Origin of the sequence: Paenibacillus flagellatus, from assembly GCF_003217775.1 — a bacterium.
Classification (GTDB): domain Bacteria; phylum Bacillota; class Bacilli; order Paenibacillales; family NBRC-103111; genus Paenibacillus_AB; species Paenibacillus_AB flagellatus.
Window position 1 is genome coordinate 573,113 of the sequence record NZ_QJVJ01000003.1, and the last position, 107,723, is coordinate 680,835.

Genomic DNA, 107,723 nt, shown 5'->3' on the forward strand with positions numbered 1-107,723 from the left:
TTTTTCTCCAGCGCTTTCTTGACGCCCGGCTCCAGCGCTTCCGCCTTGCCATGGTCGATCAGGATGCCGTCGAACTTCTGGTTGACCGCGGAATCGAGATTCGCGATCATTTTGTTCATGTCCGTTTCGGCGCTCAGCACCGTCACCTTGCCGCCGAACTTCTCGACTTGCTCCTTGACGCCTTCGATATATTGCGCCGAGAACGTGCCTTGGTTGAACTCCATGACGAGCGCGATTTTCTTGCCCGCGAGCGAGGCCAAGTCCGTTCCGCCGCCGGCGTTCGTCGTCGATCCGCCCGTCGCGGGCGCGGACGTCGTCGGCTCTTCCTTCTTCGCACCGCACGCCGCCAGGACGACGGCCAAGATGACGGCCATCACGACGGCTATGTACGATCTGCTCCGTGTACGCATTGCTTTCGTTCCCCTCTCTCCCTCTCATTCCTGTCGACCAATCCCTATCGAGTTGATCGGGATTGAAATCCGATAGATAGAATAATAGCACCAACGCGTCCGGGCGTCAATCCTGATTTCGACAATAACCCACCTTTTCCTATTATAATAGTTGGTTTAATAGTGGCGAAGTTGCCGTCATTTTCCGATCCCTTTATACTGGTCGTAACCGCAACCGGAAAGCGAGGCACTCGGGACATGGACTTGTCCGCTCTCACCCCGTACGTTCGCAAGGCGATGGACCATACGGCACCGGCCGGCTGGCACTTGCGAGAGCGGGTGCTGTTCGATTACGAGCTTCTCTACGTCAAGGAAGGCCGCGTGCTCGTCACCGTTCGCGACCGAGCCTACGAAGGCGTCCCCGGCGACTTGTTCCTGTTCAAGCCGCGGGAGCCGCATTCGCTTCGGGTCGGGACGGAGAGCCCGTTCCGCCAGCCGCATATCCATTTCGATCTGTACGAGCGTCCGGACAGTCCGGACGTCAAAATCAGCTTCAAGCCCGAGCACGAAATGACGGCGCAAGAGCACGAATGGTTTCGCGAAGACGTCCTGTCGGCTCCTCCGTTCATGGTGCCGAACCATATCCGCCCCGTCGGCAAGTCCGCCGTCGAAGCGCTCGTCTTCGCCATGATCGACGAATACGAACGCAAGCTTCCCTACTACGAGACGAATTTGAAGGGCTTGTTCGTGCAGCTGTGGACGCTGCTGCTCCGCGAGCTGCACTGGCAGGAACGTCCTCACGTGCTGTCGAACTGGGAGACGCTGCAGGCGGTCAAGCTGCTCATGTCCCGCTCGCTCGACCGCGAGCTGACGGTCGACGAGCTGGCGGCCGCGGCCAACATGAGCAAATATTATTTCATCCGGGCGTTCAAAAGCGCCTTCGGGGCGCCGCCGATCAAATACCATTTGACGATGCGCATCGAGAAGGCCAAAGAGCTGATCCAATTCACGTCGATGCCCGTCACCGAAATCGCGGCCCGTCTCGGCTTTCCGAGCATCCATGCGTTCAGCCGCGCGTTCCGCCATGCGGAGGGCGTCGCGCCGACGTATTACCGGGGCAAGAAAGGCGAATAAGCGGAAGCCGGCCAAGGGGCTCTCGCTTCGCGGCTCGGACGGCTTCCGTCATTCGTCGCGGCGCTCCTCCCTCAGCTCCCGCCGGATTACTTTGCCGATCATCGATTTCGGCAGCGTGTCCCGGAATTCGTACAGCCGGGGCACCTTGTAGGCGGCGAGCTTTTCGCGGCAGAAGGCGTCCAGCTCCGCTTCGGTTACGGAGGAACCGGGCTCGCGCACGACAAACGCTTTCACCGTTTCGCCTCGGTATTCGTCGGGGACGCCGACGACGGCCGCCTCGCGGACGGCGGGATGCTCGAACAGCACCTCCTCGACTTCGCGCGGAAATACGTTGAAGCCGCCGGCGATGATCATATCTTTTTTCCGGTCGACGATATAATAAAAGCCTTCCTCGTCCATATACGCCATGTCGCCCGTCTTCAGCCAGCCGTCGGCCAGCGCCCGCTCCGTCTCCTCCGGCTTGTTCCAGTATCCTTTCATGACTTGAGGGCCTCGGATGAGCAGCTCCCCGATCTCGCCCGGGGAAAGCGCTTGACCGGTATCGGGATCGACGATGCGGCAGTCCGTGTCGGGCCACGGGAGCCCGATGCTGCCGGTTTTGCGCTTCTCCCAGATCGGGTTGGCGTGCGTGACGGGCGAGCATTCCGACAAGCCGTACCCTTCGACGAGCCGTCCGCCCGTCAGCGATTCGAACTTTTGCTGCACGTCCAGCGGCAGCGGCGCGGAACCGCTTATGCAGCAGCGAATCGAGGTCAGCCGGTATTTGACGGCCGCTAAAGGATGATGGTTGATCGCGATATACATCGTCGGCGCGCCGGGGAATATCGTCGGACGATACCGGTGAATGGTGCGCAGCAGCTCGTTGATTTCGAACCGCGGCACGAGCACGAGGTTGGCGCCGAAGGACAGGCCGAAGTTCATGCATACCGTCATTCCGTAAACGTGAAAGAGCGGAACGGCGGTCAGCACGATCTCTTTCCCTTCCTCCGACCGGTACAGCCATGCGGCGCATTGGCGGACGTTCGCCGTCAAGTTCGCGTGCGTCAGCATGACGCCCTTCGGAATGCCGGTCGTGCCGCCCGTATACTGAAGGACGGCGATTTCCTCGGCCGGGTCGAACGAATGCCGCGGAGGGGGCTCCGGACTGGCCGCACGGAGCAGACGATGCATGACGAACAGCTGCTCCTTCTCCGGATCGTAGGCGGGCGGCTGTCCTTTCCGTTTTTGGACGAGCGGGTACAGCCAGCTTTTGACGGCGGGCAGCTCGTCACGGATGCCGGTGACGACGATCCGCTTCAGCCCGGCCTTCTCGCGGATGTTCCTCACTCTCGCGTAGAGCAGATCGAGACAGACGAGCGTATCGGCGCGCGAATCGGTCACATGCCGCAGCAGCTCCCGTTCGACGTGAATCGGGTTCAGCTGCACGACGACGGCGCCCGCGAACAGCGTCCCGTAGTAGGCGACGACGTATTGCGGCACGTTCGGCAGCAGAAGCGCGACCCGGTCTCCCCGGCGGACGCCGAGCCGGATCAAGGCGTTCGCGAACCGGTACGAGTCGAGAAGCAGCTTGCGGTAGGTCGTTTTTTTGCCGAAAAACGTCAGCGCGGTCCGATTCGGAAACTTCTCGGCCGATTCGGTCAAGAGCGAGGTAAGAGGAACGGACGGATAGTCGAGCGCAGGCGGCACTTCTTGCGGATAAACGGCATGCCAAGGTCGCCGGTCCATGCATCATCCACCTTCCTGAGCGCGTCGCTTGCGCGACGCTGCGGTTTCTACATGATATGGGCCGACGCCTGTTCAACATGACCGGAAGTCGATAACGCATATGAACCGACAAATCCCGACTATTTTCGTCGAAAATATATCGAAATAAGTCGAAAAAACGGTAACAATATTGTAACTTTTCGGCTATAATGGAAGTGCGCCGATCTTCGACGCGCACACAACTATTCCCGTTGCACCGGCAACCTGCTAGCTGCGAACGAACCCCGGGGTGATTTGTTGCACCTGAAATCGCGTTTTTTCTATATCGTGATCGTATATGTCATCTTCGTGCTGTGCGTCAACAACGTCATCTTTTACTTTTCGACGAAGCATACCGTCATCGGCAACGTCGAGGAGCAGTCGATGATGGCCGCCCGCAATTTGCGGATCGCCATCGACCGGTACAAGACGAGCGTCAACTACGTCGAGGACTTGGTCGGGCAGCAGCTGCGCACCGTCGCCATCGCGACGAGAGACCGGCTCGCTCCGAATGCGGACCAAGTGACGAACGCCGAGCTGGAACAAATCAGCCGGGAATTGGGCGTTTCGCATATTACGCTGCTGAAGCGTCAGGGCGACGACATCGTAGGGGTCCGTTCGTCCGATCCGAAGGAAATCGGGATGAGCACGAAAAAATGGGGGTATTGGTTCACCGCCTTCAAGCAGCTGCTCGCCGACCGCGAAGTGACGATTCCGCAAGGGCAAAAGCTGCCCAATTATTGGGCCGGGCCGATCGAGCACGCCGACACCGACCCGAACAAAATCGACAAATGGGGATACTTTTACGACGGGACGACGGACTATATCATCAACCCGTACGTGGAGGACATCCAAATCAAGCATTACGATCAATTGGCCGGTCCCGACGTCATTCTGAACGCCATGATTCAGGACAATCCGAGCATTCTCGAAATGACCGGCTTCAACTATAATACGTTCGGCAAGCCGCTGAAAGTGTCCCGGTCGCAAAGCGGCCAACGCTTCGTGTCGCTGTACGACCGTCCCGTCCCGTTCGGCCAATACACGTACGCCGAAGGCGATAGGGACGCGGAAAGCGTCCGTTCGGCGATCGAACGGAACGAGACGATCGCCTACACGACCGTCGTCCAGGGAAGGAAGGTCGTCAAAAGCTTCATTCCCGTTCAGCCGAAATCGAACGATACGACGGCGGATTACCCGTACGTCATCGGCGTCGTCTTCGATTACCACACCATCCGCGAAGTGCTGGACGAACAAATTCATTCGATGATCAACCGGATCGTCGTCATGACCGCGCTGAGCCTCGTCCTGCTGCTGATCGTCTTCCGGATGATCAAGCGGAACAAAGACGAAGCGGTCCGCGTCACGCAAGAGGCGTACATCGACGAAATGAACGACATGTTCACGACGATTCGCGGGCAGCGGCACGACTTCCTGAACCACGTGCAGACGATCCATACGATGCTGCAGCTGAAAAAGTACGACGATCTGAAGGAGTACACGGGCGAGCTGATCGGCGAAATCCGGCAAATCAACGACATTATCCAGATCGGCCACCCGGCGATCGCCGCGATCGTCCAATCGAAGGTCGTCATCGCCATGGATAAAAAAATCGACTTCCGGCACGAGTTTTCCCCGTTCGGCAACTTGACCCTCGGCGTCAAATCGGTCGATATCGTCAAAATTATCGGGAACCTCGTCGACAACGCCTTCGACGAAACGGTCAAGCTGCCCGTCGCCGAACGGTGGGTCGAGCTGAAGGGCTGGTATACCGGGCGCACGCTGTTCATCACGGTGCGCAATCCCGGTCCCGTACTCGACGACGAGGAGAAGCGCAAAATATTCGAGCCCGGCTACAGCACGAAAACGGCCGGCGATCATTCGGGCATCGGCCTCGCCGTCACGAAAGAGCGGGTCGGCTACTACAAAGGAACGATTACGGTGGAAAGCGATGCGGAGCAAGGGACGACGTTCATCGTCAGCATCCCGCTGGAACGGTTCGGCAAGTAAACGAATCCCGCACCGTGGCCGAAAACGAAAGAAACGGACCCGCCTTGGGTCCGTTTCTTTCGTTTCATGGCCTGTTCGCTTCGCCGCTGCGGCGGGCGTCTCGTCAATCGGGTTTCGCGTCCCCGTCCCCTCCCGGTCGCGGCTCGCACCACAAGCCGCCGGGGTCTCCCGTGTCGTCGCCGCAACAGCCGTTCCATTGCCCGCAGTTGAAACATTTCCACTTGGCGAACCACCATTTCATCTCGAAGCCGCATATCGGACACGGCGGAACGACGTTCGCCCTGCGCTCCTCCATCTTTTCCCCTCTTCCCTTCCGAGCTTGATCTAGCCGTCGTCCCGGTTCATCGTCCGGTCGATGCGCTCGAGCAGCTCCTTGACCGAGTCCGGATCGTGCCTTCCCCGTTTTTTCCATTCCCCGAGCAAGCTCGCGATATCCCCGGCCAGCTTCTCGTTTTCCTCCGCCGCCCCTTCGATCGTCTCCGAAGGATCGAACCAGACGTACGTGCCGTCCGGTCCGTTGCGCAAATACGGACGCGTCCAATGATCCGGATACGCGTACGGCTGCTCGCCGAATAAAACCCCGAGCACGTCGTCGCTGCCGAGCGGCAGAAGGTGGTGGAACGATTCCTTCGTCCCGTCCGCCACGTTCAGGTGCAAGTAGGCGTAATGCAAATAATGCTCGCCCGTCGCCGTATCTTTGACGACCTCGTACAGCTCCGTTCCGTCCGCGTCCTCGGACAGCTCTTTCACCGACTGCAGCCGTTCCTGGATCGTATCCTGCGGCACTTGCTTCATCGCCGACCACGATTCGTTCATCGAAAGTTGCCCCCTTATATATCTAGCCGCGCCGGCTTCAGCCGTTCGTCAAATACGATTCGATCCGCGACGTCAACAGACGAATGGCGATTTCGTTTTGCCCGCCTTCCGGCACGATCAGATCGGCGTACCGTTTGGACGGCTCCACGAAGGCGTCGTGCATCGGCTTGACCGTGTTCAAATATTGCTGGAACACCGAGTCGATCGTCCGTCCCCGCTCCTGAATATCCCGCGCGATACGCCTGAGCACGCGGACGTCCGCATCCGTGTCGACGAATACTTTGATATCCAGCTCTTGCCGGATCGCCGGATCGGCGAAGATGAGAATCCCTTCCAAGATGACGACCCGTCTCGGCGTCACCGTCACCGTCCGCTCGACGCGGCTGTGCGTAGAGAAATCGTAAACCGGCACTTCGACGGGATTTCCTTCTCTAAGCCGGCGCAAATGCGTCAGCAGCAGCTCTCCGTCCATCGCGTCCGGATGGTCGTAATTGACGTTTTCCCGTTCCGCCATCGACAAGTGGCGATTGTCCGCATAATACGAATCCTGCGACAGCAGCGCGACCTGCTCTTCGCCGAGCGCCTCCACGAGCTTCTCCGCAACCGTCGTTTTGCCCGAACCGGTTCCGCCTGCGATTCCGATCATTAGCATGAAAGTTCCCCCGATTCGACAAAAATGTACATCACTCGCTTATTGTATCGCACCCCAATAGTCTTTTTCCAGCACGCGCAGCGTTTCGAGCGAGCGGGCGGCCCAACGGGCGGCGTCGCGCCCGCCTCCGGCCTCCCCGCCCTCGGCCAGCTTGCTCATGGAGCGAACCATTTCCTCCCACGCGGCCCGTAGCGACTCCCCGTAGGACGGAACCTCCCCCTCATACGGCTCGACCGATGAGGACGGCACCCACACTTTTTCGCGGTGTGCCGACGCTTTCCGCTCGTGGAACAGAGGGACATCCGCCTCATACGGATGGTGCAGGTCGCCCTGCAGCGGATGGCGGACGACCGCCGCGATTTCGACGAGCGTGCGCGGAGGCGCATGCTCCACCGTTTTCGCGATATATGCTCCGGATTTATATTCGACTTTGACGTACGAGGTCCGCGCGTCATTCATGATCGTTCATCCTTTCCTGGTGATGTTCGTATATCCGTTCAAGAAACGCGTACACGTTGCCGACCGACTCGAACGCGTACAGCTTGCGCTCCACCCTTCCGCCCCGGACATGGAGCAGGCACGGGACGCTCTCCACCCGCCAATGCATCGCCAGCTTCGGCAAAACGTTCACGTTGGCCGATTCGACCGTCCATTCCGGCTTCGCCGCCCGGACGACCTCCAGCATCCGGGCCGCCACTTTACACGTCCCGCACAACGGGGTGTACAAAAAAACGGCGAACGCCTCGCCGGCGTCCGTCCGTTTGATCCATTCCGCTTCCGTCCGATCGGCCATTTCCGCTCATTCCTCCGTGTTGTAAGGTTCCAGCAATCGAAGCGTGCGCACCGTATGTTCGAGCAATTCGGCGATGTCGTCGATCTGGCCCTCGCCGATTTTGCGGTCGAACGCGACGACGATTTCGTTCCGGCAGCATGCCCCGTCCTCGCCGTATCGGTACGACAGCGTCTGGACGATCGAAGGGTTCGCGTCCCACACCTGCCGCATGATGTCGTCGATGTTGCGGCACGCCGCCTCGGGGTTGCGCAGCGTCAACGCGAAGACGATCTCGAGCTTGCAGCCGGGCAGCGCGTTGCGCCATTCCAGCTTCTCGCCGGCCAGATCGACGAGACCGGCGGAGAGACGCACCTCGGCCGTGCACCGGCCGTCCTTCAACCGATACCGCACCGCATACGTTCTCGACATCGTCGCCAGATCGATCAAGTCGGAGCGATGGGTGACGACGATATGCCCGTCCAGATCGAGGTCGTATACCGCCCCTTCGAACACGACTTTCAAATTTTCGTAAATCGTCGGGTCGAACATGCGCTACCTCCCGTTTCCGTAATCCGCATCGATCGGCTGCGGCGCGTCCTCCCCCTGCGTTACGTTGGAAGGCGATTTCGGGTGACGCCCGTTCCGTTTCGGCTTTTCGCGCTCTTCCGTTTCGGCGTCCGGCCCTTCGGCGCGGACGATCTCCATGCCGACGAACAGGTGCCGCAGCCGGAGCAGTTTGACGGCCGCTTCTTCTTTCGTCATCGGAGGGCCGTAAGGTTTGCCTTTATAGCTGACATAGTACGTCATGTCGTTCGTCATCCCTTTGTGCGAAAAGTGGTCGAGGCGGAAGGACGAAAAAAGCGGGAGAACCTGAGATGCCGTCCCCCGCTGTCTTCATTAGGCGTATAACGTCTCGCGCAATCGCTTGACGTCTTCGTTCTCCAAATACTCGTCGTACGTCATTTGCCGGTCGATCAGACCGTTCGGCGTAATTTCGATAATCCGGTTGGCGATCGTCTGGATGAACTGCCAGTCGTGCGAGACGAACAGCATCGTGCCGTCGAAATCGATCAGCCCGTTGTTGAGCGCCGTAATCGACTCGAGGTCGAGATGGTTCGTCGGCTCGTCGAGCATGAGCACGTTCGCGCCGCTCAGCATCATCTTGGAAAGCATGCACCGCACCTTCTCGCCGCCGGAGAGGACCGACGCCTTCTTCAGCGACTCCTCGCCCGAGAACAGCATCCGCCCGAGGAAGCCGCGGATGAACGTTTCGTCCGGATCTTTGGAAAACTGCCGCAGCCACTCGACCAGATTGAGATCGACGCCTTCGAAGTACGCCGAGTTGTCTTTCGGGAAATACGCCTGCGTCGTCGTGACACCCCACGTAAACTCGCCGGCATCCGGCTCGAGCTCGCCCGCGAGCACTTGGAACAGCGTCGTCTTGGCGACGCCGTTCGGTCCGACGAGCGCGATTTTGTCGCCTTTGTTGACGACGAAGCTTACGTTGTTCAGCACGGTTTCGCCGTCGACGGATTTGCTGAGCCGGTCTACGGTCAAAATGTTTTTGCCCGCTTCGCGCTCCGGCTTGAAGTTGATGTACGGATATTTCCGGTTCGACGGCTTGATGTCCTCGAGCGTCAGCTTCTCCAGCTGCTTTTTCCTGGACGTCGCCTGCTTCGACTTGGAGGCGTTGGCGCTGAACCGGGCGATGAACGTCTCCAGCTCCTTGCGCTTCTCCTCGACCTTCTTGTTCGATTCCCTCATCAGCTTAAGCGCCAGCTGGCTCGACTCGTACCAGAAATCGTAGTTGCCGACGTACAGCTGGATTTTGCCGAAGTCGATATCGGCGATATGCGTGCACACCTCGTTCAGGAAGTGGCGGTCGTGGGATACGACGATAACGGTGCCTTCGAACCGGCCCAGGAAGTTGACGAGCCAGTTGATCGATTCGATGTCCAAATGGTTCGTGGGCTCGTCGAGCAGCAAGTTTTGCGGATTGCCGAACAGCGCCTGCGCGAGCAGGACGCGCACCTTCTCGTTGCCGCCGAGCTCCTTCATCTGCTTGTCGTGCAGCTCGGTGCCGATGCCGAGGCCGAGCAGCAGCGAAGCCGCGTCGGATTCCGCCTCCCAGCCGTTCAGCTCCTGGAATTCGCCCTCGAGCTCCGCCGCGCGCATGCCGTCCTCTTCGGAAAAGTCCGGCTTCGCGTACAGCGCGTCCTTCTCCTCCATGATCGCATACAGCTCGCGGTGGCCCATTATAACCGTTTTCAAAACCTGGACTTCGTCGAATTCGAAATGGTTTTGCTTCAGCACGGCGATGCGCTCGCCGGGCGTGACGAACACTTCGCCGCTGTTCGGCTCGATTTCGCCTGACAAAATTTTCAAAAACGTCGATTTGCCTGCGCCGTTCGCTCCGATCAACCCGTAGCAGTTGCCGGGCGTAAACTTTATGTTAACGTCTTCGAATAAGGCGCGCTTTCCGTAACGGAGCGTTACGTTACTAGTGCTGATCATGGGACAACCTTCCTTCTCTCTCATTCTGCCGTCAACTTACTACTATAGCATATTTCGCCTTGCGCATCAAAGCCAATCCGGCATTTTGGAATTTGCGGCGATTGTTGTACACTAGGGGGGAACGAGATTGCGCCGTTCAGCACCTTACCGTAGGGGGAACAGAGCCATGACCGATGGGAACAAACAATTGATCACGGGCAAAAGCATCATTTTGCGGCTGGAAATCGATACGAACCGGATCCGGTTCAGCGATATCGTAGCCGCCATAGCCGACGAAGGCGGCGATCTCGTCGCGATCGACGTCATCCAGACGAAGCAGCAAATGTCGATCCGGGACTTGACCGTCAACGTCGCGGACACGCTCCATACGGGCAAAATCGTGGAGAAGATGAAGCAGCTCGAGGGCGTCGTTCTCGTCAACGTTTCGGATCGGACGTTCCTGCTCCATCTGGGCGGCAAAATCGAAACGAAGCTGAAGGTGCCGATCCAAAACCGCGACGATTTGTCCCGCGTCTATACGCCCGACGTAGCGCGCGTCTGCATGGCGATCCACGAGGAGCCGCGCAAGGCGTACACGCTGACGATCAAGCGCAATACGGTCGCCGTCATCTCCGACGGAAGCGCCGTCCTCGGCCTCGGCAACATCGGACCGAACGCCGCCATGCCGGTCATGGAGGGCAAGGCGATGCTGTTCAAGCAGCTGGCCGACGTCGACGCGTTTCCGATTTGTCTCGACACCCAGGATACGGAAGAAATCATACGTACGATCAAGAACATCGCCCCCGCGTTCGGAGGCATTAATCTGGAAGATATTTCGTCGCCGCGCTGCTTCGAAATCGAAGAGCGGCTGAAGCAGGAGCTCGACATCCCCGTCTTCCACGACGATCAGCACGGCACCGCGGTCGTCCTGTACGCCGGCCTGATCAGCGCGCTGAAGCTGGTCGGCAAATCGATCGACTCGGTCAAGGTCGTCGTCTGCGGCATCGGCGCCGCCGGCGTCGCCTGCAGCAAGATTTTGCTTGCCGCCGGCGTCAAGGAGCTGATCGGCGTGGACCGCGTCGGGGCGCTCGTCGCCGGACAAGCCTACGACAATCCGATCTGGTCGTGGTATGCGGAAAACACGAACCCGAATCGGGTGTCGGGCTCGCTTCGCGACGTGCTTGCCGGAGCCGACGTATTCATCGGCTTGTCGCGAGGCGGTCTGCTGAACCGCGACGACGTGAAGAGCATGGCGGCCGACCCGATCGTATTCGCGATGGCGAATCCGACGCCCGAGGTCAATCCGGAAGAAATCGAGGATATCGCCGCCGTCGTCGCGACCGGACGCTCGGACTTCCCGAACCAGATCAACAACGTGCTCTGCTTCCCCGGCATGTTCCGCGGCGCGCTCGACTGCCGGGCGAAAACGATCAACGAAGAGATGAAGCTCGCGGCCGCCGAGGCGATCGCCTCGGTCATTTCCGACGACGAGCGAAACAAGCTGTACATCATTCCGAGCGTGTTCAACCAGGACGTCGCCAAGCTGATCCGCGACAACGTCATCAAGGCGGCGATCCGCACCGGCGTGGCGCGGCGTATTCCTCGCGAATACCGGTAAGGCGCGATCGGGGAAAGGCGGTATGTCGATGACCGAAGCGTTGGATCCGAAAACATGTTCGATCGAGCGGCTCGTCACGGTTCGGGCAGACGTGGACAAAGTCGTCGCCGGCGTCAAGACGGCGGCCCGCCGCAACGGGCGCTACGCCGATCCCGGCGAAGTGATGGAGATGGACGGCCATCGGTTCGTCGTGGAGCGGGTGTACCGGCAATCGCTCGGCGACATGACGGACGAGCATGCCCGGCAGGAAGGCTTCGACACGTTGGAGCGGTACAAGGAATACATCGTGTCGATGCACCGGGGCATGAAATGGCTGCCCCACATGAACGTATGGGTTCACGAGTTCAAGAAGCTGGATGACGCCGACTAACCGGTCGAACGACAAACACCCCCTCTCACGAAGGGGTGTTTGTCGTTTCCGCGCGAAAGACGAGGCGCAAACGGACGATTTGCATCGTATCGCCGTCCTGAAGCGGATACCGTTTGTAGGGCACCATCGGCTCGCCGTTGAGCATCGTACCGTTTTTGGAGCCCAAATCTTTCGCGTAATACCCCGTCATATCGCGGCCGACCTCCGCGTGAAGCTTCGAGACGCCGGCCGAATCGTCCGCGTAGTCGACGGCGCTCCGTTCCCGGCCGACGACGAACCGTTCCTCCTTCAGTCGAAATCGATTCGTCTCCCCGCCCTTCGCGATCTCGAGCTCCGGGAACGCCTCCGACTCCCGCTCCTCCCCGGCCGTCTTGCCTTCGTCCGGTGTCGCCCCGTTCGGACGGAGAAGCACGGTCGCATCCGGCGGCCGAAGCGGCCCCGTCCCTTCATCGGGACGGCCGGCGAATGAAAGCGGCGCGGCCGGAGCCGGGAACGCATAACGGTCCGAAGGCGCCGGAGACGATGATGATGCGGAAAAGGGAGGCGTACTCGTTCGAGGCGGCACGACGGCGAAAGACGCCCGTTCGGCCGTTAGGTCCGGGGCGCGGGACGGCTTTCCGAGCGGATGAACCGTCCCCGCCCTAACGGGCAAACAGCCGGTCAAGCCGGTCATTTCGCGCTCCTCCATCGCCTCGTACGACTTCGCCAGCTTCCCCCACGTCGAATCGGCCTTCATGCCGGGCCGAAGGCGAATCCAGACGTAGACGGCGTCGAGCAGCAGCACGGTCAAGCCGGTCCACACATGGAACGTTCCCTCGGCCGGCGTCGTCGGATAAAAGCTCCACAACAGCAGCAGCAGCGATCCGGCGACTGCGCCGATCAGCAATCGCTGCTTGGCGGGCGGCGCGGCATCGTTCTTCCGCGCGGGAGCATCCGCCCCCTCCCCGTCTCCGCTGTCGTCCCCGTCTTCTTCCTCGCCATCGGCAAACGTCCGGTTCGACAAACGCAAGTCCCGTTCGTTCGCCGCCTTCCAAAGCGCCTCCGGGTCGTCGGCCGGAACCGACCGCCGGTCGTTCGGCGGCTTCGGGCCGGCGCCGATCCATGACGGCAGCGCCTGCTGCGGCCGGCTTCGTTCAACCGTCGGCTCACGGATCGGGAAGCTAAGCCCGGATTCGACGCCCGAAAACGACGCCTCCCCGTCGGGCTGAAGCAGCTCGGCCAGCTTTCGCTTCACATCGCGAAAGTCGAACCGATCCCGGTGCAGCATCGACATCAGCGATGAAAAGCCGCCGCCTTCGATCGTATCGATGCACGCCGATAGCCGAAGCGACAGCTCCTTAAACTGGTCGCGCAGCGCCGGTTTTCCTTCCGTCCGATGCGACGGGACGTACAAGAGCGACAGCTTGTTTCCCGATTCCTCGTCGACGAATACGAAATCTTCGTGAAGCCAATAGCCCTCCTCCCGCAGCATGTACGACCGCCCGCCGTCGATCGTCCCGGCTACCTCCAACAGCATCCGGTAATAATTTCGCAGCGTAAGACGTTCGGTTTTCATCCAGTGGGACAGCATCTTCATCCCGGTCATGTTGTAGCGCAGCCGGACGGTCAAGTCGATTTCCTCGACGTCGAGCGCAAGCAAGCCGGGAATGTCGTTCGCCTCCATCATGCGAAGCTCGATCCGCTCGAGTTCGTCCGCGTGCAGCGGCCGTTCGCCGGATAGGACGAGACTCGTCCCGCGATGGCGGATAAAGTCGCAGCGAAAGCCGTACAACGATTTGTCCATCGAGAGCCTCCTTCATGCGGTCGGCGCGCAATACGCGGCGGTAAACGCGACGGCCGGCGCGACCGCGTACATGAACGGAAAAACGGCGGCCGATTTTTTGTAGCGGACGAGTCCCTTCACGTCGCGCAGCAGCAGCAGGTGGAACAGCAGCGTCCCCGTCATCCGCAGCCTCGGGGCCAGCTCCCCGCGCTTCGCCACGATGATCAGGCCGATCGCGCCCGCAAACAAGATGGAGTTGATCGCCCCGTTAATCGCGAACGGCGCTCCCGCGATCGCCCCGATCGCCCCGAACAGCTTCACGTCGCCCGCTCCGACCGCTCCGACGACGTACACCGCGAGAAGCAGGCCGAAGCCTGCGGCGAATCCGGTCGCCGACGCCGCAAGCCCGTTCCAGCCTCCGCTCCATGCGTGGAAGACGATACCGAAGACGGTTCCGCCCGCCGTATACCGGTTCGGAATTTTGCACCGCTTCACGTCGTGATACAACGAAGCGAGAAGCAGCAAGATAAGCGCTGCGTATGCCATCGCATTCTCCTTTTTTCGGTTTCGTACTCGAGGAAGTCCCGGCCTGGGTCGAATGGCGCGACGTCTTCCATTGCTTGCGCGCGCGTTTTTCTATGCCCCCGTCCATATTCGCTCGTACGCTTTTTTTCGGAGCGTGACCGTTTTGTTCACGAACGGAATCGGGAGCTTGACCGCATATTCGGCCTCGATTCCGACGAACCGGCGTTCCGGGTCGGTGAAGCTCGGGACGGTCGCCTCGACGACGGCAAGACGGTCTTCCTTCAGCACGGAGGAGTCCGAATAATGAACGACCGCCAGCTTGAAAGCGCTCCGTACATAGGGATCGATCCGTTCCTTCACGAACGCGTCGTATTCGTCCCGGCCGAGCTTCTCCGCCTGCTCCCGCTTTTGCCGCTCCCACTCGACCCACTGGACGAGCGCGTCCGGAATGAACGCCTTGTAATCGTCGACCCATTGCTCGCCCTGCACGAGCTTGTCCCGGGCGACGCGAATGTGGCCGAGCCAGCCGTCCACTTGGCCGCCGACCGGACTTTGCTCGTACGCTTTCCTCGCCTCTTCGGCCAACAGCTGCACCGGGTACGCGTTTGCGGCCATTTGCTTGACCGTTTCCGAGACGGCGTGATGAAGCGCCAAGTCCGCCACCGTCAGCCGGATGAGGCAGACGAGCGCCAGCACGAATGCGAGAAAAAACGGCAGCGCAAGCGTCGCCTCCAAGCTGATGCCCCCGCGTTCGTCGGCGGCGAAGCGGCGAACGCGTTCCATGCCGAATTCATCGTTTGGCGTCACTGCCGCCATAGCCGCTCACCTCCTTCCTTCTCAATACGAGAGCGACGCCGTTTTCGAAACGACCGCCTTGCCGTCTTCGATCGGGTAGCCGAATGCGGCCATCGTATAGGGCATGAACCAGAGACGGACCTTCGTTTCCGTTCGCGCTTGGACGTAGACGGCCGTTCCGCGCAAATCGCGACCGGTGTTCAGCTCGATCAAGCTTTGCATCCGGGCCGTCGTCGGCTCCCGCTTCGTATGTAGCAGCAGAAACAGGCGCAAATAATCTTTGTATCCCATCGCGACCGCTTCGGGGGCTTTGGCCGTAACCGGCACTTCTTCCCCGTTCGTCAGCTTCGTCATATCCTCGTAAGCGCGAATCGCCCCTTCCGCGATCGCCCACAGCAGCGTCAGCATCGGAGACCCGACCGCCGTCACCTTCGACTCCGGCGACATGAGCGCTTCCGCGGTCCGGACGGCGAGCCGGATCGCGAACATTTCCGTATACGCGGCCGCCTGGTTGCTTTGGCACGAATTCAGGCCGTACAGCACATATTCCGCTTCCTGATTCGGCAGCTTGTGCGAACCGCGCGCCGACCGCTCGTAGTCCGGCTTCGGCTTTCCGTCGGCCCCCTTCTCCTTGCCGTACGTCCGATAATTGAACTTGGTCAGGGCGAACTCGTTGACGTACAGCTCGTCCCGAAACTGTCCCGCCGCAGCCGTCAAGCCTTCCAACAGCCGATCGATCATGCCTTTCGTCCGGTCGATCGCCTCCTCCGCATCGTCCAGCTCGTCGACGGACGTCCCGTTTTCCGCCTCCGACCGGTTATAATCCGAGTATTGGCGGTACAGCGACGGCTTGCCGGCCGACGGATCCCCGAGCTCGAGCTTCCGGTACGACTCGTCGTCGGCCCCGCCGCATTCGGCCCATATTTTTCGCGCTTGATCCCACAGCTGCGCGAACCGCAGCTTTTCCTCCCGCTTGCGTCTCGTCAGTCGTTCGGCCGCCGCCGCTCGCTTGTCCTCCTCGATCCGCTGCTCGCCCGTAAATTGCGAAGCCTTTTGCCCGTACGCCTCGTTCGACGCGGTCAGCGTCGCCATCCGGGCCGAGTCGAACTTGTTGGCGCCCGTAAACAGCGTCGTCGCGTCCAGCGCCGTCTCGAAGCCGCCGAACAGGGCGCCGATGCCGCCCAGCCCCGTCCGGAACTTGATATAATAAGCGTCCGGCAGCGAAGCTACCTGAAGCGCTTCGGCCGGTATGCCCGAGTCGGCGGGAAGCGAGCCCGTCTCGGCGCGGATTCGTTCGTCAAGCGCCTTAGCCTCGTCAAGCTGCGTAAATACGCGCTGCGTCAACCCCGCGAGGATCGCTTGATCGCGCTTCGCCTCCAGCTTCGTTGCCGGGAGCAGCAGCGTATATTCCGCGATATATTCCAAAATTTTCTCCAGCTCGCCGATTTGCGTCTGAAGCGCGCCGACGCTTTGCTCCAGCTGGCCGATCGATTGCGCGATGGCGGCGATTTGCTGCGGCGCCTGCACGCCGGCGCGCACCAGCTCCGCCAAGCCGGCTTGCCGGTCCGCGATCGTCCGCCGAAGCTCCTCGGCTTGCGAGCGGAGCGATTGAATCGACCTCCGCACCTCCTCGGCGTCCCGCAATCCGATCAGCCGGCAAAGCTCGTCCAGCCGCTCCAGCTTCTTCGCGTAATACCCCCGGTAAATCGACGCCTTCTCCGCCAAATCCCGCGCGTCGGCCCAAGCGTCGTCCAGCCTCGACTCGCGTTCGTCGACGAGACGGCCGATTTGCTTCGCCTTGTCCGCAAACGCCGAGACGCCGGCCAGCATGGCCGTCGCGCCGGAACGGTTTTTCAGCTTATCCGTCACGCTGACGGCAAATTCGACGGGCGCCCTGTACTTCATCTCCTCCAGCACTTGCCGCTCGAAAACGGTACGGTTCGCGAGCGTATAAAGCGGTTGGATCGCGTGCGAGGAAGGGACCGCTTCCGTGAGACGAAAGGCGCCTCCTCCCGTCGCGTTCAAATTGCGCTTCAGCACGTCCGTAAACAGCTTATCGCTTTCCTCGGGCTTAACCCCGAGTCCGAACAAACCGTATGACTGCAGCGCCGGGTCGTAGGCGGACAGGACGGAGCGGAGCGCCGCCTTCGTCGCCGTTTCCGCCTGCCGCTCCGCCATCCGGACCCGGGCCGCGTCGATCAGCGCGGCATGAAACGCGAACAGCGGCGCGATCAGCAGCACGAGCGAGACGGTAACCGTCCCGGCTCTCGATTTCCACATTCGTTTCCCCCCTTCGCCCGTCAGGAATGGATGACGACGATGATGCCGCGTTTCTCAAGCGCCTGCCGCAGCGGCTTGGACGGCCCGATTTTCCCGTCCTTTTCTTTGCGAAAAAAGTGCCAGACGACGCCCTTCACCTCCGTTCCGTTCTGCAGCAGCTCCAAATCTTTGGCGATTTGGGCTTCCACGTCTTTGCTTTTCGCCGTATATCCGAGCTTCACTTCGTGCATCAAGCCGTCGGAATCGAGTGCGTCGAGCATCCGGTCCCGGTTCGACGGAGTCGACACCCGCTTTTTGACGCCGCCCGTGACGCCTCGAATGTAGGTCGCCGCCTCCTCGGCCTTCGCAAACGCGAGCTTCCGAGGCGGCTCGGCGGCAGCGGGAAGCTGCTGCTCCGCCTTCGGCTTGGCGATCAAATCCTTCACCCGTACGACGAACGTCCGGACGAAATCGACGTTGCGGATCAGCTCGACGGGCTCGGTGACGACCGAACGGACTTCCGCTTCCATCCGCGACGACGTCCAACGCTTGGCGAGAAAGGGCAGCAGCCCGTCTTGCCCTAGACGCGCCGTCACCTCCCGGTCGATCAGACCGTGCCGATACGTCAGCTCGCCCTCGAGCGAATCCGGCAGCTCGTGCGCCGCCTTCGCCAGCTTTCCTTCGGGTCCGGCTTCCGTACCGGAGCTCGCTTCGGCATCCGCGATCGGCAGTCCGACCTTGCTCACCCCTCCGGCCGAGCCGAACGAAAACAGGCCGCCGAGCCCGTCGCTTCCGGTACGCCAATACAGGCCGTCGTTGCGGCTCGGCGTCACGTCGCCCGTCACCCAATCTTTGCCGCTGTTGTCCCAGGTGAAGGCGGAACGCTCCGCCACCGTTGCGGCCGTATGGTACAGCCCGGCTCTGCCGTAGACGAACAGGCTCATGAAGACGATCGAGACGATCATGACGGCAATCGTCGGATAGACGAGCGACGACTCGAGCGTGAAGCTTCCGGTGTCGGAGCCGACGAATCGCCGCGAAGCGCCGATAAGCCTTTTCATCCCCGTCAATTCGCCTTACAGGCGTCCGGAGTCGACAAGCAATCTTTCGAGCCCGTACTGCCGAGCTCTTCGTTCGCTTCCCCGAACAGCTTCTTGATGAACGATAAAATCCATTTGCGGAACGCCACCGCCACGATGACGAGCACCGCGACGATGAGCAGCAGCTCGAGCGTGCCGATCCCTTCCTCGTCTTTCCAAAATCCGATCGCGAGCCGTTTCGCCATTCCCATCCCGTTCCCCCCTCTTCCTTTTTCCTCATTCCATAAGCATAACGGCAGGAGCCGCCACGATCGCCATCACCGCAAGCAGGATGAGCAGCATCGGGAAAATAAGCTTCGAGGACGCCTCCTCGCCGAGGATGCGCGTCATCGCTTTGCGTTTCTCCCACATATCGCGGTTGAGCGAACGAAGCGACAGCACGAACGTCTCCCCGCCGCGCCTGTAGTTCATAAGCACCGTCGTCGAAAATACCGCGACCTCCGCGACGCCGCACCGTTTGTTCAGCCGTTCAAGCGCGATCGGAAACGATTCGTTGTTGCGAAGCCGGTTGGCGAGCATGATCAGCTCGTCCGCCAGCGGTCCTCCCGTGCCCGAGGACGCGTAGCCGTCCGCGCAGCGCACGATCGCGCCCTGCACCGTTTCGCCGGCGTTGACGAGCAGCGTCAGCTTGTTGAGCAGCTCGGGCAGCTCCATGACGATCTTCCTGCGCTTCGCGGCGACGCGCCGCTCCAAACGGCTCAGCATCGCGAACGGAACGAGGGACGCGAAAGCCAAGCCCGCTCCGAGCGCTGCCGAATCGCCGCCGCTTGCGGCGCCGAGCGCGACCGAGCCGACGACGCCGAGCATCGTCGCGGACACCAGGTCGGCCGCATACGTTTTCGAATGCCTCATCTCGGGGTCGTCCCCGTGAAGCGCGATCATGCTGCGGTACAAATTCCACCGGCCGGATGACAGCCGTTCCGCCAATCGGGTCCGTTCGGCAATTTGGCCGGACAAAGGCTCCAATACTCTCAACAATCGTTCCATCCCGTCACGCTCCGATGCTCATGATCCGGAGCGCCAGCCATTGACTGAGCCCGAGCAGAACGAGCGAAGCGCTCATGACGAGGCGACCGGCTCCTTCGTACAGCGGCTCCATGTAATCGGGCGAGCCGAAGGCGAGGAAGGCGACGATCGCGAACGGAATCAACCCGAGCGCTTTCGCTTCGAACTTTTTTTGGGCGATCAGCACCGCCAAGTCCTGCTCGATTTCCATTTTCTCGCCGATCAGGTTCGACGTTCTCCGCATCACTTCGACCAAATCGCCTCCCGTCCGCTTGCAGGCGGCGAACGCGTCGGCGAACTGCTTGACGTCCTCGATGCCGCTCCGGCTGCCGAAATCGAGCAGCGAGCGCTCGATCGGCTCGGCGTTCTCCGTCCGCCGGTTGATCCGCTCCAGCTCGCGGATCATGTCGGCCCGCGAGTCGGGATACAGCATGCGCAAATCGGTTGCCGCCTCCCGGAACGCGTTCTCGACCGATTTGCCGGCGGACAGCGCCGACGAGACCGAGTACAGCGCATGCTTGAATTGGCGCCGCAGCTCCTCCTTACGCTTGCGGATCAGCTGTCCGCGCCGGAGACGCGGGACGAAGACGCAAGCCGAGCCCAACAGGACGCACGCCGCGGCGTGCTTGTAAAACAATAAACCGATCGCGGACAGCACGGCTGCGGCGATCGCGCAGGCGGCAGCCGTTTCGCCCGCCGACATCGAATACCGATCGTATTGCCAGACGTCCTCGGCCGACCGCCCCGCCGGCGGAGAGCCGACGGACGTTAGCTTCGCGAGGAACCGCGGCTTCGGGAACGCTCCGGGCCGCTTCCACCGCAGCCATCCCGCATAGGCAAAGTACGCGGCCGCTCCCGACGCGAGAGCGATCCAGACGATCCGCATTTCCGCCACCTCCTTTTTTTCGAATCCGTTCATTCGATGCCCGCCATCTTCAGCTTGTCGTCCCCGATCAGCCGATTCCCCGTCGGGACCAAGCCGCCTATGATCGAGCCGTTCTCGTCTTCCCCGCTCTCGGCGAATACAAACAGCGGGTTCAGACGAAATTCGCCCTGCTCCGTTCCGACCAATTCGGTTATTTCGGTCACCCGCCGGCTTCGGTCGCGGAACCGGGACAAGTGGACCATGACGTCGAGCGCCGCGCCGATCTGCTTCCTTACGACTTCGACCGGAAGGGCGGCGCCGCTCAGCACCATCGTTTCGAGCCGGCTGAGCATATCCGGCACCGAGTTCGCATGGCCGGTCGACAACGAGCCGTCGTGACCCGTGTTCATTGCCTGCAGCATATCAAACGCCTCCGCTCCGCGCACTTCGCCGACGATAATCCGGTTCGGGCGCATGCGGAGCGACGCGCGGATCAAGTCGCGGATCGAGATCGCTCCCTTGCCTTCGGTATTGGCGTTGCGCGTCTCGAGCCGGACCCAGTTCGGCAGCTCGCGAATTTGCAGCTCCGCCGAGTCCTCGATCGTCACGATCCGTTCGTCGGCGGGAACGAAGGCGCACAGCGCGTTCAAAAACGTCGTCTTGCCCGAGCCGGTTCCGCCGCCTATAAACAAGTTGTACTTCGCCCGCACCAGCTTGGCCAAAAAGGCGGCCGCCTCCCCGCTAATCGCGCCTCTCGCGACCAGATGCTCCATCCGAAGCGGATTCGCGGGAAATTTGCGGATCGTGACCGCCGGCCCTTTCAGCGCGATCGGCGGCAGCACGACGTGCACCCTCGAGCCGTCCGGCAGCCGGGCGTCCACGATCGGCGACGATTCGTTGACGACGCGGTTCACTTTGGCGACGATCGACTGGATGACGTCCTCCAGCTTCGACTCCGATTCGAACCGGCCTTCGAAAAGCTCTACCCTCCCTTCCCGTTCGATAAAAATTTCGTCGTACGCGTTGATCATCACCTCCGTTATGGTCGGATCGTCGATGAGCGGCTGGAGCACGTCCAACCCCCGAAAGGAATGAAAAATCGCCTGTACGATCGTCTGCCGCTCCTTGGCGGTCAAATACCGTTCGCCGGCGTACCGGAACACGGTTTCCTCGATCGCTTGGACGAAGCTTTCGTCCGAATGGGAGCCGGACAAATCGATCGTCTCACGAATCCGCTCGCGCAGCTGACGCGCTATCGAATCGGCCGACAACGGCTTCGCCCCCTTTCGGCGGACGAAGCGCGTCCGCCAGACGCGCGACCGACTCCGCGAACAGCGGCTCGGCGACCCGGCCGTCCGATCCGTGCATCCGTTTCCAGCGGGAAACGTACGGGAGCTTGTCCCGGATCGCCAATCCCGACTTCGCGGCGGACGCCTGACCGGCCGGCAATTCACCGGCATGCTTGTTCAAGACGAACCGGATTCGGTCCCGATCCGGTAAAGCGCCCGCCTCGCCCCATTGCCCGAGCTCCTCCAGCAGACGGGCCGATCTCGCCGCAGACTCGTCATCCTCGTTGACGAGCCAGACGATCGCGTCGCTCGATTCGAGCGCGCCTAGCACGCGCTCGTGAGCCGTCGCCTCCAGGTCGAGCACGATCGCGTCGTACCGGTTCAGCGCCCGGATCGCGCCGACAAGACGGCGGGCGTCGTCCCGGCTCATCTCGAGGCTCTCCCGCATATGCCGGAAGCCGGGGAAATAATCGGCGCCGGAAACCGCTTCGCGCCCGATAAGTCCGCGCAGCCTCTCGCCGATCCGCTCCGACCCGGAGCGAAGATCGTACACGAGCCGGGCGGCCAGCTCGGCGTCGGCCTCCTGCGGGAACACGAAGCCCGGTACGAGCTCCATATTCCAGTACAGGCAGAGGCTCCCCCGGGCCGCGAACGCCCTGGCGAGATGGACGGCCACGGTTGTCTTCCCGGTGCCGCCCGCCGCCGAAAAGACCGAGCAGACGGTCGCCTCGGAGCGGTCCGTGCCGCTTGGGCGGACGCCTCCGCCGGCTCCGCTCCGGTACAGCTCGAGCAGACGGCCGAACAGCCGGTGAAGCGGCTGGTACTTATGCACACCCGGAAGCCCCGAGGAATCGTCGGCCGCTTCCCCCGCCGTTTCGCATAACCGTACCCGGCAGCCGCCGGTTAATGCGCGAATGTCGAAGCTCGGATGAACGAGATACAAATGCGCCGCCCGGCTGCCGACGTAGTCGCGCAGCAGCTCTTCCCGCGACAGCTGCTTCAGGATCAGCCTCCGGCCCCATTCGGACTCGCGGACGTACTCCGCCATATGCCCCGTGTAGGTCGTATCGGGGTCCGCCACGACGACCTCGAGCTTATCCGCCATCCGATGACCGCCTCCTTCCGTTCGTCTTCATCCGCTCAACCAGCTCCATATCCCCGCCGCGACAAGCGCGATGCCGGCTACGGCCGCGCCGATCGCCAATCCCGCTTCTTGTCGTCGCGTCATGGCCCACCTCCAGCGGACAGCAAAAAAGCACCGCAAACGACGGTTCGAAACCGTAGCTTGCGGTGCTTCCGCTTGTCCCAATTATTGCATTCGTTCCGATTATATACCATCTTTCTCCATCTTTTCAAGTACGTGCGAAAAAAAGTTTGCCGAACCAGCCTTCCCGCCTCCCTTCCGAGGCGATCCGATGCCGTTCCGTCGTCCGTTCCAGCCAAGCGCCAAGCGATTTTCGAAGCAGAGCAATCGTCTCCGGATCGCGCTGCACGAGCCGTCCTTCCCACGCCGAACTGACGATCGTCTCGTACGGAACGTGCGGAATGACCGCGGCCGGCTTTGCCGGAAACGAAGCCAGCCATTCTTTCGCCCCCGGAAACGGCACCGCCTTGTTCGCGATAAATTCGACGCGCCGGCCGGCGTCCTTGCGCTTCATGAGCGCTTCCGCGGCTTTGCGCGTCGAGGGCGACGCCCATCGCGACGGCTGCGGATCCGCGACGGCGACGACGATGTCCGCCACGTCAACAAGCTCCTCCACATCCTCCACCGGACCCGTGCCCCAATCTCCCGCATCGACGATCGTAACGGCCGCGTCGATGCGGAGCAACCGCTTCGCGAAACCGGCCCGCAAGTCGTCGGCGACCACCCCCGGAATAACGGGGATCCACTCGGCCAGCCCGTCGATCCACCGTAAGGCTTCGCCGGCAGCCGTCCGGCCGCAGCCGTCGGGCGCTCGGCGGTCCCCGTCGAGCAGCCCGAACAGCTCGGGACGGGCTCGCGGATGCTCTGCGACCGCATGAGCGATCCCCGCATCGTCGAGCAAGGCGGCGATCGACAGCGCCGTAAACGTGGCGCCGGCTCCGGCATATAGGCCGCCCACGGCGATTCGCAGCCGTCCCGACGGCACCGGCGGAACCCCGGACCCGGCGCTCGGCCTCGTCCCGCCGCCGGCTCCGCTTCCGGGCCTGCCCGCTTCCAAACAGCGCTCGAGCGCCGTTCGCGCCTCCTCCGCGGAAGCGGGCCTCCGTTCCGGTCGGTCGTCCAGCAGCTTGTCCACGAGCGCGGCCAGCATGCGCTCCGTCAGCCCGCCTCCGAGCTCGAGCGGCTTCCGCTCCGCCTGGTACGATCGTCCCCCGCTCAACACGTAATAAAACGTCGCGCCGAGCGAATACAGATCGGACCGGCTGTCCGACCGCCCCGTCTCGAGCAGTTCCGGAGCGGCGAAGCCGATCGTGCCGAGCGGAACCGTGTCGGACGCGCGGCCCGGCGTCGCCTTTCGTGCGATGCCGAAATCGATCAGCCGGACGTGGTCCCCGGCGTCGATCATGATGTTGGACGGTTTCACGTCGCGGAATATGATCGGCCCGGTTTCGAGACCGTGCAAGTAACGGAGCAGGTCGCACAGCTGGATGCCGTACCGGATCATGGCCGCCGCCTCCAATCGCCGCCCGCTCCGCTCGAACAGTTGCTGCAGCGTAACGCCGTTCACGTATTCCATGACCAAATGGCTGAAGCCATTTTCGTCCGGAGGAAAATAATCGACCACATGCGGCAAATACGGGTGGTCCAGCTTCATGAGCACGGCCGCCTCGTGCTCGGCGGTCATTCCGGACGCGCCGAACGGGCGCGTTCGCTTCACCGCCCATCGTTTGCCCGGCAGCTTCAAATCGTCCGCTAAAAAAACGGTACCCATGCCGCCTTCCCCGATCGCCTTCGCGATCCGGTATCTCCCGCCGACAACGGTGCCGATCGGCCCTCGCGATTGATCGAACTGATTCATCCGTTCCCCCCATTCCCGATCGTTACGCCCATTATAGCGCGATAAGAAACGGCATTTCCACCACCTTTTTCCATTCGCCGCTTCTTCATATCGAAAAAGCTCTCCTCATAAACTGGCAAAGACAGGTTTGCCGAAAGGAGGAAGCCCGATGAAAGTGCTTTTGCGGCCCAACGATTCGTTCTGGTATTACAGTCAGCTGCTCAACGTGCCGCTGCCGCTCGTCGTCGATTCGAACCCGAATTTGGACCCGAACCGCCTCGTTCCCGGAACGGAGGTGAACGTACCCGGCTTCGTTGCGATCGATTATCGGATCCAGCCGGGCGATTCGCTCTGGAAGCTGGCCGGTCAAAGCGGAACCAACGTCGACGCGCTGCTGCTGCTCAACCCGACGGTTCGCCCGGAGCGGCTCGTCGTCGGCCAAGTCGTCCGCCTTCCCCGTCGCGTCACTTGGTTCGTCGTCGATACGAATAAGCCATACGACTATGCCGCCTTGATCGCCGACCTGAACCGGCTGTCGGACGTGTATCCGTTCATGAGGCGCCGGTCGATCGGGCCGTCGGTCATGAACAAGGCCATTCCCGAGCTCCGGATCGGCCGAGGGGCGAAGCGGGTGCACGCCAACGCCTCGTTCCACGCGAACGAATGGATTACGACGCCGGTGCTCGTCCGATTGATGAACGAATATTTGCTCGCCTTGACGAACCGCGGCGCCATTCGAGGTTTGCAAATGGGGCCTTTTTACGATACGGCGACCCTTTCGGTCGTGCCGATGGTCAACCCGGACGGCGTCGATCTCGTCGTACGCGGACTTCCGGCGTCCGAGCCGTACCGCAGCAGCGTCCTGCAAATCAACGGGGGCAGCACCGATTTTTCCGGCTGGAAAGCGAATATTCGCGGCGTCGACTTGAACAACCAGTTCCCCGCGCTGTGGGAGGAAGATACGATCGGCGCGCCGCAGCAGCCGTCTCCGCGCGACTATCATGGAACGACCCCGCTTACCGAGCCGGAATCGATCGCAATGGCGCAGCTGACGAGGGAGAGCGACTTCGACCGCGTGCTCGCCTTTCACACGCAGGGGCAAGTCATTTATTGGGGATTTCAAAACTTGGAACCGCCGGAATCGGAGACGATCGCCAACGAATTCGCCCGCGTCAGCGGCTATACGCCCGAACGTACGATCAACAGCTTTGCCGGGTACAAAGATTGGTTCATCCAGGATTGGCGCCGGCCGGGCTTTACGATCGAGGTCGGCCGCGGGGTCAACCCGCTCCCGCTCTCGCAGTTCCCCGAAATATACGAGCAAAGTCTCGGCATCCTGCTCGCCTCGCTGTATATGTGAGCAGGATGTCGGCAAAAAAAGGAGGCCCGCGGGCCTCCTTTACGACGATTCAGTAGCCCGACGGCGTTGCGTCCGGCCGCAAATAGCGCCTCGCTCCGGCGTATTCCTTCGCATAGTCGGGCGCATCCAGCGAAACGAATTCGATCGACCGCTCCGACTTCGGGGAATGGATCATGCGGCCGCCGCCGGCGTACATCCCGACGTGATGCACCTTGCCTTTGCCGTTGTCGCGCGCGAAGAAAACAAGGTCGCCCGGCTGCAGCGAGCCGCGCTCGACCGCCGTCCCTTCGTTCGCTTGATCCGAAGCGTCGCGCGGGATGTCGATGCCGTGAAAGCCGTACAGCGAATGCGTAAAACCCGAGCAGTCGAAGCCGAAGCCGGACACGCCCGCCCATAAGTACGGCAAGCCGAGAAACTGCTTCGCCGTTTCGACGAGCCGCTCTCCCGTCGGCGGTTCGAGAGGCCGGTCCGGTGCGACGATCGTCGCGTCCGATCGAAGCAAATATTTCTCCTCTCCGCTCGGCGTCGCCACGACGTATGCGCCGTCCGACTCGCGGCGAACCGGGAGCCGAGTGTTGAAGCTCACTTCCAGAAACGGCGCCATCCCGGCCGGATCGTCATACAGGACGGCCGATTTCGTCTTGACGACGGCGACCGGACGAGAGGACGCTTCGATCGCGCAGCCGTCCTGTCGGGGCGCAAGCTGCCGCATCGGCATCCAGCCCGGATAGCCTTCCTTATGGCGCGAAGTCGATTGGCCCGGTACGATCACGTTCGCCCATTCCCCCGACGTCCCCAGCAGCTTCACCCGCTGCCCGTACAACGCCTGCGTCTCCAGCTTGCCGACGAGCCATAGCTTCTCCTGCAGCGTCATGCTTGCCGTCCACCGCTTCATGTCGACGGCCGCCGCCAATGCCGGTTCGTCCTTCAAGCGGTTTCGCCCCGGCTCGCTCCATAGCGTCGCAACCGCCGCTTGGACGACATATTCCCTTTCCAGATCCCCGTCTTCGACCGCCGCCTCGGTTCGTACGCACCCGTCGTACCCGCTCGGCGATTCGCGATCCGTCATCGTCAACGCCCCCCATTCCGATAAAGGCTGCGCCGGCTCCGGCTTCTCCGGCGAGGCCGTCAAGTCCGGGCCGGCGACATCTTCGACCGCAACGGCTTCGTCCGCTCCGTCCCGCACCTGCTCCCACGCCCCGCCGCAGCCGAACAAACCGGCCGCCGCCAGCATGAAAAGCAAGCCGGTCGCGGCGTTTCGCATCCTCATGTCCGAATCCCGCCTCCACCAACCGTTCGTTGCTCATTGTATTCGGCGTCGTCGGAACTATTCCTTCAAGGGATCGCTTAAGCGTGATGGAGCGTCTTCGGCGTCAGCGAGTTCGCCCACCGGACGAGGTCGACGTTGCCGCCGCTCAAGACGAGCGCGACGCGCTTCCCTTCCAGGCCGAGCGAGCGGTTCAGGACGGCGGCCAAGCCGACGGCGCCCGCCCCTTCCGCGAGCACCTTCGCCCGCTCCAGCAGCATGATCATCGCCGCCGCGATTTCTTCCTCCGACACGAGCGCGAAATCGTCGACATAGCGCAGCATCATGCGGAGCGGCAGGTCGCCCGGACGCTTCACGAGCAGGCCGTCGGCGACGGAAACGGGCTTCTCGACGCGGCTGATCGCGCGGTTCCGCCACGAATCGTAGCCGGAGCGCGCCGTTTCCGGCTGCACGCCGATGACGCGGATGTCGGGACGTACCGTCTTCGCGGCGAGCGCGATGCCGGAGAGAAGGCCGCCTCCTCCGACCGGGACAAGAATGGCGTCGACATCGGGCAAATCGTCCACGATTTCGATACCGACCGTTCCTTGTCCCGCGATGACGTGCCGGTCGTCGAACGCGTGCACGAAGGTGGCCCCTTCCGTACGGGCGATCCGGGTCGCATGCTCGTACGCCTCGTCATAGGTGGCGCCGTGCAGCACGACGGTCGAGCCGTACTCCTCCGTCGCCGACACTTTCGCGTCCGGCGCGCCCGTCGGCATGACGACGGTCGAGCGGATGCCCGCCTGTGCGGCGGCGAGCGCCACGCCTTGGGCATGATTGCCCGCCGACGCGGTTACGACACCCGCGGCGCGCTCCTCCGGCGTAAGGCTGGCGATTTTGTTCATCGCCCCTCTCACTTTGAAAGCGCCGGTGCGCTGCATGTTCTCCATCTTCATGTAAAGCTCGCAGCCCGCCATTCGGCTGAACGTTTGCGAATGGACGAGCGGCGTCCGGTGAACGCGGCCGTTCAGCCGGAATTTCGCCTGCACGACGTCCTCGTAGCCGACTAATGCTTGGTAATCCCCATGTAAACCACCTCATCGCTTTGTATTGAAAAACAAAAAAAGCCCTCATCCCTAAGGGACGAGAGCGTTCTCGCGGTACCACCCTAATTCCGTGCGATACGTCGATCCGCTAGCAGGACGACGAAGCAACGGCGCTTCCTATCGGCATACCATCATATGCCGTTCCTGGTAACGGTGGAAATCCGTGTTCCCTACTTGCGTTCGGGTTCCGTCTCCGAGGTGATTTTCGACGCCGTCTGCACATCGGCTCGCACCATACCGCCGACTCTCTGGGAACAGGGGGAAGCGTCTACTCTTCCTCTTCATCGATTTTTGCGAATCTGTTTGACGACTATAGTATCACAACGTTTCAGCGTTTTCAAACTTTTTTTGCAAATAGACGGTCAGCTCGTCACGGTTGTGGAACAGCTGCTTCGCTTTGCGAAGCTCCATCGCGGGCTGCATCGCCCGGACGGAGTCCTTCACCGTCTGGAACGGCTTGCCGTGCATCAGCTTGAGCGTAACGATCGCCGTCCCTCCGGGACGGAGCGCCGCGAGAAGCGGAACGATCAGCTTCACCATTTGCCGCGGACTCCAGCTCATGTCGCAGACGAGCAAGTCGTACGAGTCGGGCTTGAACGCCACGTCGCCCGCGTTGCGCTTCAAATACGTCAAATTCGGATGGCCGAGCAGGTCCGGATGAAGATCGGCCGGGTCGACCGCCGTCACCTCGGACCCGCGCTCGAGCAGCAGCGACGTCCATCCGCCGGGAGCGGCGCCGATGTCGAGCGATCGGGCGAAAGCCGACAAGTCGAGCCCGAAGGCGTACTCGGCTTCCAGCAGCTTGAACTTCGCCCTCGACACTTGCCCTTCTTCCTTGCGGAACCGGATCGCCCCGCCCGCCCAATCGGACAAGTTGTCGGCCGCGGTCGAGACGCCGATATAGGCGGTCTCCGCAGCAAGGAACACGGAAACGATCCAATCGGAGTCCTTTACGACCGTCTCGACGCCGAACGTTTCCCGCAGCGACGATGCGACCGCGTCGCGAAGCTCGGCAGGCGTATAGTCTCCATCGAATGATTCGGCTTTGCGGATTTGTACCGCGACCGTCGATGCCGAAGCCGTTTCCGTTTCGGCTCCGTGAGCCGGGACGACTGCGACTTCTCGGTACGCCGCCTCGACCGCGGCGGCAAGCCGTGCCATATCCTCCGCCGTCCCCGACGTCGGCACGTCCGCATCGACGGGATGCAGATGTCGGACGAATATCGGCTCCTTCGCCGCAACCGCGCGAATCGTCCCGTTCCGGGACTGCGGGCTGCGCATGACGTACACCTCGGCCGGGACGAGCTCGTCGAACTTCGTCCCCGGCAGGAGCGCCCGCAGCTCGTCCTGGGCGTACGCCGAGAAGCCGTGATTGGACGTGACGACAAAACGCGATCCCGCTGCGGAATCGATACGATCGCTCATCGGTACACCTCGCTACGAATCATTTCATGATGCGAATAATAAACGGCATTAAATAACATGAATCCACGGCCGATCGTTGATCCATTGAATGTCGACCGGCACTTGGTAAGCGTCCCGCAGCAGCTGTTCCGTCAGCACTTGCTTTTTCTCGCCCTGCGCGACGATCTTCCCTTGGTCCATCAACGCGATATGCGTGAATACGGGCACGATCTCCTCGATATGGTGCGTGACGTACACCATCAGCAACTCGTCGGATTTCCCGAGCGACTCGATGTCCTGCAGCAGCAGCTCCCGCTCGTACAAGTCGAGCCCCGAGCATGGCTCGTCCAAAATGAGGACGGACGGGTCGGTCATGAGCGCCCGCGCCAGCATCACTTTTTTGCGTTCGCCCTGCGACAGCGTGCCGAGCGGCTGGTCCGCCACATGAGGCAGCCGCACCCGTTCCAGACGGTCGAGCGCCTTCCGCCTCACTTCGTCGGGGATGTCTTGATAAAACCGCAAAAAGCCGTATTCCCCGGTCGCCACCACTTCCCATACCGGGTCGCGCAGCGTCAGCTTCTCCATGAGCGATTGGCTGATATAGCCGATCCGGTTGCGCACCTCGCGCAGGTCGATTTCGCCGTACGGCTGGCCGAGCACGCGAACTTTCCCCGAGCTCGGGAATAGGTAGCCCGTGATGAGCTCGAGCAGCGTCGTTTTCCCCGAGCCGTTTTTGCCGAGCACGACCCAATGCTCGCCCCGCTTCATATGCAAATGAACGTCGTCCAATATCGTCCGTTCGCCGCGAATAAAATAAATATCGTCCAACCGGATCACGATACGTCCCCGCCTTCCCCAAGTTTGCGACTAGGTAAACCTTACCTATTGTAGCGCATCCCCGGTTCCGTTTTCCACCACGAAATTTCCTTCGGCGATCCGCCGCTTCACGTCGTCGGGCATCGGCCCGTTCACGAGACGCGTGCGGGCCGGCTTGTTCGCGTACAGCATCTGAAACATTTGCTGACGACCGGACGGGCTCGACGTATGCAAATAAATGACGGCCGGATAGTTCCCCTCCGTCGCGATGTATCGGGCGACTTCCAAACCCGTCGGCTCATTCCAGCCGAGATCGTAGTCGAGCGACAAGACGCGGACGTCGCACGTCTTCAGCAGCTCGATGCATTCGGCCGCGTCTCTCGCCAGCGTAAACCGCTTCGGGCACGGACGGGCGTCGTCCAAAAACAAATCGATCAACCGCTTCTCCTCCCCCTGATGCAAAAAGCCTCTCCCCGGCCGTCGACAAGACGCGTTTAACCGGCGATCATCCTGGGCGGGACGATGCAAGCTCGTTTAAAAACGCGATCTCCTCCGCATGCGACCGGCCCTCGGCAACCGGCGTCTCCAGCACCCCCGGCAGCGATTGGACGTACCGGGAGGCGAACAGGCGGCGGAACGGCTCGGCACCGATTTCCCCTTTGCCGATATTGGCGTGGCGGTCTTTGTACGATCGGCTCGGATAAACCGAATCGTTCAAGTGGATCGCCTTCAAATGCTCGAAGTAGCCGAGCGAGACGCCCTTCGCCTCCACCTCGTCCCAGTCGTTTCCGCTCCATAAGCCGCTCGCGAACGCATGGCACGTATCGAGGCAGAAGCCGACAAGCTCCGGCTTCGCGCACAGGTTGCGAACCCCGACGAGCTCCTCGAACGTCATTCCCATTCGGGCGTGCTCGCCGGACTGGTTCTCGATAAGCAGCATCGCCGATCCGGACCAGGATCGAAGCACTTCGTTCAGCGTGGCGACGATGTTTTTGTATCCGTCGAGCGGCTCCGCTCCTTTGTAAATGCCGAAATGGACGATGACGCCCACGGAGCCGCAGGCGTCGGCGATTTCCAGGTCGTTCAGCAGCGAGCGGACGACGACGCTGCGGCGTTCCCCGGCGTCCGCCGCCAAATTGGTCGGATACGGCGTATGCGCGATCGATTGCATCCCGTGCTCGCGGCAAAAGGCGGCGCAGCTTTCCGCATCGCGCCGGTCGAACGACTTCAGCGCGAGGCTGCGCGGATTTTTCGGAAAATATTGAAACGACCGGCCGCCGATGCGGCGGGCGAGCTTCGCCGCTTCCGCGTAGCCGTGGCGTATGCTGACATGGGCTCCGAACAGCATCTGGTTCCTCCCGTTACCGTTGGCAATGAACGCAATAAAACACTTTTCGCGAAGCGAGCTCCTCCTGGACGATCGGCCGGCCGCACCGGACGCACGGCTCCCCGCCTCTGTCGTAGACGGCGCAGCGGCTGTCGAAGCCGCCCGTCAGCGCGTCTCCCGGAAAGAGCGGATTTTCCATATACCCGCCGAAGCGGATCGCCGCCCGCAGCACGTCGTTCATCGATCGGTGCAGCGCCGCGAACTCTTCCGGAGCGAGCGTCTCGATTTTGCGCGTCGGCAAAATGCGCGCATCGAAGCATATTTCGTCGGCATAGCAGTTGCCGATGCCGGCGATCGTCTTCTGATCGGTCATCGTCGGCTTGAGCGCGGTCCGCTTGCGCCCGAGCAGCTGCCTCAGTCGTTCCGCCGTAAACGACGGCTCCAGCGGCTCCGGCCCGAGTCCGGCGAGCTTGCGAGCCGCCTCCTGCATCGTCAGGACGTGCAAGTAGCCGAGCCGCAGGCCGATAAAATAAAGGCTGCGCTCGCCGAACGACAGGACGACCTGCGTCGTCCGGTCCGGCTTGTCCCGCTCCGTGCCGTAAAACATCCAGCCCCCGAGCATCAGATGAAGCAGCAGGACGTCCCCGCTGTCCAGCACGAACAGCAAATGCTTCGCCCTTCGCTCGACGACGGTTATCGCGCGGTTTCGGACGCGCCGGACGAACTCGTCCGGCGGCACGTTGATCGACTTCTCCCGCTGAATGTCCACGGCTTCGATCGGCCGGCGGACGACGGTTTGGTTCAGCAGCGTTTTGTACGTTTCCATTTCGGGAAGCTCTGGCATGGCGATTTCCTTCTTTTGGCGTTTTCCGTATCAGCTTACCCTTGTCGGCCCAACTTCAACCTCTCCAGCAGCTCGAGCAGGCTGCCGCAGACGAGGTCGGGCGTCACGCCCGCCGCGGCGATCGCCTCCGCGGCGTTGTCCGGCGTCGCGATGCCGGTCAGCACGAGCGCCGTCCGCAGTCCCGCCGCGACGCCCGCTCCGATATCGGTCGCCGGATTGTCGCCGACGGCCCATACGTCCGCATCGGCCGAGAGCCGCTCCAGCGCGAAGCGCATAATGCGGTCGGACGGCTTGCCGATAACCGTCGGTTCGACCCACAGCGCCTCCCGGATCGAGCCGGAAATGGCGCCGGCGCCCGGAACGAGCTTCCCGTCGGACGGCAGCAGCCGGTCCGGATTCGTCAGCACGTATTCCGCGCCGGCGGCGATGAACCGGACCGCCGCCTCCAGCTTTCGGTACGAAAAGTCGCGGTCGATGCCTTGGACGACGAAGTCCGGCTCGTCCTCGACGAGCTCGAGACCCGCCTCCGCCAATGCGCGCTTCAGTCCGTCCTCCCCGATCGCGTATACCCGCCGGCCGCGTCCCCGTTCGAGGACGTAGCGTGCCGTCGCCTGCGACGAGGTGACGACCTCCCCCGGCTCCGCCGCTATGCCCATTTCCCGCAAATGGGAGGCGACCGCCTCCGGCGTGCGGGACGAATTGTTCGTGACGAACAAAAACGGGAGCGCAAGCTCCCGAAGCCGATCCACAAACGCCGCCGCATGCGGAATCGGCGTGTTCCCCGCATACATCGTGCCGTCCAAATCGATCAAAAAGGCGGTCGTCCGCCCGTTCGCGTTCATCGATTCCGTTCCTCCGCTCTGGTTCGTCCTATCGTTCAATCGCTGTGCGTACGAAGTGCGGCAAGCTTGAACGCCGACCCGCCCTACAGCAGCGTCTCCTGCCAAACGGCCGGCGCCCGTTCCGCCTTCGTGCGTCGGCCGCGACCGTTCGGCGCCGCTTTCGGACGACCGGCCGACCGGCCGACGTCCGTGGACGCCATCGGCGCCGACGCCATCGCGCGCCGTCCGCCGTCCGCGGAATTGCCCGCGGCGTCCCGTTTCGCGCGAAGCCGATCGATCCGTTTGCGGATCGCGTCGAGCTCCGCCGCGGCCCGCTCCTGACGGACGGCCGACAATCGGCCTCGGGCGCGCTCGAGCGCCTGCTCGGCGTATCGCAGCGCTTGGTCGAAATCTTTGAGCTGATGCTCGTAATACATCGCCAGCTCGATATAAGGCTCGACCGGTGCGACGCGGGCGCGGCGCTTCCGCTCGACGAGCCGTTCCCACAGCGCCACGGCCGGACCGTACAGCCCGTTCCGCTTGTAGTAGTCCGCCGCGGGCAGCCAGTAGTCCGCCGACTCGTCCGGCTCCCGTCCGAGCAGCTCGCGGTACGCCTCGTCGGCGAGCTCCGCGCGGCCGAGCTTGTCGAGCCAGAGCGCGTGACGGTATACCTCCTCGGCTTCCATCGCCGCCGAGCCCGAAGGCAGCCCTTCGTCGAGGAGCTTCGAGAAGTGGACGGCCAAGCAGGCGAGCGTCAGCACGTCCTTCTCGTTATGCTCGAAAACGCCGGCGAGAAGCACCGGGTCGCCTTCCGCCAAATATTGAAAATACAAGGCGGGCGCAAGCGAGCCCGGCACGTCGTCGATCCGGGTAAGGCCGAGCCGCTCCCGTTCGACCGAGCTGAGCCGGCACGACGGCAGCGTATTGCGCCATAGACTCCGCGACGGGTACAGAAAGTCGAAATGGACCGGATCGGCGGCTCCTTCCTTTTGCCGGTTGAGCACGTATCGGTTTTTCAATATCGGCCAGTCGAAGCTTTTGCCGTTGTACGAGACGAGCATGTCGCGCTCCGCCAGCCGCTCTCGCAAATGATGCAGCATCGCCGCCTCCTCGGCCGGATTGCGGATGAACAGCTGCTCCACGACAAACGCGTCGGATTCGTAGAAGCCGATGCCGACCATGAACGCGACGTTGCCCGCCCCGATCCCGAGGCCGGTCGTCTCCGTATCGAGAAACAACAGCCGGTCGTGCCGCACGGACGGGATCGTACCGCCGCCGGACCGCGCCGCATCTCCGGCTCGACCCGTACGGCTTCCCCGCTTCCCGCCGGTCGCGGCCAGCGCCTCCAATCGGTGCGCCGTTCCGCACAGCTCGCCGAGCCGGTACGTGCCATGGGCGTAGTCGAGCGCATAGCGCCTCCTTCGGATGACGAACGAGCCCCGATCGTTGTCCTGAGCCGCGGCTCCCAGCCGCTCCCACGCCGGCCCCAACGCCAGCGTCTCGCCGGGCCCCTTCGTATCGGCTTCCGCCTCGCGAGACGTCACGGGCGCGGTGTCCGCCGTTCCCGCAGCGGCTCCGTCCGCCCCGTCCCCGCTTTTTTTCAGCCGGCTCAGCCGTTCCTTGAGCGAGCTCATGCGGAATCGCCCCTTCCTCTCATGGCGGCCAGCAGCCGCACCGCCAACGATTTGCCGGTAAGCCCGACCTCCTCGATCGGCCCGACGCAAGCCGGACAGCCGCTCAGACAGCCGCAACCGGCGATATGCCGCGCCGCCTCCTCGATCAGCTCGTCATGGACGTCGTACAGCCGCTCGCTCAGCCCGACGCCGCCCGGATACCGGTCGTAGAAAAAAATGGTCGGCAGCTTGTCGTGGACGGCGCGCACCTGCGTCACGACGCGGATGTCGAGCGGATCGCACATCAAGTACAGCGGCGCCAAATGGACCATCACGTTGGACAAGCCCAGCAGCGCGTACTGCAAATCGTTCGCGCTGAAGTCCTTCGTCGCCTCTTCCCCGAACGTAATCCAATACGAGCTCGTGTGAAGCTCCTCCTCGGGCAGGTGAATCGGCCCGGAGCCGATATTCTCGTGCGTCCGCAGCCGAATTTTTTTGAAAATCGTCGCCTTCGCGTTCACCGTCACTTCGCCGAAGCGGCGCTCCGCCGGACCGATCGACTGCTCGCGGTGCGTATGGAGCACCTTGAGCTGCACGGCCAAGTTCGCATCGGTGAAATAATCGACGTCGACCTCGCGCACGTACGCTTTCTTCTCCTCGTAATCGAGCTTCTCGACCTGGTATTGGACGCCTTCGTGAATATAGATCGCTTCCTCGTGCACGAGCGTCGGCGCGCTGAACCGGTCGACCTCGCCGATCACCCGGCTTCCGTTCGACATGTCGATGATGATGATGTTCTCCTGGGCCGCCGAGCGAAGCGAAATGTCGTGCGCGGGGAACGACTGCTCCATCCAGTACCAGCGCCCTTTCACCCGGTGCACGATTTTTTGTTCGGCCAAAAAGTCGAGCAGCTCCTCGAGCGGCTCGTCCCCGAACGACTCCCCCTGCTCGAAAGGCAGCTCGTACGCGGCGCATTTCACATGGTCGAGCAAAATGATCAGGTTGTCCGGCTGGATCAATGCGCGCTCCGGCGACCGCTCGAAAAAATATTTCGGATTCTCGATCATGAACTGATCGAGCGGATTGCTGCTCGCGACGAGGAACGTAATCGAGCTCTCCTGCCTCCGCCCCGCCCGTCCGGACTGCTGCCACGTGCTGGCGACCGAGCCGGGATAGCCGTTCATGACGCACGCCTGCAGCTGGCCGATGTCGATGCCGAGCTCGAGCGCGTTCGTGCTGACGACGCCGCGAATGTCGCCGGAACGCAGCCCGCGCTCGATTTCCCGGCGCTGCTTCGGCAAGTAGCCTCCCCGGTAGCCGCGGATCGACTTCGCTCCGAGCTCGTCCCGGACGAGCTCCTGCAAGTAGGTGAGCAGCAGCTCCACGCGCACCCGGCTGCGCGCGAATACGATCGTCTGGATATCGTTGCGGAGCAGGAACGCCGCGATTTTTTGCGATTCGAGCACGCTGCTGCGGCGAATGCCGAGCTGCTTGTTGACGACCGGCGGATTATAGAAAACGAAGTGCTTCTCCCCAGCGGGCGCGCCGTTCTTGTCGACGAGCTCGACCGGAGCCCCGACGAGCCTCTCCGCATGCTCCCGCGGATTGTCGATCGTTGCGGAGGCGCAAATGAATTGCGGGTCCGATCCGTAAAACCGGCAAATGCGCCGCAGCCGGCGGATGACGTTGGCGACGTGGCTGCCGAACACGCCCCGGTAGCTGTGCAGCTCGTCGATGACGATGTACTTGATGTTCTCGAACAGCTTCACCCACTTCGTATGGTGGGGGAGAATAGCCGAGTGCAGCATATCCGGGTTCGTCACGACGACGTGCCCGGCGTTGCGGATCGCCTGCCGGACCGTCGGGGGCGTGTCGCCGTCGTAGGTATGCGTCTTGATGTCCGCGCCGATCCGGTTCACGATCTCGTGCAGCTCGGCGACCTGGTCTTGGGCGAGCGCCTTCGTCGGGAACAAGTAGAGCGCCCTGGAGCTGTCGTCGCGCAAAATCCGGTTGAGCACCGGCAAGTTGTAGCAGAGCGTCTTGCCCGACGCGGTGGGCGTTACGGCGACGACGTGCTTGCCCGCCTCCGCCGCGCGGAACGCCTCCGCCTGATGCGTATAGAGCCGCTCGATCCCTTTGCCGACAAGCGCCTCGCGAAGAGCCGGCTCGATCGTCTCAGGGAAGTCGGCGTACGAGGCCGGACGCGGCGGAATCGTATGCCAGCACGTCACTTGGCTCATCAGCTCCGGCGTATTGCGGATAAGTCCGATCATTTCTTCGATGGAGGATACTTTCCCGGTCAGCTTGTTCATGTTCGCGTTCCCCTCGCCGTCAAAATCCGTTTCGTTACGTCTCATTGTACAGAATATACGTTCGCATGACAACAACGAATCGGATCGACAGAGCGGGTCGCGGCAAGAGAAATCCGAAACCGTCCGCCAGCGGAATTAGCGCGGAAAGCGTAAAAAACCGCCTCGAGGGCGGTTGGATTTTGTCGGTTTCGATAGAATGTTCAGACTATTCCGAAAAGAAAAAACTCGGCTGCTGTCGGTTCCTGCGCTTTCCCGGGAAAAGTTCAAACATCGGAAGCGTCGTCGTAATCGTAGCGAAACCCGTCCCGGTTCAGAAGGGGCGCTTCATCCCGCTCCTTCTCGTCGGCGTAGGCCAGCTTCGCCAGCACTTCGCGGTAGCTGTAGGACGCCTGTTCGTTTCGCTCGTTATCCATGGCCACTTTAAGCGCCTGCTTGATGACCGCAAGGTCCTGGTTTTTCAACTGCATCCCGGCTCCCCCTTCCTCGGATCGATAAGCTTGCGTCCGTTAGTTTGTCCGAAGCGGCCGAAATCATGCTCCTCCGCCGCGAAACGCGCATAGAAGAAGCCTCGATGGACACAACAAGAGGAGGCGCCGGCCGCCGGCCGGCGTACCCATTTTTCGAACGAGCGAGGAGGAGCGCCATGACCCGGGAGCAGCAGCCCGAATATCGCGAGGATTTGGGCCACGAAACGTTTACGAACAACGAGCTTCTCGCCTTGACGGACCACGTCGAAGATCTCGAATCGGTCGCCGCCATGCCGGCAAGCCCGAAAGGACGAGAAGCCGGCGAGGGCTGAGTACGGGCCGCGACGCGCCCCCGGCCGTCTCCGCGTTAGGCGGATCGGCCGCGGAGCGTCCGGCTCCCTTGTTTTCTTCCCGGACGTTTTGGTGTAAAATAAAAGGAATGATCGACCATTCCGATTGTCCGAACGCGAGGTGAAGAAGCATGTTGGAGAACTTGTACAAACAAATCGTCATGGATCATTATAAAAACCCCCGCAACAAAGGAAAGCTCGAAGGGGAAGGCTCGATCCAATTCCCATATAAAAATCCGACCTGCGGCGATGTAATGGTATTGTATATGACGGTGGACGACAATCAAAAAATTAAGGACGTTAAATTCGAAGGCGAAGGCTGCTCGATCAGCATGGCGTCGTGCTCGATGATGACCGATCTCGTCAAAGGCAAAACGTTCGAGGAGGCGCAGCGGCTCATCGGCTTGTTCAACGGCATGATCAAAAACGGCGAGCTGCCCGAAGACGAAGACGAGCTCGGCGACGCGCTCGCGCTGTCCGGCATCCACAAGCTGAGAGCGCGCCACAACTGTTCGCTGCTGGGCTGGAACGGCCTCGAACGCGCGATGAAGCAGCACGCTCACTAATTCTACACGATTCGAAGCTTTTCTGCTTGAAATGTCGATATCCGGCACAACGGAACGTCGTCCGAAAGCGGAAAACGCGACATGCGGCCATCGGCCGTATTCGCGTTTTCCGCTTTTTTTGACCTTGAACGATGCCGCCCCAGCCGACTTCCCGTTCATACGTAAGGCGGATCCCAAGCTTTTTTGCGCCAGCCGACCGATTCGCTGACGACGTTCAGCTGCCGGTCCAGCCGGACGTCGGCGCCGAACGGCATGTTCCGGTCATAGCAAAAGCGGACGTCGCGCCAACGGACCTCGTAGCCGTCCTCGCGCTCGTCGAAGCTGACGTGAACGTGCTTGGCGAATTGGAGAAACGCCCGCACCCCGCCCGTCGCCCTCGTCGCCTCGATGACCGCATGCTCGGCTTCTTTTCCGTATGTCTCGTGAGGACTTACGCGGCCGTACAGCAGCTGCCCGGTGTAATACCGGTCGTCGCTTTCCAGCACGTACTGCCACCGGAACCAGTGGATGCAAGGGAGCAGATGGACGACCCCGCGAACGCGCAGACGGCGCCGGATGCGCGCGGCGGCACGACGCTTTTGATACGCGCGAAGGGCGATATAGAGGAACGTTGCGGCATAAGCGGCCGGGAACAACGACGTCGGCTCAACATCCGTCAGCGCCCAGGCGAGCAGCGCCCCCGCATGCAGGACGGCAAGAAACGGATCGAACAGCGGCAGCACGTCCAGATGCATCCACCGCCGCGAAAACGGCCGGAGGCATTGCACGCCGTACGCATTGAACAAATCGAGCAGCACGTGAAGGCAGACGGCGGCGAACGTCCAGCCGTACAGATGAAGCGCGAACTCGCCGACGCCGAACGCCAGCGCGACGGGCAGCGCGATGACGAGCGGCCAGACGGCCAGCGCCGGCAGCGAATGCGTGACGCCCCGGTGCGCTCGAATATAGGCGGAATAACCGCGAAGCCGGGCCACCGCATCGAAATCCGGGGCATGCGAGCCGATCGTCGTCGCGACGAGGAGCGGCAGCGCCAGCTCCGGACGGGCCGCGACGACCGGATCGACGCAGGCGAGTCCCGCGATCGTGGCGCCGAACAGCAAATGACTTCCCGTATCCATGACCATCCTCTCCTTGTATCCGGCTTATGCTTTATCGGCGTTACGGCCTTAGCGTAGCAAAGCCGGATTAAGGGGGCGTTTTCCGACGGTAAACGTTTTGTTAACTTCTTCGCCCGACGGGCAATGCGGGCCCGGCGGCCCTATTGCAGCAGCCAATATAGCGGCACGGCCAGCACCGACGTGACGATGCCGGCGAGCCCCATCGCCAGCCCGCCCGCGCTGCCCTGCAGCTCCGACTCGCGAATGATGCGCGCCGTGCCGATCCCGTGCGAGCCGGTGCCGATCGCGGCGCCGAGCGCCACGTCGTCGCGCACGCCGACGGCGCGCAAAAACGCCGGGCCGACCATGCTGCCGAGCAGTCCGGTGAGCACCGTCAGCACCGCCCCGAGCTCCGGGATGCCGCCGAGCTGCCGCGCGATCTCGATCGAGATCGGCGAGCTGACCGATTTCGGCAGCGCCGTCAGCCACAGCTCCTTCGAGCCGCCTGCGGCCCAGACGAAGAAGGCGCTGCTCGTCATGCCGCACAGGCTGCCGGCGACGACGCCCGCGACGATGGCGCGCAGCCGCCTTCTCAAGCGGAGCGCATGCTTGTACATCGGCACGCCGAGCGCGACCGTCGCCGGTCCGAGGCAGAAGACGAGCAAGTCCGCGCCTCTGCGGTACGACTCGTACGGGATGCCGCTTGCCATCAGCAGGACGACGAGAGCCGCCGAGCAGACGAACAGCGGATGCAGCCGGCGCCAGCGCGCGTGAAGCTTCAGGGCGGCGACATAGGCGACGACGGTCGCGGTAACGCCGAACAGCGGGTCATTCCACCATGCCGCTCCGTTCATCGCGCTCCTCCTCCTTTCCGTTCGACAGCAGGTCGGTTACTTTACCCGTGACAAGCAGCACAAGCAGCGTCCCGAGCACGAGGCTGAGTCCGATTCCGACCGCCTGGTCGGCGATAACCGGGAAAAACACGATCGTCCCGACGATAAACGGCGCGAAAAACAACATCATATGGCGCAGCAAAAACTGCGCGCTTTCCTCCACCCACTCGAGCTTCACCCAGCCGGCGAACAGCGACGCGACGAACAGCACGAGGCCGAGGACGTTGGCGGGCAGCGGAACATGCAGCAGCTGGCGAACGAGCAATCCGGCGAAATGAAACGAAAGCAAAATGGCCAGCCCGCGCATCGGCGTCCACCTTTCGCGAATATTTTTCTTTTTAAAGTCCACAGAAAAGTATATCATAAGTTGGGAAAGGCATAAGAACCCAATGGAGGGAAATCGACGCATGATCATGACCACGACGCCTTCAATCGAGGGCAAACAAATTTTGGAGTACATATCGGTCGTAACGGGCGAAGCGATTATGGGCGCGAATATCGTCCGCGATCTGTTCGCCTCCATCACGGATATCGTTGGCGGCCGGTCCGGCGCTTACGAAAGCAAGCTGAAGGAAGCGCGGGACATGGCGTTCGAGGAAATGCGCTCTCTGGCGTCCCGCTACGGCGCCAACGCGATCGTGAGCATCGACATCGACTACGAGGTGATCCGCGACGGCATGCTGATGGTAGCCGTTAGCGGCACGGCCGTCCGCGTGCAATAAGCTGCGCACGGACGCTACGCGCGTCCCGGAGAGGCGCCCGCAACGTTTTCGGCTCGTCCCGGAAACGGCGGGCGCCTTCCTTTCGTTCGGGCGCATTAGACGCGCGCCAAATTTCATGACGAACCGGCCGCAACGTGACGTCATATGGAAGGAATTGCTCGACCTTTGTCGAAATATCGTTTTAGGAACGTATACCCAATTATCGGCTGCCGGTTCGAGGTGTTGATTCGTGATGAAAGCTTTGCCCCGCAAAGGGCGGGTCGGCTATATGCCGTTCGTCGTCCTTGTTTTGTTCCATCTTGCCTTCTGGCTCGGTCCTCCCCTCGCGCACGGCGAATCGGGCGCGCATGCGGAAATCGCGCATTGGGAGTTTCGATGGGATACGCGTCCCGACACCGATTCGCCTCCTGCAAATACGGATGCGCTCGGAGCCTGGACGCGCCTCGAGGCGGGGGATCCCTTACCGGACCAGCCGGACGGCGCGGTCGACGCTTGGGTGAAATTCGAGCTTCCCGCAGCCCAGCTGTCCGAGTGGAGACGTCCCGGGCTGTTCGTCGACAAGCTGTACGCCCACCGCGTCGAGCTGTTCGCCGGCGAACGGAAGCTGTTCGAGTCGGACCGCGACTACTCGTACGACGTGTACAAGCTGGCCATTCCGCTGGACCGGAGCGAAACGGATCGGACGTATTACTTGAAAATTTCGTCCAAAAGCGACCGGCTCGGCCTGCATCGGGCGATGGAGGTGGCCGAATACGACGAACGGCTCTCTTCGTTTTACCGCAACGATGCGATCGACATCGTGCTGGGCGGCTCGCTCGCGTTTTTCGCCGCCATCATGCTGGTGTGCTCGATCTTTTTGAGGAAATCCCAGCTTCCGAGATGGATCTCGCTCGCGCTCGTCATCTTGACGACCGGGGTGCTCGTCGCGTCCTACACCCCGCTGCCTTACACCTACTTCGCGCCGTACGGGAAGCTGTTTCTCGTTTCGTTCGACTTATCTTTGTTTTTGTTTCTGCCCATGCTGCTGCTGTTCATCGAGAAGACGCTCGATGCGGGCAGATCGTCGCTGCTCGCCCGGCTCCGTCAATTTCAGGTCGTCTACTCGGCGTTCTGCGTCGCCTTCATGCTGTTCAACGAGCTGACCGATACCCGTTTTATGAGCTGGTACTACTTTTTCACCGTTACCGTTCTCGGCATCGTCATGGTCGTCCAGCTGGCCGTTCTCGTCGGCGTGACCGCCGTTCATGCGTTTCGCGGCCATACGGACGCGATTATTATGTCGGCGGGGTTCGGTTTGTTCGCGGCTACGGGGGCGGGGGAGCTCGTCTGGTTTTACGCGCGATCGCTCAATTACGAGCTGTTCTTGTGGAAGTGGGCCGTCCTCGGCTTCGTCTTGGCGTTCATCGTCGTGCTGGCGCGAAGGTTTGCGAACGATCACGAGCGGGTGCTCCGGCATTCGAAGGAGCTCGAGCTGTACAACAACCGGCTGCAAAGGCACGAGAAGATGGAAATCATCAGCGAGCTGGCCGCATCGGTCGCACACGAGGTGCGCAATCCGCTGCAAGTGACCCGAGGGTTTATCCAGCTGCTCTGCGAAAAGGGGGACGGCAAGGAAAAAGCGTACTTGCAATATGCGCTGGAGGAGCTCGACCGGGCTTCCGGCATCATCACCGACTTCTTGACATTCGCCAAGCCGCAGCTCGACGACGTGACCGTGCTTCGCTTGTCCGACGAATTCGAGCATATCGAAGGCATTCTTGTACCGATGGCCCATCTGCAAGGGGGGGAAATTCGCGTCGACGTCGAGGACGACTTGTATGTCCGAGGCAACTCGTCGAAGCTGAAGCAGGCGTTCGTCAACATTATCAAAAACAGCATCGAGGCGTTGAACGGGGAAGGAAAAATCGAGATTCGCGCCTACCGGGAGCTCGACGATGTCGTCGTCCGCGTCATCGACAACGGTCACGGGATGGACGAAGACGAGCTGTCCCGGCTCGGAGAGCCGTACTTCTCGAGCAAAACGAAAGGCACCGGGCTCGGCCTGATGGTCACGTTCCGCATTATCGAGGTGATGCAGGGCCGACTCGAATTTATTAGCAAAAAAGGCGTCGGGACGGAAGCGATCGTCCGCTTCCCCTACGCCTCCTCCGAATAGCGGCTTACCAAGCCGCGTCCGTGTCCGTCTCCTCCGACCCGTCGCTAAGCGTCTCCGCCGGGTTCGGAGGAATGACGAGCACGTATTGGTCGGGCTTCTCTTCGACCGCCTTCAGTTCGATATGGTCGGGAATGTCGATGCCGAACGCTTCCCGGATCGCCCCTTTCGGATCGTCCAGCAGCTTCTGCTTGAACACCGGATCTCCCCATGCTTTCTCGATAATTTGCTGTTTCAGCTGTTGTTCCGCCGACATGCCGTTCACCCTTTCCAAAGATTGGATAAGCCCATCGACCTAAGTGTAGCATGAACGGCCGACCAAATCTACGAGGAAAAGGCATTTTTCGACAGCCAATAGGAAAATCCTCCCGCCTGGAGCGCTTTCTTCTGGCGCTCGATCGATTCGGCGGCTTCGCGGACGGTTCGCACGATCGATTCGTGGAAGGCGGCGAGCGGCGCGATGCGAAGCTCCGACTCGAGCAGCCGCGCATGGTTCTCCTCCGCGATGGCCGCATACCGGGTCAGACCGCCTTTCGCGTACAGCGTTTGCTTCACGTCTTCCTCGGTTAGCGCGGCGTCGTGCGAAAGGCCTCGCTCCCGGCGAACGAGCGCCAACAGAACGTTGCCGCAGCCTCCTCCTTCCCGGAGGTCTTCGCGCCAATCCGCCCGGTCGTCGGCCATTTGCAGCGTAACGAGCACGCAATCGACGAGCGCCGATACGCCCTCGATCCGATCGCCGCGACCTCCTAACAGAAGCGCCGCCGCGGAGGCGAGCTTGACCGGGCTCGCTTTGTGCGCGATTCGCGCCGGCCGCTCGAAGAAGTCGTCCCGCTTACCTTCGTTCGCTACGGCGTCCGCCCATTCGGTCGCATACGTTTCGTAGCACGACCAGAAAGGCGAAGTCGAGTCGAACATGGCGCGATACCGCCCCTCCGCCTGCAGCCGGAACAATTGGCCGAGCGCCAGCGTCTCCTTCCATCTTCCCGGAACCGTATCCATCAAATCGTCCAACACGAAATAATGCAGCATGACGAACACGTTCGCCAAGGCGATTCGCCGGCATGCCGCTTCGTCGATGCCGGCAGCGTCCTTCAGCCAATACGGCAGCAGGTAGCAGATGTAGTTTTTCGTGCTGCCTTCCCGGAGCGGGTGGAACGACTGCAAATACGCCAGCCCGTCGCCCGCGAGCGGCGATGGAAACGTTCCGATTCGCGCTTCCGCCTCGGCGAACACGATGGCGAGCTCCGTCTCGTAATCGGTAAACCAGTTCATGCCGTCCGCTCCCCCTCTCCTTCTCCCTTTCCCGATTCGTCGCCTTTTCGTCGCGCGAAAACGGCTCCGAACATCGGGATCCGTTGATCGCTCGCCGGGTCGTCCTCCCAGTCGAGCAGCTCGCGCTCCCGCTCGGCCGATATCGGTTCCCCCGTCATATATTCCGTGGCGAGCCGCATGTAATCCCTCAGCAGCCGCTTCGTATCGGGCTTGTCCGCCCGGACCTCGTACCGCTCCACCCGCAGCCGCTCGAAGCCGTACGGCTCGAGCGCCAGCCGGAGTGCGTCCGGCAGCGGCACGAACGATCGCGGCCCCCTCAGCGTCCGGCGCGCCCGCTTGTACAGCGCGGTGAACAACGGCAGCCGATCGTCGCCGCAATACCGGTCGTCGTCGAAATCGATGACGACCAGCTCGGATCGCTCGCGTGTCCGCTCCGCCAACCAGTGCCCCCAATGGTCCCGGTCGGGCAGATGCAGCACGACGAGCCGGGCGAGTATCGTGTCGTACGTTTCATCGCCCGTCAGCACATCGTAGCCGCCATGCAGGAAGCGAGCGGCTTGCGCCAGCGAGGGGGCGTCCTTCGCCTTGCGCAGCAGCCGCTCCTCCGGATCGATCCCGGTCAGCCCGAGTCCCGGATAGGCCGCGGCAAGCCGCCCCAAATACGCGCCGTTGCCGCAGCCGATGTCGAGCAGGCTGTCGCGGCCCCCTTCAAAACGGCGGAAGAACAGCTCCGCTTCTTTGCCGAAAAAAAGCTCGGCCGTCACGTTAAGCATCCGGTCCAGCCGTTCGATTTTCCAGTCCGTATCCATGGTTCGCCCCCTCCCATCGCGTGCCGTCTGTCGACTTTTTCCATTATAGCACGCCCGGCGACAACCAAAATCCCCTTCGTTCGCTCGGAACGAAGGGGATGCTTGCTTCCAAGATGCCGGTTCGCTCGAGGAGGTCCTCCTCAAGCCCGCTCGTACCATGTCTGATACTTCTGGATATCGCCGGCGCCCATGAACAGCAGGACGCAGTCGGAATAGCCGTTCAGCTGGTCGATGCTGTTCTCCGCGATATACCGGGATTCCGGGATTTTCTCGATCAGCCGTTCGATCGTAACGCCGCCCGATTGCTCCCGGGCGGAGCCGAATATGCTGCATAAGTATACTTCATCCGAACCGGACAACGATTCGGCGAACTCGTCGAGGAACGTTTCGAGCCGCGAATACGTATGAGGCTGGAAGACGGAGACGACTTTTTTGCCCGGATATTTGGAACGTACCGCATCCAGCGTCGCCGCAATTTCGGTCGGATGGTGGGCGTAATCGTCGATCAAAATGTTGCCGCGCACGTTTTTCTCCGAAAACCGGCGCTTGACGCCCCCGAACGTGGCAAGCCGCCGTTTCACGTCATCGATATTCAAATCCTCGAGCACGGCCGCTCCGATGACGGCGAGCGCGTTCAGCACGCTATGCCGCCCGTAAGCCGCCACGGTGAAGGCGCCGAGCGGATTGCCGTGCAGATGGACGTCGAACGTCATCCCTTCCGGACCCGACCGGACATGATCGGCGCGCAGCGCATTATGGTCGCCGAAGCCGTAATGGAGCACCGGTACGCCCGGCTTCAGCTTCCGGACTTGCGGATCGTCGCCGCAGGCGATCAGATGCTTGCGGACGCGGTTCGCCATCTCCTGAAACGCCCGGGTGACGTCGTCCAGCCCCGTGAAATAGTCCGGATGGTCGAAATCGATGTTCGTAATGATCGCATAATCCGGCTCGTACGCCAAAAAATGCCGGCGGTATTCGCAGCTTTCGAAGATGAAATATTTGCTGCCCGGCACGCCGGAGCCGGTTCCGTCACCGATCAAATACGAGGTCGGGTGCAGGCCGCTGAACGTATGCGCGAGCATGCCGGTCGTGGACGTTTTGCCGTGCGCGCCGGTTACGGCGAAACTCGTGAAGCGGCGAAGCCAGTCACCGAGAAAATGGTGGTACCGCTCGACCGCGACGCCGCGTTCCGCATACCGGACGATTTCCGGATGGTCGTCCTTGAACGCGTTCGACGCGATGACTCTCGTCCCGTTGGCCGCAACCTCGTCGTCGCCGAACCGGAATAGCGGGATGCCCCGCTGCTCCAACGGCTTTTGCGTAAAAAATTCGGTTTCCACGTCCGATCCTTGAACGGGATGTCCCGTATCATGCAGAACTTGCGCCAAAGCGCTCATCCCGGCACCCTTAATGCCTATGAAGTGAAACTTATCCATAAGGATACCTCCCCGCTTTCGTTATGGAGCCTTACTCGACCTGACGTACTTCCCATTATATGATAGCGAATCCGTTCTGTGCTCCCGCCTATGTACGGGACGGCGGAGAAGCGGTATTATTGTCAGCTTTCCCCATTTCGGCTCGACGTATAGCCCCGGCACCCGTCGGAATTTCGTATAATTCGGACCGGATATTGGAATGTTAGTTTCGTATTGCCGATTTTGGACGAAAGGAGGGATGATCCGTGGCCAAGCCTGACGACCGTTCCGACAACGTCGAGAAGCTGCAAGAGATGGTGCAGGACACGATCGGCAACCTGGAGGAAGCCGAAAGCTATTTGGACGAGCATGCGGACGAAATTTCCGCAACGGAAAAAAGCGACATCGAAGCGAAAAACGAACGCCGCCGCGAAAGCATCTCCGGTTTCCGTTCGGAAATCCGGGACGAAGCGAACGCCGGCGAGTGACGGTTTCGCCGAGATCGGCCGCCAAGCGGAGCAAAAGCCCTTTTCAGCCGAAGCTGAATCGGGCTTTTCGCCTTGGACGCGTCGATTTTCGGCTACTCCGCAGAGGCGGAAATCGGAAAGCTCGCGTGATCTTTCGCGATCGCCGTGCGCGGAAAATGCTCCTGCGCCTCGAGCAGCAGCTTGGCGGCTTCGTCCTCATGGTATCGCGAGCTGATATGGGTCAGGATAAGACGTTTCGCGCCCGCTTCCTTCGCGGAGAGAGCCGCATCCTTGGCCGTGGAATGATAATAGGCTTCGGCAAGAGACGCGAGCGACGAGTCGAACGTCGCCTCGTGCACGACCGCATCCGCTCCCCGCGACAGCCGGACGGCCGCTTCGCACCGCCGCGTATCGCCGAGTACGGTGACGACTTTGCCCGGAATCGGCTCGCCGATGCACGATCGGCCGTCGACGACCGTGCCGTCCGGCAGCGTCACCGTCTCTCCCCGCTTGATCCGGCCGAACAGCGGCCCCGGCGGGACGCCGAGCGCCTTCAGCTTCGCCGCGTCGAGCTTGCCCGGTTTATCCTTTTCGACGATCCGGTAGCCGAAGCTGTCGATCCGGTGATCCAGCTTGGCGCAGACGACCTCGAACTGATCGTCCTCGAAGACGGTCCCTTCCTTCGTTTCGCGATAGATCAGCTCGTAGGACAGATGCGCCTGACTGTACCGCAGGACGGGCTCGAGCAGCTGCTCGAGCCCGGCTGGTCCGAAGAGCGTCACCGGCGTCGTCCCGCCTTGATTGGACCGGCTCGTCAGCAAGCCGGGCAGCCCGTAAATATGATCGCCGTGCAAATGCGTGATGAACAGAAACTCGAGCCGGCTCGCCTTGAGCGGGGATCGCAGCATTTGGTGCTGCGTCCCTTCGCCGCAGTCGAACAGCCACATCGTGCCGCGTTCGTCGTACAGCGTCAGCGCGATCGACGTCACGTTCCGTTCTTTCGAGGGCATTCCCGCCCCCGTGCCGAGAAAATAAAGCTCCATGCGACTCCTTCCGCCGGATTTACGCTTTGTCTACGTTGAAATAACGCGCCTCCGGATGCGAGAACACCATCGCCGAGACGGACGCCTCCGGCTCCATCATGAATCCTTCCGTCAGTTCCACACCGATGTCTTGCGGCTTCATCAGCCGGAACAACGGCTCTTGGTCTTCCAGGTTCGGGCACGCCGGGTAGCCGAACGACACGCGGATGCCCTGATACCGGGCTCCCCATCGCTGCTGCATCGTCAGCTCCGGCGAATCCGGGAACCCCCACATATCGCGCATCATATGATGCACCCGCTCGGCGAACCCTTCGGCAAGCTCGATCGCGAACGCTTGTAGCGCGTGGGAGCGCAAGTAGTCGCCGTTGTCCTTCATCGCCTCCGCTCTTGCCCGGATCCCCTGTCCGGCCGTCACGACGAGGAAGCCGATATAATCCATCGTTCCGCTCGACACCGATTTGACGAAGTCGGCCAAGCAAAGGAACGGCTCCACATCCTGGCGCGGGAACGAAAACCGGTGCAGAACTTCGGTCGGTTCGTCGGGGTTGTAGATGATAATGTCGTTGCCGTCCGATTGGGCCGGGAAGAAGCGGTACATGCCGTGCGCCTGGATCAGCCCTTCCGCCCTCGCCTCCGCGAACAGGCCGTCGATCGTTTCCTTGAGCTGGACCGCCTTCGGGTCCTTCTCCTCGAGCAGCTTCTCGACTTTGCCGCGCAAGCCGAGATGGTGGCCGAGCAGCGTCTGCATGTTGACGTAAGGGTAAATATGGTCGATCGGATAATCCCTTAGCACATGTCTTTCCATATCCGGCGGGATATATACGGGCGCCTCCTGCGAGACGGACGATTTGGCCGCTCGGGTCAGCTTCACTTCATCCGTCGGCTTGCCGGATTCCATGACGACGGAATCCATGCTTTCGCGCAGCTCCTGGATCAGCTTCTGGCGCTGCTCGGCGTCGCTCAGCTTGTTGGCGATATCGAGGCCGTCCATCGCGTCCTTCGCGTACAGCACCATGCCGTCGTATTCCGGCGCGATCCGCGTTTTCGTAAACTTCCGCGTCAGCGCCGCGCCTCCGACGAGAATCGGCACCTCGATGCCGGCCGCCCGCAAGTCCTGTGCGGTGACGACCATCTGCTGGGCCGACTTGACGAGAAGTCCGGACAGGCCGATCGCGTCCGGCTTTTCTTTGCGGTACGCCTCGATCAGCTGCTCCGGCGGCACTTTAATGCCCAGATTGACGATTTGGTAGCCGTTGTTCGACAAGATGATCTCGACCAAGTTTTTGCCGATGTCGTGCACGTCGCCCTTGACGGTGGCGAGCAAAATTTTGCCCTTCACCGCGCTCTCGGAACGCTCCATGAATTGTTCGAGAAACGCGACCGACGCCTTCATCACCTCGGCGCTTTGCAGCACCTCGGCCACGATCAGCTCGTTGTTGTTGAACAAGCGGCCGACTTCCTCCATCCCTCTCATGAGCGGTCCGTTAATGATTTCGAGCGGCGCATATTTTTGGAGAGCCTGTTCGAGATCGGGGATAAGTCCTTCCTTCGTCCCTTCCACGACGTACGAAGCGAGCCGCTCCTCGAGCGTCAAGTTCGAAGCTTTCTCCTTCTTCTCGACCTTCTTCGTCCGGAAGAAGGCGACGAATTCGGCCAGCGTCTCGTCGCTCGTCTCGTAAATGAGCGCTTCCGCCAGCTTCCGCTCCTGTTCCGGGATGGAGGCGTAGCGCTCCAGCTTCTCCGTATTGACGATGGCGTAATCGAGCCCGGCTTTCGTGCAATGATACAGGAAGACGGCGTTCAGCACCTCGCGCCCCGCTTCGGGCAAGCCGAACGATACGTTGGAGAGGCCGAGAATCGTCTGGCATTCCGGCATCGCCTCCTTGATCAGGCGGATACCCTCGATCGTCTCGGGCGCGGAGCCGATATACTGCTCGTCGCCGGTGCCGACCGGGAAGACGAGCGGGTCGAAGATCAAGTCGCGCGGATCGAGGCCGTACTTGTTCACTAGCAGGTCGTACGACCGCTTCGCCACTTCGAGCTTGTCTTGGCGCGTAATCGCCTGTCCGCGCTCGTCGATCGTGCCGACGACGACGGCCGCGCCGTATTGATGAATGAGCGGGACGACCTTCTCGAACTTCTCCTCGCCGTCCTCCAGGTTGATCGAGTTGATGATCGCTTTGCCCTGCGAATATTTCAGACCGAGCTCGAGCGCCTTCGGATCGGTCGTATCGAGGACGAGCGGCACCTTCACTTTTTTGACGACCTGCTGCAAAAACTGCTCCAGATCGGCCGCCTCGTCGCGATCCGGGTCCTGCAGACAGACGTCGATGACGTGTGCGCCGCCTTTCACTTGCGCGCGGGCGATTTCCGAAGCTTCCTCGAACTTTCCTTCGGCGATCAACCGTTTGAATTTGCGGGAGCCCAGAACATTCGTTCGCTCCCCGACCATATACGGCCGGTTTTCCGGCTCGATGTACACCGTTTCGATGCCGGAAACGGCCGGCGGGTGGTCGCCCTTCATCTCTCTCGGCTTGTACGCCCGCATCGTTTCGGCGATTGCCCGGATATGATCCGGCGTCGTGCCGCAGCAGCCGCCCGCGATGTTGAGCCAGCCTTGCTCGGCGAAGCCGCCCAGCTTTTTCGCAAGCGAAGCCGGGGATTCGTGGTAATGGCCGTTCTCGTCCGGAAGTCCCGCGTTCGGGTAGCAGCTGACCGCCGTTCCGGCGATCGCGGACAGCGAACGGATATGGTCTTTCATGAATTCCGGGCCGGTCGCGCAGTTCAGCCCGATCGATACCGGCTTCAAATGCTCGAGCGAAATGTAGAACGATTCGATGTTTTGCCCCGCAAGCGTCGTGCCCATCGGCTCGATCGTGCCGGATATCATGATCGGCAGCGTAACGCCGGTCGTCTCGAACGCTTTGCGGATGCCGATGCTTCCCGCTTTTACGTTCAGCGTATCTTGCGACGTCTCGAGCAGCAGCGCGTCCACGCCGCCTTCGATCAGGGCGACCGCCTGCTCGTAATAACTATCGATCAGCTCGTCGAACGTCACGCCGCCGGTCACGGACAACGTTTTCGTCGTCGGGCCCATGGCGCCCGCCACATAGCGGGGCCAGTCCGGCGTCGAATATTTGTTCGCCGCCTCCACCGCCAGCCGGGCCGCCGCGAGGTTCAGCTCGCGGGACCGTTCCGGTATATCGTACTCGGCCAGCACGACGCTCGTCGCGCCGAACGTATTCGTTTCCAATAGATCGGCGCCGGCTTCCAAATACGCCTCGTGAATTTTCGAGATAACGTCCGGACGCGTCACCGCCAAAATCTCGTTGCATCCTTCCAGCTCTTCGCCGCCGAAGTCGTCGGCCGTCAAGTTTTCCTGCTGGAGCATCGTGCCCATCGCTCCGTCGAGAATCAATATTTTTTGTCGAAGCCGTTCCGCCAAAGCCGGTTTTTGCATTCGGTCCACCCCTTGTTCGCGTTGCCGTCTTTTCATTTTAAATCATAGTCTACCAGAAACCGCCGGTTTTCGAAAGCGATATAATATCTAGTTTTCTTATCGGAATTCATTATTTTATTTATGCCGATCCATCGACACGGGGTCTTTTTTCGCATATAATACAATTTAACTGGCATTTATCCATATCCGGAAAGAGGGAATAACCGATGGCTGAAATTCGCATCCGCAATACGAACGAACGCATCCAAGGCGAACAAAACGTCAAATCGTTCCTGGAAAAGCAAGAAGTGTTGTACGAGCACTGGGATCCGGCCAAGCTGCCGGCCGAGCTGCAGGAGAAATTCGTCCTGTCCGACGAGGAGAAGCAGCAAATTCTCACGACGTTCGACGCCGAAATCCGCGATCTGGCGGGCCGCCGCGGCTACCGTACGTGGGACATCGTGGCGCTGTCCGACGCGACGCCGAACCTTGAGGAGCTGCTGAAAAAATTCGAACAGGTGCATACCCACACCGAAGACGAAGTCCGCGCCATTACGGCGGGCAAAGGCATATTCATCATCAAGGGCACCGACGACGTCGGCTATTTCGATGTCGAGCTCGAGGCGGGCGACGTCATCTCCGTTCCGGAGAATAAGCCGCACTTCTTCACCTTGATGGAAAACCGGAAAATCGTCGCCGTCCGGCTGTTCATCGAAACCGAGGGCTGGATTGCGCATCCGTACGAAGATCCCGCCTTCCAAAAGGCGTAAGCCGATCATTGTCCGTTCACAAAAAGGAGCCCGGCGCTTTCGCGAGAAAGCATCGGGCTTTTTTGTCGCTCGTTCGATGTACCGACAGCGCTGCTGCCGGCTCTCGGTTCAGTTCAACTCGTCGAGAATGGTGCGGATTTTCCGTAAATGGTCGATTTCATAAGAAGGAATGATATCGTCGGTCCGGCTGACGCCGTGGCGATTGATCCATACCGATGTCATGCCGACCCCGTTCGCCCCGATAATGTCGGTCGTCAGCTTGTCGCCCACCATGATGCCTTCCTCGGGGCGAATGCCGAGCAGCTCCGTCGCGTGCCGGAAAATGGACGCGGCCGGCTTGCCCTCCCCGAACGCTCCCGAAATTACGATATGATCGAAGTAGCCGGACAGTTCGGGCACGCCGGACAGCTTTTCCTTTTGCAGGTCGGGCGAACCGTTCGTCAGCAGCAAAAGCTTGTACGACTCCTTCAGCTCGGTCAGCACCGCGAACGTTTCTTCGTAGACGAGCGGTCTCGCTCTCCGCTCCTTCGGAAACGTCTCGCCGAGCCGGTATCCGAGCTCCGGATCGTCGACGCCTACCGCTAAGAGCCCTTTGGTCCACGATTCGGTCCGGTAACCCGGGGCGAGCCGCTCCAGCTGGCGAAACTCCTGCTGCTCCCCTTCGCTGAACCGGGCCCACAGCCCTTCGAACGGATTGATCCCGATTCGTTTCGTGAACGGGAACGTCTCGTACGATTCATACAGCGCTCTCGCCTCACGGCGAACCGCTCCCTCCAGCTCGGCGGGGTCGACTCCCTTCTCGTCGGCCGCGATGCGGCATGTCGCCTCGAACGCTTCCTTCACGCTCCGGTCGTCCCACAGCAACGTATCGTCCAAATCGAACAGTACTGCCCGTATAGCCATTTTTCTCGTTTCTCCCCTTTTCCGTTGCGGGTTATGCCGCTTCGTCCCGGTAGTCGATTCCGTTATGCTCGGCGAACGTTTTCAACCGCGCGGCGAGTGCAGGAATATCATACAAATGCTGAAACTTCGACAGCACCCACCGCGTCCGCTTCCCCTTCATCTGGATCGAGACGCTGCCTCGCTGGACCGCAATCGCTTCGATCTCGTCCGCGCCGAACGTTTTCTCTACGCCGAGACGCCGCGTCGACAGCTTGTTTTTGCCGACCTTGATATACGGCCTGCGCAAGAAATACAAGACGCCGAGCAGCAAGTAGCCGATTACCGTCACCCAGTAAAAGGTGTCGGATTCGTATACGCCGGCCGAGACGATGCCGAAGAAAAACGAAACGGCGACGAGAAGCGCCGGCAAAAACCAGCTTCTTCCTTTAAAGATGTCCGCTTGCTCCTGCGCCGTGCTGATCGGTGCTTGTCCGGTTTTCCGGCGCTGCTTGTTCAATTGCTTGCTGTTTTTTTGCACCATTCGTTCCCATTTGCGGGACATGCTGCTCCTCCGTTCTTAATGAGGCTTTTTATCGGGGCCGTTCGCCTTGTCCCCGTCCACGAACTCGATCGAGTCGAGCTGGGCGCGAAGCGACGTTTTGAACGCATCGATATACGTTCTGCGCAGCCGGTTGCGCTCCTCCAGCTCGTCGTCGGTCAGTCCGACGGTATTCGCCTTTTTGGCCAGCTCGTTGATGCGAGCGATCATTTGTTCGGTAATCATGTTCGGCCTCCTAAAGTCGGTTATCTCCTACTTTGACATGCGAAGGAGCGGATTGTCAAGGCAAGCGACGGCGGAACGCACAAAAGCCCGATAGCGGAGGCTATCAGGCTTATATAGGAATATACATTCGTTTTCTCGAAAGATTACTCCAATACGAATAAAAAGCCGGATATAGGAAGTCGGACAAGCGGCTCAAGGGAGCACCAACACTTGTCCCGCAGTCAAGGCACTGGTGGACAAACCGTTCGCCTTCTTCAGGTCGGCGATATACCGGCGAATATCTTCGCCTTCGGGCGCATACCGCTCCGAAATCGTCCAAAGCGTATCTCCCGGCTTCACGATCACCTGCTCCTTCGCTTGTACCGAAGCGGCTTGGACCTGATCCTCGCCCGACCACGAGTGGACGAGCGCGCCGATACCGAAGCAGAGAAGCATGGCGACGACGATCGTAAGCAGACGCGTATTCCGCTCCGCACGACGCGGTGCGGTGCGGTGAGTTTGTCCCGCCGAACGGGATGTATGAGAATGCCGGTTGCGGATGTTCATTTCGGAAATGGATGCGTACATGGTAGTTGACCCCCAAACATTTGTTCTAGTATCAGAGTAACACGAACAAACATTCCCGTCAACGCTTTTTCGAACGAATGTTCCCCTCCGGAAATCGAACTTATGTTTGTGCGAACTCGAGTTCTGTGGTATAATTTACCCAAATAACATGTCCGCATTGGAGTGATGATCGTGAGCAAGGTTTCCAATCGCCAACAAGCGATACTGGAATTTATCAAGAACGAAGTACGCGATAAAGGCTACCCGCCTTCCGTTCGGGAAATCGGCGAAGCCGTCGGGCTCGCGTCCAGCTCCACGGTGCACGGCCATCTCGACCGTCTTGAGAAGAAAGGCCTCATCCGCAGAGACCCGACCAAGCCCCGGGCGATCGAAATTTTGGGCGCCCACGACGAATCGGCGTCCGTCTTCTCCTTCTCGATCGCGCGAGTGCCCGTCGTCGGCAAAGTAACGGCAGGCGTGCCGATTACGGCGACCGAGAATATCGAGGAATATTTCCCGCTGCCAAGCCATTTCGTCGGCGATCATAACGTGTTCATGCTTCGAGTCGTCGGAGAAAGCATGATCGACGCGGGCATCCATCATAACGATTACGTTATCGTCAAGCAGCAGCCGACGGCTAACAACGGCGACATCGTCGTCGCGATGACCGAAGACGACGAAGCGACCGTCAAGACGTTTTACAAGGAACGCGACCATATTCGCCTCCAGCCGGAAAACCCGACGATGGAGCCGATCCGCCTCCGCAACGTCACGATCCTCGGCAAAGTGATCGGATTGTTCCGCGACATTCATTAAATCGTCCGTCCCTTACAAAACAGCCTTCCGGCGCAACCGCCGAAAGGCTGTTTTTTTCGTTCATTTCGTTCGGCAACTTTGAAACCCATTTCCCGCATAATGTCGTATAAACTTTAGAAAGTACTTCCACATATTGGTATTTTAGGCAGTAAACCCTATTATTTTGGCTTGATTCGATTTGCCGCTGTACTGAAAACCGTCCGATTTCGCGTCTTCGCCTGGGTCGCCGTGTTGATGATGGCGTCCGGAACTTTCGCCTATGCGGAGTCGCCGATAAACGGCCGCACCCCGCCGCCGAAGCTGTACATATCGGCGGACGGCGTACACAGCATCGCTTATAACGAACAAGGCGACGTTTGGTATTGGGGCGGTATGGGAGATTTTGAATTTTCGGACTGGAAGCTTCGCGACAATACTCCGATCCGGATGGGGACGATGAAGCAGATTGCGCAAGTATCGTCCAACCTGTTTTTGAAAAAAGACGGAACGGTATGGACTTGGTCGGCCGGCCCGGCCCCGGTCGACGGCTCCGACCGCCGCTTGCAATTCCAAATCCAGGATCCCGTACAACTCGATCTTGCCGATGTCGTCAAGGTGGCGGCGGGCGATTCGTTTCATTCCGCCGTCAAGAAAGACGGCTTCGTCTGGGTATGGCGTCCCGTGCCGCATGGATACGGGGACACTCCCATACAAATTCCCAATATTTCCGACGCGGCGGATATCGCCTTCGCCAATTGGTCCGGTCAGTCGAAGCTGACGATCGTCGGGAAAGACGGCTCCGTTTGGACATGGGAAGGCGCAACGGCTTTCGGGGGCATCGCTCCGGTCAAGGCGCAGCGGGTGGACGGTTTGTCGAACGTGGCGAGCGTATTTGCCGGCGACGAATGCTTTTTTGCGATTCGGAAGGACGGCTCCGTATGGGGCTGGAGAAGCAACCTTCGCGGCCAGCTCGGACTGGATGAGCAAAAAATCGTCGATTCCCCGGTGCGGCTATCGGCGCTGGACGGCATGGTCGCCATCCAAGGCAGCTTCGACCGCTCGTTAGGGTTGAAAAAGGACGGCACGGTCTGGTCTTGGGGAATTACGCTCTACACTTTTCCGGAGTATGGCGCTAAAATCGATCCGAGCCTGCATCAAGTGGCCGGATTGGACAACATAGCCGCGATCGCAAGCGGCGGGGCTCATCATTTGGCGGTCCGAAGCGACGGTACCCTATGGGCATGGGGTTCGAACGAAAACGGCCAATTGGGCGACGGCACATTCCGTTCGAGCGATAAGCCGATTCGGATCGACTTGAAGTAAGACGTCTTTTCCGCGAAAAAAAGAGCCATGGATCGGTTCCGGCGATAGGCCGGACCGGGTCCATGGCTTCTTTGCTTTTCGTCAATACAGCGTCATGTACTGGTCGCGCTCCCACGCGTGGATTTGCGTGCGGTACATGTCCCATTCGATCTCTTTCAGCTCGACGAAATGAGTCAGCGCATGCTCGCCGAGCGCGTCGCAAATGACTTCGTCGTTCATCAGCTCGACGAGCGCTTCGCGCAAATCAGCCGGCAAGCTCGGGATGCCCTGCTCTTCCCGCTCTTCGTCCGACATCACGTAAATGTTCCGGTCGACCGGCGCCGGCAGCTCCGCCTTCGTCTTGATGCCGTCGAGTCCGGCTTTCAGCATGACGGCGAGCGTCAAATACGGGTTGGCCGCCGGGTCCGGATTGCGCACCTCGACCCGCGTGCTCAATCCGCGGGAAGCCGGGATGCGGATCATCGGGCTGCGGTTGCTGGCCGACCAAGCGACGTAGCACGGCGCTTCGTAGCCCGGTACGAGCCGCTTGTACGAGTTGACCGTCGGGTTCGTCACCGCCGCGAACGCGCGCGCGTGCTTCAAGACGCCGGCCATATAATAACGGGCCGTCTCGCTAAGCCCGAGCTTGTCGCTGTCGTCGAAGAACGCGTTCTCCGAGCCGCGGAACAGCGATTGATGGCAGTGCATGCCGGAGCCGTTCACGCCGAACAGCGGCTTCGGCATAAACGTCGCATGCAGGCCGTGCTGTCTCGCAATCGTCTTGACGACGAGCTTGAACGTTTGGATTTGGTCGGCCGCCTTGATGGCGTCCGCATATTTGAAGTCGATTTCGTGCTGGCCCGGCGCCACTTCGTGGTGGGACGCCTCGATCTCGAAGCCCATCTCCTCGAGCGTCAGCACGATTTCGCGGCGGCAGTTCTCGCCGAGGTCGGTCGGAGCCAGGTCGAAGTAACCGCCCTGGTCGTTGAGCTCCATCGTCGGATTGCCTTTCTCGTCGGTTTTGAACAGGAAAAATTCCGGCTCCGGACCGACGTTCATCGCCGTATAGCCCATCTCCTCCGCTTCCTTGAGCGCGCGCTTCAGGATGCCGCGGGGATCGCCGGGGAACGGACGGCCGTCCGGCAAATAAACGTCGCAAATCAAGCGGGCGACGCGATCTTCCGCCACCCAAGGGAAAATGACCCAGGTGCTCAGGTCGGGATACAAATACATGTCGGATTCTTCGATCCGTACGTAGCCTTCGATGGAGGATCCGTCGAACATCATCTTGTTATCCAGCGCTTTTTCCAATTGGCTGAGCGGAATTTCCACGTTTTTGATCGTGCCGAGCAAATCGGTGAATTGCAGCCGGATGAATCGGACATTTTCCTCTTTGGCGATTCGCAAAATGTCTTCTTTCGTGTAGTTCGGTTGGGACACGGAACATCCTCCTTAAAGTTCGATTAATTGAAAAAGCGGGACAGCTGGCCCTGGATCAGCGAAGCTTTGCCTCTCCGGTTGCCGGTCAGCAGTTCCTGCTTCAACATTTTGTGTACCTGGGAGTCGGTCAGCTCCTTGCGCTTCGCCGCGGTTTCCTCGGTAATGACCGTCGCGTCCTCCGAATTTTTCGAAACCGGGTTCAGCACTTGCTTGATGCCCGCAATATTGACGCCCTTCTCGATCAGCGCTTTGATGTGCAGCAGCCGCTCCACGTCGTTGAACGAGAACAGGCGCTGATTCCCGTCCGTACGGGCGGGGACGATCAGCTCGTGCTGCTCGTAATAACGGATTTGCCTTGCGGTCAGCTCGGTCAGCTTCATGACGCTGCCGATCGAGAATAAAGCCATGTTGCGGCGTATTTCGTCGCTCATTGTACACCACTCCAGCGTGTAGAGGATATACTCTCATTGTACATTTCGGGCATAAACATGTCAATGCATGTGAGATTTGATTACAATAGACCTTTTTCCATCATATTCGTCAGTGCCATGACGACTCCCCACTTCACATGGGCGTATGTAAGGCCCCCCTGCATGTACGCGATATAAGGGGAACGGATCGGCGCATCGGCGGAAAGCTCGAGACTGCCGCCCTGAATAAACGTACCGGCGGCCATAATGACGGGATGCTCGTAGCCCGGCATGTCCCACGGTTCGGGCACGACATGGGCGTCCACAGCCGACGCTTTCTGAATCCCTTGAACGAATGCGATCAGATGATCCGGTCCGGCGAATCGGATCGCCTGAATGAGATCCGTCCGCTCGTCGCTCCAGCGCGGATGCGTATCGAAGCCGAGCCTTTCGAACAGCGCCGCCGCCAGCACGCTTCCTTTCAACGCCTGCCCGACCAGATGCGGAGCCAAGAACAGCCCTTGGAAAATATCCCGGGTCGCGCCGAGCATGGCGCCGACCTCGCCTCCGATCCCCGGTGCGGTCAGCCGATAAGCGGCCAGTTCCACGAGCTCTCTCCGCCCGACGATATAACCTCCCGTCGGAGCGATTCCTCCGCCCGGATTTTTGATCAGCGAGCCCGCCATCAAATCGACGCCGACGGAAGGATCGGTCGGCTCGGTTTCCTCCGTAAATTCGCCGTAGCAATTGTCCACGAAAACGATCGCGTCCGGCGCGATTTCTTTGACGAACCGGACCATCTCGGCGATTTGGGCGACCGTGTACGACGGCCGCCAATCGTAGCCGCGCGATCGCTGGATGCCGACCACCTTCGGCGGGTCCGCCCTCAGCTTCGCGGCGAGAGCCGGCCAGTCCGGCATCCCGTCGGCGGCAAGCGCCACCTCGTCGTAGCGGATGCCCCAATCCTGCAGCGAGCCGGTGCCGTCGCCCGGCTTGCCGATCACCTTGTGCAGCGTGTCGTACGGCTTGCCCGTCATGTACAGCAGCCGGTCGCCGGGGCGCAGCACGCCGAACAGCGCGGTGCCGATCGTATGCGTGCCGGACACGAAATGCGGGCGCACAAGGCCCGCCTCCGCGCCGAAGACGTCGGCGTATACGAGGTCGAGCACTTCGCGCCCGCGGTCGTTGTAGCCGTACCCCGTCGACCCGGCAAAATGATAATCGCTTACTTTATGCGCCTGGAAGGCGCGAATGACCTTCCACTGGTTGCGGTCGACCCGACCGTCGATCTGCTTCAGCTTCGGCTCCGCGAGCGCTTCCGCTTCCTCCATCAGTCGGGCGATCTTCTCCGGTACGTTCATCTCAAAGGCTCTCTCCCTCTTGCTGCATCGCCTCGTGCGCCATAAACGCCTGAAGCATGTGTCCCTGCTTGTCGAATTCGGCTTGCTTCACGCGGACGTCGAACCGGATGTCCTCGCCTTCCACTTCCTGATCGAGGACGTCCCCCACCCGGTACAGCAGCGATATCAAATCGCCCCGCCCCGCCGGAATCCGAAACGATTTCGTATCCCCCATCAGCTTTTCCTGCACGGCCAGCTTCACCGCTTCGAGGTCCGTTTCCGAAAAGGCGGAGATGCGGATTGAATCCCCTTCGGCCGCAAGCGGCTCCGAACGGCCGTCCGGAAGGAGATCGATTTTGTTGAACACGGTAATGCGCGGCTTCCCTTGGGCGCCGAGCTCCTGCAGCACCTCGTCCACGACTTGCATCTGCCGCTCCCTCATCTCGCTCGAGCTGTCCACGACGTGCAGGATGAGATCCGCCTCGTTCGCTTCCTCGAGCGTCGCACGGAACGCCGCGACCAGGTCGTGGGGCAAGTTTTGGATAAATCCGACCGTATCGGTCAGCACGACGTCTTGACCGTTCGGCAGCCGCAGCGTGCGCGACGTCGGATCGAGCGTGGCGAACAGCTGATTTTCCGCGTAGACGTCCGCTTGCGTCAGCCGGTTGAGCAGCGTCGACTTGCCGGCGTTCGTGTAGCCGACGAGCGCGACTTGGAATACGCCGGTCTTCTTCCGCCGCTCCCGGTGCAGGACGCGGTGGCGCTTCACTTCCTGAAGCGCGTGCCGCAGCTCGTTGATCCGGTTGCGGATGTGGCGGCGGTCCGTCTCGAGCTTCGTCTCCCCCGGACCGCGCGTGCCGATGCCGCCGCCGAGCCGGGACAAATTGACGCCGTGGCCCGACAGCCGCGGCAGCAAATAGCTCAGCTGGGCGAGCTCGACCTGCAGGAACCCTTCGCGCGTTTTCGCCCGCTGCGCGAATATGTCCAAAATCAGCTGCGTCCGGTCGATAATTTTCAGGTCGAGCGCCTGCTCCAAATTGCGCACCTGCGCGCCGGACAGCTCCTGATCGAAAATGGCCGTATTGGCGCCGAGACGATGGGCGAGCTCGCGCAGCTCCTCGACCTTCCCTTTGCCGATAAACCATTTGGAATCGACGCTGTCTTTCGCCTGTACGATCGAGTCCAGCACTTCGACGCCCGCGCTTTCGGCGAGGCTGATCAATTCGTTCAACGAATAGTGGACCATCTCGTCGCTGAGCCGGTCGCTTTTGATGACGAGACTGACGACGACCGCTTTGTCCGGCGTGCCGCTCGTCACTTCATGTATCGTTTGTTTCATTCGAAAACCCCTTTTATCGTCTTGTCGAGCTGAGACGCTGCTCCTTGACTCGCCGGCCTTCATTGTAACATATTTCCGCAGCCCTTTTCATGGGGACGTATCGGTAGTAACGATACTCGCCCGAGACGCAGGCCGGCATACGGACATTCGTAGTATGCGCGTTTTTCGCCGCATGGACCAACGCTTGCTCATCCTCCGGCAGCCGCCGGCAGCTCGATGTCGACGATCGTTCCCCGTTCCGGTCCGTTGCGGATCGTCAGCGTGCCGTTGTGGTTGTCCATGATGTTCCGGCATATCATAAGGCCGAGCCCGGTTCCTTTCTCCTTCGTCGTCAGGAACGGCTGCCCGAGACGCGGAAGCAGCTCCTCGGGAATGCCGCCGCCTTGGTCCGCTATTCGGACCGACACGCCCTTCTCGGTGCGGAACGTGCACACCGTCACTTCTCCTCCGTCCGGCATCGCCTCGATCGCGTTTTTGAGCACGTTGACGAAAACTTGCTTCATCTGATTCTCGTCGCACCGGATCGGCGGAACGTCTTCCTCCGCTTCGATCGCGATGCGGACTTTATTCAAAATCGCCTGCGTATCGAGCAGCGTCACGACATGCTCGAGGACGACGCGAATATCCGTCTCGCGAAATTGGGTCGGCCGCGGCTTCGACAGCAGCAAAAATTCGTTCAAGATGAAGTTGATCCGGTCGAGCTCGGTCAGCATGATCGGGAAATACCCCTTGTTGTCGCCCGGCGCCGATTGCAGCAGCTGAATAAACCCTTTCAGCGCGGTGAGCGGGTTGCGGATTTCGTGCGCCAGCCCCGCCGCGAGCTGCCCCATGACGGCCAGCCGTTCGGAGTTGCGGAGAAGCTCCTCCGCTTTCCGTTCGTGCGTCACGTCTTTGGCCACCCCGTAAACGCCCACGATGCGATGGTCGGCGATGATCGGAATGTAAGTGACGTGGGCGATGACCGGATGTCCTTCCTTATGCAAGAACCGCAGCTCGAACTGACTCGGATTGCCCTGCATCGTCTCCTGGAAGCCCGACAGCGCTTTCGCCCGGTCCTGCGGATGGATCAAGGCGACGAACGGCCGCCGCCCCATCTCCTCCAACGTATACCCGAGCAGCTTCGCGGCGGCGGGATTGACGGCCAGCAGCTTGCCCTTGCGGTCGAACGTGCAGATCGGGTCCGGATTATGCTCGATCAAATCGGACGTTTTCCGGTCGAACGTCGGCATCCGGTTGTGCATTTTGTATTCGTACATGTTCAGATCCGCGTCGTGCAGCAGCTCCTCGATGCTCGACGCCGATTCGCCGGACGAAACGGAGACGCCGACGGAAAACGATAAGCAGACGGGAGGCAAGTCGTCGTCCGGGACGAACGTGCGGCCGTTCAACTCGTCCAGCAGCTTCTGCCTCATGTCCGCGAAGCGGGGCGCGTCCTCCGCCACGATGACGAATTCGTCGCCGCCGAGACGGCCGGCGATTCCGTTCGAGCCCCGAATCAGCTCGCGCAAATAGTCCGCCACGAGAAGGATGACTTTGTTGCCGATCATATGCCCGTACGAATCGTTGATTTGTTTGAAGAAGTTCAGATCGATCAGCAGCACCCTCACCGTCTTGCCCTCGTCGATGAGACGCTGGCCGAACATGAGCGTCTGCTGGAGCGACGCGAGGCCCGTAAGCGAGTCGATCATGCTCAGGTGACGGTATTCGTTCCGTTCTTTTTCCAATTTGCGGGTGTAGCGGGCAAGTATCGTGTAGGCGAGGGCGTTGAGCGTGATGAAGAGCAGATGGGCGACGAGTCCGTTCCGGCCGGACAAATCGGCGAACGCGTACAGATGGAGTCCGACCGCGAGCGCGGCTGCGAGCGTATACAACGGACTGGGCAGCAGCAAAGCGTAGAAGAGCAAAAGCGGATAGACGATCAGAAGGGCGGCGAACAGCTCGTCGGGCTGAATGACCGTCACATACAGGAGCAGCGCGACGCTGGACAGCCCGTAAGCGGCTTTTCGCTTCTTGCGCCAGCAGACGACGGCGAGCAGCAGACCGGCGAACGCGATCGAGGCGGCGAGGCGGATCCAATCGGGGAATGCGTCCGCGACGGCCCCCGCTCCGGCGAACAGGACGAGAGCGGCGAACAGCGTGTCCTTGGTCCGGATGGCGGCCGGCCGCAGCCTCCGGAACGAACGGATCGGGTTCATAAAGGTTCTTCCCTTCCGATAAGGTGGGCGAACCGAAACGGCAAGACGTAGAAAGGCCGCCCCCGGACAGGGACGGCCGATTCACGACGGCACCGATCGTGCGCAGGCGAACATTGTCGGCAACCCAGCTGTCATAGTTCGTCCGAACCTTAGACCTGTGGCTTTGCGTCCCTGCCTTTCGGCAAGTTTGCCGCTTCGGAATAAAATTTCACGTTTCATCCTTGCATCTGAAACTTACTATATCATACCTTCCCGGATATGGATAGTTGCAAAATCGGATGCCGAGGCGCCCGAACCGCTCCTTCATCCGCCGATCCGCCACGCGGCAAGCGGCCCGTCGTCCCAAACCTGAACCTCGATATACCGTTCGGGACCGTGCGCCCCGTCCGGGTTCCACCGCTGCGGGAAGCCGTACTCCCCGATCAGGCGGCGCATCTCGTCCAGCGTAAACACTTGGCCGCGGTACGGTTTTCCGTCGCGTACCCGCATCGCCGGGAACAGGTCGCCATAGGTGAAGCTGACCGAAACGGCGGAAAAGCTCGATACCGGCACCGACAAGCTTTTCCCCTCCGGGTACCAGCTTGCCAGCCAATCGCACGGTCCCCACGTCATGTAGTGCGGGGCGCGCCGTACCGGCCTGCCTCCCTTGCGGACGAATTGCTCGCGCGCTTTCGCCTCCAAGGAGCGGCGAACGTCCATATAATCCGCCGGCCGCCCGGCGGCAAACGTCCGCCCTTCCCGGCGCAGCCTCTCCAGCTCCCGCTCCGCATCGTCCCCGGACAAATCCGACAAGTTCAGAAACGGACCCGTCGAAGCGTCGAAGTAATGGAAAAACGACTCGAACGATCGCTCCTCCCCGATCATCGTCCAACGCCTCCCTCTCCGCCGTCAAGCGGCCGATCCGGCAAAAAACCGTCGCGGCTGATCCGGATCCGATCGGCGGGGAAGTATTGCCCGAGCGCATCGGCGATGCGCAAGTAGCGGCCGCGATCGTACCATTCCTCCAAGCCGAGCTGCTCGAAGACGGCGCGAATGCCGAGCTGCTCGGTCCGTTTGCCCAAGCTGCCGTCGCCCATGAAAAAATCGTCGACGCACACCGTATCGACCGTATCGGCCAACGTCCGGGCGAAGTCCGGCGAGCTCGGAAGAACCGGCGACACGGCCGCTTGCGTCGGCAGCCCGGCGCGAGCCAGCTTCCTCAAGGCGGCCAGGCGGCCCGCGATCGGAGGGGCGTTCGGGGAAAACGCGCGGCGAATCGGCTCCAGGTCGGTCTCGACCGTCATGCTGACGCGAACCCGGCCGGCCAGCCGCGACAGCAGGTCGATATCCCTCGTTACGAGCGGACTGCGCGTCTGCACGAACAGGAAATCCGGCGGTTCGTCCGCCATCGCCTCGAGCAGGGAACGCGTCACGCGCTCGCCGTGCTCCGCCGGCTGGTAAGGGTCCGTGGCCGACGACATGAATATCGTCACCGGGCCTTTCCGCTTCGCGGAGGCCAGCTCCTTGCGCAGCCGATCGGCCGCTCCCCGCTTCACGTCGACCCATTCCCCCCACTTCTCGCCGCGGAACAACGCAACCGGCATGCGCCGGACGTAGCAGTAGGAGCAGGCGAACGTGCAGCCCGCGTACGGATTCAACGTATGGCTGTACCCGGTCAAATAACCCGAAGCCGGATTCAGCAGCCGGCCCGGAGTCGTGTGCCGGACCGCGGTCACGACGACAGCTCCGCGATCAGCGCTTGCAAATGGAGGCCTTCCATCGTGGATAGCCGTTTGCGATGCTCCCCGAACGCCAATCCTTCCGTGACCGCATTCGGCACGATGACGCAGTGAAGCCCCGCCCGATGGGCGGCCAACGCCCCGTTCGCCGAATCCTCGAAGGCGATCGCCTCGTCCGGCTTCACGCCGAGGCATTCGACCGCCTGGACGTAAAGCGCCGGATCCGGCTTGACCTTCTCCACATAATCCCGCGTGCGGATGCACGAGAAAAAGTCGAGGATGCCGTATTGCGTCAAATAGCCGACGACCCATTCGCGATAAGAGCTTGACGCCAAGCCGATCGAGAGGCCGAGCCGCTTCGCCTGCTCGAGCGTCGAGACGACGCCGGGACGCAGCTGCTCCAGCTCCATCCGCTTCTGGAACCGCTCCCGCCGCATGCGGGAAAACAAGTCCCGATCGACCGGCTTGCCGGTCAGCTTTTCCAAATGTCCGTACGGATCGAATACGGACAGCATGTCCGTACCGATCACGCCGGACCAAACGTCGAGCGTCAGCTCGGCGCCGTGGTGCCGGTAAACGTCCTGGTACGCCTTGAATTCGTTCGTCTCCGTATCCAGAATGAGACCGTCGAAATCGAATACGACCGCTTTGATCATGTTCTCTCTCCTCCATCCGCTCCGGTTGTCCATTCGTCTGCCGATGGGACCATTATACCCGATCGGCCCCCGCTCTCCCATCCCCTTCCGTCGGCCCTTTTCGGGACAACGCCAAAAACCGCCCCGAAAGGCGGCCTTGGCGGCAAGATTGTTTCGCGCTCACTTCGACTTCTTCTTGGCGGCCGAGCGTCCCTGCTTGTTCGGATCGGTCGGTTCAGGCGCGCGTCGTTGGGAGCCGTTGTCGTTGTCCGGCATTCGCTTGCCCTCCCTCGCGGAATGAATGCGTCACGCTCCCCTAGTATGGGTGACCGGCCGCGGTTTCATCCCGCTTCGGCGCGAGAACGTCACAAGATGCTGCGCTTCTCGGTCCGCATGTCTTCCGGCTTGATCGACATCAGCTCCTGCCTCCCCGGCGATGTCGTCGTATACTGACCGAGAAGCCGGACGGCTTGGTGCCGGATCGATCGTTCCATTAAATTGCGGACGTAGCGGGCGTTGCTGAACGCCGTCAGCGTCCGGTTCTTCTCCGCCGTCAGCAGCTGGCGAAGCCGCATGACGCTGTCGGGGATCAGCGTATACTCCCGCTCCTTGACCATCAGCTCCGCGATTTGCACAAGCTGGTCGACCGTGTAGTCGGGAAAGTCGATCGCGATCGGAAACCGCGACGGAAGCCCCGGATTCGTGCTCAAAAAGTAATCCATCTCGTCCGAGTAGCCGGCCAAAATGAGCACGAACTGGTTTTTATGATCCTCCATCGCCTTGACGAGCGTATCGATCGCCTCTTTGCCGAAATCCTTCTCGCCGCCCCGCGCCAAGCTGTACGCCTCGTCGATGAACAGGATGCCGCCCATCGCCTTTTTGATCAGCTCGCGCGTCTTGAGCGCGGTATGCCCGATATACTCGCCGACGAGATCGGCCCGCTCGACCTCGATCAAATGCCCTTTCTGCAAGAGCCCCATCGACTGAAACAGCTTGGCGACGATCCGCGCCACCGTCGTTTTCCCGGTTCCCGGGTTGCCCTTGAACACCATATGATACACCTGCTGTCCGGCGGCAAGGCCGGCTTCGGCGCGGTATTGGCCGATTTGCAGCAAAGCGTATATTTCGTAGACGAGTTCCTTGACGTTGTCCAGGCCGACCAGCTGGTCCAGCTCCTTCATGACGTCGGCGAAAGGTCCTTGGGAAGGAACCGTTTTTCCGCCCAGCTGCTGCTCCGGATCGGAAACGGTCGCGGGCTCGGGCGTACGGAGCACGACGTTGATTCGACGGGAAGATTTGGCGGCATCGCCCGAAATGACTCGACTGCTCAAGCGGATCACCTCTTTTTCGAAGGTGCAGCCGTCTATCGGTAAGCCCGGCTCGGCGCGCATTCGCGCTTCGTGCGCAAATCGCCCCTGCCTATAATGTACAGGACGACAAGTTGTCCTATGAATGGGAAACGAAATCCGCTCCAAATTTCACCGAAAATCGGCGCCGGAACGGGCCGGGAAAAAGGGCCGGGTTCAATCATTTTTTACTTGGACTTCGCCGAAACGGTATGATAGACTTCACGTAAAAGCTGTTGTAACGGCTGTGCAACGCTTGCCCGACAACCGCCCGCGAGCAAGACGGACGGGCGGTCCGACAACTTGAGGAGGATGACCATGAAGGAACGTTTGGTAATGACTTTCGTTCTGCTCGTCGTGGTGTACACGATCGTTCCTTGGGTGGCTACGCGCATTTTCGCCATCGGCGTCTATCGGAAAGGCAAACATGCCGGCAATCGGATCGCGCTTACGTTCGATGACGGTCCCGACCCCGCCTATACGCCGATGCTGCTCGATCTGTTGAAAAAGCACGACGCGAAAGCCACTTTTTTCGTACTCGGCTCCAAAGCCGAGAAGCATCCGGAGCTGATCGCCCGCATGCATCGGGAAGGACACCAGATCGGCATTCACAACTACCGGCACCAATCGAATTGGTTCATGTCGCCTTGGTCCGTTCTAAGAAAGCAGGCCGATCGGACGGCCGGCATCGTCGCTTCGATAACGGGGGAACGGCCGACCTATTACCGGCCGCCATGGGGTATTTTGAATATGCTCGACCTGTTTTTGCTGAAATCGTACACCGTCGTCCTCTGGTCCGTCATGCCGAAAGATTGGCGCAGCCGGATCGGCTCCGAGAAGCTGAAGGCTCGCATGATGGAGAGAATCAAGGACGGCTCCGTCGTCCTGCTGCACGACAGCGGGGAGACGTTCGGCGCGGACCGGGACGCCCCCGCCCACATGATCGCGGCGCTGGACGAGGTGCTGGCCGGCATGCGGCAGCGCGGTCTCGCGCCGGTCCGCGTCGACGAGCTGCTGGAGAACGTCCCGGGCCGCCGGCTCGGGTTCGCGAAGCGGACGCTCGTCGCCGTCTGGATGGTGTGGGAGAAGTGCTTCGTCGCCCTGTTCCGCCTGAAGCCCGTCGATTCCGGCAATCCGCTCTTCAAGCTTCGCGTGCGCGAATACCAAGGCAAGCGGGCGATCGAGCTCGCGGACGGCGAATCGATCCGCAAAGGCGACCTCGTGGCGGAGCTCCATCTGGACAATTACACGCTGTTCCGGCTCGGGCTCGATTCCCGCAGCACGGTGCAATTGGCGACGCAGCTCATCCGCCGAACGCGCATGCTCATGCCGGAACTGTGCCGGCTTCTGCTGACCGATCCGCAATACCGCGATGTGAAAGGGTTATACGGCATTACGATGATCCACCGCGGATCGAAGCAGCTCGGCTTCACCGTGGTCGACTTGCCCGAAGGCCTTTTCGCCAGCCTGACCCGAACTTATTTGCGCATATTGCTCTATATTATTCACCCGCAAGGCAAAGAACGGCTGAAGGAAAAGTCGGAGCTTCTGGAACCGAAAATCGTCGCCATTTCGAAAAACGAGTTGAAAACGCGTTATATCGCTTGAGCCATTGCCGATGGCGCGTTTTCGAGGAGGACGCGAACGTGCGAAAACGGATAAAAGCTCTCGTCTTGACGGCCAGCTACGGGGACGGCCACATCCAGGTGGCCCGCTCGCTCGAGCAGGCGCTGCGCCGGAACGGCATCGAGCATGTATCGGTATTGGATCTGTTGAAGGAAGCGCACCCGGTCATGGACGCGGTCGCCAAATTCGTCTACGACCGGAGCTTGGCGGCTTCGTCTTACGGGCTCCATTATTACGGCTGGAGCTACTATTTGACCCGAGACATCGGCCACGGCAGCCTGCTCGCACGCTGGCTCAACGATATCGGCGTCGGTACGCTCCTCTCCGTCATCGAGCGGGAGCGCCCCGACGCGATCGTCAGCACGTTCCCGTTCGGCGGCATCGCGTCGCACATCCGGCGGCGGGGGCTCCCCGTCCCCACGTTCACGGTCATTACCGACTTCGCTCTCCATAACCGATGGATCCACAGCGCTTCCGACCGGTTTTACGTCGCCACCGAGGATTTGAAGCACCGGCTCGTCCGCCGCGGCGTCGCCGAGCAGCGCATTCGCGTGAGCGGCATTCCGATCCGCGACGCGTTCACGACGGCGCATCCGGAGTCCGGTACGCCCCACGAGCCCGAGCAGCGCCAAGTGCTGTTCATGGCGGGCACCTGCGGCCTGTGGCGCGAAGTGCGCGGCATCGTCCGCCGGCTGCTTCTCCGCCCGGACGTTCGCATCGTGACCGTATGCGGGCGCAACGGCAAGCTGATGCGCCGGCTGGACCGCGAATTCCGCCGCGAGCCGAACCTGACGACGCTCGGCTATGTCGACCGGATCGACGAGCTGATGCGCGGCTCGGACTGCATCATTACGAAAGCCGGGGGCGTCACGCTCTCCGAAGCGATCCACGTCAACGTGCCGATTTTCGTCTACAAGCCGATTCCCGGCCAGGAGAAGGAGAACGCTCTCTATCTGGAGCAAAAAGGCGCCGCCCTCGTCTCCGACAACGTCCGCCAGCTCGCCGGGCAAGTGAACCGGCTGCTGGACGACCGGGATTGGTCGAACCGGTTCTACGACTGCATGCGCAGCCTGCGCAAGGAGCATGCAGCCGAGTCGATCGCGCGAGACATCGTGGTTACGGTCGAAGGCCGGGGACGGTCGGACGGCTCGATCGCTTGAAGCTTTTCCGGAGCCAGCAGCGGAATGGAAAAACCGCCGATGATTTAATCATCGGCGGTTTTTTCGCATGTTTCAATCAAAATCCGGCGGCTGCGTCTATAGCCCCGCTTTCATGCGCAGCTTATCCGCGATCCATTTCGTAAAGGCGAGCGTCTCCCGGCTTTTGTGCCACGGCATCGACATGACCTTCGACTCCATAAGCGACACGGTCGCCCCGTCCAGACCGACGAACCGGGCGATATCGAGGGCACGCGCGCCGTGGAACGCGTGGGTGACGATGACCGGCTGCGACCAGCCTTCCCGGTCCATGATCCGTTTGCTGAACAGCAAGTTCTCGTACGTACTCGTCGCTTCCCGCTCCTCGACGACCGCCTCGGCCGGTACGCCGCGCTCCGTCAAATACCGCTTCATCCCTTCCGCTTCGGTGATCGTCGCTCCGTTCGCGTCGAGTCCGCCCGAGACGATGATCCGGTCGATCGCCTTGGCGGCGTACAGCTCGTACGCGCGGTCCAACCGTTCGCGCAAGCCGGGGCTCGGTGCGTCGTCCCAAAGCGACGCCCCCAACACGATGGCGACTTGTCGATGTCCGTCCGCCGTCCGGGACGGGACCGAGTGGATCCGCCATTGCACGTAGGCGACCCAGAGCAGGCCGAGCGCCGCGACGATCGCGACGGCCTTCAGCCACCGCCGGAGCCGGCTCGGTTTGCGGCTGACGGAGATCGCGTTCGTCAATCGGTTCATTCCCTTCACCTCCCGTCGCTGTCCGACGCCCGGATCGACAAGTCCGCGCATTTCGTTTAGTCCTCGTACAGCTCCTGCAAATGCTTCTCCGCCATCAGCAGCAAATCGAACGACCCGTTGCGGTATTCGTCGATCACCTGGTTCGCCGTCTTCCACGCCAGCTCGGCATCGCCTTCATTCAGCTCTCCGCTGCGCACCGCTTCCTCGAGCTTCTCCTGATGAATGACGTACAGCGTTCCGTCCGGCAAAATGACGATATTGATGTACAGATCGTCATACCACGGGATGCCGTCGGAGCCGATGCCTTGGCATTTACATATATTGACGAACCATTGCACGATCCGGTTCTGCTCGTCGTACATCGAAGTGAGCGTGTAGTGCGCAAATTCGGGAAAGTGCTGGAGCCATTTGTAGCCGTCGGCCGCGATGCACACCCGCTTGTCTTCATATTGCTTGTACAGCGGCTCCTTTACCTTGACGATTTCGAACAGCGTGACGGTGCCGGAAAAACCGATCGTTTTCTTCGGCATGACGCTGAAATGCTTGTCTACGATTCTCCCCCAATCGGTTCGATCCGCATATTTTCGAATCAACTCGGTTCAATCCTCTCCCGTAAAATGTAGGTTGCGAATCTACTTTTCGGATATCGTAATGGTATTGATTTTCACTTCCTTCGTCGGCACGCTCTCCTCGCCGGTCGGGCTTGCCTTCACCGGCGTTGCGGCGATCTTCTGAACGACGTCCATTCCGGAGGTCACTTGACCGAAAATCGTGTACTTCGGATTCGGATTCAAGCTTCTCGCGCAGTCCGGACCGGTGCAGATGAAAAATTGGCTTCCGCCGCTGTTCGGCCGGCCGGTATTCGCCATCGCCACGATGCCCGGTTCGTACTTCCGCGTCGTCTTCAGCTCGTCCTCGATGTTGTAGCCCGGTCCTCCCGTCCCGGTGCCGGTCGGGTCCCCCGTCTGAATCATGAACGTTTTCATGATCCGGTGGAAGACGACGCCGTCGTAAAACTTTTGCTTCGACAGAAAGACGAAGTTGTTGACCGTTTTCGGAGCGGTGTCGTTGAACAGGCCAACCGTAAATTTCCCCTCGGTCGTATCGAAGACGGCCTCGTACTTTTTGTCCGCCTTGATCGACATCGCCGGCGGCGAGCTCCAGCTTTTCTCGCCCCCGCCCTGGGCCTTGCCGCCGCCGCAGCCCGCGAGCATCGTCGCCAAAGCGCCGAGAACGAGCAGCGGGCGCAGAATAGTTCGACTCCTTGTCCGTCTCATCCGAATCCATTCCTCCATCTCATCCGATTCTCGCCCCAAATTATACCACTGCATCGTCCCGTCTATCAAATATCGACAACGGCAAAAAGCTCCCCGGGCAGGGGAGCGAAGCGCACGGGAAACGAACGGGCACCGACGGGAACGGAGGCGGAGCGGTGCGCGGCGGCACTCCGGGCGCGGTACCCGGAGCACGGCGTACGCCGAGCGCGGTCGTACGTCTTGCCGCCGCTTCATTTCCCGCCTACCGCGAGCCGTCACTGCGCTTTTTTCCCGTTTTCCGGCGGCAAAAGGACGATTTTCCCGTCTTCGACCGTCACGACCATTTTATTCGTGTTGTTCATCCCGACCGCTTCCAAATAGTTCGACGGAATTTGCAGCCGGCCCGCCTTATCGAGAATCGCGTATTCGACGTGCGTCTCCTCGCGCGCGGCCTCTCCTTTCTCCAGCTCGGCCAGCTCGTCGGCATAGGATTTGCTGCGGATGAATTCGGACGACGTCTTGCCGTCGCGGATCGCGACGACCCGGTCGACCTTCTTCGCCAGCAGCGGATCGTGCGTTACGATGACGACGGTCAGTCCGAGCGTCCGGTTCAGCTCGCGGAACAAGTCGAGAATTTGGTTCGCCATGCGCGTGTCGAGCGAGCCGGTCGGTTCGTCCGCCAGCAGCAGCCGCGGATGGTTCGCCAGCGCGATGGCGATCGCGACGCGCTGCTGCTCGCCGCCGGACAGCTCGTTCAGCCGGTTTTTGACCCGGTGGCCGAGACCGACCGCTTCCAGCAGCTCGAGCGCCCGCTGCCGGCGCCGGCGGCCCTGCAGCAAAATCGGCAGCTCGACGTTCTCGAGCGCGGTCAAGTACGGGATCAGGTTGCGCGCGTTGTTTTGCCAGACGAAGCCGACCGTTTCCCGCTTGTACTTGACGATATCCTTCTCCGTAAACTTGAGCAGATCTTTCCCGTCCACGACCAAATTGCCGGCGGACGGCCGGTCGAGGCCGCCCAGCATGTTCAGCAGCGTCGATTTGCCGCTGCCGCTGTTGCCGATGATCGCCATCAGCTCGCCGGGCTCGACGTGCAGATCGAGACCTTGCAGCGCCACCACCTCGAGGTCGGCGACCTTGTAAATTTTAACCAAATTGTCGCAATGGATCATGCGGTCAGTCCTCCCCCAGCTTGACGGCCTGATGGATTTTGATGCGTGAGAGAAGGTAGCCCAATATGCACAAGCCGAGCAAAATCATGGCGGTCACGATGACGTACAGCCGGACCGAGTCGGTCGCGTCGAACGTTACCTGGAACGGCGGCACCTGCGTCGCCGGGTTGAACGAAATTTGGAACAGCGGCACGTATAGCAGGCTCGTGACGTTGCCGATGCCGGCGCCAAGCAGGAAGGCGGCCCCCGACGTAAGCACCTGCTCGGTGACCAGCATGCCGATCAGCTGCAGGAACGAAATGCCCATCGCCCGCAAAATGCCGTATTGGAGCACCCGGCCGTTCAGCGACAGCACCCAGTACAGCAGGAAGCCGAAGAAGCTGATGACGACGCTGATCAAGAAGCCGAGCGTCATGACCCCGTTGATCGCCATCTGGAACGGATCGTTTTTCGCCTGCGTCAGCTCGAACGTCGTATCGATGAAGCTTTCGACCGGAATTTGCTTCGCGTTCAAAGCGTCGTTGAACGTTTGCCGCGCGGACGGTTCGTCCTTCAGATCGATCCATACTTGATACGGCTCCAGCGCGATGGCGCTCTGGATCGTGCTTAGATGCCCGACGACGAGCTTGGGCAGCTCCGGCTTCTTGTCGCCGGACGCGGCGACCGGCTGCTGCGGATTCGGATTGAACGTCGGCCAGTAGTCGACGATGCCGTATACCGTAAACGGCTTATACGTGACGTTGTTCCAGCCGATATTGATCGTATCGCCTTCCTTCACCCCGGCTTGCTCCGCCATCGTGCGCGAGACGAGCACGGCGGAAGGCTCGGTCGAGATCAAGTTCAAATAGTCGTAGAAATGATGGTCGAGCAAGCCGTCCTTCAAATACGCGGCCCGGCCGAACTCGTCCGTGTCGATCCCCATCAGCTTGATTTTCGATGCCGTCTTCCCCGCCTGCGCGACGGCGTCGTCCTTGACGAACACCTTGGCGGCATGCGCCACGCCGGGCAGCTCGGCGAACACCTGGAAGGGCGGCTCCGTATATTGGATCCGCTTCGGTCCGCCGATCGGAACCGCTGCGGCCGGCGCAGCCCCTCCCCCTTCCATTCCGCCGTCGGCGGCGGGGGGCGGCGCGTCGTTTTCCCATTTCACGTTCAGGATGACGTCCGTGCCGTTTTTGTATTTCACCTTCTCCAGCGTGTTCGTGTTCATCGTGCGGGCCGCGCTGGCGCTGAACAACCCGGTCGCGAGCGTAATCATGAGAAACACCATCAAAAAGTTATACTGCCGGCTCGACCGCCCGACCTGGATCAGCGTCGAATAGAGCGACGGCGGCCATACTTTGCGCCCGACCCAATAGACGAGCCGGATGAACAGCGGGTATACACGCAGCAGCAGCAGCCCCATCCCGAGCGTAAACAACGCCGGAACGAGAAAAAGGAGCGGGTCGACCTTGAAGCTGGCGGAATCGAGGCCGAGCGACTGCAGGTCGCTCATCCGCCGCTTGAAGCTTTGCAGGCCGTAAATCGATACGCCGAGCAGGGCGACGTCGACGAAATATTTGTGCCAAAACGACATTTTCGTCATGCGCGCCAACTGCTGCTTGTGTCCGACGATCGACGTCCTCGTCGCCAGAAACGCCGGGATGAGCGTCATGACGAGCGAAAAGGCGACCGCGTACAGCGCGTATTTGTAAGCCGTCGCGTTCAGCTCGACGATGAGCGCCGACCGCTGCACGAATTCCAGAAAGCCGTTCGAGGCGCCGAGCAGCTTCGTCAGCAGCATCCCCGCATACGGTCCGACGGCGTAGGCGACCGCGCCCAGCAGGACGCCTTCGATGACGTAGCTGAGCAGCACTTGGAGGCGGCTCGCTCCGCGGCTGCGCAGGACGGCGATTTCGGTTTTTTGCCGTTCGACGATCAAGTTCGACACCATGAACAGATAGAAGCCCAGCATGATCATGACCGGCACGTTGAGCGACCAGAGCATAAGCCGCAGCTGCTCCTGACGGTCCATATATTTCGAGATGACGCTGAGAGCCGGCGCTTTGATCGACTGGCTGCTGAACGTATTCACCACGTACGCTTCGATTCGCTCATGGGTTTGGATGAACGAGGCTATCGAGCTCATGTTCATGCGCGAATAGTCGAACGCGAACAGCCAGAACCCGGTGCGGACCGAAATGTCGCTATCGCCGGTCGTCAGCCGCTCCAGCAGCCCGTAATCGATAATGAACGATTTGCTGTAGCTTTCGAGCGGATTGTACCAGAACAAATCGTGCTCGTCCTTCGGGTTGATGACCCCGACCGGCTTGACGGTGATCGGCTTGCGAATCCGCTCGTCGTCGATGACGAATTCGTTGCCGAGCACCATCTTCAGCTGTGTCAGCGCGCTCTCCACGACGAGCACCTCGTAGACGCCGTTCACCGGTTCCTTCGCCGGCATGACCCCGTCCACCAGCTGCACGTGATTGTCCAAATCCGTAAACGCGACGATGTCGGCGTTGCGCTTCACCGTGCTGTCTATCCGCGTCTTGTCCTTCGGCGAGAATGCGAACGTGTCCGTCCCCCGCTCGACGACGTACTCGCGGATCGGCAGGTCGAAGCGCGGGCCCATCGCGCGCATGAAGTCGTCCGTCTTGGCGGCGCTTTCGCTGTTCTCCTTTTGCGTTTCGCCCATGAAATACAAGCCGGCCCGATACGTAAGCGGATACATGCCGGACGCCACTTGGTAGTTTTCCAGCTCCTTGACGAGCATCCGCTGCAAAATCGCCTCGGTATAAATCGGCATGCTGCTCACGAGCGCGACCGAGAGCACGAGCCCGAACAGCAGGCTGAGCTCGAGCCATTTATTTTTGAGCATTTTGCGGAAAATCATGACGAGTATGGCCACGAATGCGGTTCCTCCTTCCTGCGCCGTTCGCGGCTTATTGCAGGATCAGCTTTTGCCCTTCCTTCAGCCCTTTTACGATTTCGATGCCGTTCGGCGTCTCGAGCCCTTTCTCCACGTCCACTTCCTTGATGCTTTCGCCGTCGAGCACCTTGACGTACGTTCGGCCCAAATATTGGGAAATCGCGCGAGGCGGCACGATCAGGACGTTGTCTTTTTTCCGCGTCACGATATTGATATCGGCGGAAGAGCCGAGCGTCATGCCGGGGGGCGGGTTCGGAACGTCCATGAAGATCGTTTTGGCATACTTCTCCGCCAGCTGCTTGTTGTCCGTCGGCGGCGTATTCGACGGCGATTGGACGACTTTGCCCTCCAGCTTCTTGTCCTTGATCGTCACTTCCACCGGCATCCCGGCTTGAACCTCGAGCATGTCGGACGTATTTGCCGACGAATAGACAAGCCGGACCGCATTCGGATCGGAGACGATGACGTACGTCTTGTTCGGCTGGACCGTATCCCCCGGCTTCGCCGCCGTTTCGACATACGTGACGATGCCGTCCATCTGGGCGCGCAGCGTTTTCCCCTCGACCGCCTTGCGGGCGTCGTCCAGCCGCAGCTTGGCGATTTCGAGCTCCATAAGCCGAATTTTCATTTTGGTCGGGTCTTGCGTTTGCTTCGCCTGGTCGAGGTTGTACTCGGCCTGCTCGTAATCCCGCTCTTTTTCCTTCTGGACGATCGCGGAATCCCCGGGGTCGAGCACGATGAGCGGGTCGCCTTTTTTCACCGGCGTATCGGTTCGGACGAGAATTTCCTGGATTTTGCCGGAGACGCCGACGAACTCGTGGTTTTTCACGTTCGTCGATTCGACGGTCGCCACCCCGGATATTTTTTTGATCACCGTGCCCGTCTTCACTTCGGCGACCTCGTAATTTTCTTTGACCGGCTTGACGAGAGGCGGCTTGAGCGGCTCCTCCTCCTTCGGCACGAGCGAACAGCCCGAGCAAGCGGCGGCGACGAGTGCGGCGATCAGCACGCGGCGTGCGGACGATTTACCCTTGATCGACAATTTGGCCATCCTCCAATGCGTATACTTGGTCGACGATTTCCATGATCGCCGGATCGTGCGTCGTCAGGACGATCGTCATCCCTTCCTGCTGCACCAGGTCTTTGAAAATCTTGATGATTTGCAGCCCCATCTTGCTGTCCAGCTCGGCGGTCGGCTCGTCGGCGAGCAGCAGCTTCGGCCGGTGGGCGATCGCCCTCGCGATGGCGGTGCGCTGCTGCTCGCCGCCGGACAGCTCGAACGGACGATGGTTCATCCGCGCCTTCAATCCGACGTTCTCGAGCGCCCGCTCGGCGAGCTCCCGGTGCCCCTTCGTCGGGATGCCGGCAATGCGCAGGCCGAACTCCACGTTCTCGTAGGCGGACATGAGCGGCATCAGCGCGAACGATTGGAAAATGAACCCCATCCGGCTGCGCCGAATTTCATTGCGCTGCTTCTCGGACAGCGTCGTAATCTCCTGCCCGTCGAAATAAATCGCCCCTTCGGTCGGGACGTCCAGCGCGCCCAGCAAATTGATCAGCGTCGTCTTGCCCGAGCCGGAACGGCCCTTCAGCGCGACGAGCCGGCCGTACGGGATCGACAGGTTGGCGCCCTTCAGCGCGTGAACGGCTGCGCCGCCGCGCCCGAACACCCGCTTGACGCCGACGGCGCGCAAGATCGGCTCGCTGTCGCGCGACGGGTCGTACAGCACCGTATCGGTTTTGCGAATCGTCTCCATGTTTTACACCCCATTTGACGGACATCAGCCTCGATGCTACTACTGTAAACGGATTCAACGCATTGGGAAAGAGAGGTTTTGTTGGAAAAGGGGGTGGATTTGTTCGATGAGGAAGGATGGCCGGATGGATCGTCCGGCTACCGGGCCCAAAAAAAGCCGAAGCGAGGGCGGCGATCGTCCCTCGCTCATTTGTGCGCCGCCTCGAACTCTTTCGGCGTGCAGCCGACGAGGCGCTTGAACGTCTTCGCGAACGACTTCGGATCGGCGAAGCCGACCGCCTCGGCGACCTCATACACTTTCATTTCGCCGGAGCGCAGCTTCTTCTTCGCTTCCTCGATGCGGATTCGCGTCAACGTTTCGGTGAGCGATTCGCCCGTCTCCTTCCCGAACAAATCGCTCAAATAGCTGCGGCTCAGCTTCACGTGATCGGCAATATCCACGGTGCCGATGTTTCGCCCGTAATGCTCGCGCATGAACCGGATCGCCTTCCGGATGAACGGATTCGCCGGCTCCTTGCCGGCTTCGTCCCCGAGCGGCTTCGCCCATAGACGCCGGGCGGCGTCGACGACGAACTCGCCGAGCGCCTCGATATGCGACAAGGACCGGATGCGGTCGAGCGATTCCGAAAACGCGCCGTCGTCCCCGTTGCGCGTTCCGTCCGGATGCTCGGCGAAGCCGTATGCAAGGGCGAGCATGTCGCGCAAAAACGACTGCGTCTTGGCCGCATTCGGCTTATGCCGCCGGATCGATTCGACCGCCGCCTCCATCCAATGAACGGCGGCCTCGCGATTGCCGTTCGACACCGCGCGCAAAAAATCGCTCCGCTCCTCGAGCGGAAGCGGGCCTTCCGCTACCGGCCCCGGGTCGGCCGTCACCAGCTTGTCGGCACTGCCGTAAAACCGGGCGTGAAGCTGCCTTTGATGGTATTGAATCGCTTGGGCGAAATCTTGGATGCGCGGGATGACCGGCCCGAGGCAGACGAACGATGTGCCGCCCCCCTCCCCGTTGTCCCGGATTCGCGACAAAAGCGATTGGGCGGCGCCGAACATCAGGTCGTGCCGCTCCTTCTCGGACAACGACTTCGCGTACCCGTACAGCACGATCCACGTTCGCTCGCTCCACTTCACGACCGCCCGGCTGTCCGGGATCGTCCATTCGTCCAACGCCGGGCGAAAGCCGGCGTCCCCCGCCTCGACCCAGATGCTGAACGTTCCGAAGCCCGGGGGGAACAGCTCCGCGGACAGCCGTGCTTCCCCCTCGCCCGTCCGTACGTATTCCCGCAGCCATTCGGCGAGCCGGTACGCTCTGGACTGTTCGAGCTGCTCCTGCCACTCCGCGATCTCCCGCTTCGTCCGGCGGTCGTCCGCCAGCTTCGTGCGGACCGATTGCAGCAGCGCCAGCAGCTCCTCCGGCTCCATCGTCGGCTTCAGCACGTAGTCGTACGCCCCGAGCTTCATCGCCTCCTTTACGAAAGCGAAGTCGTCGAGGCAGCTCAGCACGAGCATGCCGACGTCGTCCCGCCGCGACTTGATCTCGCGCATGAGCGCAAGTCCGTCCATCCGCGGCATGCGAATATCGGTAATGACGATATCGACCGACTCCCGTTTCATCGCCTCAAGCGCCTCTTCTCCGTCGGAAGCTTCCCCGACGAGACGAAAGCCGTGCTCCTCCCAATCGACCAACGTTCTTAGTCCGACGCGGATGATCGGTTCGTCGTCGACGATCAATACGTTCATGTCAAATCTCCTCGCTTCGATGTATAGGCAGCGATATGCGGACGGTCGTCCCCTCGTTCGGCTTGCTGAACACGTGCATTTTGTAGTCCGGGCCGTAATACAGCTTGACCCGTTCCCGGATATTGCGCAGCCCGATGCCGCTCATCCGTTCGTTCGCTCCGCTTCGGGACGTTTGCGGCTCGAACGCCGTCTCCGGCTCGGCCATCCCTTTGCCGTTATCCTTCACTTGGCATAACAGCATATCGCGGTCGAGCCAAGCCGAAATCTCGATCTCCCCACCCCGGGAGCTGTTCTCCAAACCGTGCAGCAGCGCGTTTTCGACGAGCGGCTGAAGCAGCAGCTTGGGTACGAGACAGCCGGCCGCAAGTGCGTCGACGTCGAGCCGCAGCTTGACGAGATCCCCGTATCGGAACGATTGGATCGCCATATAGTCCTGAACCAGGCCGATTTCCTCCTTCAGCGGGAGAAAATCGCCTTTTTTGCCGAGGCTCGCCTGAAGCAGGCGGACGAGGGCGCTGACCGCCTCGGATATTTGCGGCGTCTTGTGAATTTTCGCCACCCATTTGATCGTATTCAGCGTGTTGTACAAAAAATGCGGGTTCAGCTGGTACTGCAGCGCCTCGATCTCCGCTTCCTTCTTGAGCGACTCCTCCTGCTTCGCCTGCTTGATCGTCTCTTCGAGGCGGTTGAGCATCTGATTGTAGCTGTCGCCCAGCTCGTCGATTTCCCGGATGCCGCCGGACGTCCAATACGCCTTCAAATCGCCGGATTCCGCCCGCTTCATCAATTGCCGCAGCTGCCGGATCGGCCTGGCGAATACGTTCGAGAAGACGAACGAGCTGACGGCCGAACCGACGAGCAATATCGCGAAAAAGACGAGCACCGTATTGCGCAGCGTTGATTTCAGCGAACGAAGCTGCGTATTCGGCACCTCCATGTAGCACATCCACGCTTGGCCGGGAACGGATACCGCCCGTTGCGACAAGAATACGTCCCCTTCGCTCCGCAAAAACGGCCCCTTCTCCGCTAAAAAATATGCGGGACCGAGATCGGTATCCGGATTTGCCGTTCCGCTCTCGACCAGAACGGTCCCGGCAGCCGAATCCCACAGCGCCAAATCCGATATCGACAAATCGCTTCGCATATCGTCGAGAAGCCGGGCCATATCCGCCACGACCGTCATATACCCTCCGACGACGTAGCTTCCCGGCTCGAGAAGCGGCCCGACCCAACCGATACGGCCCGCCCCCTCCCCGCGAACGAACGTATCGCTGCGATTCATCGGCGTCCTCTCCGGCTCCGACCGGCTCCCGTAGTCGAACGGATTGCCCGCCGCGCAAAACGAGCTCAGCCCGTCGAAGGAAAAACAAAAGTCGACAATGCGTTTGTTCGAGCCGAGCTGGAACGACGCCGTCTTCGCAATCGTCTCCTTCGCCTCGCGCACCGTCGCCTCGTCGGGAATGCCGTTCTCCCGTCCTGCCCGAAGAAGCTTCCGTACCCCCTCGTCCTGCAGCCACGTGCGGTACGCGAACTCGAGCCCGCGCATCTCCTCGTCCAACCGCCGCTGCACCCGGTCGTGCTTCGCCGCGACGGCCGACCGCCATTCGCTCTCCGTCCGTTCGGACGATTGAACGTAAAAAAACGTAAGCGCCCCGAACACCGGGACGGAACCGATCAAAAACAAATAAACAAACAAGCGCAGCTGAAAGCTTCTGAACGGCTGCGAGCCGAACCATGCCACCAGTCGTTCCATAGGTCACCCGCATCGCGTGAGTAGTTGGGATCATGAATGATTCTATACTTCGACAAACGCCTTCGCGATTCCTACCTTCGGACGAAGACGGCGCATTTCCCGCATCATAATACGAAAAAGAGCCCGGAATCCCGGGCCCTTCGCCGTTCGGAACGATGTCGTTACACCGCGTTTTGCCGCGGGACGCCTCCGGCGAACTGGCTGTTGTACAAGTCGGTATAAAAGCCGTTCTGCGCGAGCAGCTCCTCGTGCGATCCCTGCTCGATAACGCGGCCGTGGTTCATGACGAGGATGAGATCGGCGTCGCGGATCGTGGACAGCCGGTGCGCGATCACGAAGCTCGTACGGCCTTCCATCAAATGCGTCATCGCCTTCTGGATGTGCGACTCGGTACGCGTATCGACGCTGCTCGTCGCTTCGTCGAGAATAAGGATGGCCGGATCGGCCAATATCGCGCGGGCGATCGTCAGCAGCTGCTTTTGTCCTTGCGACAAATTGGTGGCATCCTCGTTCAGCACCGTATCGTATCCGTCGGGCAGCGTCCGGATGAAATGGTCCGCATAAGCGGCCTGCGCCGCCCGGACGACTTCCGCCTCCGTCGCGCCCGTCCGCCCGTACGCGATATTGTCGCGAATCGTGCCGTTGAACAGCCATGTGTCCTGCAGCACCATGCCGAACAGGCTGCGCAGCCGGCTCCGCTTCAGCTCGCGAATATCGACGCCGTCGATCGAGATGCGGCCTCCGCCGATTTCGTAAAAACGCATCAGCAGGTTGACGAGCGTCGTCTTGCCCGCACCGGTCGGACCGACGATCGCGACCGTCTGCCCCGGCTTGATGTCGATGGACATGCTCTCGATCAAAGGGGCGTCCGCCTTGTAGCCGAACGATACGTCCCGGAAAACGACATGCCCTTGCGGCGCGGCGATCGTCGCCGGTGCGGCCGACTCCGGTACCTCCTCCGTCTCGTCCAGCAGCTCGAAGACGCGCTCCGCCGACGCCAGCGCGGACTGGATCATATTGGCGATGTTCGCCACCTGCGTAATCGGCATCGAAAACTGCTGCGAATATTGAATGAACGCCTGGACGTCCCCGATCGCGATCGCTTGCCGCGTGACCATGATCCCGCCGACGACGCTGACGAGCACGTAGCCGATGTTGCCGATAAACATCATGAGCGGCATGATGATGCCGGAGACGAATTGGGCTTTCCAGCCGGACTCGTACAGCTTGTCGTTGACTTCTCGGAATTTCTCCACGGACTTGCGCTCGTAGCCGAACGCCTTGACGATCGTATGTCCGCCGTACATTTCTTCGACGTGCCCGTTCAGCTCCCCGAGCGTTCGCTGCTGCGAGCCGAAATACGTTTGCGACCGCTTCGCGATCGATTTCGTCACGAGAATGCTGAGCGGCAGCGTCACGATCGTAATCAGCGTCAGCAGCGGACTGATCGTCAGCATCATGACGACCATGCCCGCGAGCAGGACGATCGACGAAATGAATTGCGACAGCACCTGCTGCAGCGTATTGCCGATGTTGTCGACGTCGTTCGTCGCGCGGCTCAATATTTCCCCGTGCGTGCGCGAGTCGAAATAGTTCAGCGGCAGCCTGGCCAATTTGTCCTGAACGTCCTTGCGGAGGACGAACACGATTTTTTGCGCGACCCCGGCGACGATGTATTGCTGGACGAACGTGAACAGCGCGCTTAGCACGTACAACCCGGCAAGCAGAAGCAGCACGTCCCAAATGTAGTCGAAGTCGATGAACGCGCCGGGAACCCCCTTGATCATCGCCATGGCGCCTTCGAACAGCCGCGTCGTCACCTGCCCCATGATTTTCGGACTGACGATGCCGAATACCGTGCTTGCGATCGCCGCGATCAGGACGACGATCAACGACGCTCTGTGCCGTTTGACGTAGCCGAGCAGCCGCTTCATCGCCCCTTTCGCATCCTTCGCTTTTTGGACCGGCATCCCCATCATCGGACCGCGTCCGAAGCCCGGGCCGGGTCCGCCGGCCGGCGCCGCCCCTTTCGGCGCTTCCTGTTTCCGATGTTCACTCATGCGATCTCCTCCTCCGACAGCTGGGACGTGACGATTTCGCGGTATACGTCGCACGAAGCCAGAAGCTCCCGGTGCGTGCCGATGCCGGCGATGCGGCCTTCATCCAATACGACGATCCGGTCCGCATTCATGATCGTGCTCACCCGCTGGGCGACGATCAGAACCGTGGCCTCTCCCGTCTCGCTGCGAAGAGCCTCGCGAAGCTTGGCGTCCGTCTTGAAGTCGAGCGCCGAGAAGCTGTCGTCGAATACGTAGATGAGCGGTTGCCGGGCGAGCGCCCGGGCGATCGAAAGCCGCTGCTTCTGGCCGCCGGACAAGTTCGTGCCGCCTTGCGCCACGGCGGCTTCGAAGCCGTCCTTCATCTCGGCGACGAAGTCGTGCGCTTGGGCCGTTCGAGCCGCCCGTTCGATCCGTTCGCCGTCCGCCGCTTCGTTCCCGAATCGGATATTGCCGGCGACCGTGCCCGAGAACAGCGCCGCTTTTTGCGGAACGTAGCCGATCATGCTCCTCAAGCTTTCGAGACCGATATCGCGGATGTCGGTCCCGTCGAGGCGAATGGCGCCGCTCTCGACGTCATAGAAGCGGAGCAGCAAATTCGCGATCGTCGATTTGCCCGAACCCGTTCCGCCGATAATCGCCGTCACTTCGCCGGGCGAGGCGCGGAACGACACTCCGCTGACGGCCGGCTGCTCCGCGCCCGGATAACTGAACGTCACGTCGTCGAATTCGACGACGCCCTTCGCGCCGTCGACTTTTTGGGCATGAGGCGTTTCCGCAATCGAAGGCTTCGTGTTCAACACCTCGTTAATCCGAACGGCCGATGCCGACGCCCGCGGAATCATCATGAACATCATCGAAACCATCATCAGCGAAAACATGATTTGTCCGGCGTACTGGGTAAACGCGATCAAATCGCCGACCTGCATATGCATATTGTTGATTCGAATGCTGCCGAACCACATAATCGCCACGATCGACAAGTTGAGGATGAGAAGCATGATGGGAAACAGGGTCGACATGATGCGCGTCGCCCGGATCGCCGTACTCGTCAAATCGTCGTTCGCCTGCCCGTACCGTTCCCTCTCGTGATCGGTCCGGTTGAAGGCGCGAATGACGCGGATGCCCGTCAAATTTTCGCGCAGCACGAGGTTCAATCGGTCCAGCTTCTTCTGCATGGTGGTAAAGAGCGGGATCCCTTTCGCCGCCACGAGCACGATGATGGCGACGAGCAGCGGAAGGACGGCCACGAGGACGAGCGACAGCGTCGCGTCCTTCGAGACGGCCATCACGATGCCGCCCACGATCATGAGCGGCGCGCTCAAGAACATCCGCATCATCATGAACAGCACTTGCTGCACTTGCGTAATGTCGTTCGTCGTCCGTGTAATAAGCGAGGCGGTCCCGAACGTATCGAACTCCTGCAGCGAAAACGTCTCCACGTGCTCGAATACGCGCCCGCGGACGATTTTGCCGAAGCCGGACGCCGACTTGGCCGACAAATAACCGGCGACGACGTTGCACAGCGTGCCTCCCGCCGCAACGAGCAGCATGACCGCGCCGGCTCCGAGTATGTACGCCGTATCGCCGTCGGCGACGCCGATATCGACGATGTCGGCCATCAGCGTCGGCAAGTACAGCTGGGCGATCGATTGGACGAACATGAGGAGCACGACGACGGTTACCGAAGCCCGGTATGGCTTCAAGTAACGAAACAGCTTGAACATCCGTTCACTCTCCTAATCTTGATCGGTATCGCCGCGCGCTCCGCGCGGCGGTCTTCCACGGTGCGGCGGCGCTTCGGGCGGGTAGCCGCGAGGCGGAAACGCGCCCTGCGGCATCCCCGGATGAACGCACGCCGGCGGACCTTCGCGTAAAAAGATTCCTTTCTTCTGCCGAAATTCGGCCAAAATTTCTTCCTGCTCCTCCGGCGTAAGCTCCTGCTTGTAGCTTTCGATTTCATCGCCCACGAGCAGGGACAAGCCTTCGTTTACCGACAAGTTCAGGCTCTCGCAATATTTGCTGAAAAAAGCGAACAGCTCGTAATCCACCTTCCAAGGATACTGGTGGTATTCTTCCTTCGACTTTTTCGCAAATTTTTTGAGTCTGCCCACTTTCATCACCTCTTTAAGTTTATTATTGGATTCATTATTGCATATCTAAAAAGATATGTAAATATATCACCCCTCAAAAATTTCCGATGTGTCCATTCCCACGCCCGCCTTCTAGCATAAACGCTCCCGTAACGTCAGACACAAGCCCCGAGCGGCACGAAACTTTCGATAAAACAAAAAAAGACCGCCGAAGCGATTCGGCGATCTTGATCTTGTAACTATCGCAAGGGAGCGACGGGCGTCGTCTGAAGAGGCGTTGTGGTCTGCCCGCCAGCCCCGGTCCCGGTGCCGCCGGTGTCCGAACCGGCGCCTCGGTTGGCCGTGCTTCCGCCGGTTCCCGTTCCTCCGCCGGTTCCGCCGGTGCCGGAACTGCCCGTGCCCGTTCCGGTGCCCGTGCCGCTTTGGCCGGTACCGGCTCCGGTACCTTGGCCGGTCCCCGTTCCCCCTGTGCCGGTTCCGCTGCCCGCTCCGGTTCCCGTTCCTCCGGTGCCGGTTCCGGCCCCCGGCTTCCCGGCTCCGGACGTTCCCCCCGGCGCCGTTCCGCCGGTTCCCGTCCCGGTACCGCCTTGCCCGGCCCCCGTTCCCGTTCCGGTGCCCGTACCGGTTCCGGCGCCGGAACCGCCGCCTTGGCCGGCTCCGCCGTTTTGTCCGTTCCCGGTTCCTTGCCCGTTGCCTTGTCCTTGACCGTTCCCCTGCCCGTCTCCCGGCTTCAGCGGATCGAGCCCCCCGCCTGCGGCCGGCACTTCGACGACGGCGACGTTGGACTTCGCACCCTCGGCGTTCGTAACCGAATTGTACGGGACGACGTAGTATTCGTACTTGTCGCCCGGAATGGCAATGTCGCGAATTTCCGGCGTCGTCGTGCGCGGAAGCTCGACCGGGTCTTTGTCCTTCGTTCCTTTGCGGAACGTCTTGTAGACGATGTTATCGCCTTTGATCGGCGTCCACGTCAAGATAACCGATTGAAGCTCCTTATTATACACCGCCGTCAAATCCGTCACGCCGCTCGGCGGCTGGGCGACGTCCTCGACGCCCTTCGGCCGCTCGAACTGCGTTACCGGCCGATTCGCGAGCGCCTTCGTCATCACTTCCTTGAACATGACGGCCGGGCGCGCGCTGCCGTCTTTCACGTAGTGCTGCGCGTCGGTCGTATCGAAGCCCATCCAGATCGCCGCCGTCCATTCCGGCGTATAGCCGGCGAACCAGACGTCGCGGTTGTACTTCTCCAGCCCTTTCAAGTCGAGCTGCGTCGTGCCGGTTTTGCCCGCAACGGGACGGTTCATTTTGGCGCTGGCGCCCGTACCGTTATCGACGGCGTTTTTCAGCATCGACGTGATGTACCAGGCCGTCCGTTCCGACATAACCTGCTCCGGCTTCTCGGGCTTGAATTTGTACAATTCCGAACCGTCGTCTCGCAACACTTTGACGACGGCGTGCGTTTTGTTCAGCTTCCCGTTGTTGGCGAACGCCCCGTACGCGGTTGCCATCTGCAGCGGTGTTGCGCCGTTCGTCAAACCGCCCAGGGCTATGGCCAAATTTTCGTCTTTTTTGTCGACCAACGGAATTCCCAATTTTTTCGCAAAATTGAACCCATTCTTAACCCCGATCTCGTTCAGCAGCCAGACGCTCGCCACGTTCGCCGACTTTTGCAGCGCCTGCGTCATGCTGATCTGACCCAGGTAGACGTTGTCCCAGTTGCTCGGGGAATAGTTGCCGAACGACATTTTCTCGTCCTTCAGCATCGTGTACGGATTATACTTGTTGAAGTTGAGCTCCATCGCCGGCGCGTACACCGCGATCGGCTTGAACGCCGAGCCCGGCGCCCGCGGGCGGACGGCGCGGTTCATGTCTTTCGTCTTGTAGTCCCGGCCGCCGACCATGCCGACGAGGCCGCCGTCCTTATGGTTGACGATGACCATCGCGCTTTGCATTTTTTGCTTCGGGCCGTCCGCCTGGAACAGCTTGTCGTTGGCGTACGCCTGCTCGATCGCCTTCTGCGCGACGGGATCCATCGTCGTATAGATTTTATAGCCGCCGCGAAGCAGCTCGTCTTCGGTTTTGCCCGTCACGTCGACCGCTTCGTTCAACGCATAATCGATGAAGGCGGCGTAGTCGTTGTTCGTCGCGGGCGGCTTGTACGTATATTCGGCCTCGGCCGCCTTCGCACGCTCCTCCTCGGTGATGTAGCCTTGGTCCTTCATGAGCTGAAGGACGACGCCGCGCCGTTCCTTGGAGCGGTCCGGATGGTCGATCGGGTTGTAATACGCCGGCGCTTTCGGGATCGCCGCGAGCGTCGCCATTTCCCATATCTCCAACGAACCCAGGTCGGACTTGCCGAAATATTTTTTGGCCGCCGCTTTGACGCCGTAGGCGCGGTTGCCGAAGTAGATCCGGTTCAAGTACATTTCCAATATTTTTTCCTTGGAATTATGGTTCTCGAGCGCCAGCGCGATCGACGCCTCGGTCGCCTTCCGGAATATCGTCTTGTCGGCGTTCAGAAACATGTTTTTGGCCAGCTGCTGCGTAATGGTGCTGCCGCCCTCGACGGCGCTCCGATGAATAATGTCCTTGACGATCGCGCGGCCGATCGAGAAGAAATCGATGCCGGAATGCTCGTTGAACCGTTTGTCCTCGGTCGCGATGAACGCTTGGGCGAGCCGGTCCGGAATTTCCTTCATCGTGACGATTTCGCGGTTTTCGCGGGCGAGCGTCGTCACTTCTTTCTCGTTCACATCGTAGACGACGGCCGCTTCGGCCATGTCCATCTTGTCTTTGTTTTGCTCGTACAGCTTCTCCCCGTTCAGCATGATTACGATATACCCGCCCATCGCGCAAAACATCCCGAGTGCGCATGTAATGAGCAGCCAGACGAGCAGCGTGCGCGGCCGGAACCGCTTCTTCCCCTTTTTCTTGGCGGGCTTCGCCGGTTTGGACGGATTGGCATTGGAGTTGCGTGGTGCGCTCATCGTTCGACTCCCTCCTTACCCGATTGAAGCAAAAGAACAACCCCATGGGGTTGCTCCGCTTCTTTCTCTACACTTATTAAACGTATGACCGGCGGAAAAAGTTGCATCCGGCTTTCCGGCTCGGTACGAACGGACGGGCGTTTCGGATCAGGAATCGGACGAAGGCTCCTGCGGCATGAGCGATACCGGGCGCTGCGGCGTGAACGTCGAGATGGCGTGCTTGTAAACCATCTGCTGCCGTCCTTCGCTGTCGATGATGATCGTGAAATTGTCGAACGCCTTGATATATCCGCGGATCTGGAATCCATTCGTCAAATAGACGGTAACCGCAATGCTTTCCTTGCGCAGCTGGTTCAAAAACGTGTCCTGAATATTGATCGATTTGTTCATCAATAGTACCCCCTAATCGGTTCGAATCGTGGATTCCACGGAATGTTGGCGGAATGGTTCGGACTGCTCACCAAGTATATTCTGGATCGGATGGAAACTTTCCTGCTATTATATCACGAATCGTCTGCAAATTTTCGTAAAAATTTGCCTCCGTCACGTCGACCCAGCGGATGTCCTTCATATGACGGAACCAGGAAAGCTGGCGTTTCGCAAAACGCCGCGTATTGCGCTTGAGCAGGTCGACGGCGAACGCCAGGTCGGTCTCGCCCGTCACATAACCCGCTATTTCCTTATATCCGAGCCCTTGCATCGAAACGAGGTCCGTCGTATAGCCGCGCGCGAGCAGCGACTCCACTTCCCGGACGAGCCCTTGCTCGATCATAAGATCGATCCGTTGTTCAATACGTTTATATAAGATTTCGCGGTCCATTGTCAACCCGACGATACATAGTTCGTAAGGCGACTCTTTTTTTTGTCGGGCCAAATGCTCGGACAGCGGAATCCCCGTTAGCCGCAGCACCTCCAGCGCACGGATCGTGCGTCTCCGGTCGTTCGGGTGAATGCGCCCGGCCGATTCGGGATCGGCCTCCTTCAGCAGATCGTGGAGCGCCTCTTCGCCGCGCTTGTCGGCATAGTCGTTCAGCTCGCGGCGGTACGGCTCGTCCGAGCCGCCTTCGCTGAATTCGTAGCCGTAGCAGACCGACTCGATGTACAGCCCGGTCCCCCCGACGATAAACGGCAGCTTGCCTCTTCCGCCGATCTCCTCGACCAGCGCCCGGGTCCGCTCCTGAAACTCGGCGACCGAGAACGGATGGTCGGGATCGTGGATGTCGATCATGTGATGGGGCACGATCGCCCGTTCCTCGAGAGTCGCCTTCGCCGTACCGATATCCATCCCCCGGTACACTTGCATCGAATCGCCCGATATGATTTCGCAGTCGAAATCGACGGCGAGCTTCAGGCTCAGCTCCGTTTTGCCGACGGCCGTCGGTCCGACCAGGACGAGCAGCCGCGGCTTGTTATCCGTTTCCGTCAAGGATGAATCACTCCATATGCGATTTTCGTCCGCGTCCGTGCCGGTTGGCCGAAGCCGAGCCGTTCGAATTCGCCGCTGTCGCGGTGTTCCTTCATGACGACCGATTTGCGGGCGACGCGCACTGCTTCCCGGATCGCCTCCTCGGACAAGGGCGAATGGTTCGCCACCTGCCGCAGCGGTCCGATCGCGCTCGACTCCTCCACCGGCTGGCGGAACATCGGATCGAAGTAGACGATGTCGACGCTGTCGTCCGGCATCCCCCGCAGCGTCTCCAGATGATGGCCGAGGACGAGCCTCACCCGCCTCATCGCGGCGTCGAACGGCTCCGAGAACGTTTGGTAGGAAGCGAGACCTTCGCGCACGACGGTATACAGCGCCGGTTCGCTCTCGACGGCGGTAACGGCCCCTTCCTCGCCGACGGCGTAGGAGAAGACGATCGCGTCCGAGCCGAGACCCGCCGTGCAATCGAGAACGGCGTCGCCAACGGCGGCGCCGGACGCCTCGATCAGCCCGTCATGTTCCCCGTTCATCAGACGCTTGACCCGGACGAGCGACAAGGACGGGTGGAAAAAGAGCGGCGTTTCGCCGCCGCTATGAAATTGCAGCTCCCGTTCGGTGACGACCAGAAAGCGGCTGTCGCCGTATCGTTCGCCGAGCCGTCGCACCGACGACGTTCCGCGCTCCACGTACCGGCACCGCAGCTCCCCGGCGATCGCCTTGGCCCGCGCCGCCGCTTCCGGCGACGGCGAGTACGAAGTCGTGACGAGCATCACATCACCCGCTTAAACATTTTTTCCAACTCGTACGTCGAGAAGCTGACGACGATCGGCCGGCCGTGCGGACACGTGTACGGATTGCGGCATGCCGCGAGCCGGTCGAGCAGCGCCTCGATCTCCGCCGTGCTCAAATGCTGGTTCGCCTTGATCGACGCCTTGCACGAGCACATGATGGCCGCCTTCTCGCGCAGCTTCGTCAAGTCGACCGACTTTTTCTCCGCCAGCAGCCAATCGGCCATTTCCTCGACGAGCGCTTTCTCCTCGCCGGCCGGAAACCAATGCGGCAACCCCCGGACGAGAAACGTCGAGCCGCCGAACGATTCGAGGTCGACGCCGACGTGCGCCAGCAGCGGCAGCTTGTCGCGCAGCGCTTCCGCCTCCGCCGCCGTAAATTCGAGCGTCAGCGGCACGAGCAGCTGCTGGCTCGCCTCGGCCGGCTTGCCGAACTTCTCGTAATAGTACTCGTAGTTGATCCGTTCATGGGCGGCGTGCTGGTCGATCAGAAACAAGCCGTTTTCGTTTTGCGCGACGACGTACGTGCCGTGCATTTGCCCGATCGGGTCGAGCCGGGGAAACGAAGGCGCCGGCGGCGCGCTCGACGGTTCGTTTGACGGCAGCATGTCCGCGATCCGCTCGAACGGAACGCCGCCTGCGCCCGCACCGTAGCCGGTATCGGCCCGGCCGCCCGTCGTCGTTCGGGACGAAGCCGGCCGGGACGCGAACGGCTCCGCGGCCGCGCGGCCTCCGCGCTCCGGGAACGGTCGTCCGCCGGCCGTCGGCGCTCCCGCCGTCCGCTCGAATGCCGGACCGGGACGCTCCCGGTCGCCCCGCTGCGGGGACGTCTCGACGCGAGGCCCGTCCGTCGCCGGAGCCGGCGTCTTCGCCGATGCGAAATCATGATCGCTTATGTAGGAACCGCTCTCTTGCCGAACGGCCGGCTTCGATTCGGCCGTCCCCGCCGGCGGCGGCTCGGGCAGCGGCGCTTGCCGGACGTCGTCGCGGAAGCCGGCGTCTTCGCGCGGCCCCGCCTCGTCGTCGACCGGTACGGCCGGAGCCCGGTACAGCTCCATCCGCTCCTGTACGACGGCCGCCTTCGGCGTCGGCCGACCCGCTTGCGGAATAAGAACTTGTCCGCGCAGCACCGACCCAATCGCGTCCTCGACGAACCGGACGAGCTCCTGCTCCTTGCTGAAGCGCACCTCGAGCTTGGCCGGATGCACGTTCACGTCGACAAGCGCCGGATCCATCCCGATATGCAGCGCGACGACCGGATACCGGTTGATCGGCAGCAGCGTATGATACGCGTTCAATATCGCGTTCGATACCGCATAGTTGCGGATCGTCCGGCCGTTCATGACGATCGTGATCGCCTGGCGGTTCGACCGGGTCATGTCCGGGCGGGATACGAATCCCGCGATCGAATAGTCCGCGCTCTCCGCTTGCACCGGCAGCATCGCCTTCGCGACCGCCGTCCCGTAGACGGCCGCGACGACCTGCAGCAAATCGCCGTTGCCGAGCGTCTGCAGCAGCACGCTCCCGTTATGCTTCAGCGTGAACGCCACCTGCGGATGGGCCATGGCAAGCCGATATATATAATCGGAAATGTGGCCGAGCTCGGTTTGGATCGTCTTCATATATTTCAACCGGGCCGGCGTATTGTAGAACAGCTCCCGCACCGTCATGTCCGTGCCGCGCGACGCCGCCGTTTCCTGGAACGACTTGACCGACCCGCCCTCGATGACGAGCTTGCGGCCCAAACCGTCCGCGGACGGCGACGTGACGCATTCGACTTTGGCGACGGCCGCGATGCTCGGCAGCGCTTCGCCGCGAAAGCCGAGCGTGCGGATGTGGAACAAATCTTTGCCGCTGGCGATTTTGCTCGTCGCGTGGCGGAAGAAGGCGACTTCGCAATCGTCCGTCTCGATGCCCGACCCGTTGTCGGCGACGCGGATGAGCTGCAGTCCGCCTTCCTCGATCGACACGTCCACCTTCGTGCTTCCGGCGTCCAGCGAATTTTCCACGAGCTCCTTGACGACGGAGGACGGGCGCTCGATCACTTCGCCCGCGGCGATTTGGTTCGCCACGTGTTCGTCCAATACTTTGATTTTTCCCATTAAACGCCGTTTCCTTTCGCGGTAAGCACCGTTTTTTCCGAATCGGACGTCCAATCGATTTGCGGGAAGCGCGCTTTGAACCGGTTCAGGTCAATCACGCCGGTACCGCCCTCGATGCGGAAGCCGGAGCTTGCGTCGAACGTCAGCTTGCCCGCTCCCGCGCCGATATCGACGCCGTACGCGGCTTCGTTCCACTGCAGCGGCTGTCCGACGAGTGCGGCCAGCACGCGGGCCGGCACGTACGTCGCACCGTCCGCCTGGAGGACGGGAACCCGAGCATCGAAAAATTCGAAGCCGTTCACCGTATACGAATGCTTGAACGCTTCGAGCCGGAACTCCCGCAGGCCGGCTTTATGAAGACCGGTGAGCAGCTGCGGCACCGTTCCTTCCGTCGCGACGTCGGGCTCAAGGCCGACGTGGTTCACCTTTCGCTTGTCCGGGGACAAATATTCCTGGATCGTCACCTTCAGCACGCCGCCGGATTCGAGCGGATAAAGCCCTTGGACGCTTCCTTTGCCGTACGTCTTGACGCCGACGGCGATCGCCTTGTGGTAATCCTGCAGCGCGGCCGTCAGCACCTCGGAGGCGCTGGCGCTGTTTTCGTTGACGAGGACGACGACCGGGAATTCCACCGAATGCCCTTTCTCGATGACGAGCGGCTCGTCGACGTCGTCGCGATCCCGGGTATGAATCAGAACGCCTTGCGGTATGAACTGCTCGGCGATATGTTTCGCCGTGTCGAGAATGCCGCCCGGATTGTCGCGCAGATCGACGACGAGGCCGCGAATGCTGCGGCTTTTCAATTCGGACAGCATCGAGGCGAACAGCTCGTCGGCGTCCTCGGAGAAGCTGTTGATGTCCAAGTAACCGACGCCGCCCTCCATCATGCCGCCGCTGACGACCGGCATATGAATTTGTCCGCGCTTGACCGTCAAGTCGATGTCCTGTCCCGCCCGTCTAACCTGGATCGCGACGTCGGAGCCTTCCGGTCCGCGCACGAGCTCGGTCACCTGATCGAGCGTCAGCCCGTCGGTCGTCTTGCCCGCCACCGAGACGATGTAGTCGTTTCGCTTCATGCCGGCCGCGGCGGCGGGAGAGCCCTCGAAAATTTCGACGGCGACGAAGCCGCCCTCGTCCTGCCCGAGCCTCATGCCGATGCCGGCGTAGTTCAGGTCGAGCGAGTTCATGAACCCGTTCCATTCTTCCTCGGTGAAGTAATCGGTATACGGATCCTTCAACGCCTCCAGCATGTCGTCGATCGAGCCGGTCGCCGATTCCGGCACGTTCCGCCCGCCGATATGGTGCTCCGCGATCAAAGCCCGCGCTTCCTTATATTGCTCCGGCGTATTCGTCTGCTCGGCGAACGCCGAAGCGGGTACGGCCAGCATGCCGAGCAAGGCGGCCGTCGCTCCCGCCGCCCGGAGACGGTTGAACTGGCCGGCGTAACGTTTACGATTCATGATGTCGAGCCCTCCTCATTTCGTGTCCGCGGCGATTTTTTGCTTCAATTCGTACAGGAAGTTGATGGCCGCAAGCGGCGTCATGTTGATCAGATCGACGGCCTTCACCTGCTCGATCAGCTTCTCGGCCGCAAGCTCCGCCTTCGACTTCGTCTTGGCCGCCGGCTTGTCCGCCCGGTCGCCGTCGCCGAACAGGCTGAGCTGCACGATCGGGCCGCTTTCCTTGACGGCGTCCGCCTGCAAAAGGTTGCGTTCGGCCGTCTCTTCCGGCTTGGGCCGCTCCACGGCCGGCTTCTCGACGCCCGCCGCCGCCTCGTCCGCATGCTGCATGACCGACGAGATCGCTTCGAAGCGGCTCAGCAGCTCGTACGACCGTTCGATGATCGAATCCGGAAGCCCGGCGATGCGCGCGCAATAGATGCCGTAGCTCGTATCGGCGGCGCCGCGGATCAGCTTGCGCAAAAACGTCACGTCCTGCCCGCTTTCCTTCACCGCCATGCAATGGTTGCGCAAGCCCGCAAGCGCCTCCTCCAAATGCGCCAGCTCGTGAAAATGCGTCGAGACGAGCGTCTTGCAGCCGATCCGGTCGTGCAAATATTCGATGACCGCCTGCGCGATCGCCATGCCTTCCCCCGTCGACGTGCCCCGCCCGAGCTCGTCGATGATGACGAGGCTGCGCGACGTCGCCTTCGCCGTCATCGTTCGGATGTCCATCATCTCGACCATGAACGTGCTCTGGCCGCCGACGAGGTCGTCCGCCGCCCCGATCCGCGTGAAGATGCGGTCGACGATCGGCACGACGGCACGCTCCGCCGGTACGAACGACCCGATCTGCGCCATGATGCAGATCATCGCGACCTGTCGCATGTACGTGCTCTTCCCGGCCATGTTCGGCCCGGTTATGAGCAGAACACGGCCGTCGTCGGACGCCATCTTCGTATCGTTCGCGATGAACGAGCCGTCCTTCAAGATCGCTTCGACGACCGGGTGGCGCCCGTCCTCGACGTCTAGCTCGTACCCGTCCGTAATCGCCGGCCGGCGGTACCGGTAGACGGCGCCCACCGTCGCGAACGATTGCAGCACGTCGGCCGCGGCGATCGTCTCGGCCAGCTGCTGAAGCCGCTTCACCTGGCCGGCCAGCTTCTCCCTCAGCTCCATGAACAGGCCGTATTCGATGTCGACCATCTTCTCCTCGGCTTCGAGAATGAGCGCTTCTTTTTCCTTCAGCTCCGGCGTCACGAACCGCTCCGCGTTGGCGAGCGTCTGCTTCCGCTCGTACCGGTGCTCGGGCAGCGAGCCGAGGTTGCTGCGCGTCACTTCGATATAATAGCCGAACACTTTGTTGTAGCCGATTTTGAGCGACTTGATGCCGGTCGCTTCCCGCTCCTGCCGCTCCAGCTCGGCGATCCATTTCTTGCCGTTCGTGCTCGCCTCGCGTAGCTGGTCGAGACGCGCGTGGAAGCCCGGCTTGATCAGCCCGCCCTCGCGCACCGATACCGGAGGCTCGTCCACGACGGCGTCCTCGATCCATTGCCGGATATCGGCGCACTCGTCCATCGATTCGCCGAGCTCGCGCAGCGTGGCCGATCCTGAAGTTTCGCATATGCGGCGGACGTGCGGAATTTGCTGCAGCGACAGCTTGAGCGCGACAAGGTCCCGTCCGTTGGCGTTGCCGTACGAGATCCGCCCGACGAGCCGCTGCAAATCGTATACTTCCTTCAGCTGCTGGCGAAGCTCCTCCCGGACGATCAAGCCGTTGTACAAGCAGTCGACCGCCTCGAGACGCTTCTCGATGTCGGCCCGGTTCGTCAGCGGCTTGTCGATCCAGCGCCGCAGCAGCCGGCCGCCCATCGAGGTGACGGTGCGGTCGAGCAGCCAAAGCAGCGACCCTTTCTTCGATCGCTCGCGAACCGTCTCCGTCAGCTCGAGATTGCGCCGCGTGAACGGGTCCATCGTCATATGCTGCCGCCGTTCGTACGATTCGATATGCGTAATGTGCGTCAGCGACCGCTTCTGCGTCTCGCTCAAGTATGCGAGCAGCAGCGCGACGCCGTCGCGGGCGACGGGGTCGACCGCCATCCGTTCCTCCTCCGGGAAATGCTCCGCGAGCAGCCGCTCGTCCTTGCGCTCCCAGTCCGTAAACAGCTTCGTCGACAGCCAGCCCGCCGCCGACCCGCGCAATTCGCTCAAGACGCCGGGATCGCCGATCAGCTCCGCCGGCGAATAGACGTTAATTTCGTCGACGAGCTGCTCGATCGACCGCTCGATCGCGGTGACGAACAGCTCTCCGGTCGACAAGTCGCATGCCGCAAGACCGTACCGGTCGTCGTCGGAGGCGATGCAGACGAGGAAGTTGTTTTTCGTCTCGCCGAGCGTCTTCCCGTCCATAACCGTCCCCGGCGTCACGATTCGCACGATTTCCCGCCGAACGACACCCTTCGCCTCCGCGGGGTCCTCGACCTGCTCGCAGATGGCGACCTTGTATCCTTTTTCGATCAGCCGGGTGATATACGATTCGGCGGAATGATACGGAACGCCGCACATCGGAATGCGCTCCTCCGCGCCGCCGTCTCGCCCGGTCAGCGTAATTTCCAGCTCCTGCGCCGCTTTGACGGCGTCCTCGAAAAACATTTCGTAGAAGTCGCCCAGGCGGAAAAACAAAAACGCGTCCTGCGCCTGCGCTTTGACCGATAAATACTGCTCGATCATGGGCGTATATTTGCTCATGTCCATCCCCCAACCGCGATTGATGCTCCGTTGCATGGCTGCATCGATTCTATCAATCTATTATAGCATAAATCTTCCGATTCACCTTGTTCGAGAGGGGGAGGCCTCGATTTTCCAGCCGGCGCGGATGTCCCGGCTTTCGTCCCAGCTTTCGCCGGCTTCCATCATCGCATAGAGCGGCTCGATCCACGCCGCGTATCGTTCGTACTCCGGCAGCCGGCGAACGTCGCCGGGCAGCGGCGCCGCGGCGACCCGAAGCGGCGGCTTGTCGCCTCGCATATACGCCCGCAGCATTTCCGGATCGTGCAGCGGCGTGCGGGGCAACGATGCGTAGTGCGAGGAGACGAGCGCGGCCAGCGCCAGTACGCCCTTCGCCACGCGAGGCGAGACGAGCCAGCTCGGCAGCGTCCGGTATTCGAACCCGCCGTGCGGCTGTCTCCGGAAATCGCCGGGCGTCCCGTATCGGGGACGGCGCGCCGCGGCCCGGTCGTCCTCGAGCAGCGCGAGCGGAAGCGCCACGTAGTTGTCCAGCGCCCGCAGCAGACGGACGTTCAGCCACAAGCCGCTCATATGGATATGTCCGCCGAGCGCGAAGCCGCGGGCCGGCATCCCGCCGGCCAGCCATTTCACGCCGGGCGTATCGGGAATGTGCCGGGCCGCCGCCAGCAGCCCCCTGCGGATGTGCATGATGAGCCGGGCCGGGTCGGCGCTCGGCTCCGGGCGCAGCTCCGCCAGCGGGTAAAGGACGCGGTCGCCGATCCGGACGACGTCGCAGCCGGCGCGCCCGCGCTTGGGCAAATAAGCGGACGCCGGCACGACCCGGCCGTCGGCGTTTGCGAGCAAAAACTCCGGGTCGGCTCCGAGCGTCGCAGGCGACGTCCGCGTCCGCTCCGCCTCCCAGCCCGCGAGGAACCGTTCCCGCGCCGCCGCCAGCGCGGCGTCCAGCTTGCCGTTGCCGGCCGGCAGCGGCTCGATCGCCGCGAAGACGGGACGGCCGGCCGCATCCGTGCCGAGCTCGACCGCCCCGGCGTCGAGGCCGCAAGCGTACAGGAGCCGCGCGGCCGCCCGTTCCGCGCGGCGCAGCGCCCTGTCCGCGGAACCGGCCTCGACCGGCTCCCACAGCCGTTCGCTTCGGCCGGGCGGCCGGCCGCCGAGGGCACGCGATACGAATACGGTATTGGACGCGTACCGCTCCGCGGCGATCGTCTCCAAATGATACAGCGCAAACCGGTAACGCCGGCTAGCCGATCCCGTTTCTCCGCCATCCGCCCGATCCCTGTACCCGAGCGCGTCAAGCGCAAGGCCGATGCGCTCCGGAGCGACGGCGGCCGGATCGTCCTCCGGTCCTTTCAGCGCAGGCGCAGGCCGCGTTCCTCCGCGTACGGCAACGTTTCCGTCCATCCCGCTCCCCCGTTTCCCCGATCGCGGCCGGCCGGCGCGAATCGGCCGGACACGTCGTCGAAAAATGATTTCCCGCAAACAAAAAAGAGGGCGAATGCCCCCTGGCGAAACGAATTCTCCGGCATAAACTAAAGCAAGTAAGTAACAGTAAGTATCAGTTCACCTCGTCGTCGAGCAGATCCGGATCGAGATCCTCGAAGTCGCCCTCGTCGCCGCCGTCGAAGTCGGCGTCCTTGTCGCCCAAATCGTCGCAGCCTCCTTCGCAGACGAGAACGCACACTTTCGTCTCCGCGATCATCTCGACTTGGAACTCCCGCTCCACCCGGATCACGACGCCGTTACCGGAGGACGAAACGTTGGCTTCCACGCAGTTCGGGTCCTGCGTCGCGACCGCAGCGACCTCGACCGTAGAAGCCCTATGTTTCGGATCGACATACGACAGCGGAATGAGCTCCACATAAGAGACCGTCTCTTTCGCCACTTCCGTCTTCTTGTTCCTGTCGTAAGAATACCAGATGTTGATATCGTAAGTACCTACCACTTCGACCCCGTCGCTCGATTTGACCGCCTCATATTCGTGGTTGATCACCCAGGCTCCAAGAATACTGGACGGACTGTGCGGCGGAGTTACGGTATGGGTCACTTGCGAAAACTTACGACCTTTGCCGCATACAGCTTTCGTGATGATTTCTCTGCAATGCGTATCTCTATCTGTAATCGACATCCTGCAAACCTCCTCCATGACAATCATTCACTTAAAGTGTATGCAGGACATTCGTCTAGGGTGACAACTTTTTTGAGGCGGGCCGATGAAAGAAAAAAGCGAAGACGGAAGCGGCCGCACGGCCGATTTTTGCCGTTTTCTCCGTTTTTCAAGCCGGACTCGGGTACTCTACTTGCCTTTTATCTCGCTTCGCGATATTCAAATAATATGTTAGCTCGTGGCAAAGTTGGAGAATCGCGGAGCGCACTTCGAACTCCTCGCGCGTTTGCGGCAGCGGCATTTCCTTGAACCGGGCCTCGAGCCAAGCCAGCCGCTTCTCCACGTTGCCCGTATACGTGTCGCTCTTGACGTCGACGCTCAGCGCCTCGAACAGCTCGGCGACGAGCTGACCGTGCGGCAGGCTGCTGTACACTTGCGCGACGATGTGCAGCATGTCCTGAATCGACTCCAGCTGGGCGGCTCTCATCCGGAAATACGTCGTCCAATCCGCTTTCCCGGAAAAGAGCCGGTTCTCCGCCGCCCGTTCCGCTTCCCGCTCCCCGAGTCGGATCGCCTCATGCGCGTCGAGCACCTCGCTGCCGCTCCATACGTAGTCGGCGTCCCGCAGCGTGCGCGCGATGTGGATGAAGATGGAGGAGAACAGCTCCTCCACCCGGGCGCGGGCCTCCTTCAGCTTCCGTTCCGCGTCGGGCATGTACACCACGTTCACCGCGGTCGCCGTACCGAGGCCGATGAGCAGCAGGGCGAGCTCATTCGCCACGATCGCAAGCGTAGCCTCGCCGAGCGAAAAAATATGGAACACCGTTACGCAGCAGGTGGCCAGCCCGTTTTGCAGCTTGACCCGGTTCAGCAGCGGAAAGGCGATCAGGATGAAGGCGGCCAGCACGAACAGATGAAACCCGAATACGACCATCATGAGCGTCGCGATGGCGAGTCCGAGCATCGAAGCGCCGATGCGGGCAAGCGACGTGACGATGCCTTTGCGGATCGTCGACTCGACGCCCAGAATGGCGAGCAAGCCGGCCGACATCGGGAACTGCAGGTCGAACTTCATGGCCAAATAAACCGCCAGCACGGTGGCGACCGCCGTTTTGATAATGCGAATGCCCACGCCGGTTCCCTCCCCCCATTCTTTTTTTATATCGTACCCGACGACGCCGTTCCGCACAATCGGATGTTGTCGAAACGCCCCGATTTCGGCGCTATAGAGGAGGAGAGGACGACGTCGGAAAGCACGAAACCGCCCGACCGGGAATTGTCCGATCGCGCGGTTTTTTTTGGCGGGCGCTTCCGCTACTGCCTGCGGTGCAGCCGGCTCTCCGCATAGGCGACGACCTGATACATGACGGTCGCGACGATCGCGATGATGACGAGGCTGCCGAGCACGAGCGTGAAGTTGAACACTTGGAAGCCGTAGATGATCAAGTAGCCGAGCCCCTGCTTCGAGACGAGAAACTCGCCGACGATGACGCCGACCCAGGCGAGTCCTACGTTCACCTTCAGCGTCGACACGATCGTCGGCAGCGTGGCGGGTAATATCGCCTTCCGGAACGACTGCGCCCGCGAGCCGCCGAACATGCGGACGACCTTCACGTAGTTCGCGTCGACTTCCTTGAAGCTCGTATAGACGACGAGCGTCGTAATGATAACCGTAACCGCCAGCGTCGTAGCGATGATGGACATGACGTTCGGCCCGATGCCGACGATGAACAGGGGGCCGAGCGCCACCTTCGGCATGCTGTTCGCGACGACGATATACGGGTCGAGCACGCGGGCGAGAAACGGCGACCACCAGATCAGCGTCGCGAGCGCCGTGCCGCACAGCGTGCCGAGCAGGAAGCCGGCGCCGGTTTCGAGCACGGTCGCCCAGACGTGCGGCAGCAGCGAGCCGTCCGCCCATTTGTCCGCAAGCAGAGCGGCGATTTTGCTCGGGTAGCTGAACAGCAGCACGTCGATCCATTTGTTGCGTCCCGCGATTTCCCACAGCGCGATGAAGACGACGAGCACGGCGATTTGCGTCGCGACGACCGCCGCCGCCGTCTTCCGGCTCCGGCTGCGATATTCGCGGAAGACGCGCTCGGTTAGGCCGATCCCGCCCGTTTCGGTCCGATCCCGTTCCGTCGGATGCGTCATACGGTCTCCCCCCTCGACTCCATCTCTTCGAATTCTTTCCAGATGCCGTTGAACAACGCATGAAAATCGGGCAGCTCGCGCGCCTTCATCGGCGTCTCGCGGCGAATCGGCTCCGGCACGACGATTTCCTTGCGCACCCGGCCGGGACTATGGTCGAGCACGATGACCCGGTCGCTCATGGCGATCGCTTCGGAAATGTCGTGGGTGACGAGAAGAGCCGACTTGCCGCGGCTGCGCAGCGTATCGGAGACGAGCCGCTCGAGCAGCAGCTTCGTCTGGTAGTCGAGCGCCGAGAACGGCTCGTCGAGCAGCAGAATGTCGGGCGACGTCATGAGCGTCCGCACGAGCGCCGCCCGTTGGCGCATGCCGCCGGACAGCTGATGCGGATACTTGGACTCGACGCCGTCCAGTCCCATTTCCTCCATCAGGCGGACGGCGCTCTTCTTCTGCTGCTCCGTCACCTTGCCTTTCAGCTCCAGCCCGATGAGGGCGTTGTCGAGAATCGTCCGCCACGGGAACAAGTAATCGTGCTGAAGCATGTAGCCGATTCGGTCCGACGGGCCTCTTACCCGGCTGCCGCCGACCTCCACCCGTCCTTCCGTCGGCTCGATCAATCCCGCGATCATCGATAGGATCGTCGTCTTGCCGCAGCCGCTCGGCCCGACCAGACTGACGAATTCGCCGGCCTCGAGCGCGAAGCTTACCCGGTCCACCGCCAGGAAGGCCCCTTTGCCGGACACGTAAACGTGCGAGGCCCCGTAAATGCCGACTGCCGTTTTCACGTGCGTCACCGTCCCTTCCCCGTGCGTTTTCCGTTACTTCGCCGCCTCGATCGCCTTCCGCGCGTACGACGTATCGACCAGCGCCTTGTAGTCGGCGCGCTGCTTCAGTTCGCCCGCCGCCTGCATGACGTCCTGCAGGTTGTTCCATTCCTGCTCGTCGACGATCGGATCGGTCGCGAACGATTGCTGGTCCTTGTACCGTTTGACGACCGCCTTGACCACCTCTTTATCCGTATCGGCGAAGTAGGGCGTCAGTGCGGCGGCGATTTCGTCGACCGGCTTGTCGTTCACCCATTTTTGCGCCCGGTGAACGGCGTTCGTAAATTTCTGGATCGTCGCTTGATTCCGGTCCATGTAGCTTTTCTTCGCCATGAATACGGTGTACGGCAGCTTGCCGCTCTCCACCCCGAACGACGCGATGACGTGCCCTTTGCCTTCCCGCTCGATCATCGTCGCCTGCGGCTCGAACAGCTGGACGTATTCGCCCGTCCCGGACGAAAAGGCGGCCGGAATGTTGGCGAAATCGACGTTTTGGATCAAATTCAAATCCTTGTGCGGGTCGATCCCCTTCTTCTTCAGCGTAAATTCGCCCGCCATTTGCGGCATGCCACCCTTTCGTTGGCCGAGGAACGTGCTGCCCTTCAGCATCGACCAGTCGAACTTCGCTACCGGCTTGCGCGAAACGAGAAACGTGCCGTCGGTTTGGGTGACCTGCGCGAAATTGACGACCGGATCGTCGGACCCTTGCTGGTGCACGTAGATCGACGTCTCCGACCCGACGAGCGCCACGTCGATCGCGTTCGACAGCAGGGCGGTCATCGTCTTGTCGCCGCCGGCTGTCGTCGTCAGCTCGACGTCGAGGCCCTCCTCCTTAAAAAAACCTTGGCTGAGCGCCACGTATTGGGGAGCGTAAAAAATCGACCGGGTCACTTCGCCGATCCGCACCTTCGTCTCGTTTTCGGCGGAGCCGGAGCAAGCCCCGAGCGCGACCGGAAGCGTAACGAGGACGGCGATCAGCGTGAAGAGCGATAGCGTCTTTCTGTTCACGGTCAGTCCTCCTTGTATGATAAGTCGTATGCCCATCATATGCGGGAGCCCAGTTCGAGGTTAACGTCTTTTCCAAGGTGCGAACGATTCCTCCGGCGGCCATGGACTCGGATCGAAAAAAGACGCCGATACGGCAAAAAGCGGAGAGCCCGCGCTCTCCGCTTCTTCATTCTAGTGTTACAGCCCGTAAATGTCGGCGTACTTCGTCTGCAAATACCGGACCAAGTAGTCGGGATCGAGCGGCTCGCCCGTAACGCGCATGACGATCTCCTGCGGCGTCAGCAGCTTGCCGTACCGATAAATGCGCTCGACGAGCCAAGCCTTGACCGAGGCGAAATCGCCGTTCGCGATCAAATCGTCGAGGGCGCCCAGCTCCTTCTCCATCGCGTGGCGAATTTGGGCCGAATACATGTTGCCGAGCGAATACGACGGGAAGTAGCCGAACGCGCCGCCGGCCCAATGGACGTCCTGCAGCACGCCTTCCCCGTCATGGGACGGAACGACGCCGAGATACTCCCTGTACTTCTCGTTCCAGTAGGCGGGCAAGTCCTTCACCTGCAGCGAGCCGTCGAACAGCGCCTTCTCGATCTCGTAGCGGATCATGATGTGCAGATTGTACGTCAGCTCGTCGGCCTCGATCCGGATCAGCGACGGCTGCACGACGTTGATCGCGCGGTAGAACGACTCGACCGGCACGTCCCGGAACCGGTCCGGATACAGCTCCTGAAGCTTGCCATAGTAGCGCTGCCAGAACGGGCGGCTGCGGCCGACCATGTTTTCCCAGAAGCGCGATTGCGACTCGTGGATGCCCATCGACGTCCCCGTGCACAGCGGCGTGCCGATCAAGTCTTTGGAAATGTTTTGCTCGTACAGCCCGTGTCCGCACTCGTGAATCGTCCCGAACAGCGCGCTCGTCACATCGTTCGGCAAGTAGCGGGTCGTAATCCGCACGTCGCCCGGGTTGAGGCCGGTCGCGAACGGGTGGACGCTTTCGTCGAGACGCCCGGCCTCGAAGTCGTAGCCGAGTTCCTTCAGGATGAACAAACTGAACAGCTTCTGCTGGGCGACGTCGAACGTCTGGTTCAAGAAGGACGTGTCCGGCTTATTCGCCGACTTCTGAATCGCCGCGACAAGCGGCACGAGCTTCTCGCGAACGTCCGCGAACAGCGCGTCCAGCTTCTCGACCGTCATCCCCGGCTCATACATGTCGAGCAGCGTATTGTAGCGGTGTCCTTCGTATCCCCACAGCTCGACGAATTCGAGATTGGCGGCGACGATTTTTTCAAGATACGGCTGGAACATCGCGAAATCCGACTTCGCCTTCGCTTCCTCCCACACCGTTTCCGCCTGCGACGTCAGTACGACGTACTCCTGGTATCGCTCCGGCGGAATTTTTTTGCTGCGGTCGTACTCCTTCTTGCATTCCTCGACCAGCTTGCGGTTCGTCTCGTCCAGCTGCCCGAACGACTCGGGAGCGGACAGCTGCTCCAAGTAACGCCCCATCTCGTCGGAAACGGACATTTTGAACATTTCCGCCGACAGCTCGCCGATTACCTCGGAGCGCGCTTCGACGCCCTTTCTCGGCGCGCCGGTGCGCAAGTCCCAGTACATGACGTCGAGCGCTTCCCCGTAGCTTTTCATTTTTTTGACATACCCGCGAAACGACTGCAGCACCGATTGAACCGGATCGCTCATACCCGACATCAGCTCCTCCTTCGATACGTCCGAATGACTCCATCATACTTGGAAAAGTGTGGCGAAATCAACTTCGCGGCGAGTTTATGGTAAAATTAGAAAAGCTTCTGATCGAAGCCTTTTCGATGAGGCACGGAGGGGGATGCATCATGAACGTTCATTTTACGGAAGAAGCGGCCGAATTCGTCCGGAGCCGCTTTTTCGCCGACAGCTCGGCGGGCGCGCTCAAGCTCGCTTACGATACCGACGGGTGCGGCTGCGCGGTGAACGGCGTCGCCGCGCTGTGGGTCGTCGACAGTCCCGAAGAGGACGACCGGCTGGCGAGGAGCAACGTGTTCACCGTCTTCTTCGATCCGAGGCAGGAGCTGTTTTTCGAAGACCGGCTGACCGTCGACCGCAAGCCCGGTCAGCAGACGCTCGTACTGAAGAGCAGCCAGCAGACGTACAACCCGGCGATGAAGACGACGGACCTTCGGTCCAAAGCCGGCGTGTGAAACGGTCGGTCGCCCACACGGGCGCGCATCAAAAAAGGGCTTTCCGGTCCAGAGGCCGGATCGCCCTTTTTTTCGTTATTATCGCTCCAAGAAGGCGTACCCTTCGTCCACGACGTCGAGCTTGCCCGTCTTCGGGTCGATGACGAGCCCGTGAATCGGAATTTTCGGAACGAGCGGATGGTTGCGGATGAGGCTGACGCTGCTTCGGATGCTCTCCGTCACATCGTCGAACCCTTTCAGCCAACGCTCGATATGGAGACCGGAATGCTCCAAAATTTCCAGCGTTCCTTCCTCGATGCCGCGTGCGAGAAACTTCTCCTTCATCGCATGCGGATTGATCGCGCCCATGCCGCAATCGTAATGGCCGATGACGAGCACTTCCTCCGCCCCGAGCTCGTAAATGGCGACGATGATGCTTCGCATGATGCCGCCGAACGCGGTGGAGACGACGCCGCCCGCCGATTTGATCATTTTCACGTCGCCGTTCTTGATGTTCATGCTCGCCGGAAGCAGCTCGATCAGCCGCGTATCCATGCACGTCAAGATGACGAACTTCTTATCGGGAAATTTGGAGGTCAAGTACGGTTCGTACTTTTGCTGTTCGACAAACGAACGATTGTAATCAATAATGTCGTCCAAAAGTCTGCTCATCGCCGATATCTCCTTCTCCAATCCAGTATAAGGGTTAACGGGTTGTTCCCTGTCCTGCATTTTACTCTTTTTAGCTTTTCGGCTCAATAGTTTCGTTCGAAAAAAAACCTCTTTTTTCCGCCTCGACGATCATTCGCTCGGCGTACCGCCACAGCGTCTCCGACCCTTCCCCGATCTGGCGGTTGCGCGCCAGCACCCGGTCGCTCGTAATGCCGTGCTCCTTCCACGACTGCCCTTCGTTCTCGTAGTTGAACAGCATCGGCTGCAGCCGGTCGACGGCGGCGGCGAATGCCGCTTCGGCCGTCGCGCGCGCCTCGAACTCTTCCCACAATGCTTGGAACTCGTCCCGCTGGTCGTCCGGCAGCAGGCCGAAGAGGCGGTCGGCCGCCGCCTTCTCGCGCTCGTACTTGCCTTCCAGCCCTTTCTCGTCATACGCGAACGTATCTCCCGCGTCGATCTCGACCAAGTCGTGGATCAGCAGCATCTTGAGCACTTTGAGCAGGTCGAGCTCCGGCTCGTTCGCATGCTCGGCCAGCAGCACCGCCATGACGGCGAGATGCCACGTGTGCTCGGCGTCGTTCTCGAACCGTTCGCTGCGGATAAGCCGGCTTTTGCGAAACACGTGCTTCAGCTTGTCGATTTCCAAAATAAACGCGATCTGCCGCTCCAGTCTCGACGCGACATGCTCCATTCCACGCTCTCCCTCCCGCTTCCTCCGTCTTCGTTCGGCTTCGCGCCGGCGCGCCTCGACGACCTCGCTCCGATCGCGCAGCGTATGCTTATCGGCGACCGACCGATCCGCCGGATCGCTCGGCCTCCCCCACTCGAGCCCGAGCTCGGCGCTTCGTTCGACGCAGCGGCGAAGCAGCGACTCGTCGGCTATCGGAATATCCATATCGGAGAACGGAGCCGATTCGTCGTGTGCCAGCATCGCCCGACGCCGCTCCAGCTCTTCGCGGAATTTCGCCGCGTCGATGCCGAGCTCGCTCAAATGCGCGTCGTCCGCGTTGGCCAGCGCAGCGGTCGCCATCTTCAAGGCGCCGGCACGGTTTCCCCTCCGGTGATGGTAAAGCGAGACGGCCGTTTGGATGAGGCCGACCCACGTCTTGCTTCTCCGGTCGGCGGGATGGCGTTTCCAATACTCCTCCAGCAGCTCGTGACATTCGAACCAATCGCGGTCCGCATGGAAATGGACCATATAGTCTACGTATTCGTCCGGATACACGCGGCTTCGCCTCCCTTCCCTATCGATTGGACCTTCCCATTATACCATGTTCGGCAAGAGGAATATTTTATTGAACCTGAATTTCGAAAGTACTGCGCATTAAAAACATAAAAAGGGCTCCAAATCTTTGGTAGAATGGTGTTTGTCCAGGACAACATCACCCAAAGAGAGGAGCACCTTTTAGGTGAAGTCTACCAC

The 107,723-nt window shown here is 61.1% G+C and carries 98 protein-coding genes, 1 riboswitch and 1 other annotated feature (1 of these 100 cut by a window edge); of the genes, 16 read left to right on the top strand and 82 right to left on the bottom strand.

Features of this window, described 5'->3' with window-relative positions:
• Positions 1–410: the beginning of a sugar ABC transporter substrate-binding protein gene (locus tag DLM86_RS09090; RefSeq protein WP_110839660.1), read on the bottom strand. Its footprint begins 709 nt before the window's first position; the window shows 410 of its 1,119 coding nt (coding positions 1–410); the start codon lies at positions 408–410; the stop codon falls past the left edge of the window.
• Positions 411–647: 237 nt separating this feature from the next.
• Here DLM86_RS09090 and DLM86_RS09095 point away from each other — a divergent pair, with 237 nt between their 5' ends.
• A complete protein-coding gene (locus DLM86_RS09095; RefSeq protein WP_110839661.1) occupies positions 648–1,523 on the top strand; it encodes an AraC family transcriptional regulator in 876 nt (291 codons plus the stop codon).
• A gap of 48 nt (positions 1,524–1,571) precedes the next feature.
• Here the strand turns inward: DLM86_RS09095 and DLM86_RS09100 are convergent, their stop codons facing one another.
• A complete protein-coding gene (locus DLM86_RS09100) occupies positions 1,572–3,248 on the bottom strand; it encodes a long-chain-fatty-acid--CoA ligase (RefSeq protein ID WP_110839662.1) in 1,677 nt (558 codons plus the stop codon).
• A 276-nt stretch (positions 3,249–3,524) separates the two neighbouring features.
• Here DLM86_RS09100 and DLM86_RS09105 point away from each other — a divergent pair, with 276 nt between their 5' ends.
• A complete protein-coding gene (locus DLM86_RS09105) occupies positions 3,525–5,276 on the top strand; it encodes a sensor histidine kinase (RefSeq protein WP_146250184.1) in 1,752 nt (583 codons plus the stop codon).
• A 103-nt stretch (positions 5,277–5,379) separates the two neighbouring features.
• On the opposite strand, the gene DLM86_RS09110 is transcribed toward DLM86_RS09105, so the two are convergent.
• The 8 genes from DLM86_RS09110 to DLM86_RS09145 all read right to left on the bottom strand — a co-directional run bounded on the left by DLM86_RS09110 (position 5,380) and on the right by DLM86_RS09145 (position 10,030).
• Positions 5,380–5,571: a hypothetical protein gene (locus DLM86_RS09110; protein ID WP_110839664.1), complete on the bottom strand. Its 192-nt coding sequence runs from the start codon at positions 5,569–5,571 to the stop codon at positions 5,380–5,382.
• Positions 5,572–5,600: 29 nt separating this feature from the next.
• Entirely contained in the window at positions 5,601–6,092 is a 492-nt protein-coding gene (locus DLM86_RS09115; RefSeq protein ID WP_110839665.1) for a hypothetical protein, read from the bottom strand.
• 37 nt (positions 6,093–6,129) lie between these two features.
• Positions 6,130–6,744 (bottom strand): uridine kinase, encoded by a 615-nt coding sequence (gene udk / locus DLM86_RS09120; protein WP_110839666.1) that lies wholly within the window; start codon positions 6,742–6,744, stop codon positions 6,130–6,132.
• A 39-nt stretch (positions 6,745–6,783) separates the two neighbouring features.
• On the bottom strand, positions 6,784–7,203 hold the full coding sequence (gene kapB, locus DLM86_RS09125) for a sporulation phosphorelay system protein KapB (protein ID WP_110839667.1): 420 nt from the start codon (positions 7,201–7,203) through the stop codon (positions 6,784–6,786).
• Complete coding sequence (locus DLM86_RS09130; protein WP_110839668.1) at positions 7,196–7,537, bottom strand: thioredoxin family protein; 342 nt, start codon at positions 7,535–7,537, stop codon at positions 7,196–7,198. Before DLM86_RS09130 ends, kapB begins: the two co-directional genes overlap by 8 nt.
• Before the next feature lie 6 nt (positions 7,538–7,543).
• Positions 7,544–8,065: a hypothetical protein gene (locus tag DLM86_RS09135; RefSeq protein ID WP_110839669.1), complete on the bottom strand. Its 522-nt coding sequence runs from the start codon at positions 8,063–8,065 to the stop codon at positions 7,544–7,546.
• A gap of 3 nt (positions 8,066–8,068) precedes the next feature.
• A complete protein-coding gene (locus DLM86_RS09140) occupies positions 8,069–8,323 on the bottom strand; it encodes a hypothetical protein (RefSeq protein ID WP_110839670.1) in 255 nt (84 codons plus the stop codon).
• Between the two features lie 90 nt (positions 8,324–8,413).
• The gene (locus DLM86_RS09145; RefSeq protein ID WP_110839671.1) at positions 8,414–10,030 is read right to left on the bottom strand and encodes an ABC-F family ATP-binding cassette domain-containing protein; all 1,617 of its coding nucleotides are present in this window, start codon (positions 10,028–10,030) and stop codon (positions 8,414–8,416) included.
• 166 nt (positions 10,031–10,196) lie between these two features.
• On the opposite strand from DLM86_RS09145, the gene DLM86_RS09150 reads away from it, so the two are divergent.
• Both DLM86_RS09150 and DLM86_RS09155 read left to right on the top strand, forming a co-directional pair.
• Positions 10,197–11,627 carry an NAD-dependent malic enzyme gene (locus DLM86_RS09150; protein ID WP_110839672.1) on the top strand — a complete coding sequence of 477 codons (1,431 nt, stop codon included), beginning with the start codon at positions 10,197–10,199 and terminating at the stop codon, positions 11,625–11,627.
• A 28-nt stretch (positions 11,628–11,655) separates the two neighbouring features.
• Positions 11,656–11,997 carry an ASCH domain-containing protein gene (locus DLM86_RS09155; protein WP_425453953.1) on the top strand — a complete coding sequence of 114 codons (342 nt, stop codon included), beginning with the start codon at positions 11,656–11,658 and terminating at the stop codon, positions 11,995–11,997.
• Positions 11,998–12,022: 25 nt separating this feature from the next.
• Here the strand turns inward: DLM86_RS09155 and DLM86_RS09160 are convergent, their stop codons facing one another.
• The 11 genes from DLM86_RS09160 to DLM86_RS09205 all read right to left on the bottom strand — a co-directional run bounded on the left by DLM86_RS09160 (position 12,023) and on the right by DLM86_RS09205 (position 24,599).
• Complete coding sequence (locus DLM86_RS09160; protein ID WP_110839674.1) at positions 12,023–13,780, bottom strand: DUF6382 domain-containing protein; 1,758 nt, start codon at positions 13,778–13,780, stop codon at positions 12,023–12,025.
• Positions 13,781–13,792: 12 nt separating this feature from the next.
• Complete coding sequence (locus tag DLM86_RS09165) at positions 13,793–14,305, bottom strand: A24 family peptidase (RefSeq protein ID WP_110839675.1); 513 nt, start codon at positions 14,303–14,305, stop codon at positions 13,793–13,795.
• Between the two features lie 90 nt (positions 14,306–14,395).
• Positions 14,396–15,100 carry a TadE/TadG family type IV pilus assembly protein gene (locus DLM86_RS09170; RefSeq protein ID WP_110839676.1) on the bottom strand — a complete coding sequence of 235 codons (705 nt, stop codon included), beginning with the start codon at positions 15,098–15,100 and terminating at the stop codon, positions 14,396–14,398.
• Between the two features lie 21 nt (positions 15,101–15,121).
• A complete protein-coding gene (locus DLM86_RS09175) occupies positions 15,122–17,359 on the bottom strand; it encodes a hypothetical protein (protein WP_110839677.1) in 2,238 nt (745 codons plus the stop codon).
• Between the two features lie 20 nt (positions 17,360–17,379).
• The gene (locus tag DLM86_RS09180) at positions 17,380–18,399 is read right to left on the bottom strand and encodes a hypothetical protein (protein ID WP_110839678.1); all 1,020 of its coding nucleotides are present in this window, start codon (positions 18,397–18,399) and stop codon (positions 17,380–17,382) included.
• A 5-nt stretch (positions 18,400–18,404) separates the two neighbouring features.
• Positions 18,405–18,629, bottom strand: coding sequence for a Flp1 family type IVb pilin (locus tag DLM86_RS09185; RefSeq protein WP_342773064.1), 225 nt, complete (start codon positions 18,627–18,629; stop codon positions 18,405–18,407).
• Positions 18,630–18,654: 25 nt separating this feature from the next.
• Positions 18,655–19,425 carry a type II secretion system F family protein gene (locus DLM86_RS09190; RefSeq protein ID WP_110839679.1) on the bottom strand — a complete coding sequence of 257 codons (771 nt, stop codon included), beginning with the start codon at positions 19,423–19,425 and terminating at the stop codon, positions 18,655–18,657.
• 4 nt (positions 19,426–19,429) lie between these two features.
• Positions 19,430–20,362, bottom strand: a complete 933-nt coding sequence (locus tag DLM86_RS09195) for a type II secretion system F family protein (RefSeq protein ID WP_245954449.1) — start codon at positions 20,360–20,362, stop codon at positions 19,430–19,432.
• Positions 20,359–21,579, bottom strand: a complete 1,221-nt coding sequence (locus tag DLM86_RS09200) for a TadA family conjugal transfer-associated ATPase (protein WP_245954451.1) — start codon at positions 21,577–21,579, stop codon at positions 20,359–20,361. Before DLM86_RS09200 ends, DLM86_RS09195 begins: the two co-directional genes overlap by 4 nt.
• Positions 21,533–22,702: a P-loop NTPase family protein gene (locus tag DLM86_RS32685; protein ID WP_245954452.1), complete on the bottom strand. Its 1,170-nt coding sequence runs from the start codon at positions 22,700–22,702 to the stop codon at positions 21,533–21,535. The genes DLM86_RS09200 and DLM86_RS32685 overlap by 47 nt, the downstream gene beginning before the upstream one ends.
• A gap of 247 nt (positions 22,703–22,949) precedes the next feature.
• Entirely contained in the window at positions 22,950–24,599 is a 1,650-nt protein-coding gene (locus DLM86_RS09205) for a serine/threonine protein kinase (RefSeq protein ID WP_110839681.1), read from the bottom strand.
• Positions 24,600–24,747: 148 nt separating this feature from the next.
• On the opposite strand from DLM86_RS09205, the gene DLM86_RS09210 reads away from it, so the two are divergent.
• Positions 24,748–25,938, top strand: a complete 1,191-nt coding sequence (locus tag DLM86_RS09210) for a M14 family metallopeptidase (protein ID WP_110839682.1) — start codon at positions 24,748–24,750, stop codon at positions 25,936–25,938.
• A gap of 49 nt (positions 25,939–25,987) precedes the next feature.
• On the opposite strand, the gene DLM86_RS09215 is transcribed toward DLM86_RS09210, so the two are convergent.
• The 11 genes from DLM86_RS09215 to DLM86_RS09265 form a co-directional block, all read right to left on the bottom strand.
• Entirely contained in the window at positions 25,988–27,208 is a 1,221-nt protein-coding gene (locus DLM86_RS09215) for a C40 family peptidase (RefSeq protein WP_110839683.1), read from the bottom strand.
• A 77-nt stretch (positions 27,209–27,285) separates the two neighbouring features.
• Complete coding sequence (ilvA, locus tag DLM86_RS09220) at positions 27,286–28,236, bottom strand: threonine ammonia-lyase (RefSeq protein WP_110839684.1); 951 nt, start codon at positions 28,234–28,236, stop codon at positions 27,286–27,288.
• An 87-nt stretch (positions 28,237–28,323) separates the two neighbouring features.
• Positions 28,324–28,587 (bottom strand) — a binding site (T-box leader).
• A 24-nt stretch (positions 28,588–28,611) separates the two neighbouring features.
• Complete coding sequence (locus DLM86_RS09225) at positions 28,612–29,718, bottom strand: SAM-dependent methyltransferase (protein WP_110839685.1); 1,107 nt, start codon at positions 29,716–29,718, stop codon at positions 28,612–28,614.
• A gap of 48 nt (positions 29,719–29,766) precedes the next feature.
• On the bottom strand, positions 29,767–30,534 hold the full coding sequence (locus DLM86_RS09230) for an ABC transporter ATP-binding protein (protein WP_110839686.1): 768 nt from the start codon (positions 30,532–30,534) through the stop codon (positions 29,767–29,769).
• A gap of 45 nt (positions 30,535–30,579) precedes the next feature.
• On the bottom strand, positions 30,580–30,975 hold the full coding sequence (locus DLM86_RS09235) for a cyclic-phosphate processing receiver domain-containing protein (RefSeq protein ID WP_245954454.1): 396 nt from the start codon (positions 30,973–30,975) through the stop codon (positions 30,580–30,582).
• 43 nt (positions 30,976–31,018) lie between these two features.
• Positions 31,019–31,861 carry a deoxyribonuclease IV gene (locus DLM86_RS09240; protein WP_110839687.1) on the bottom strand — a complete coding sequence of 281 codons (843 nt, stop codon included), beginning with the start codon at positions 31,859–31,861 and terminating at the stop codon, positions 31,019–31,021.
• 13 nt (positions 31,862–31,874) lie between these two features.
• On the bottom strand, positions 31,875–32,684 hold the full coding sequence (locus tag DLM86_RS09245) for an Fpg/Nei family DNA glycosylase (RefSeq protein ID WP_110839688.1): 810 nt from the start codon (positions 32,682–32,684) through the stop codon (positions 31,875–31,877).
• Between the two features lie 35 nt (positions 32,685–32,719).
• Complete coding sequence (locus tag DLM86_RS09250; RefSeq protein WP_110839689.1) at positions 32,720–33,526, bottom strand: HAD-IIA family hydrolase; 807 nt, start codon at positions 33,524–33,526, stop codon at positions 32,720–32,722.
• A gap of 83 nt (positions 33,527–33,609) precedes the next feature.
• Positions 33,610–35,139, bottom strand: coding sequence for a ribonuclease H-like domain-containing protein (locus tag DLM86_RS09255; RefSeq protein ID WP_110839690.1), 1,530 nt, complete (start codon positions 35,137–35,139; stop codon positions 33,610–33,612).
• Positions 35,136–37,430, bottom strand: coding sequence for a DEAD/DEAH box helicase (locus tag DLM86_RS09260; protein WP_110839691.1), 2,295 nt, complete (start codon positions 37,428–37,430; stop codon positions 35,136–35,138). The genes DLM86_RS09255 and DLM86_RS09260 overlap by 4 nt, the downstream gene beginning before the upstream one ends.
• A gap of 263 nt (positions 37,431–37,693) precedes the next feature.
• Positions 37,694–37,897, bottom strand: coding sequence for a hypothetical protein (locus tag DLM86_RS09265; protein WP_110839692.1), 204 nt, complete (start codon positions 37,895–37,897; stop codon positions 37,694–37,696).
• Positions 37,898–38,073: 176 nt separating this feature from the next.
• Between DLM86_RS09265 and DLM86_RS32050 the strand changes: the two genes are divergently transcribed.
• On the top strand, positions 38,074–38,229 hold the full coding sequence (locus tag DLM86_RS32050; protein ID WP_158289409.1) for a hypothetical protein: 156 nt from the start codon (positions 38,074–38,076) through the stop codon (positions 38,227–38,229).
• A 149-nt stretch (positions 38,230–38,378) separates the two neighbouring features.
• Positions 38,379–38,813 carry a Fe-S cluster assembly sulfur transfer protein SufU gene (gene sufU, locus DLM86_RS09270; protein WP_110839693.1) on the top strand — a complete coding sequence of 145 codons (435 nt, stop codon included), beginning with the start codon at positions 38,379–38,381 and terminating at the stop codon, positions 38,811–38,813.
• Between the two features lie 155 nt (positions 38,814–38,968).
• Here the strand turns inward: sufU and DLM86_RS09275 are convergent, their stop codons facing one another.
• The 3 genes from DLM86_RS09275 to DLM86_RS09285 form a co-directional block, all read right to left on the bottom strand.
• The gene (locus tag DLM86_RS09275) at positions 38,969–39,931 is read right to left on the bottom strand and encodes a metal-dependent hydrolase (RefSeq protein WP_110839694.1); all 963 of its coding nucleotides are present in this window, start codon (positions 39,929–39,931) and stop codon (positions 38,969–38,971) included.
• Positions 39,932–40,071: 140 nt separating this feature from the next.
• The gene (locus tag DLM86_RS09280; protein WP_110839695.1) at positions 40,072–40,764 is read right to left on the bottom strand and encodes an LrgB family protein; all 693 of its coding nucleotides are present in this window, start codon (positions 40,762–40,764) and stop codon (positions 40,072–40,074) included.
• Entirely contained in the window at positions 40,739–41,110 is a 372-nt protein-coding gene (locus DLM86_RS09285; protein ID WP_110839696.1) for a CidA/LrgA family protein, read from the bottom strand. The genes DLM86_RS09280 and DLM86_RS09285 overlap by 26 nt, the downstream gene beginning before the upstream one ends.
• A 100-nt stretch (positions 41,111–41,210) precedes the next feature.
• Between DLM86_RS09285 and DLM86_RS09290 the strand changes: the two genes are divergently transcribed.
• Positions 41,211–41,525 (top strand): heavy metal-binding domain-containing protein, encoded by a 315-nt coding sequence (locus DLM86_RS09290; RefSeq protein WP_110839697.1) that lies wholly within the window; start codon positions 41,211–41,213, stop codon positions 41,523–41,525.
• A gap of 232 nt (positions 41,526–41,757) precedes the next feature.
• Entirely contained in the window at positions 41,758–43,680 is a 1,923-nt protein-coding gene (locus DLM86_RS09295; protein ID WP_110839698.1) for a sensor histidine kinase, read from the top strand.
• A gap of 4 nt (positions 43,681–43,684) precedes the next feature.
• Here the strand turns inward: DLM86_RS09295 and DLM86_RS09300 are convergent, their stop codons facing one another.
• From DLM86_RS09300 to murC, 4 genes are all read right to left on the bottom strand, one after another.
• Complete coding sequence (locus tag DLM86_RS09300; protein ID WP_110839699.1) at positions 43,685–43,933, bottom strand: NHLP leader peptide family RiPP precursor; 249 nt, start codon at positions 43,931–43,933, stop codon at positions 43,685–43,687.
• Between the two features lie 68 nt (positions 43,934–44,001).
• The gene (locus tag DLM86_RS09305; RefSeq protein WP_110839700.1) at positions 44,002–44,949 is read right to left on the bottom strand and encodes a hypothetical protein; all 948 of its coding nucleotides are present in this window, start codon (positions 44,947–44,949) and stop codon (positions 44,002–44,004) included.
• Entirely contained in the window at positions 44,946–45,758 is an 813-nt protein-coding gene (locus tag DLM86_RS09310) for a class I SAM-dependent methyltransferase (protein WP_110839701.1), read from the bottom strand. Before DLM86_RS09310 ends, DLM86_RS09305 begins: the two co-directional genes overlap by 4 nt.
• Before the next feature lie 140 nt (positions 45,759–45,898).
• Positions 45,899–47,194: a UDP-N-acetylmuramate--L-alanine ligase gene (gene murC / locus DLM86_RS09315; protein WP_110839702.1), complete on the bottom strand. Its 1,296-nt coding sequence runs from the start codon at positions 47,192–47,194 to the stop codon at positions 45,899–45,901.
• Positions 47,195–47,439: 245 nt separating this feature from the next.
• On the opposite strand from murC, the gene tlp reads away from it, so the two are divergent.
• Complete coding sequence (gene tlp / locus DLM86_RS09320) at positions 47,440–47,661, top strand: small acid-soluble spore protein Tlp (RefSeq protein WP_110839703.1); 222 nt, start codon at positions 47,440–47,442, stop codon at positions 47,659–47,661.
• 92 nt (positions 47,662–47,753) lie between these two features.
• Here the strand turns inward: tlp and rnz are convergent, their stop codons facing one another.
• Both rnz and metH read right to left on the bottom strand, forming a co-directional pair.
• Positions 47,754–48,683, bottom strand: a complete 930-nt coding sequence (gene rnz, locus DLM86_RS09325) for a ribonuclease Z (protein WP_110839704.1) — start codon at positions 48,681–48,683, stop codon at positions 47,754–47,756.
• Positions 48,684–48,702: 19 nt separating this feature from the next.
• The gene (gene metH / locus DLM86_RS09330) at positions 48,703–52,143 is read right to left on the bottom strand and encodes a methionine synthase (protein ID WP_110839705.1); all 3,441 of its coding nucleotides are present in this window, start codon (positions 52,141–52,143) and stop codon (positions 48,703–48,705) included.
• Positions 52,144–52,349: 206 nt separating this feature from the next.
• Here metH and DLM86_RS09335 point away from each other — a divergent pair, with 206 nt between their 5' ends.
• The gene (locus DLM86_RS09335) at positions 52,350–52,892 is read left to right on the top strand and encodes a 1,2-dihydroxy-3-keto-5-methylthiopentene dioxygenase (RefSeq protein ID WP_110839706.1); all 543 of its coding nucleotides are present in this window, start codon (positions 52,350–52,352) and stop codon (positions 52,890–52,892) included.
• 108 nt (positions 52,893–53,000) lie between these two features.
• Here DLM86_RS09335 and DLM86_RS09340 read toward each other — a convergent pair whose 3' ends face one another.
• The 4 genes from DLM86_RS09340 to DLM86_RS32690 form a co-directional block, all read right to left on the bottom strand.
• Positions 53,001–53,795, bottom strand: a complete 795-nt coding sequence (locus DLM86_RS09340) for an HAD family hydrolase (protein WP_110839707.1) — start codon at positions 53,793–53,795, stop codon at positions 53,001–53,003.
• Positions 53,796–53,826: 31 nt separating this feature from the next.
• Positions 53,827–54,336, bottom strand: coding sequence for a hypothetical protein (locus tag DLM86_RS09345; RefSeq protein WP_110839708.1), 510 nt, complete (start codon positions 54,334–54,336; stop codon positions 53,827–53,829).
• Between the two features lie 15 nt (positions 54,337–54,351).
• Positions 54,352–54,558 carry a DUF896 domain-containing protein gene (locus DLM86_RS09350; RefSeq protein WP_110839709.1) on the bottom strand — a complete coding sequence of 69 codons (207 nt, stop codon included), beginning with the start codon at positions 54,556–54,558 and terminating at the stop codon, positions 54,352–54,354.
• A 192-nt stretch (positions 54,559–54,750) separates the two neighbouring features.
• Complete coding sequence (locus DLM86_RS32690) at positions 54,751–55,125, bottom strand: LysM peptidoglycan-binding domain-containing protein (protein WP_245954456.1); 375 nt, start codon at positions 55,123–55,125, stop codon at positions 54,751–54,753.
• Between the two features lie 171 nt (positions 55,126–55,296).
• Here DLM86_RS32690 and lexA point away from each other — a divergent pair, with 171 nt between their 5' ends.
• Entirely contained in the window at positions 55,297–55,920 is a 624-nt protein-coding gene (lexA, locus tag DLM86_RS09360; protein ID WP_110839784.1) for a transcriptional repressor LexA, read from the top strand.
• Positions 55,921–56,154: 234 nt separating this feature from the next.
• The gene (locus DLM86_RS09365; RefSeq protein WP_146250185.1) at positions 56,155–57,222 is read left to right on the top strand and encodes an RCC1 domain-containing protein; all 1,068 of its coding nucleotides are present in this window, start codon (positions 56,155–56,157) and stop codon (positions 57,220–57,222) included.
• A gap of 81 nt (positions 57,223–57,303) precedes the next feature.
• Here the strand turns inward: DLM86_RS09365 and glnA are convergent, their stop codons facing one another.
• The 9 genes from glnA to DLM86_RS09410 form a co-directional block, all read right to left on the bottom strand.
• On the bottom strand, positions 57,304–58,641 hold the full coding sequence (glnA, locus tag DLM86_RS09370; RefSeq protein WP_110839711.1) for a type I glutamate--ammonia ligase: 1,338 nt from the start codon (positions 58,639–58,641) through the stop codon (positions 57,304–57,306).
• A gap of 23 nt (positions 58,642–58,664) precedes the next feature.
• Complete coding sequence (locus DLM86_RS09375; RefSeq protein ID WP_110839712.1) at positions 58,665–59,072, bottom strand: MerR family transcriptional regulator; 408 nt, start codon at positions 59,070–59,072, stop codon at positions 58,665–58,667.
• Between the two features lie 80 nt (positions 59,073–59,152).
• The gene (locus DLM86_RS09380) at positions 59,153–60,412 is read right to left on the bottom strand and encodes a methionine gamma-lyase family protein (RefSeq protein ID WP_110839713.1); all 1,260 of its coding nucleotides are present in this window, start codon (positions 60,410–60,412) and stop codon (positions 59,153–59,155) included.
• Between the two features lies 1 nt (position 60,413).
• Positions 60,414–61,730, bottom strand: coding sequence for a GTPase HflX (hflX, locus tag DLM86_RS09385; protein WP_110839714.1), 1,317 nt, complete (start codon positions 61,728–61,730; stop codon positions 60,414–60,416).
• Positions 61,731–61,918: 188 nt separating this feature from the next.
• Positions 61,919–63,925 (bottom strand): diguanylate cyclase, encoded by a 2,007-nt coding sequence (locus DLM86_RS09390; protein ID WP_110839715.1) that lies wholly within the window; start codon positions 63,923–63,925, stop codon positions 61,919–61,921.
• 115 nt (positions 63,926–64,040) lie between these two features.
• Positions 64,041–64,127: riboswitch (cyclic di-GMP riboswitch) on the bottom strand.
• 101 nt (positions 64,128–64,228) lie between these two features.
• Positions 64,229–64,789, bottom strand: coding sequence for a hypothetical protein (locus DLM86_RS09395; RefSeq protein ID WP_110839716.1), 561 nt, complete (start codon positions 64,787–64,789; stop codon positions 64,229–64,231).
• Complete coding sequence (locus tag DLM86_RS09400) at positions 64,786–65,640, bottom strand: SPL family radical SAM protein (protein ID WP_110839717.1); 855 nt, start codon at positions 65,638–65,640, stop codon at positions 64,786–64,788. The genes DLM86_RS09395 and DLM86_RS09400 overlap by 4 nt, the downstream gene beginning before the upstream one ends.
• A complete protein-coding gene (locus DLM86_RS09405; RefSeq protein ID WP_110839718.1) occupies positions 65,637–66,299 on the bottom strand; it encodes an HAD family hydrolase in 663 nt (220 codons plus the stop codon). Before DLM86_RS09405 ends, DLM86_RS09400 begins: the two co-directional genes overlap by 4 nt.
• A gap of 344 nt (positions 66,300–66,643) precedes the next feature.
• The gene (locus DLM86_RS09410; protein ID WP_245954458.1) at positions 66,644–67,609 is read right to left on the bottom strand and encodes an AAA family ATPase; all 966 of its coding nucleotides are present in this window, start codon (positions 67,607–67,609) and stop codon (positions 66,644–66,646) included.
• Between the two features lie 333 nt (positions 67,610–67,942).
• Between DLM86_RS09410 and DLM86_RS09415 the strand changes: the two genes are divergently transcribed.
• Positions 67,943–69,232, top strand: coding sequence for a polysaccharide deacetylase family protein (locus DLM86_RS09415; protein WP_245954461.1), 1,290 nt, complete (start codon positions 67,943–67,945; stop codon positions 69,230–69,232).
• A 38-nt stretch (positions 69,233–69,270) separates the two neighbouring features.
• Entirely contained in the window at positions 69,271–70,410 is a 1,140-nt protein-coding gene (locus DLM86_RS09420; RefSeq protein ID WP_158289410.1) for an MGDG synthase family glycosyltransferase, read from the top strand.
• Positions 70,411–70,506: 96 nt separating this feature from the next.
• On the opposite strand, the gene DLM86_RS09425 is transcribed toward DLM86_RS09420, so the two are convergent.
• From DLM86_RS09425 to DLM86_RS09550, 26 genes are all read right to left on the bottom strand, one after another.
• A complete protein-coding gene (locus DLM86_RS09425; RefSeq protein WP_110839785.1) occupies positions 70,507–71,151 on the bottom strand; it encodes a SanA/YdcF family protein in 645 nt (214 codons plus the stop codon).
• A 56-nt stretch (positions 71,152–71,207) separates the two neighbouring features.
• Entirely contained in the window at positions 71,208–71,744 is a 537-nt protein-coding gene (locus DLM86_RS09430) for a ribonuclease FAU-1 family protein (protein WP_110839722.1), read from the bottom strand.
• Positions 71,745–71,783: 39 nt separating this feature from the next.
• Positions 71,784–72,428 (bottom strand): peptidylprolyl isomerase, encoded by a 645-nt coding sequence (locus DLM86_RS09435; RefSeq protein ID WP_211326497.1) that lies wholly within the window; start codon positions 72,426–72,428, stop codon positions 71,784–71,786.
• A gap of 254 nt (positions 72,429–72,682) precedes the next feature.
• Positions 72,683–73,576, bottom strand: coding sequence for an ABC transporter ATP-binding protein (locus DLM86_RS09440; RefSeq protein ID WP_110839723.1), 894 nt, complete (start codon positions 73,574–73,576; stop codon positions 72,683–72,685).
• 4 nt (positions 73,577–73,580) lie between these two features.
• Entirely contained in the window at positions 73,581–76,466 is a 2,886-nt protein-coding gene (locus DLM86_RS09445) for an ABC transporter permease (protein ID WP_110839724.1), read from the bottom strand.
• Between the two features lie 34 nt (positions 76,467–76,500).
• Positions 76,501–77,529 carry an efflux RND transporter periplasmic adaptor subunit gene (locus DLM86_RS09450; protein WP_158289411.1) on the bottom strand — a complete coding sequence of 343 codons (1,029 nt, stop codon included), beginning with the start codon at positions 77,527–77,529 and terminating at the stop codon, positions 76,501–76,503.
• Entirely contained in the window at positions 77,513–78,244 is a 732-nt protein-coding gene (locus DLM86_RS09455; protein ID WP_110839726.1) for an ABC transporter ATP-binding protein, read from the bottom strand. The genes DLM86_RS09450 and DLM86_RS09455 overlap by 17 nt, the downstream gene beginning before the upstream one ends.
• A 185-nt stretch (positions 78,245–78,429) precedes the next feature.
• Positions 78,430–79,980 (bottom strand): response regulator, encoded by a 1,551-nt coding sequence (locus DLM86_RS09460; protein ID WP_110839727.1) that lies wholly within the window; start codon positions 79,978–79,980, stop codon positions 78,430–78,432.
• A gap of 1 nt (position 79,981) precedes the next feature.
• Positions 79,982–81,733 (bottom strand): sensor histidine kinase, encoded by a 1,752-nt coding sequence (locus DLM86_RS09465; protein WP_110839728.1) that lies wholly within the window; start codon positions 81,731–81,733, stop codon positions 79,982–79,984.
• Positions 81,734–81,894: 161 nt separating this feature from the next.
• The gene (locus DLM86_RS09470; protein ID WP_110839729.1) at positions 81,895–83,793 is read right to left on the bottom strand and encodes an ABC transporter ATP-binding protein; all 1,899 of its coding nucleotides are present in this window, start codon (positions 83,791–83,793) and stop codon (positions 81,895–81,897) included.
• Positions 83,790–85,517 carry an ABC transporter ATP-binding protein gene (locus DLM86_RS09475; RefSeq protein ID WP_110839730.1) on the bottom strand — a complete coding sequence of 576 codons (1,728 nt, stop codon included), beginning with the start codon at positions 85,515–85,517 and terminating at the stop codon, positions 83,790–83,792. The genes DLM86_RS09470 and DLM86_RS09475 overlap by 4 nt, the downstream gene beginning before the upstream one ends.
• Positions 85,518–85,529: 12 nt before the next feature.
• Positions 85,530–85,904 (bottom strand): hypothetical protein, encoded by a 375-nt coding sequence (locus DLM86_RS09480; protein WP_146250187.1) that lies wholly within the window; start codon positions 85,902–85,904, stop codon positions 85,530–85,532.
• Positions 85,905–86,122: 218 nt separating this feature from the next.
• Complete coding sequence (locus DLM86_RS09485) at positions 86,123–88,870, bottom strand: transglycosylase domain-containing protein (RefSeq protein WP_110839732.1); 2,748 nt, start codon at positions 88,868–88,870, stop codon at positions 86,123–86,125.
• A 147-nt stretch (positions 88,871–89,017) separates the two neighbouring features.
• Positions 89,018–89,260 carry an RNA chaperone Hfq gene (gene hfq / locus DLM86_RS09490; RefSeq protein WP_110839733.1) on the bottom strand — a complete coding sequence of 81 codons (243 nt, stop codon included), beginning with the start codon at positions 89,258–89,260 and terminating at the stop codon, positions 89,018–89,020.
• 67 nt (positions 89,261–89,327) lie between these two features.
• A complete protein-coding gene (miaA, locus tag DLM86_RS09495) occupies positions 89,328–90,296 on the bottom strand; it encodes a tRNA (adenosine(37)-N6)-dimethylallyltransferase MiaA (protein ID WP_110839734.1) in 969 nt (322 codons plus the stop codon).
• Positions 90,293–91,066, bottom strand: coding sequence for a class I SAM-dependent methyltransferase (locus DLM86_RS09500; protein WP_110839735.1), 774 nt, complete (start codon positions 91,064–91,066; stop codon positions 90,293–90,295). The genes miaA and DLM86_RS09500 overlap by 4 nt, the downstream gene beginning before the upstream one ends.
• Complete coding sequence (gene mutL, locus DLM86_RS09505) at positions 91,066–93,186, bottom strand: DNA mismatch repair endonuclease MutL (protein WP_110839736.1); 2,121 nt, start codon at positions 93,184–93,186, stop codon at positions 91,066–91,068. Before mutL ends, DLM86_RS09500 begins: the two co-directional genes overlap by 1 nt.
• Positions 93,186–94,646 (bottom strand): S41 family peptidase, encoded by a 1,461-nt coding sequence (locus tag DLM86_RS09510; RefSeq protein ID WP_110839737.1) that lies wholly within the window; start codon positions 94,644–94,646, stop codon positions 93,186–93,188. The genes mutL and DLM86_RS09510 overlap by 1 nt, the downstream gene beginning before the upstream one ends.
• Before the next feature lie 15 nt (positions 94,647–94,661).
• Complete coding sequence (gene mutS / locus DLM86_RS09515) at positions 94,662–97,373, bottom strand: DNA mismatch repair protein MutS (protein WP_110839787.1); 2,712 nt, start codon at positions 97,371–97,373, stop codon at positions 94,662–94,664.
• Between the two features lie 81 nt (positions 97,374–97,454).
• The gene (locus DLM86_RS09520) at positions 97,455–98,774 is read right to left on the bottom strand and encodes a putative amidoligase domain-containing protein (RefSeq protein WP_110839738.1); all 1,320 of its coding nucleotides are present in this window, start codon (positions 98,772–98,774) and stop codon (positions 97,455–97,457) included.
• A gap of 154 nt (positions 98,775–98,928) precedes the next feature.
• Positions 98,929–99,498: an outer spore coat protein CotE gene (locus DLM86_RS09525; protein WP_110839739.1), complete on the bottom strand. Its 570-nt coding sequence runs from the start codon at positions 99,496–99,498 to the stop codon at positions 98,929–98,931.
• Positions 99,499–99,646: 148 nt separating this feature from the next.
• Positions 99,647–100,609, bottom strand: coding sequence for an aromatic acid exporter family protein (locus DLM86_RS09530; protein ID WP_110839788.1), 963 nt, complete (start codon positions 100,607–100,609; stop codon positions 99,647–99,649).
• 182 nt (positions 100,610–100,791) lie between these two features.
• Entirely contained in the window at positions 100,792–101,631 is an 840-nt protein-coding gene (locus DLM86_RS09535) for an ABC transporter permease (RefSeq protein ID WP_110839740.1), read from the bottom strand.
• The gene (locus DLM86_RS09540; RefSeq protein ID WP_110839789.1) at positions 101,628–102,413 is read right to left on the bottom strand and encodes an ABC transporter ATP-binding protein; all 786 of its coding nucleotides are present in this window, start codon (positions 102,411–102,413) and stop codon (positions 101,628–101,630) included. The genes DLM86_RS09535 and DLM86_RS09540 overlap by 4 nt, the downstream gene beginning before the upstream one ends.
• 33 nt (positions 102,414–102,446) lie before the next feature.
• Entirely contained in the window at positions 102,447–103,460 is a 1,014-nt protein-coding gene (locus DLM86_RS09545; RefSeq protein ID WP_245954463.1) for an ABC transporter substrate-binding protein, read from the bottom strand.
• A 177-nt stretch (positions 103,461–103,637) separates the two neighbouring features.
• Positions 103,638–105,164: a carboxypeptidase M32 gene (locus DLM86_RS09550; protein ID WP_110839741.1), complete on the bottom strand. Its 1,527-nt coding sequence runs from the start codon at positions 105,162–105,164 to the stop codon at positions 103,638–103,640.
• 140 nt (positions 105,165–105,304) lie between these two features.
• On the opposite strand from DLM86_RS09550, the gene DLM86_RS09555 reads away from it, so the two are divergent.
• Positions 105,305–105,649 (top strand): iron-sulfur cluster biosynthesis family protein, encoded by a 345-nt coding sequence (locus DLM86_RS09555; RefSeq protein WP_110839742.1) that lies wholly within the window; start codon positions 105,305–105,307, stop codon positions 105,647–105,649.
• A gap of 78 nt (positions 105,650–105,727) precedes the next feature.
• Here DLM86_RS09555 and DLM86_RS09560 read toward each other — a convergent pair whose 3' ends face one another.
• Positions 105,728–106,300, bottom strand: coding sequence for a beta-class carbonic anhydrase (locus tag DLM86_RS09560; RefSeq protein WP_110839743.1), 573 nt, complete (start codon positions 106,298–106,300; stop codon positions 105,728–105,730).
• A 70-nt stretch (positions 106,301–106,370) separates the two neighbouring features.
• Complete coding sequence (locus DLM86_RS33075; RefSeq protein ID WP_110839744.1) at positions 106,371–107,525, bottom strand: DUF309 domain-containing protein; 1,155 nt, start codon at positions 107,523–107,525, stop codon at positions 106,371–106,373.
• Positions 107,526–107,723: the final 198 nt, after the last annotated feature.

What these genes read in the sequence shown, in the direction of transcription:
- DLM86_RS09095 (WP_110839661.1), top strand. Translation starts at nt 648, where the DNA reads ATGGACTTGTCCGCTCTCACCCCGTACGTTCGCAAGGCGATGGACCAT.
- DLM86_RS09100 (WP_110839662.1), bottom strand. Translation starts at nt 3,248, where the DNA reads ATGGACCGGCGACCTTGGCATGCCGTTTATCCGCAAGAAGTGCCGCCT.
- DLM86_RS09110 (WP_110839664.1), bottom strand. Translation starts at nt 5,571, where the DNA reads ATGGAGGAGCGCAGGGCGAACGTCGTTCCGCCGTGTCCGATATGCGGC.
- DLM86_RS09115 (WP_110839665.1), bottom strand. Translation starts at nt 6,092, where the DNA reads ATGAACGAATCGTGGTCGGCGATGAAGCAAGTGCCGCAGGATACGATC.
- udk (WP_110839666.1), bottom strand. Translation starts at nt 6,744, where the DNA reads ATGCTAATGATCGGAATCGCAGGCGGAACCGGTTCGGGCAAAACGACG.
- kapB (WP_110839667.1), bottom strand. Translation starts at nt 7,203, where the DNA reads ATGAATGACGCGCGGACCTCGTACGTCAAAGTCGAATATAAATCCGGA.
- DLM86_RS09130 (WP_110839668.1), bottom strand. Translation starts at nt 7,537, where the DNA reads ATGGCCGATCGGACGGAAGCGGAATGGATCAAACGGACGGACGCCGGC.
- DLM86_RS09135 (WP_110839669.1), bottom strand. Translation starts at nt 8,065, where the DNA reads ATGTTCGACCCGACGATTTACGAAAATTTGAAAGTCGTGTTCGAAGGG.
- DLM86_RS09140 (WP_110839670.1), bottom strand. Translation starts at nt 8,323, where the DNA reads ATGACGTACTATGTCAGCTATAAAGGCAAACCTTACGGCCCTCCGATG.
- DLM86_RS09145 (WP_110839671.1), bottom strand. Translation starts at nt 10,030, where the DNA reads ATGATCAGCACTAGTAACGTAACGCTCCGTTACGGAAAGCGCGCCTTA.
- DLM86_RS09150 (WP_110839672.1), top strand. Translation starts at nt 10,197, where the DNA reads ATGACCGATGGGAACAAACAATTGATCACGGGCAAAAGCATCATTTTG.
- DLM86_RS09155 (WP_425453953.1), top strand. Translation starts at nt 11,656, where the DNA reads ATGACCGAAGCGTTGGATCCGAAAACATGTTCGATCGAGCGGCTCGTC.
- DLM86_RS09160 (WP_110839674.1), bottom strand. Translation starts at nt 13,780, where the DNA reads ATGGACAAATCGTTGTACGGCTTTCGCTGCGACTTTATCCGCCATCGC.
- DLM86_RS09165 (WP_110839675.1), bottom strand. Translation starts at nt 14,305, where the DNA reads ATGGCATACGCAGCGCTTATCTTGCTGCTTCTCGCTTCGTTGTATCAC.
- DLM86_RS09170 (WP_110839676.1), bottom strand. Translation starts at nt 15,100, where the DNA reads ATGGCGGCAGTGACGCCAAACGATGAATTCGGCATGGAACGCGTTCGC.
- DLM86_RS09175 (WP_110839677.1), bottom strand. Translation starts at nt 17,359, where the DNA reads ATGTGGAAATCGAGAGCCGGGACGGTTACCGTCTCGCTCGTGCTGCTG.
- DLM86_RS09180 (WP_110839678.1), bottom strand. Translation starts at nt 18,399, where the DNA reads ATGAAAAGGCTTATCGGCGCTTCGCGGCGATTCGTCGGCTCCGACACC.
- DLM86_RS09185 (WP_342773064.1), bottom strand. Translation starts at nt 18,629, where the DNA reads ATGGGAATGGCGAAACGGCTCGCGATCGGATTTTGGAAAGACGAGGAA.
- DLM86_RS09190 (WP_110839679.1), bottom strand. Translation starts at nt 19,425, where the DNA reads ATGGAACGATTGTTGAGAGTATTGGAGCCTTTGTCCGGCCAAATTGCC.
- DLM86_RS09195 (WP_245954449.1), bottom strand. Translation starts at nt 20,362, where the DNA reads ATGAACGGATTCGAAAAAAAGGAGGTGGCGGAAATGCGGATCGTCTGG.
- DLM86_RS32685 (WP_245954452.1), bottom strand. Translation starts at nt 22,702, where the DNA reads ATGGCGGATAAGCTCGAGGTCGTCGTGGCGGACCCCGATACGACCTAC.
- DLM86_RS09205 (WP_110839681.1), bottom strand. Translation starts at nt 24,599, where the DNA reads ATGAATCAGTTCGATCAATCGCGAGGGCCGATCGGCACCGTTGTCGGC.
- DLM86_RS09210 (WP_110839682.1), top strand. Translation starts at nt 24,748, where the DNA reads ATGAAAGTGCTTTTGCGGCCCAACGATTCGTTCTGGTATTACAGTCAG.
- DLM86_RS09215 (WP_110839683.1), bottom strand. Translation starts at nt 27,208, where the DNA reads ATGAGGATGCGAAACGCCGCGACCGGCTTGCTTTTCATGCTGGCGGCG.
- DLM86_RS09225 (WP_110839685.1), bottom strand. Translation starts at nt 29,718, where the DNA reads ATGAGCGATCGTATCGATTCCGCAGCGGGATCGCGTTTTGTCGTCACG.
- DLM86_RS09240 (WP_110839687.1), bottom strand. Translation starts at nt 31,861, where the DNA reads ATGCTGTTCGGAGCCCATGTCAGCATACGCCACGGCTACGCGGAAGCG.
- DLM86_RS09245 (WP_110839688.1), bottom strand. Translation starts at nt 32,684, where the DNA reads ATGCCAGAGCTTCCCGAAATGGAAACGTACAAAACGCTGCTGAACCAA.
- DLM86_RS09250 (WP_110839689.1), bottom strand. Translation starts at nt 33,526, where the DNA reads ATGAACGCGAACGGGCGGACGACCGCCTTTTTGATCGATTTGGACGGC.
- DLM86_RS09255 (WP_110839690.1), bottom strand. Translation starts at nt 35,139, where the DNA reads ATGAGCTCGCTCAAGGAACGGCTGAGCCGGCTGAAAAAAAGCGGGGAC.
- DLM86_RS09260 (WP_110839691.1), bottom strand. Translation starts at nt 37,430, where the DNA reads ATGAACAAGCTGACCGGGAAAGTATCCTCCATCGAAGAAATGATCGGA.
- DLM86_RS09265 (WP_110839692.1), bottom strand. Translation starts at nt 37,897, where the DNA reads ATGCAGTTGAAAAACCAGGACCTTGCGGTCATCAAGCAGGCGCTTAAA.
- DLM86_RS32050 (WP_158289409.1), top strand. Translation starts at nt 38,074, where the DNA reads ATGACCCGGGAGCAGCAGCCCGAATATCGCGAGGATTTGGGCCACGAA.
- sufU (WP_110839693.1), top strand. Translation starts at nt 38,379, where the DNA reads ATGTTGGAGAACTTGTACAAACAAATCGTCATGGATCATTATAAAAAC.
- DLM86_RS09275 (WP_110839694.1), bottom strand. Translation starts at nt 39,931, where the DNA reads ATGGATACGGGAAGTCATTTGCTGTTCGGCGCCACGATCGCGGGACTC.
- DLM86_RS09280 (WP_110839695.1), bottom strand. Translation starts at nt 40,764, where the DNA reads ATGAACGGAGCGGCATGGTGGAATGACCCGCTGTTCGGCGTTACCGCG.
- DLM86_RS09285 (WP_110839696.1), bottom strand. Translation starts at nt 41,110, where the DNA reads ATGCGCGGGCTGGCCATTTTGCTTTCGTTTCATTTCGCCGGATTGCTC.
- DLM86_RS09290 (WP_110839697.1), top strand. Translation starts at nt 41,211, where the DNA reads ATGATCATGACCACGACGCCTTCAATCGAGGGCAAACAAATTTTGGAG.
- DLM86_RS09295 (WP_110839698.1), top strand. Translation starts at nt 41,758, where the DNA reads ATGAAAGCTTTGCCCCGCAAAGGGCGGGTCGGCTATATGCCGTTCGTC.
- DLM86_RS09300 (WP_110839699.1), bottom strand. Translation starts at nt 43,933, where the DNA reads ATGTCGGCGGAACAACAGCTGAAACAGCAAATTATCGAGAAAGCATGG.
- DLM86_RS09305 (WP_110839700.1), bottom strand. Translation starts at nt 44,949, where the DNA reads ATGAACTGGTTTACCGATTACGAGACGGAGCTCGCCATCGTGTTCGCC.
- DLM86_RS09310 (WP_110839701.1), bottom strand. Translation starts at nt 45,758, where the DNA reads ATGGATACGGACTGGAAAATCGAACGGCTGGACCGGATGCTTAACGTG.
- murC (WP_110839702.1), bottom strand. Translation starts at nt 47,194, where the DNA reads ATGGATAAGTTTCACTTCATAGGCATTAAGGGTGCCGGGATGAGCGCT.
- rnz (WP_110839704.1), bottom strand. Translation starts at nt 48,683, where the DNA reads ATGGAGCTTTATTTTCTCGGCACGGGGGCGGGAATGCCCTCGAAAGAA.
- metH (WP_110839705.1), bottom strand. Translation starts at nt 52,143, where the DNA reads ATGCAAAAACCGGCTTTGGCGGAACGGCTTCGACAAAAAATATTGATT.
- DLM86_RS09335 (WP_110839706.1), top strand. Translation starts at nt 52,350, where the DNA reads ATGGCTGAAATTCGCATCCGCAATACGAACGAACGCATCCAAGGCGAA.
- DLM86_RS09340 (WP_110839707.1), bottom strand. Translation starts at nt 53,795, where the DNA reads ATGGCTATACGGGCAGTACTGTTCGATTTGGACGATACGTTGCTGTGG.
- DLM86_RS09345 (WP_110839708.1), bottom strand. Translation starts at nt 54,336, where the DNA reads ATGTCCCGCAAATGGGAACGAATGGTGCAAAAAAACAGCAAGCAATTG.
- DLM86_RS09350 (WP_110839709.1), bottom strand. Translation starts at nt 54,558, where the DNA reads ATGATTACCGAACAAATGATCGCTCGCATCAACGAGCTGGCCAAAAAG.
- DLM86_RS32690 (WP_245954456.1), bottom strand. Translation starts at nt 55,125, where the DNA reads ATGTACGCATCCATTTCCGAAATGAACATCCGCAACCGGCATTCTCAT.
- DLM86_RS09365 (WP_146250185.1), top strand. Translation starts at nt 56,155, where the DNA reads ATGATGGCGTCCGGAACTTTCGCCTATGCGGAGTCGCCGATAAACGGC.
- DLM86_RS09375 (WP_110839712.1), bottom strand. Translation starts at nt 59,072, where the DNA reads ATGAGCGACGAAATACGCCGCAACATGGCTTTATTCTCGATCGGCAGC.
- DLM86_RS09380 (WP_110839713.1), bottom strand. Translation starts at nt 60,412, where the DNA reads ATGAACGTACCGGAGAAGATCGCCCGACTGATGGAGGAAGCGGAAGCG.
- hflX (WP_110839714.1), bottom strand. Translation starts at nt 61,730, where the DNA reads ATGAAACAAACGATACATGAAGTGACGAGCGGCACGCCGGACAAAGCG.
- DLM86_RS09390 (WP_110839715.1), bottom strand. Translation starts at nt 63,925, where the DNA reads ATGAACCCGATCCGTTCGTTCCGGAGGCTGCGGCCGGCCGCCATCCGG.
- DLM86_RS09395 (WP_110839716.1), bottom strand. Translation starts at nt 64,789, where the DNA reads ATGATCGGGGAGGAGCGATCGTTCGAGTCGTTTTTCCATTACTTCGAC.
- DLM86_RS09405 (WP_110839718.1), bottom strand. Translation starts at nt 66,299, where the DNA reads ATGATCAAAGCGGTCGTATTCGATTTCGACGGTCTCATTCTGGATACG.
- DLM86_RS09415 (WP_245954461.1), top strand. Translation starts at nt 67,943, where the DNA reads ATGAAGGAACGTTTGGTAATGACTTTCGTTCTGCTCGTCGTGGTGTAC.
- DLM86_RS09425 (WP_110839785.1), bottom strand. Translation starts at nt 71,151, where the DNA reads ATGAACCGATTGACGAACGCGATCTCCGTCAGCCGCAAACCGAGCCGG.
- DLM86_RS09435 (WP_211326497.1), bottom strand. Translation starts at nt 72,428, where the DNA reads ATGAGACGGACAAGGAGTCGAACTATTCTGCGCCCGCTGCTCGTTCTC.
- DLM86_RS09440 (WP_110839723.1), bottom strand. Translation starts at nt 73,576, where the DNA reads ATGATCCATTGCGACAATTTGGTTAAAATTTACAAGGTCGCCGACCTC.
- DLM86_RS09455 (WP_110839726.1), bottom strand. Translation starts at nt 78,244, where the DNA reads ATGGAGACGATTCGCAAAACCGATACGGTGCTGTACGACCCGTCGCGC.
- DLM86_RS09460 (WP_110839727.1), bottom strand. Translation starts at nt 79,980, where the DNA reads ATGAACGTATTGATCGTCGACGACGAACCGATCATCCGCGTCGGACTA.
- DLM86_RS09465 (WP_110839728.1), bottom strand. Translation starts at nt 81,733, where the DNA reads ATGGAACGACTGGTGGCATGGTTCGGCTCGCAGCCGTTCAGAAGCTTT.
- DLM86_RS09470 (WP_110839729.1), bottom strand. Translation starts at nt 83,793, where the DNA reads ATGAGTGAACATCGGAAACAGGAAGCGCCGAAAGGGGCGGCGCCGGCC.
- DLM86_RS09475 (WP_110839730.1), bottom strand. Translation starts at nt 85,517, where the DNA reads ATGTTCAAGCTGTTTCGTTACTTGAAGCCATACCGGGCTTCGGTAACC.
- DLM86_RS09485 (WP_110839732.1), bottom strand. Translation starts at nt 88,870, where the DNA reads ATGAGCGCACCACGCAACTCCAATGCCAATCCGTCCAAACCGGCGAAG.
- hfq (WP_110839733.1), bottom strand. Translation starts at nt 89,260, where the DNA reads ATGAACAAATCGATCAATATTCAGGACACGTTTTTGAACCAGCTGCGC.
- DLM86_RS09500 (WP_110839735.1), bottom strand. Translation starts at nt 91,066, where the DNA reads ATGCTCGTCACGACTTCGTACTCGCCGTCGCCGGAAGCGGCGGCGCGG.
- mutL (WP_110839736.1), bottom strand. Translation starts at nt 93,186, where the DNA reads ATGGGAAAAATCAAAGTATTGGACGAACACGTGGCGAACCAAATCGCC.
- DLM86_RS09510 (WP_110839737.1), bottom strand. Translation starts at nt 94,646, where the DNA reads ATGAATCGTAAACGTTACGCCGGCCAGTTCAACCGTCTCCGGGCGGCG.
- mutS (WP_110839787.1), bottom strand. Translation starts at nt 97,373, where the DNA reads ATGAGCAAATATACGCCCATGATCGAGCAGTATTTATCGGTCAAAGCG.
- DLM86_RS09520 (WP_110839738.1), bottom strand. Translation starts at nt 98,774, where the DNA reads ATGGACGGAAACGTTGCCGTACGCGGAGGAACGCGGCCTGCGCCTGCG.
- DLM86_RS09525 (WP_110839739.1), bottom strand. Translation starts at nt 99,498, where the DNA reads ATGTCGATTACAGATAGAGATACGCATTGCAGAGAAATCATCACGAAA.
- DLM86_RS09535 (WP_110839740.1), bottom strand. Translation starts at nt 101,631, where the DNA reads ATGACGCATCCGACGGAACGGGATCGGACCGAAACGGGCGGGATCGGC.
- DLM86_RS09550 (WP_110839741.1), bottom strand. Translation starts at nt 105,164, where the DNA reads ATGTCGGGTATGAGCGATCCGGTTCAATCGGTGCTGCAGTCGTTTCGC.
- DLM86_RS09555 (WP_110839742.1), top strand. Translation starts at nt 105,305, where the DNA reads ATGAACGTTCATTTTACGGAAGAAGCGGCCGAATTCGTCCGGAGCCGC.
- DLM86_RS09560 (WP_110839743.1), bottom strand. Translation starts at nt 106,300, where the DNA reads ATGAGCAGACTTTTGGACGACATTATTGATTACAATCGTTCGTTTGTC.